The sequence below is a fragment of the Neisseria sp. HMSC078C12 genome, assembly GCF_001838065.1.
In the GTDB taxonomy this organism is placed as follows: Bacteria; Pseudomonadota; Gammaproteobacteria; order Burkholderiales; family Neisseriaceae; genus Neisseria.
In genome coordinates, this window is sequence record NZ_KV835611.1 from 1 (window position 1) to 115,343 (window position 115,343).

At 48.1% G+C, this 115,343-nt stretch carries 101 protein-coding genes, 3 tRNA genes, 1 other RNA gene and 2 pseudogenes (1 of these 107 running past the window's edge); 59 read left to right on the forward strand and 48 right to left on the reverse strand.

Features of this window, described 5'->3' with window-relative positions; translation table 11 throughout:
- Positions 1-266: calcium-binding protein (locus HMPREF2596_RS06730; protein ID WP_283140410.1), on the forward strand; the 266-nt coding region annotated here is incomplete at its 5' end.
- Between the two features lie 218 nt (positions 267-484).
- A pseudogene (locus HMPREF2596_RS06735) lies at positions 485-1,392 on the forward strand (IS5 family transposase); the annotation flags it as partial.
- A 244-nt stretch (positions 1,393-1,636) separates the two neighbouring features.
- Here the strand turns inward: HMPREF2596_RS06735 and HMPREF2596_RS06740 are convergent.
- A complete protein-coding gene (locus HMPREF2596_RS06740) occupies positions 1,637-1,954 on the reverse strand; it encodes a T6SS immunity protein Tli4 family protein (protein ID WP_210401068.1) in 318 nt (105 codons plus the stop codon).
- Between the two features lie 892 nt (positions 1,955-2,846).
- Complete coding sequence (locus HMPREF2596_RS06745; RefSeq protein ID WP_070850438.1) at positions 2,847-3,626, reverse strand: SDR family NAD(P)-dependent oxidoreductase; 780 nt, start codon at positions 3,624-3,626, stop codon at positions 2,847-2,849.
- 85 nt (positions 3,627-3,711) lie between these two features.
- Between HMPREF2596_RS06745 and HMPREF2596_RS06750 the strand changes: the two genes are divergently transcribed.
- Positions 3,712-4,584 carry an AraC family transcriptional regulator gene (locus HMPREF2596_RS06750; RefSeq protein ID WP_070850440.1) on the forward strand — a complete coding sequence of 291 codons (873 nt, stop codon included), beginning with the start codon at positions 3,712-3,714 and terminating at the stop codon, positions 4,582-4,584.
- Positions 4,585-4,689: 105 nt separating this feature from the next.
- Here the strand turns inward: HMPREF2596_RS06750 and HMPREF2596_RS06755 are convergent, their stop codons facing one another.
- Entirely contained in the window at positions 4,690-5,598 is a 909-nt protein-coding gene (locus HMPREF2596_RS06755) for a LysR family transcriptional regulator (protein WP_083325002.1), read from the reverse strand.
- 145 nt (positions 5,599-5,743) lie between these two features.
- Here HMPREF2596_RS06755 and HMPREF2596_RS06760 point away from each other — a divergent pair, with 145 nt between their 5' ends.
- From HMPREF2596_RS06760 to HMPREF2596_RS06775, 5 genes are read left to right on the forward strand one after another with little or no spacing between them, the layout of a single operon-like run.
- Positions 5,744-6,301 carry an NAD(P)H-dependent oxidoreductase gene (locus tag HMPREF2596_RS06760; RefSeq protein ID WP_070850442.1) on the forward strand — a complete coding sequence of 186 codons (558 nt, stop codon included), beginning with the start codon at positions 5,744-5,746 and terminating at the stop codon, positions 6,299-6,301.
- A gap of 36 nt (positions 6,302-6,337) precedes the next feature.
- Positions 6,338-6,631: a YciI family protein gene (locus HMPREF2596_RS06765; RefSeq protein WP_070850444.1), complete on the forward strand. Its 294-nt coding sequence runs from the start codon at positions 6,338-6,340 to the stop codon at positions 6,629-6,631.
- 9 nt (positions 6,632-6,640) lie between these two features.
- Positions 6,641-7,069 (forward strand): antibiotic biosynthesis monooxygenase family protein, encoded by a 429-nt coding sequence (locus tag HMPREF2596_RS11475; protein WP_210401069.1) that lies wholly within the window; start codon positions 6,641-6,643, stop codon positions 7,067-7,069.
- 24 nt (positions 7,070-7,093) lie between these two features.
- Complete coding sequence (locus HMPREF2596_RS11480; protein ID WP_210401070.1) at positions 7,094-7,339, forward strand: putative quinol monooxygenase; 246 nt, start codon at positions 7,094-7,096, stop codon at positions 7,337-7,339.
- Positions 7,340-7,353: 14 nt separating this feature from the next.
- Complete coding sequence (locus tag HMPREF2596_RS06775) at positions 7,354-8,091, forward strand: SDR family oxidoreductase (RefSeq protein WP_283140411.1); 738 nt, start codon at positions 7,354-7,356, stop codon at positions 8,089-8,091.
- A gap of 62 nt (positions 8,092-8,153) precedes the next feature.
- Here HMPREF2596_RS06775 and HMPREF2596_RS06780 read toward each other — a convergent pair whose 3' ends face one another.
- Positions 8,154-8,732: an NAD(P)H-dependent oxidoreductase gene (locus tag HMPREF2596_RS06780; protein WP_070850449.1), complete on the reverse strand. Its 579-nt coding sequence runs from the start codon at positions 8,730-8,732 to the stop codon at positions 8,154-8,156.
- Between the two features lie 383 nt (positions 8,733-9,115).
- Positions 9,116-9,697: a molybdenum cofactor guanylyltransferase MobA gene (gene mobA, locus HMPREF2596_RS06785; protein ID WP_036490834.1), complete on the reverse strand. Its 582-nt coding sequence runs from the start codon at positions 9,695-9,697 to the stop codon at positions 9,116-9,118.
- A 260-nt stretch (positions 9,698-9,957) separates the two neighbouring features.
- Between mobA and HMPREF2596_RS06790 the strand changes: the two genes are divergently transcribed.
- The 3 genes from HMPREF2596_RS06790 (at position 9,958) to trmB (ending at position 13,231) form a co-directional block, all read left to right on the forward strand.
- Positions 9,958-11,718: a histidine kinase gene (locus tag HMPREF2596_RS06790; RefSeq protein WP_070850451.1), complete on the forward strand. Its 1,761-nt coding sequence runs from the start codon at positions 9,958-9,960 to the stop codon at positions 11,716-11,718.
- On the forward strand, positions 11,715-12,371 hold the full coding sequence (locus HMPREF2596_RS06795) for a response regulator (protein WP_003746785.1): 657 nt from the start codon (positions 11,715-11,717) through the stop codon (positions 12,369-12,371). Before HMPREF2596_RS06790 ends, HMPREF2596_RS06795 begins: the two co-directional genes overlap by 4 nt.
- Positions 12,372-12,514: 143 nt before the next feature.
- Positions 12,515-13,231, forward strand: a complete 717-nt coding sequence (gene trmB / locus HMPREF2596_RS06800; RefSeq protein ID WP_070850453.1) for a tRNA (guanosine(46)-N7)-methyltransferase TrmB — start codon at positions 12,515-12,517, stop codon at positions 13,229-13,231.
- Between the two features lie 59 nt (positions 13,232-13,290).
- Here the strand turns inward: trmB and ilvA are convergent, their stop codons facing one another.
- Complete coding sequence (gene ilvA / locus HMPREF2596_RS06805) at positions 13,291-14,814, reverse strand: threonine ammonia-lyase, biosynthetic (protein ID WP_070850455.1); 1,524 nt, start codon at positions 14,812-14,814, stop codon at positions 13,291-13,293.
- Between the two features lie 203 nt (positions 14,815-15,017).
- Here ilvA and HMPREF2596_RS06810 point away from each other — a divergent pair, with 203 nt between their 5' ends.
- Positions 15,018-16,235, forward strand: a complete 1,218-nt coding sequence (locus HMPREF2596_RS06810) for a D-alanyl-D-alanine carboxypeptidase family protein (protein WP_070850457.1) — start codon at positions 15,018-15,020, stop codon at positions 16,233-16,235.
- 105 nt (positions 16,236-16,340) lie between these two features.
- On the opposite strand, the gene HMPREF2596_RS06815 is transcribed toward HMPREF2596_RS06810, so the two are convergent.
- Together HMPREF2596_RS06815 and HMPREF2596_RS06820 are read right to left on the reverse strand one after the other, a co-directional pair.
- Positions 16,341-18,776 carry a calcium-binding protein gene (locus HMPREF2596_RS06815; protein WP_070850459.1) on the reverse strand — a complete coding sequence of 812 codons (2,436 nt, stop codon included), beginning with the start codon at positions 18,774-18,776 and terminating at the stop codon, positions 16,341-16,343.
- Positions 18,777-18,959: 183 nt separating this feature from the next.
- Positions 18,960-20,588 (reverse strand): ABC-F family ATPase, encoded by a 1,629-nt coding sequence (locus tag HMPREF2596_RS06820; RefSeq protein ID WP_070850461.1) that lies wholly within the window; start codon positions 20,586-20,588, stop codon positions 18,960-18,962.
- Between the two features lie 186 nt (positions 20,589-20,774).
- On the opposite strand from HMPREF2596_RS06820, the gene HMPREF2596_RS06825 reads away from it, so the two are divergent.
- The 5 genes from HMPREF2596_RS06825 to HMPREF2596_RS06845 all read left to right on the forward strand — a co-directional run bounded on the left by HMPREF2596_RS06825 (position 20,775) and on the right by HMPREF2596_RS06845 (position 24,444).
- A complete protein-coding gene (locus HMPREF2596_RS06825) occupies positions 20,775-20,969 on the forward strand; it encodes a hypothetical protein (protein ID WP_070850708.1) in 195 nt (64 codons plus the stop codon).
- A 13-nt stretch (positions 20,970-20,982) separates the two neighbouring features.
- On the forward strand, positions 20,983-21,432 hold the full coding sequence (locus HMPREF2596_RS06830) for a DUF4124 domain-containing protein (protein WP_070850463.1): 450 nt from the start codon (positions 20,983-20,985) through the stop codon (positions 21,430-21,432).
- Positions 21,433-21,592: 160 nt separating this feature from the next.
- Complete coding sequence (gene cysT, locus HMPREF2596_RS06835) at positions 21,593-22,429, forward strand: sulfate ABC transporter permease subunit CysT (protein ID WP_070850465.1); 837 nt, start codon at positions 21,593-21,595, stop codon at positions 22,427-22,429.
- 84 nt (positions 22,430-22,513) lie between these two features.
- Complete coding sequence (gene cysW, locus HMPREF2596_RS06840; RefSeq protein WP_070850467.1) at positions 22,514-23,374, forward strand: sulfate ABC transporter permease subunit CysW; 861 nt, start codon at positions 22,514-22,516, stop codon at positions 23,372-23,374.
- A complete protein-coding gene (locus HMPREF2596_RS06845) occupies positions 23,371-24,444 on the forward strand; it encodes a sulfate/molybdate ABC transporter ATP-binding protein (protein WP_070850468.1) in 1,074 nt (357 codons plus the stop codon). Before cysW ends, HMPREF2596_RS06845 begins: the two co-directional genes overlap by 4 nt.
- A 54-nt stretch (positions 24,445-24,498) precedes the next feature.
- On the opposite strand, the gene ung is transcribed toward HMPREF2596_RS06845, so the two are convergent.
- A complete protein-coding gene (ung, locus tag HMPREF2596_RS06850) occupies positions 24,499-25,158 on the reverse strand; it encodes a uracil-DNA glycosylase (protein WP_070850470.1) in 660 nt (219 codons plus the stop codon).
- A 192-nt stretch (positions 25,159-25,350) separates the two neighbouring features.
- On the opposite strand from ung, the gene HMPREF2596_RS06855 reads away from it, so the two are divergent.
- From HMPREF2596_RS06855 to HMPREF2596_RS06870, 4 genes are all read left to right on the forward strand, one after another.
- Complete coding sequence (locus tag HMPREF2596_RS06855) at positions 25,351-26,613, forward strand: multifunctional CCA addition/repair protein (RefSeq protein WP_070850472.1); 1,263 nt, start codon at positions 25,351-25,353, stop codon at positions 26,611-26,613.
- Entirely contained in the window at positions 26,613-27,251 is a 639-nt protein-coding gene (locus HMPREF2596_RS06860; RefSeq protein ID WP_070850474.1) for a hypothetical protein, read from the forward strand. The genes HMPREF2596_RS06855 and HMPREF2596_RS06860 overlap by 1 nt, the downstream gene beginning before the upstream one ends.
- Before the next feature lie 62 nt (positions 27,252-27,313).
- Positions 27,314-27,625, forward strand: coding sequence for a hypothetical protein (locus HMPREF2596_RS06865; RefSeq protein ID WP_036490806.1), 312 nt, complete (start codon positions 27,314-27,316; stop codon positions 27,623-27,625).
- Between the two features lie 167 nt (positions 27,626-27,792).
- The gene (locus tag HMPREF2596_RS06870; RefSeq protein ID WP_070850476.1) at positions 27,793-29,010 is read left to right on the forward strand and encodes a uracil-xanthine permease family protein; all 1,218 of its coding nucleotides are present in this window, start codon (positions 27,793-27,795) and stop codon (positions 29,008-29,010) included.
- A gap of 120 nt (positions 29,011-29,130) precedes the next feature.
- Here the strand turns inward: HMPREF2596_RS06870 and ffs are convergent.
- Positions 29,131-29,227, reverse strand: an RNA gene (gene ffs / locus HMPREF2596_RS06875) — signal recognition particle sRNA small type.
- Between the two features lie 260 nt (positions 29,228-29,487).
- On the opposite strand from ffs, the gene HMPREF2596_RS06880 reads away from it, so the two are divergent.
- Positions 29,488-33,321 (forward strand): DUF3683 domain-containing protein, encoded by a 3,834-nt coding sequence (locus tag HMPREF2596_RS06880; RefSeq protein WP_070850478.1) that lies wholly within the window; start codon positions 29,488-29,490, stop codon positions 33,319-33,321.
- 169 nt (positions 33,322-33,490) lie between these two features.
- Here the strand turns inward: HMPREF2596_RS06880 and HMPREF2596_RS06885 are convergent, their stop codons facing one another.
- Genes HMPREF2596_RS06885 through HMPREF2596_RS06895 form a run of 3 tightly spaced genes read right to left on the reverse strand, consistent with a single transcriptional unit; the run spans position 33,491 to position 36,419 of the window.
- A complete protein-coding gene (locus HMPREF2596_RS06885) occupies positions 33,491-34,945 on the reverse strand; it encodes a LutB/LldF family L-lactate oxidation iron-sulfur protein (protein ID WP_070850480.1) in 1,455 nt (484 codons plus the stop codon).
- Positions 34,942-35,643: a LutC/YkgG family protein gene (locus HMPREF2596_RS06890; protein ID WP_049323226.1), complete on the reverse strand. Its 702-nt coding sequence runs from the start codon at positions 35,641-35,643 to the stop codon at positions 34,942-34,944. Before HMPREF2596_RS06890 ends, HMPREF2596_RS06885 begins: the two co-directional genes overlap by 4 nt.
- A complete protein-coding gene (locus tag HMPREF2596_RS06895; protein ID WP_049336155.1) occupies positions 35,640-36,419 on the reverse strand; it encodes a (Fe-S)-binding protein in 780 nt (259 codons plus the stop codon). Before HMPREF2596_RS06895 ends, HMPREF2596_RS06890 begins: the two co-directional genes overlap by 4 nt.
- A gap of 665 nt (positions 36,420-37,084) precedes the next feature.
- Between HMPREF2596_RS06895 and HMPREF2596_RS06900 the strand changes: the two genes are divergently transcribed.
- The 10 genes from HMPREF2596_RS06900 to clpP all read left to right on the forward strand — a co-directional run bounded on the left by HMPREF2596_RS06900 (position 37,085) and on the right by clpP (position 49,381).
- On the forward strand, positions 37,085-38,995 hold the full coding sequence (locus tag HMPREF2596_RS06900; protein WP_070850482.1) for an alpha-amylase family protein: 1,911 nt from the start codon (positions 37,085-37,087) through the stop codon (positions 38,993-38,995).
- A 155-nt stretch (positions 38,996-39,150) separates the two neighbouring features.
- On the forward strand, positions 39,151-39,975 hold the full coding sequence (locus HMPREF2596_RS06905) for an amino acid ABC transporter substrate-binding protein (RefSeq protein ID WP_070850484.1): 825 nt from the start codon (positions 39,151-39,153) through the stop codon (positions 39,973-39,975).
- Positions 39,965-40,681, forward strand: coding sequence for an amino acid ABC transporter permease (locus HMPREF2596_RS06910; RefSeq protein ID WP_083325003.1), 717 nt, complete (start codon positions 39,965-39,967; stop codon positions 40,679-40,681). The genes HMPREF2596_RS06905 and HMPREF2596_RS06910 overlap by 11 nt, the downstream gene beginning before the upstream one ends.
- A gap of 9 nt (positions 40,682-40,690) precedes the next feature.
- Positions 40,691-41,452: an amino acid ABC transporter ATP-binding protein gene (locus tag HMPREF2596_RS06915; RefSeq protein WP_070850486.1), complete on the forward strand. Its 762-nt coding sequence runs from the start codon at positions 40,691-40,693 to the stop codon at positions 41,450-41,452.
- Between the two features lie 177 nt (positions 41,453-41,629).
- The gene (locus HMPREF2596_RS06920) at positions 41,630-43,549 is read left to right on the forward strand and encodes an ATP-binding cassette domain-containing protein (protein ID WP_070850488.1); all 1,920 of its coding nucleotides are present in this window, start codon (positions 41,630-41,632) and stop codon (positions 43,547-43,549) included.
- A 47-nt stretch (positions 43,550-43,596) separates the two neighbouring features.
- Positions 43,597-43,950: a nucleolar protein gene (locus tag HMPREF2596_RS06925; RefSeq protein WP_070850490.1), complete on the forward strand. Its 354-nt coding sequence runs from the start codon at positions 43,597-43,599 to the stop codon at positions 43,948-43,950.
- A gap of 36 nt (positions 43,951-43,986) precedes the next feature.
- A complete protein-coding gene (locus HMPREF2596_RS06930) occupies positions 43,987-44,538 on the forward strand; it encodes a hypothetical protein (RefSeq protein WP_070850491.1) in 552 nt (183 codons plus the stop codon).
- A 188-nt stretch (positions 44,539-44,726) separates the two neighbouring features.
- On the forward strand, positions 44,727-47,171 hold the full coding sequence (locus tag HMPREF2596_RS06935) for a DNA translocase FtsK (protein ID WP_070850493.1): 2,445 nt from the start codon (positions 44,727-44,729) through the stop codon (positions 47,169-47,171).
- A 188-nt stretch (positions 47,172-47,359) separates the two neighbouring features.
- Positions 47,360-48,670, forward strand: a complete 1,311-nt coding sequence (gene tig, locus HMPREF2596_RS06940; RefSeq protein ID WP_070837884.1) for a trigger factor — start codon at positions 47,360-47,362, stop codon at positions 48,668-48,670.
- 90 nt (positions 48,671-48,760) lie between these two features.
- Entirely contained in the window at positions 48,761-49,381 is a 621-nt protein-coding gene (gene clpP / locus HMPREF2596_RS06945; protein WP_049349799.1) for an ATP-dependent Clp endopeptidase proteolytic subunit ClpP, read from the forward strand.
- A gap of 62 nt (positions 49,382-49,443) precedes the next feature.
- On the opposite strand, the gene HMPREF2596_RS06950 is transcribed toward clpP, so the two are convergent.
- Both HMPREF2596_RS06950 and clpB read right to left on the reverse strand, forming a co-directional pair.
- Complete coding sequence (locus HMPREF2596_RS06950) at positions 49,444-51,432, reverse strand: site-specific recombinase (RefSeq protein WP_070850495.1); 1,989 nt, start codon at positions 51,430-51,432, stop codon at positions 49,444-49,446.
- A gap of 227 nt (positions 51,433-51,659) precedes the next feature.
- Positions 51,660-54,233, reverse strand: coding sequence for an ATP-dependent chaperone ClpB (gene clpB, locus HMPREF2596_RS06955; protein WP_049349802.1), 2,574 nt, complete (start codon positions 54,231-54,233; stop codon positions 51,660-51,662).
- A gap of 259 nt (positions 54,234-54,492) precedes the next feature.
- On the opposite strand from clpB, the gene trpS reads away from it, so the two are divergent.
- The 3 genes from trpS to tpx all read left to right on the forward strand — a co-directional run bounded on the left by trpS (position 54,493) and on the right by tpx (position 56,660).
- The gene (gene trpS, locus HMPREF2596_RS06960; protein WP_070850497.1) at positions 54,493-55,503 is read left to right on the forward strand and encodes a tryptophan--tRNA ligase; all 1,011 of its coding nucleotides are present in this window, start codon (positions 54,493-54,495) and stop codon (positions 55,501-55,503) included.
- Positions 55,504-55,582: 79 nt separating this feature from the next.
- Positions 55,583-56,122 (forward strand): hypothetical protein, encoded by a 540-nt coding sequence (locus HMPREF2596_RS06965; RefSeq protein ID WP_070850499.1) that lies wholly within the window; start codon positions 55,583-55,585, stop codon positions 56,120-56,122.
- 43 nt (positions 56,123-56,165) lie between these two features.
- On the forward strand, positions 56,166-56,660 hold the full coding sequence (tpx, locus tag HMPREF2596_RS06970) for a thiol peroxidase (protein WP_070850501.1): 495 nt from the start codon (positions 56,166-56,168) through the stop codon (positions 56,658-56,660).
- Between the two features lie 102 nt (positions 56,661-56,762).
- Here tpx and ftsH read toward each other — a convergent pair whose 3' ends face one another.
- On the reverse strand, positions 56,763-58,721 hold the full coding sequence (ftsH, locus tag HMPREF2596_RS06975; protein WP_070850503.1) for an ATP-dependent zinc metalloprotease FtsH: 1,959 nt from the start codon (positions 58,719-58,721) through the stop codon (positions 56,763-56,765).
- Positions 58,722-58,791: 70 nt separating this feature from the next.
- On the reverse strand, positions 58,792-59,412 hold the full coding sequence (rlmE, locus tag HMPREF2596_RS06980) for a 23S rRNA (uridine(2552)-2'-O)-methyltransferase RlmE (protein ID WP_049323206.1): 621 nt from the start codon (positions 59,410-59,412) through the stop codon (positions 58,792-58,794).
- Positions 59,413-59,524: 112 nt separating this feature from the next.
- Here rlmE and yhbY point away from each other — a divergent pair, with 112 nt between their 5' ends.
- From yhbY to mpl, 7 genes are all read left to right on the forward strand, one after another.
- The gene (gene yhbY / locus HMPREF2596_RS06985; protein WP_049323205.1) at positions 59,525-59,812 is read left to right on the forward strand and encodes a ribosome assembly RNA-binding protein YhbY; all 288 of its coding nucleotides are present in this window, start codon (positions 59,525-59,527) and stop codon (positions 59,810-59,812) included.
- Between the two features lie 219 nt (positions 59,813-60,031).
- A complete protein-coding gene (locus HMPREF2596_RS06990; protein WP_070850505.1) occupies positions 60,032-61,459 on the forward strand; it encodes a tetratricopeptide repeat protein in 1,428 nt (475 codons plus the stop codon).
- 621 nt (positions 61,460-62,080) lie between these two features.
- A complete protein-coding gene (gene aceE / locus HMPREF2596_RS06995) occupies positions 62,081-64,744 on the forward strand; it encodes a pyruvate dehydrogenase (acetyl-transferring), homodimeric type (RefSeq protein WP_070850507.1) in 2,664 nt (887 codons plus the stop codon).
- Between the two features lie 148 nt (positions 64,745-64,892).
- Positions 64,893-66,497 carry a dihydrolipoyllysine-residue acetyltransferase gene (aceF, locus tag HMPREF2596_RS07000; RefSeq protein ID WP_070850509.1) on the forward strand — a complete coding sequence of 535 codons (1,605 nt, stop codon included), beginning with the start codon at positions 64,893-64,895 and terminating at the stop codon, positions 66,495-66,497.
- Between the two features lie 77 nt (positions 66,498-66,574).
- Positions 66,575-68,359 (forward strand): dihydrolipoyl dehydrogenase, encoded by a 1,785-nt coding sequence (gene lpdA, locus HMPREF2596_RS07005; protein ID WP_003746873.1) that lies wholly within the window; start codon positions 66,575-66,577, stop codon positions 68,357-68,359.
- An 89-nt stretch (positions 68,360-68,448) separates the two neighbouring features.
- The gene (locus HMPREF2596_RS07010) at positions 68,449-68,787 is read left to right on the forward strand and encodes a P-II family nitrogen regulator (RefSeq protein ID WP_003746874.1); all 339 of its coding nucleotides are present in this window, start codon (positions 68,449-68,451) and stop codon (positions 68,785-68,787) included.
- A gap of 390 nt (positions 68,788-69,177) precedes the next feature.
- Positions 69,178-70,554, forward strand: coding sequence for a UDP-N-acetylmuramate:L-alanyl-gamma-D-glutamyl-meso-diaminopimelate ligase (mpl, locus tag HMPREF2596_RS07015; RefSeq protein ID WP_070850511.1), 1,377 nt, complete (start codon positions 69,178-69,180; stop codon positions 70,552-70,554).
- Between the two features lie 69 nt (positions 70,555-70,623).
- Here the strand turns inward: mpl and HMPREF2596_RS11055 are convergent, their stop codons facing one another.
- The 5 genes from HMPREF2596_RS11055 to lon all read right to left on the reverse strand — a co-directional run bounded on the left by HMPREF2596_RS11055 (position 70,624) and on the right by lon (position 76,180).
- Complete coding sequence (locus HMPREF2596_RS11055; protein WP_003683546.1) at positions 70,624-70,752, reverse strand: FeoB-associated Cys-rich membrane protein; 129 nt, start codon at positions 70,750-70,752, stop codon at positions 70,624-70,626.
- Complete coding sequence (locus HMPREF2596_RS07020) at positions 70,749-72,617, reverse strand: ferrous iron transporter B (RefSeq protein ID WP_049336637.1); 1,869 nt, start codon at positions 72,615-72,617, stop codon at positions 70,749-70,751. The genes HMPREF2596_RS11055 and HMPREF2596_RS07020 overlap by 4 nt, the downstream gene beginning before the upstream one ends.
- A 27-nt stretch (positions 72,618-72,644) precedes the next feature.
- The gene (locus HMPREF2596_RS07025) at positions 72,645-72,914 is read right to left on the reverse strand and encodes a FeoA family protein (protein ID WP_070850513.1); all 270 of its coding nucleotides are present in this window, start codon (positions 72,912-72,914) and stop codon (positions 72,645-72,647) included.
- 351 nt (positions 72,915-73,265) lie between these two features.
- Positions 73,266-73,535: an HU family DNA-binding protein gene (locus HMPREF2596_RS07030; protein WP_003683413.1), complete on the reverse strand. Its 270-nt coding sequence runs from the start codon at positions 73,533-73,535 to the stop codon at positions 73,266-73,268.
- A 185-nt stretch (positions 73,536-73,720) separates the two neighbouring features.
- On the reverse strand, positions 73,721-76,180 hold the full coding sequence (gene lon / locus HMPREF2596_RS07035; protein WP_070850515.1) for an endopeptidase La: 2,460 nt from the start codon (positions 76,178-76,180) through the stop codon (positions 73,721-73,723).
- Positions 76,181-76,393: 213 nt separating this feature from the next.
- Here lon and HMPREF2596_RS07040 point away from each other — a divergent pair, with 213 nt between their 5' ends.
- From HMPREF2596_RS07040 to lipA, 3 genes are all read left to right on the forward strand, one after another.
- Positions 76,394-76,669, forward strand: a complete 276-nt coding sequence (locus HMPREF2596_RS07040; protein ID WP_003746890.1) for an HP0495 family protein — start codon at positions 76,394-76,396, stop codon at positions 76,667-76,669.
- Entirely contained in the window at positions 76,669-77,271 is a 603-nt protein-coding gene (gene lipB / locus HMPREF2596_RS07045; RefSeq protein WP_070850518.1) for a lipoyl(octanoyl) transferase LipB, read from the forward strand. The genes HMPREF2596_RS07040 and lipB overlap by 1 nt, the downstream gene beginning before the upstream one ends.
- A 133-nt stretch (positions 77,272-77,404) precedes the next feature.
- Positions 77,405-78,388 (forward strand): lipoyl synthase, encoded by a 984-nt coding sequence (gene lipA / locus HMPREF2596_RS07050; RefSeq protein WP_049349829.1) that lies wholly within the window; start codon positions 77,405-77,407, stop codon positions 78,386-78,388.
- Between the two features lie 205 nt (positions 78,389-78,593).
- Here the strand turns inward: lipA and hemB are convergent, their stop codons facing one another.
- The 5 genes from hemB to HMPREF2596_RS07075 all read right to left on the reverse strand — a co-directional run bounded on the left by hemB (position 78,594) and on the right by HMPREF2596_RS07075 (position 82,507).
- A complete protein-coding gene (hemB, locus tag HMPREF2596_RS07055) occupies positions 78,594-79,595 on the reverse strand; it encodes a porphobilinogen synthase (RefSeq protein ID WP_070850520.1) in 1,002 nt (333 codons plus the stop codon).
- Positions 79,596-79,627: 32 nt separating this feature from the next.
- Positions 79,628-80,338, reverse strand: coding sequence for a DUF6973 domain-containing protein (locus tag HMPREF2596_RS07060; RefSeq protein WP_036491232.1), 711 nt, complete (start codon positions 80,336-80,338; stop codon positions 79,628-79,630).
- 159 nt (positions 80,339-80,497) lie between these two features.
- A complete protein-coding gene (locus HMPREF2596_RS07065; RefSeq protein ID WP_070850521.1) occupies positions 80,498-81,370 on the reverse strand; it encodes a DMT family transporter in 873 nt (290 codons plus the stop codon).
- Positions 81,371-81,373: 3 nt separating this feature from the next.
- Positions 81,374-82,006 (reverse strand): DnaJ domain-containing protein, encoded by a 633-nt coding sequence (locus tag HMPREF2596_RS07070; protein ID WP_070850522.1) that lies wholly within the window; start codon positions 82,004-82,006, stop codon positions 81,374-81,376.
- Positions 82,007-82,021: 15 nt separating this feature from the next.
- On the reverse strand, positions 82,022-82,507 hold the full coding sequence (locus HMPREF2596_RS07075; protein WP_049323178.1) for an aminoacyl-tRNA deacylase: 486 nt from the start codon (positions 82,505-82,507) through the stop codon (positions 82,022-82,024).
- 98 nt (positions 82,508-82,605) lie between these two features.
- Here HMPREF2596_RS07075 and HMPREF2596_RS07080 point away from each other — a divergent pair, with 98 nt between their 5' ends.
- Entirely contained in the window at positions 82,606-82,959 is a 354-nt protein-coding gene (locus tag HMPREF2596_RS07080) for a RidA family protein (protein WP_003683286.1), read from the forward strand.
- A gap of 128 nt (positions 82,960-83,087) precedes the next feature.
- Positions 83,088-84,047 (forward strand): tRNA 2-thiocytidine(32) synthetase TtcA, encoded by a 960-nt coding sequence (ttcA, locus tag HMPREF2596_RS07085; RefSeq protein WP_003746908.1) that lies wholly within the window; start codon positions 83,088-83,090, stop codon positions 84,045-84,047.
- A 91-nt stretch (positions 84,048-84,138) separates the two neighbouring features.
- On the opposite strand, the gene HMPREF2596_RS07090 is transcribed toward ttcA, so the two are convergent.
- On the reverse strand, positions 84,139-84,759 hold the full coding sequence (locus HMPREF2596_RS07090) for a TetR/AcrR family transcriptional regulator (protein WP_070850523.1): 621 nt from the start codon (positions 84,757-84,759) through the stop codon (positions 84,139-84,141).
- Positions 84,760-85,153: 394 nt separating this feature from the next.
- Between HMPREF2596_RS07090 and HMPREF2596_RS07095 the strand changes: the two are divergent.
- The 4 genes and pseudogenes from HMPREF2596_RS07095 (at position 85,154) to HMPREF2596_RS07110 (ending at position 89,661) form a co-directional block, all read left to right on the forward strand.
- Positions 85,154-87,199: pseudogene (locus HMPREF2596_RS07095) on the forward strand (TonB-dependent receptor).
- A 95-nt stretch (positions 87,200-87,294) separates the two neighbouring features.
- Positions 87,295-87,693: an extensin gene (locus HMPREF2596_RS07100; RefSeq protein ID WP_070850524.1), complete on the forward strand. Its 399-nt coding sequence runs from the start codon at positions 87,295-87,297 to the stop codon at positions 87,691-87,693.
- Between the two features lie 100 nt (positions 87,694-87,793).
- Complete coding sequence (locus tag HMPREF2596_RS07105; protein ID WP_070850525.1) at positions 87,794-89,029, forward strand: MFS transporter; 1,236 nt, start codon at positions 87,794-87,796, stop codon at positions 89,027-89,029.
- A gap of 143 nt (positions 89,030-89,172) precedes the next feature.
- Entirely contained in the window at positions 89,173-89,661 is a 489-nt protein-coding gene (locus HMPREF2596_RS07110) for a DUF456 domain-containing protein (RefSeq protein WP_049322764.1), read from the forward strand.
- 60 nt (positions 89,662-89,721) lie between these two features.
- On the opposite strand, the gene HMPREF2596_RS07115 is transcribed toward HMPREF2596_RS07110, so the two are convergent.
- The 6 genes from HMPREF2596_RS07115 to HMPREF2596_RS07140 all read right to left on the reverse strand — a co-directional run bounded on the left by HMPREF2596_RS07115 (position 89,722) and on the right by HMPREF2596_RS07140 (position 95,068).
- Positions 89,722-90,381, reverse strand: coding sequence for a YecA family protein (locus HMPREF2596_RS07115; RefSeq protein WP_049348483.1), 660 nt, complete (start codon positions 90,379-90,381; stop codon positions 89,722-89,724).
- 34 nt (positions 90,382-90,415) lie between these two features.
- Entirely contained in the window at positions 90,416-91,207 is a 792-nt protein-coding gene (locus HMPREF2596_RS07120; protein ID WP_070850710.1) for a TrmH family RNA methyltransferase, read from the reverse strand.
- A 117-nt stretch (positions 91,208-91,324) separates the two neighbouring features.
- Complete coding sequence (locus tag HMPREF2596_RS07125; RefSeq protein WP_070850526.1) at positions 91,325-91,873, reverse strand: sigma-E factor negative regulatory protein; 549 nt, start codon at positions 91,871-91,873, stop codon at positions 91,325-91,327.
- Positions 91,874-91,877: 4 nt separating this feature from the next.
- A complete protein-coding gene (gene rpoE, locus HMPREF2596_RS07130; RefSeq protein ID WP_004519728.1) occupies positions 91,878-92,477 on the reverse strand; it encodes an RNA polymerase sigma factor RpoE in 600 nt (199 codons plus the stop codon).
- Positions 92,478-92,691: 214 nt separating this feature from the next.
- Positions 92,692-94,020 carry a tRNA lysidine(34) synthetase TilS gene (gene tilS, locus HMPREF2596_RS07135; protein ID WP_070850528.1) on the reverse strand — a complete coding sequence of 443 codons (1,329 nt, stop codon included), beginning with the start codon at positions 94,018-94,020 and terminating at the stop codon, positions 92,692-92,694.
- Between the two features lie 88 nt (positions 94,021-94,108).
- On the reverse strand, positions 94,109-95,068 hold the full coding sequence (locus HMPREF2596_RS07140) for an acetyl-CoA carboxylase carboxyltransferase subunit alpha (RefSeq protein ID WP_049322761.1): 960 nt from the start codon (positions 95,066-95,068) through the stop codon (positions 94,109-94,111).
- Positions 95,069-95,271: 203 nt separating this feature from the next.
- Here HMPREF2596_RS07140 and HMPREF2596_RS07145 point away from each other — a divergent pair, with 203 nt between their 5' ends.
- Positions 95,272-95,673 carry an RNA-binding S4 domain-containing protein gene (locus tag HMPREF2596_RS07145; RefSeq protein WP_003679090.1) on the forward strand — a complete coding sequence of 134 codons (402 nt, stop codon included), beginning with the start codon at positions 95,272-95,274 and terminating at the stop codon, positions 95,671-95,673.
- Between the two features lie 96 nt (positions 95,674-95,769).
- Here HMPREF2596_RS07145 and HMPREF2596_RS07150 read toward each other — a convergent pair whose 3' ends face one another.
- From HMPREF2596_RS07150 to HMPREF2596_RS07165, 4 genes are all read right to left on the reverse strand, one after another.
- Entirely contained in the window at positions 95,770-96,969 is a 1,200-nt protein-coding gene (locus tag HMPREF2596_RS07150; RefSeq protein ID WP_070850530.1) for a hypothetical protein, read from the reverse strand.
- A 96-nt stretch (positions 96,970-97,065) separates the two neighbouring features.
- Complete coding sequence (recD, locus tag HMPREF2596_RS07155) at positions 97,066-98,829, reverse strand: exodeoxyribonuclease V subunit alpha (RefSeq protein WP_070850532.1); 1,764 nt, start codon at positions 98,827-98,829, stop codon at positions 97,066-97,068.
- Between the two features lie 131 nt (positions 98,830-98,960).
- Positions 98,961-99,644, reverse strand: coding sequence for a lipoprotein-releasing ABC transporter ATP-binding protein LolD (gene lolD, locus HMPREF2596_RS07160; RefSeq protein WP_003679081.1), 684 nt, complete (start codon positions 99,642-99,644; stop codon positions 98,961-98,963).
- On the reverse strand, positions 99,637-100,887 hold the full coding sequence (locus tag HMPREF2596_RS07165) for a lipoprotein-releasing ABC transporter permease subunit (protein WP_003746931.1): 1,251 nt from the start codon (positions 100,885-100,887) through the stop codon (positions 99,637-99,639). The genes lolD and HMPREF2596_RS07165 overlap by 8 nt, the downstream gene beginning before the upstream one ends.
- A gap of 214 nt (positions 100,888-101,101) precedes the next feature.
- Between HMPREF2596_RS07165 and HMPREF2596_RS07170 the strand changes: the two genes are divergently transcribed.
- Entirely contained in the window at positions 101,102-101,389 is a 288-nt protein-coding gene (locus HMPREF2596_RS07170) for a hypothetical protein (RefSeq protein ID WP_003683377.1), read from the forward strand.
- 62 nt (positions 101,390-101,451) lie between these two features.
- Here HMPREF2596_RS07170 and recR read toward each other — a convergent pair whose 3' ends face one another.
- The 4 genes from recR to rnr form a co-directional block, all read right to left on the reverse strand.
- Positions 101,452-102,057 (reverse strand): recombination mediator RecR, encoded by a 606-nt coding sequence (recR, locus tag HMPREF2596_RS07175; protein WP_070850534.1) that lies wholly within the window; start codon positions 102,055-102,057, stop codon positions 101,452-101,454.
- Positions 102,058-102,139: 82 nt separating this feature from the next.
- Positions 102,140-103,993, reverse strand: coding sequence for a SurA N-terminal domain-containing protein (locus tag HMPREF2596_RS07180; protein ID WP_070850536.1), 1,854 nt, complete (start codon positions 103,991-103,993; stop codon positions 102,140-102,142).
- A gap of 145 nt (positions 103,994-104,138) precedes the next feature.
- A complete protein-coding gene (locus tag HMPREF2596_RS07185) occupies positions 104,139-104,486 on the reverse strand; it encodes an arsenate reductase (protein WP_070850538.1) in 348 nt (115 codons plus the stop codon).
- Between the two features lie 81 nt (positions 104,487-104,567).
- Complete coding sequence (gene rnr, locus HMPREF2596_RS07190; protein ID WP_114139672.1) at positions 104,568-107,048, reverse strand: ribonuclease R; 2,481 nt, start codon at positions 107,046-107,048, stop codon at positions 104,568-104,570.
- A gap of 94 nt (positions 107,049-107,142) precedes the next feature.
- Here rnr and HMPREF2596_RS07195 point away from each other — a divergent pair.
- The 3 genes from HMPREF2596_RS07195 to HMPREF2596_RS07205 all read left to right on the forward strand — a co-directional run bounded on the left by HMPREF2596_RS07195 (position 107,143) and on the right by HMPREF2596_RS07205 (position 107,507).
- Positions 107,143-107,229, forward strand: a tRNA-Leu gene (locus HMPREF2596_RS07195).
- A gap of 38 nt (positions 107,230-107,267) precedes the next feature.
- Positions 107,268-107,354 (forward strand) — tRNA-Leu (locus HMPREF2596_RS07200).
- Positions 107,355-107,416: 62 nt separating this feature from the next.
- Positions 107,417-107,507, forward strand: a tRNA-Ser gene (locus tag HMPREF2596_RS07205).
- Between the two features lie 249 nt (positions 107,508-107,756).
- On the opposite strand, the gene HMPREF2596_RS07210 is transcribed toward HMPREF2596_RS07205, so the two are convergent.
- From HMPREF2596_RS07210 to dnaQ, 5 genes are all read right to left on the reverse strand, one after another.
- The gene (locus HMPREF2596_RS07210) at positions 107,757-108,500 is read right to left on the reverse strand and encodes a thermonuclease family protein (RefSeq protein WP_070850542.1); all 744 of its coding nucleotides are present in this window, start codon (positions 108,498-108,500) and stop codon (positions 107,757-107,759) included.
- A gap of 73 nt (positions 108,501-108,573) precedes the next feature.
- The gene (gene rpiA, locus HMPREF2596_RS07215; RefSeq protein ID WP_070837795.1) at positions 108,574-109,245 is read right to left on the reverse strand and encodes a ribose-5-phosphate isomerase RpiA; all 672 of its coding nucleotides are present in this window, start codon (positions 109,243-109,245) and stop codon (positions 108,574-108,576) included.
- A gap of 43 nt (positions 109,246-109,288) precedes the next feature.
- Positions 109,289-109,768: a 2-C-methyl-D-erythritol 2,4-cyclodiphosphate synthase gene (ispF, locus tag HMPREF2596_RS07220; RefSeq protein ID WP_070850544.1), complete on the reverse strand. Its 480-nt coding sequence runs from the start codon at positions 109,766-109,768 to the stop codon at positions 109,289-109,291.
- A 31-nt stretch (positions 109,769-109,799) separates the two neighbouring features.
- Positions 109,800-110,486, reverse strand: coding sequence for a 2-C-methyl-D-erythritol 4-phosphate cytidylyltransferase (gene ispD / locus HMPREF2596_RS07225; protein WP_070850545.1), 687 nt, complete (start codon positions 110,484-110,486; stop codon positions 109,800-109,802).
- Positions 110,483-111,220, reverse strand: coding sequence for a DNA polymerase III subunit epsilon (gene dnaQ / locus HMPREF2596_RS07230; protein ID WP_070850547.1), 738 nt, complete (start codon positions 111,218-111,220; stop codon positions 110,483-110,485). The genes ispD and dnaQ overlap by 4 nt, the downstream gene beginning before the upstream one ends.
- A 341-nt stretch (positions 111,221-111,561) precedes the next feature.
- Between dnaQ and HMPREF2596_RS07235 the strand changes: the two genes are divergently transcribed.
- From HMPREF2596_RS07235 to HMPREF2596_RS07245, 3 genes are all read left to right on the forward strand, one after another.
- Positions 111,562-112,038 (forward strand): NGO0322 family iron-responsive protein, encoded by a 477-nt coding sequence (locus HMPREF2596_RS07235; protein ID WP_070850550.1) that lies wholly within the window; start codon positions 111,562-111,564, stop codon positions 112,036-112,038.
- Positions 112,039-112,180: 142 nt separating this feature from the next.
- Positions 112,181-112,864: a 16S rRNA pseudouridine(516) synthase gene (locus HMPREF2596_RS07240; RefSeq protein WP_070850552.1), complete on the forward strand. Its 684-nt coding sequence runs from the start codon at positions 112,181-112,183 to the stop codon at positions 112,862-112,864.
- Positions 112,865-113,529: 665 nt separating this feature from the next.
- On the forward strand, positions 113,530-114,894 hold the full coding sequence (locus HMPREF2596_RS07245; protein WP_036490675.1) for a sodium-dependent transporter: 1,365 nt from the start codon (positions 113,530-113,532) through the stop codon (positions 114,892-114,894).
- Between the two features lie 59 nt (positions 114,895-114,953).
- On the opposite strand, the gene dld is transcribed toward HMPREF2596_RS07245, so the two are convergent.
- A protein-coding gene (gene dld, locus HMPREF2596_RS07250) for a D-lactate dehydrogenase (RefSeq protein WP_070837773.1) crosses the window boundary here: on the reverse strand, positions 114,954-115,343 show its final stretch. 1,302 nt of this gene lie beyond the right edge of the window; 390 of the gene's 1,692 nt are visible here — the last part of the coding sequence; the start codon falls outside the window, past its right edge; it ends in the stop codon at positions 114,954-114,956.

Below are 115,343 nucleotides of genomic sequence, written 5' to 3' on the forward strand. Positions count from 1 at the left end.
ATGTCTTCGAAAAAGGTCATGGTAAGGATGTGGTTTCCGATTACGGCAGCCTGTTGGAACATACTGATACGTTGTTGTTTGAGAATGCAGTATTCTCGGATGCGGTATTCAGCCGTTTGGGTAATGATTTGGTCGTCAAAGCTTATGGCGGAGATGATCAGGTCAGTCTCCAGAACTATTTCAGCAGTAAGAATTATCAGTATGCTCAGTTTACATTTGCTGATAAGACGGTTTCTGCGGAAGAAGCTGTTAATGGTATCCTGTAATCTGTGTTGATGATGAAAGGTCGTCTGAAAACCTTGGAAACAGGGTTTCAGACGACCTTTATTATTTTTTAGGCTTATTTTAGATATTTCGATTACTTTTTAATGAGTGATTATCAAGTTAATCCACTATACATAAATTCTTTTTCGTTCAGGTTGAGACCTTTGCAAAATTCCCCAAAATCCCCTAAATTCCCACCAAGACATTTAGGGGATTTTCCATGACCACCTTCTTCCGGCAAACCGCACAAGCCATGATTGCCAAACACATCGACCGCTTCCCATTATTGAAGTTGGATCAAGTGATTGATTGGCAGCCGATCGAACAATACCTGAATCGTCAAAGAACCCGCTACCTTAGAGACCATCGCGGCCGTCCCGCCTATCCCCTGTTGTCCATGTTCAAAGCCGTCCTGCTCGGCCAATGGCACAGCCTCTCCGATCCCGAACTCGAACACAGCCTCATCACCCGCATCGACTTCAACCTGTTTTGCCGTTTTGACGAACTGAGCATCCCCGATTACAGCACCTTATGCCGCTACCGCAACTGGCTGGCGCAAGACAACACCCTGTCCGAATTGCTGGAACTGATCAACCGCCAACTAACCGAAAAAGGCCTAAAAGTAGAGAAAGCATCCGCCGCCGTCGTTGACGCCACCATTATTCAGATCGCCGGCAGCAAACAGCGCCAGGCCATAGAAGTCGATGACGAAGGACAAGTCAGCGGCAAACCACACCGAGTAAAGACAGCGATGCCCGTTGGATAAAGAAAAACGGCCTCTACAAACTCGGTTACAAACAACATACCCGTACCGATGCGGAAGGCTATATCGAGAAACTGCACATTACCCCCGCCAATGCCCATGAGTGCAACCACCTGTCGCCTTTGCTGGAAGGCATTGCCGAAGGTACGACCGTCTATGCCGACAAAGGCTATGACAGTAAGGAAAACCGGCAACATCTGGAAGAACATCAGTTGCAGGAGGGTATTATGCGCAAAGCCCACCGTAATCGTCTGCTGACGGAAGCGCAAACCAAACGCAACCGATATTTGTCGAAGACCCGTTATGTGGTCGAACAAAGCTTTGGTACGCTGCACCGCAAATTCCGCTATGCGCGGGCAGCCTATGTTTGGATTTTAGCTGTTGGAAGAAAAGGAATTTTGCAAAGGTCTCAGCCTGTTATTGTAAAGACAATGTTTCTAGATACACATCGGCCAACAAGAGCGACATCCTGTTAATACTATTGCTATAGCACCATATAATAAGCCAACCTTAAATATATTTTTTCTACGATATTTATGGTTCATTTTTGTCTCTTTCTTAAGCTTTAAAGCTAATAAATTTGGTAAGTTTCTATTCATTAAAATCTGATCAAATTCGTTTTTTCAATGTCGGCAATATTGCATCCCAAGCCGTTAAAGCCTCCTGTTCGCTTAATGGGGAACCGGCTGCATTATTTTGATTTGTACCGAAAGCCATCTTAAATCTAACGCTACCATCATCTTTTTCCCAAATAAATAGATACCGCCTTCCTTGCAACTTAACAAGTTTCTCACTGTCGGCCATGCCGTTGATGTTTCGGTTTCCCTGGCGAATCGTGTTATATTTTGCCCATGACATTAGCCTACCTATCACACTAGCATGATTGAAAAGGTCTCGTTTCAATAAAGGCTTGTCATCTTCCTCCAATCTCCCCCTGTCGTTAGCTCGGCATAAATGTCTTTATAGTCTTTGATTTTGATTCCGTTTCTGCCAAAAAACGGCTCAGATCCGTTATCGGCAATAAATCCATCTGTCAGGCAGACACCCTGTTGTTGCGGAATGTCGCCCTCACTTTTTTCTTAGATATTTAAATTGTTTACATTTTTAATGATACAGCCAGTATATCTACCTTTATAAGTTGATAATAATTACAGAATATACAATGCAACCAGGCAATAAGGTATGCGGAAATAAAAAGGTCCAACGAATATACTTCACTTTTAACAGATAAAATAGTTGTATAAGCAATCCAATAAATCATGACAATTGGTTTGATATGATATCTGTGATAATGCTGCTGGTAAAGGGGGAAGGATTGACGGGAAGAAGGCCGTCTAAGAGGTTGAATTTGGGCAATTCAAAATCTTTGTCCGTCCTATTCCAGCCTGCTATCAGTGATAGAGTGACAGTCTGTGAGTTGAAGGTACTTGGTATCGTACTAAGGCTCCCTGCTCTCTACCCTATTCCACTAACCAATAATTAAGTGGTAGAGTTATAGCAAGATTAAACTGCCAAATTTCTTTTAAAACCTATTGATTTTATACTAAAAATTGGAGTACTATACGAAATCTTTTAAGATTAACTACTAGTTAACAAACAGGAATAAACAACGGCGATTGTTAGGTATAGAGAAAAACTACATAATTTATATTATGTTAAATTCATAATAGTGATATTTAATCCTAACTTGCAACTCTAATTTGTATTTTTTAATTTTTTATTTCTAGTCTCTACCAAAGAATATATTTGCTGCTTTCTTATAATTCAAAAAAGCCGTTTGAACTTCATCCTTCAAACGGCTTTTAATCTATACGTTAGACTATTTTCGCTTTTCCATTGCCATGCGCGACATTTTCAATACGGTTTTGCGCGGCAGAAACGGTATTACCCAATCTGACGCAAATTTCAATTTGGCTTCGTTAAATGCAACCAACTTGCCGCGTTGCATAGCCTGATAGCCGTATTCAGCAACGGATTGGGCAGATTTGGCGTTTTTCCACGCATCAACATCCTGTAAATCGCCTGCCTGCACAAATCCTGTAGCAACAGCTCCTGGGCAAAGCACGGTTACGGTGATGCCGAACTCGCGCACTTCCTCGGCAATAGCTTGGCTGAATGACGTTACATAGGCTTTGCTAGCGTAATACACTGCTTGTAAAGGACCGGGTAGAAACGATGCAGTAGAAGATACGTTGAGAATTTTTCCCGAGCGGCGTTCTATCATGCCTTGAAGATAGAGATGGGTCAGCTCCGTCAGGCTGGTGATATTAAGCTGAATCATCTGCATGTCTTTTGTCAAATCACGTTCAAAAAAGCATCCATGACCGCCAATGCCTGCGTTGTTTATCAAAATATCAACTGTAATGCCCAAACGTTCGGTTTCGGCAAAAATTTCCGTTCCGGCATTCGGCTGCGCCAAGTCCTTCGCAATGACGGCGACTTTAACACCGTATTGATTATGTAATTCATCTGCCAAGGCGTTTAATTTGTCTGCACTTCGCGCCACCAACACCAAATCATCGCCTTGTTTAGCGTGGATTTTTGCCAATTCTAAACCAATACCGTTTGATGCGCCTGTAATCAATGCTGTTTGAGCCATGTTTCTTTTCCTGTTGTGTTAAAAATCAATGGAAGGTATTATCCGGTAAAATAAACTGAATAAAAAGGCAATAACGGGCATATTTATGGCAAAAATCGGAAATTATGTTGAAATTACACAAATCATTCGGACAGAGTTGGAAATTTGTCTATTCAGTGAATTTTGGCAAAGCCAGCATCCTGATGACGAACAAGCGCGCACCCAGTTAGGCAGCCAACACCGCTTTGACCAATATATTTGGCTATGGGTAACCGAGGGCGAATGTCGGCATCTTTTGGATTTTGAACGGATAGTGCAAAAGACAGGAGAATGGCTGCTGATACGTCCCAATCAGGTACACCATTTTTTATCTATGCAGGGCTGGGATGGCTGGGGATTGTCCTTTCCTGGCGAACTTCTGCCCGCTCATCTGACCCAAGAATGGCAAAACCTTCCCTATCGCCAAGTGGTCGATGCATCACACGCAGAATTGCTGCTGCCTGCCTTGACCCAACTCAAACGTTGCCGCTATGCCGACTGGCAAAACATCAATGCCCAATCCTTGATTCAAGCTCAATTACAGGCTTTTCTCACGCTGTTGATTACGCTCTACGCGCAAAACATGCAGCCTGAAGATAAACAAAACCTGCGTTGGCAACAATTCAACCGATTGTTGGAACAGCATTTTTCTACGCAACACCAAGTCAGTTTTTATGCAGTTCAACTGGCGTGCAGCGAAAAAACACTGGGGACGCTCTGTCTTGCACAAAGCGGACTGTCTGCCAAAACCGTCATCTCTGACCGCCTGCTGTTGGAAGCCAAACGTTTGTTGATTCATACTCCGCAATCCGTCAAACAAATCGCCTTGCAACTGGGTTTTGAAGAAGCAACACACTTCAATAAATTTTTTAAGAAACAACAACACATCACACCAAAAGTATTTCGGGAAAACTATTTGGCAACCTATGGTACAACTTAAATGAAAATTTGATAAAAAAGGCCGTCTTAAATGATCGTTTCAGACGGCCTTTTTTATGACAAAGAGCGGTCAAATTTCAAAGCATTTTTAATTTGCCCGCCTGTTTTATCTAAACTCAGCGGTTTTCTCCAACAAAAACTCAATCACCGCCTGCACTTTTTTCGCTCGTTGGCTATGTTGCAAATAATAAAGATAAATCGGTGGATATTGTCGCCAATGTTTTTGCAGCACGGGGATGAAATCTGCTTGGTCTGGTTGTTGTTGCATATTATGGGTAAAAATTCTACCTATTCCCAAACCTTGGCGGGTGGCATCTAGTAACACTTCCGGATCGTTACAAAACAACGGCGTATCCATTTCTATGGCGATATCTTGACCATTTTGTGTGATAACCATAGGCTCGATTTTGTTGGATGAGATAAAACGATAGCCAATAAGTTTATGAGCTGACAAATCTCTAGGCGTTTGGGGTATGCCATGTTGTTTTGCATAGCTTTGGCTGATGTACAAGCCTTCTTTCACTTCATTTAACAACTTACGGGCAACCATCCCTTCATCCAATTGATTGCCAAAGCGAATACCCAAATCGATGCCATCCTCAATCAGGTGCGAAAGTCCATCATTAAGTGAAATTTCCAATTGAATTTGTGGATAGCGTTGATGAAATTCTCTCAAATGTGGTCGCAATAGTAATTGATACATCACTCGCGCCATGGTAATCCGCACGGTGCCGCTCACTTGCTCACCAAAATTCTGCACTTCTTCAAATGCTTGGTGCAACGTTGCCATAGCTTGCTCGGTACGCTCCAGTAGCTGCCTACCTGCATCTGTCAATTGAATATTACGCGTTGTGCGGTGGAACAGCGGCACACCGATTTTCTGTTCCAGCAGTTTCAAAGACTGGCTCGCCGAAGGCACCGCAATTTCCAATTTGCGTGCTGCCGCTGAAATACTGCCTTCTTGGGCGATGGTTTGGAAAACGTTAAGCTGTCCGTAGAATGAATTATCAATCATTAGATTTTACCTAAAAGTCATTTAGAGATTATGCGTCTAATCATAACAATTATTCTGCGTATAATACACCCCATCAGCAAGCGGTAAGGTTTCTTACCAATTTTACAAAACCGTTATTCCATTATTTATAAAGAGGTAAAACAACATGAAAAACGTATTAATTGTTTCAGGTCATCCGGAGTTGGACACATCTATTGCCAACCAAACGATTTTGAGCGAAGTGGCACAAGCTTTGCCTGAAGCTGAAATCCGCCGTTTGGATACGCTGTATCCCAATTATCAATTTGATATCGAAGCAGAACAATCTGCAATTTTAAAAGCCGATGTGATTGTGTTCCAATTTCCATTTTCTTGGTATTCCGTGCCAGGCTTGATGAAATTGTGGATTGATAAAGTATTCGTTCACGGTTTTGCGCACGGCTCGACTGCAAAAATCGGCGGTAAAAAATTGATTATTTCATTCACGACTGGCGCACCGGAAGCAGTGTATAAAAAAGACGGTTTCTTCAAACACACCGTTGAAGATTATCTGCCGCAGTTTGAAACCTTTGCGACTTTATGTGGTTTAGATTATCAAACGCCTATTTACACTTGTGGCATCAGTTATGTCGGTCGTGATGAAGCCGCGATCAAAGCCCAACAGGAACAAGCCCGTGAACATGCAGCGCGTTTAATTGCTCAAATTAAAGCCATTGCAGCCTAATTGTTAACCCTTTTAATTTATTCTCAAGGAGAAATTATGTACATCATCGACATTACTGTAAACGAAGACATTACCCCCGAACAACATGAGGAACTATTTCCAAAACATGCCGCATGGTTTGCCAAATACCATCAAGCCGGTAATTTTCTGATTATTGGTCCATTTACTGAACGTGAACGTGCCGGTGTGATTATCGCGCAAACGCAAGATCGCGCTGAGTTAGAAAATATTTTGGCGGAAGACTCGTACAATCCAAACTTGGCGACTTATGTGATTAGTGAATTTACACCGAAAATGGTGGCTACAAATATTGAGCAATTCAAAGCCTAAGCGAAAAAGATGAAAAAATTAACCGCACTTTTAGGAGTTATCATGGCATTAAACACACAAGCTGCCCCCTTGATGAATTTGTTTGAATTGGGTGTAGCTGAAGGCAAAACGGTGAAATACGACCAAGTTGTCAAACACAATATCAGCACTTCTATTGCGAATGAAAAAGGGACTCTGGCGATGTATTCCGTGAAACTACAAGCCAATCCAGAAATAGCCTATATGCTGGAAATCTATGCCGATAATGCAGCGTATCAAATCCACCGTGATTCATCGCAATATCAGGCGTTTGCCAAAGTATCCCCCGAGATTTTGACTGACCACAAGAAACGTACGGCATTGGTACCACAATTTTTAGGTGATAGAAAGATAAAACAGACTGCGACAACACAGACCCGTTTGGTGAATGTGACCGTCAAGCCAGAACACAACATTTAATTCAGCAAGATTATTCAAGCAGAAATGGCACAATCACTAAAAGTGGAAGATGGCGTATTGGCAATGTATGCCGCGACTAAACAGGATTCACCAAATGATTGGATCTTTTTTGAAATTTATGCTGATGAAGCCGCCTATCAGGCTCATCGCGAAACCCCACATTTTAAAGACTATTTGAAACAAACCGACAAGATGATTGCCGATAAACATTACACCGCTATTCAGACGGCCTATTTAGGCAATCAAGGTCAATTACACTTTATCCGTTAATTAAGGAGGATATTATGCAAAACATAGAAAACAAAGTTGTCATCATCACTGGCGCATCTAGCGGACTGGGTGCTGAAACCGCTCGCCATTTGGTACAAGCTGGGGCAAAAGTCATCTTGGGGGCGCGCCGTCTAGATCGTTTGCATTCCCTTGCCGATGAGTTAAGCATTTCCCACGATCATTGTGTACAAATGGATGTCACCAAATTAGACGAGGTGCAAACCTTGGCGCAGCGAGCATTAGATCTATACGGGCGTATTGATGTATTGCTCAACAACGCCGGCGTCATGCCACTTTCCTTGTTGGAAGAATTGAAAGTGGATGAATGGAATCAAATGATCGATATCAATATCAAGGGCGTCTTACATGGCATTGCAGCTGTTTTACCGACCATGAAAACACAAAAGAGTGGTCAGATCATCAATGTTTCTTCCGTAGCCGGACACGTTTGGGGTCCATTATGTGCTGTTTATTCTGCGACCAAAACTGCGGTACGCGCCATTTCTGAAAGCCTGCGCAAGGAAGTTAAACCTTACAATTTGCGCACTACTATTCTCTGTCCGGGTGCAGTTGAAAGCGAATTAAAACATGGTAGCAGCTCTGAAATGGCTAGTGGCGCAATGGAAAACTTCTATGCTCACAATGAGATTCCTGCATCTAGCTTTGCCCGAACAGTCCTGTTCGCAATCAGTCAACCTGAAGAAGTGGACATAAATGAAATCATCTTCCGCCCTACTCGCCAGGAAGTTTGATAACTGTTTAAAATAAAAAAAGGTGAGCTAAAATGCTCACCTTCTAAACTCATATTGTGTAATTATCCGAATACTTTTTCCAAGTGTGCTTGGTAGTCTGCTAAGTATTGTTCTACTTGTGGATTCTTGATCACATCGTTACATAAGAATGTCGGCAGACGGGTCAAGCCGATGAACTCGTTGAGTTTGTGGAAGTGCATATACAACGTATCTACGCCTTTTCCTTCGAAGAAGTCGCCTTCGCGGGTAAACGCTTCAATCGGCGCATTCCAAGTAAGTGAAAGCATGTGTTTTTTGCCTTGTAACAAACCGCCTGTGCCGTAGCCTTCGGTTGGATTGACACGATGACGACCATCACTTTGATAGAGCTTGCCGTGTCCAGTGGTGAATACTTCGTCTATGTATTTTTTCACTGTCCAAGGTTCGTGCATCCACCAGCCCGGCATCTGCCAAATCACGGCATCCATCCATAAGAATTTTTCGATTTCTGCTTCAACATCATAGCCGGCATCAATCACGGTTTCTTTTACATTGTGTCCAAGTGCGGTCAAAACTTCTTTCGCTTTTTTGTGAAGCGTATGATTCAACTTGCCATGCGAATGTCCGAAATCTTTACCGCCGTCTAATAATAAAATATTCATTTCACTCTCCTAAACCAGGCAATTCTAACAAAAGGAGGCTGCTATTATGCCGTTTTAGCCTTTATTTTGAAAGTATGGCCGTCTGAACATCTTAAGCCATGCAACGTAAAATCAGAATATCCCGTGAATTTTTTCGGTCAACTGTTTTACGAGGGTTTGTTCGTAGATAATTTGGACTTAGGCAGACTAAATGACCTAAAAGAAACAGCCAATAGGGAAAAGCTAAAATTTATTGCAACGAGAAACGTATCATTCTTCTGAATACACAGATTGAATAATTTATAAGGGAACTGATTACAAGATAGTTATTACCTATTAAAAGATTTTTAAGCATCATCAAATGGCGTATTCCTATCTAAACATTAGTCCCCTTACCTACCCAACTACAAAGGCTGAGCCAAATCGTTTTCCGTGTTGTAGCTGATAAAATCCTGCTCATGAGGGAAAGGAACGACCCGTGCGCGTTGCTGCTGCAACCAGCCGCGTATGCTGCGCATTCCTGAATAAAGGTATGGCACGGTACTTTGTAGGATTTGCGGACGGATAAACATCACGCTGTAATGCGGTCTGGACGGTGTTTCAACGTAAAATGCATTGCACAACGGCGTGCGTTTGGCGATGGTCTCAAACTGGGAAACCAAGTTTTCAGGCAGGCGGGGCATATCGCAGGAGACGATAAGCAGCCAGTCTGCAGTAGCAATTTGCAAATCGTTGGCGGCGGTACACAAGGCGGCCAAAGGGCCGTAATGTTGCCATTGGCGCGCATCGGAGAAAACGTGTGCGCTGCGTTGGGCGTAGGATTCGAGATTGCGGTTGGCACTGATGGCGATATGGCTGACTTGCGGGCGGATTTTTTCGATAACGTGGTCTATCAAGGCCTTGTTGTGCCACTGCACCAACCCTTTATCGACACCTCCCATCCGGCTTCCCTGCCCGCCGGCCAATATCAGTGCAAAAATTTTCATTTTGGTAGTCCTTTGCAAAGCAGAGTGTGTACGTGTTATTCGAGATGTTGTATTTATGGAATAAGTTTTTAAGGCTTCAGGCCGTCTGAAACCTGGTTTTGTGATTTAATTCACTTAAGATGAATTTTATCATAACATGATTTTACATTAAACCCCTGTTTTTTCTTATCATAACCATACAATTATTTTAGACAGGTTGTTTATAGGCCAAAAGAATGATATTTTTATAAGATTATCGGATTAGTCTTCCTGCGTGCTTTATGCGTTTATTCTCCGGATCTTCAGACGGCCTGAGTCTGTCCTCGCGTTTAAAACTGCTGACTGTGTTATGGGTCGGCTCGGCTTTTTTATCGATTGCCTTTACCCTGTTGCTTTCTTGGCGTTTGGAAAGCGCGGCCAAAACGATTGAAGATGCGGGCAGCTTGAAAATGCAGGTGTATCGTTTGGCTTATATGGCAAGCGTTCGTACACCCAATGCACAAATTGACAACCAAATCAAAGAATTTGAACGTACGCTGGCCAATGTAACGCAAAGCGATGCCATTCATCCGCTGATTCCGTCACAAATGCCGCTGGCTTACGATTTGATCCAATCGATGCTGTTAATTGATTGGGAATCCAACATCAAGCCTTCTTTGCAACATTACGAGCGGCCGACCCAAATCGGCTTGTACCGTTTTGCCGGCAATATCGAGCTGTTTTTACAGGCGATGGAAAACGCCAACGAGCAAAATACTTTGTGGCTGCGCCGTTTTCAAATGGCGATGATGCTGATGATTTTAGTGGCTGCCGGCTTGATGATTGTTTGGCATTATTCGTGGATTATCCGGCCGCTGGAAAAATTGCGCGACGGGGTGGAAACCATCAGCGAAGGCCGTTTCGGGGTTCAAATCGATACAGACCAAATTCGTGAATTCTCCCAAGTCAGCAAGGGCTTCAACCAAATGAGCCGCCGTCTAAAAACGCTTTATACGGATTTGGAAGGACAGGTTGCCCAACAAACCCAAGACTTGGCGCGGCAAAACCGTGATTTGACCCTGCTCTACCAGACTACGCGCAACCTGCACCAAACCTTTACGCCGCAACAGGCCGCAGAAGAATTCTTGGCTCAGATTCTGCCGGCGTTTTCCGCTTTGGGTGGTACGGTATATCTTTCCGATGAAGAACGCAAACGCTCTGACTTGGCGGCAAGTGTCGGTAAAACCGAAGAGGGAAATCGTGTAGAATTCCCAATCGTTTACCAAGACGAACAGCTCGGCGTATTGGCCCTGTATTTTTCAGACGGCCATATGCCTAATGAACAAGATGAAAAATTGTTGCAGACTTTAAGCGGACAGCTGGGGATTTCCATCGCCAACAACCGCATGGAACAAGAACGCCGCCTGCTTGCCGTCTTGCAGGAACGCAACTTGATTGCGCAAGGTTTGCATGACAGCATTGCACAAGCCCTGACCTTTTTGAATTTGCAGGTGCAAATGCTGGAAAGCGCGTTTGCTTCAAACCAACGAGAGCAGGCTGAAGAAAACATCAGCTTCATTAAAGACGGCGTGCAGGAATGCTATGAAGACGTCCGCGAGCTGCTGATGAATTTCCGCACCAAAATCAGTAATAAAGATTTTCCTGAAGCGGTAGAATCGCTGCTGGCGCGTTTTGAACGGCAAACCGGTATCCCGGTTGATTTAAAATGGCAGGACGATGGACAGGCATTGAATTATGATGAACACTTGCAAATCATCTTCATCTTGCAGGAAAGCCTGTCCAACATCCGGAAACACGCGCGTGCGCAGCATGTCAGCGTCGAAATTGCCAACCACGGCGATTTTGTCATGAAGATTCAGGACGACGGCGCAGGCTTTAATCAAGAACACTTATCAAACCGGCCTTCAGGCGAACATGTCGGCTTGGGCATTATGCAGGAACGTGCCCAACGGATTAACGCACAATTGGCCATTACATCGCAGATTGGGCAAGGTACGGCAGTGATGCTGACTTTGCCGCAACAAATGAGAACAGCATCATGACGATTAAAATTACCCTTATTGACGACCACACCCTATTTCGCAGCGGCATCAAAGCCCTGCTCTCCCGCCAGCCTGATTTTGAAGTCGTCGGCGAAGCTTCAGACGGCCTGGCCGGCGTAAAAATGGTCGAACAGCTCAAGCCTGATGTAGTTTTGCTGGACTTGGATATGCCGGTTATGAACGGACGCGAAGCACTGGCTCAAATTCTGAGCATCAATCCGCAGCTGACCGTCATCATGCTGACTGTTTCCGAAGACAGCGACGACTTGACCGAATGTATGCGTATGGGTGCAAAAGGCTTTTTGCTGAAAAACATCAACGCCGACTTCCTCTTGGAAAGCATCCGCAAGGCCGTTGACGGAGACAATGTATTCTCCCCTGAAATGACCAGCCGCTTGGTGCAATCGCTGATTTCCCCTTCTCCTTCCCGCTCCGACCACCTGCTGGCGCAGCTGACCCCGCGCGAAATGGAAATCTTGGGCTACCTTGCCGCCGGACACAGCAATAAAATCATTGCCCGCCATTTAAACTTGGCTGAGTCTACCGTCAAAGTGCATGTGCAGAACCTGTTGCGCAAGCTGAATCTAAGCAGCCGCGTTCAAGCTGCGGTTTATGCGGTGCAACACAAAGTACCGCAACCGGAATTGTCTTAAAAAGGCCGTCTGAAACCTGAAACCTTATTGTTGAAAGGTTTCAGATAAAGCGTTTATTCGCTATAATCACGCTGATTTATACGCAGGGTTGTCTGATTTTTCAGATGGCCTTTTTATTTGATTTCTCACTGATTTAAAACAATATGTCTGAAAACATTCCAGAAAATACGCCCGAAAATACCGTTCCTGAAGAACACAAACGCAGCATCCGCAGTTTCGTTTTGCGCCAAGGCCATATGACCGCGGCCCAACAGCGCGCCATCGATACGATGTGGCCGCAATTCGGTGTGGACTTCCAAGAAGCCCCTTTAGATTTGAACCGCACTTTTGGACGGGGCAACCCTAAAGTTTTGGAAATCGGTTTCGGTATGGGCGTCGCAACGGTGGAAATCGCCAAACGTCTACCCGATACCGACTTTTTAGCGATTGATGTTCACGGCCCGGGCGTCGGCAATATCTTGAAGCTGATTGAGGAAGAACACATTTCCAATATCCGCGTGATGCGTCATGATGCGGTAGAAGTGGTGGAAAAAATGCTGGAAGACGATTCTTTAGACGGCATCCATATTTTCTTCCCCGACCCTTGGCACAAAAAACGCCACAACAAACGCCGCTTGGTGCAAGTGCCGTTTGTTGAAAAGCTGCTGCCCAAACTCAAAAGCGGCGGCTATGTCCACATGGCGACCGATTGGGAAGAATACGCCGTGCAAATGCTGGAAGTTTTGAGCAGTTTCGACTCTTTGCAAAACACGGCTGCCGATTACGCCCCTACGCCTGATTATCGTCCTGAAACCAAGTTTGAAGCCCGAGGCAAGCGATTGGGTCATGGCGTTTGGGACTTAGTGTTCCGCAAAAAATAATCCAAAACTTAAAACACAAGGCCGTCTGAAAAGTTTCAGACGGCCTTTTATCTTACTGATTAAGCCAGGAAAAGTTTATAGGCCGGATTGTCGGTTTCCTCTTTATAGACATAACCCAAGCTATCCAAGAAGTCGGCAAAAGCCTCATTGTCGCTTTCCGGCACATCGATACCGACCAAAATACGGCCATAGTCTGCACCATGGTTGCGGTAATGGAACAAAGTAATATTCCACTCGGCACGCATATGGTTCAAGAAACGGGACAACGCACCCGGGCGCTCAGGAAATTCAAAGCTGACCAAACGTTCGTTGGCTACTTTTTCCGTACGGCCGCCGACCATGTAACGGATATGGATTTTGGCGATTTCGTCATTGGTCAAATCGACATTGGGCAGGCCTGCTTCAGTTAGTTGTGCGCTGATGACGGCCAAGTCTTGCGCACCGGCAGTTTGCAAGCCGACAAAAATATGCGCATTTTTATCGCTGCCGTAGCGATAGTTGAACTCAGTAATGTTCCGGCTTCCCAACAAATTGATAAACTTCAGGAAGCTGCCCTTTTCTTCGGGAATGGTAACGGCGAAAATGCCTTCGTTGCCCTCGCCCAGCTCACTGCGCTCCGAAACGTGGCGTAAGCGGTGGAAGTTCATATTGGCGCCGCTGGTGACGGCAACCAGGTTTTGACCTTGGATATTGTTTTTCGCAACGTAAGCCTTCAGGCCGGCAAGTGCCAATGCGCCCGCAGGCTCGGTAATGCTGCGCGTATCGTCAAAAATATCTTTAATCGCGCCGCACAACATATCCGTATTGACCGTAATAATCTCGTCCAGCAGCTCTTTACACAGGCGGAAGGTTTCATTACCGACAACCTTGACCGCCGTGCCGTCTGAAAACAGGCCGACATCTTTCAAATGTACGATTTCCCCTGCTTCTACCGATTGCTTCATACAGCAAGAATCATCGGTTTGCACGCCAATCACTTTAATCTCAGGGCAAACCTGTTTGATAAATGCCGCTACGCCTGCTGCCAAACCGCCGCCGCCAATCGGAACAAAAATCGCATTGATATTGCGGTGTTGGCGGAGGATTTCCATGCCGATGGTTCCCTGACCGGCAATCACATCCGGATCATCAAAAGGCGCAATATAAGTCAGCTTTTCCTTTTCAGCCAACTCCATCGCATAATCATAGGCATCATTGTAAGACACGCCTTTCAATACCACTTCGCCGCCACGGCTCTTGACCGCGTCAATTTTGATTTTGGGCGTTGTTTCCGGCATCACGATGACGGCGCGGCAACCCAAATATTGCGCCGACAAAGCCACACCCTGCGCATGGTTGCCCGCGCTGGCAGCAATCACGCCGCAATCCAAGGCTTCTTTCGGCAGCTTCGCCATTTTGTTGTACGCACCACGGATTTTGAACGAAAACACCGGCTGCAAATCTTCGCGCTTGAGCAAAACCTGATTGTTCAGACGGCTTGACAGACTGCGCGCCAAGTCCAAAGGCGTTTCTATGGCTACATCATAAACGGAAGCAGTCAAAATACGGGTCAGATAATCGGAAAGAGGAAGAGGATGGTTCATGGTATTCAGTGTTCGAAAATAAATTGTCATTCGGCCGAATCGGCCTGAGGAAAAAGTTAAAACCATACCCCTGAGGCCGTCTGAAGGCAAGAAAAATCTTAGCAAAGCCTGAATGAAACGGTATAATGTCCGCTTACTATCTATTTAGTATGCCAAACTGTTTACTCAATAACAGTATCCACCCATATTCAAATCTACAAACAATGATGAAAAAAACGCTACTTAGCTTAATTTTTGCTGCCCTCCTGAATACCTACGCCCTTGCCGCCAACCCGGTTGCCTCCGCACCTGCCGTACAAGGAGAGACACAGCCGCAGCCATTGTTGCACAGCATCAACAGTCCGACAACGCCGCCGGAAATCGCGGCGACTGCCTACATCGTTACCGACCTGCACAGCAAGCAAACCTTGGCATCCAACAATGCCGACGCGCCTATCGAACCTGCCGCGTTGACACAAATGATGACCGCCTACCTTGCCTTTAAAGCATTAGAAAACGGTACACTTGAAGCAAGCCAAATGCTGACCGTTTCCAATGCCGCATGGAAAGTCGAAGGTTCGCGTATGTTCCTCGACCCAAAAGTGCCTGTCAGCGTCAGCTCCTTAATTAAGGGGACAACCATCCAATCGGCCAACGATGCCGCCATCACCCTTGCAGAAGCCATCGGCAACGGCTCCATCGATGAATTTGTCAAACAAATGAATGAAGAAGCCAAACGCTTGGGCATGAAGCACACCCACTTCAACAACCCGACCGGCATTTCTTCTAACGGCCATGTTTCAACCGTTGGCGACTTGGCCATTTTGGCAGCCGCACTGATCAACGACTATCCAAAATACTATCCTTTGTTTGCAAACAAATCTTTCAAATACAATAATATCGAGCAGCCCAACCGAAACCTTCTGCTCTATCGCGACAGCAGTATCGACGGTTTGAAAACCGGCTATAGCGAAGGCGCAGGCTACCATCTCGCCGCTTCCAGCAAACGCAATAACCGCCGTATTGTTTCCATCCTTGCTGGTGCCGAATCTACCGAAGCGCGCGCCAGTGAAAGCAGCAAACTGCTCAACTGGGCGTTGCAGGCATTTGATACGCCCAAACTTTATAACGGCGGAGAAGTAATTTCCCAAGTCAAAGTTTACAAAGGCAGCACCAAAGCCGTAGACATCGGTTTCTTGGACGATGTTTACATTACCATCCCCCACGATACCGGCAAAAACGTCAAACCAATCTTAGAAACACTTCAGCCCGTCCTCGCCCCAATTGAAAAAGGCCAAGTATTGGGCAAACTGAAAGTCATGAAAGACGGCAAAGTCATTGCCGAAAAAGACGTCGTCGCGCTAAACGGTGTGGAAGAAGGCAGCTGGCTGCGCCGTATGTGGGACGCGATTGTGTTGTGGTTTAAAGGTTTATTCAGTTAATTCTCTTCTAAACAATCAACCATAACAAGATAAGTAACAAAAAGGCCGTCTGAAATCTGTTTTCCAGTTTTCAGACGGCCTTTATTTAGCCTAAAAAACAGCTAATTAAATGATTCCAGCGTTGGCGGCAGATGCTGCATCATCGTGAACATCAGCCGTATTGACAGACGAGTAGCTCATGCGCTCAGTGTGCGTATTGACGGCTGACAAATGACTGATATTGCCGTTGCCTGACAATCTACCCATCAACTCTTGCAGGCTCAATGTACCTTCATCGAAACGGAAGGTATCAATCACAGCATCAGTTTTACCGGAAACGAATTGGTCATTGATGGTTATGCTGTCTCCTTCTGATCCCTTGATGGTAATTTTCCAATCAGTATTGCCTCGAACATCGGTGGCAACATCAATGTGCAGGTCATTAACAGAGATATTTTGGCCGAATTGCAACGCATTATGTCCGCCCACATTATCGACAATCGTATCCTTACCTTCTCCCAGGCTGAAAACATAAGTATCGGCACCCTTGCCACCTACCAAGTAATCGGTTCCTTGTCCGCCGAATAAAACATCGTCGCCATCACCGCCATTCAAACGGTCATCGCCACTTTCTCCCCATAAGGTATCGTTGCCATTACCTCCATGTACAGAATCATTACCCATACCGCCATTAAGACGATCGTCTCCATCATAGCCGAAAATGACATCATCGCCTGAGTCACCGTTAATCGTATCATTACCCAAACCGCCTCTGATCCGGTCATTGCCATCGCCGCCACTGACAAGAGCATGGCTGCTGTCCGTAATGGTTATGATGTTATCCTCCCCTAAATGAAGCGAGGCTTGGGTAAGACTGTGATCATCTACTTCCGCTACATTTTTTGCAGAATTATTTTCTGCTACCGAAAGGCTATGATTATTTTCGATGGTTAATGTAGTCTCGTTTGCAGGCTCCGGAATATTGCCTTCTTTAGGATTACGGGTTTTGGTAATCTCTTGGTCGGAAAGATTATTCACAATAGTATTATTTTCAATTTTGATATTTTTGAGTTCTCCCAAAATATCTTTTTTGGGAGTAGCATAATCCCTGCCTTCTTCCAAATCGATAGAACCTTTAACACGACCATATGTATCTGCATTAGTCCCGTTGCTTACCAGTAAATTATCGTGAACGGAAATACCTGTATCATTGAAATCAAAATTATGGCTTTTTTTGAATACAGTGTTTAAGCGTACGCCGCCCCAATTGGTATTATCTTTGATAAGGTTATTGGCTACTTCATGACCTTTGCCGCCAAAGATACCAATACCGGCCGCACGCCAGCCTAATTCAACGGTATTATTCAAAAAGCGGTTATTTTCAGCAACATGGGCATTAGTATTTTCATGAATGCTCGACCATGTTGCTAAGCCATCATCACCATTGCCACGGATATTGGAATTGATAACGGTGGAATTGCTGGTCCCTTGGGCAAAGTTAACGCCATCTGCCAAGTTATTGCGAATAGTAGCATTAGAAATAGTCAAACCATCAGTGTAGTGCATATCAGATGCTGGGGCATAATCACCAATCCAGGCACCTACTTCAAAATGTTCAATTTTGATATCGTGAATCGATGAACCGTTACCCAAAGTACCGGAAATACCTTTATAGTTCGCGCCTTCGTTATAGCGAGAAGTTAAATCCGAATCCATGGAAACATTTCCAAAATCAATTTTGTTGGTGCCGTGTTCAAACACGATACCACCGCCACCTATTTTAGTACTGGTAAAATGCAATTTAGTGTGCCATTGGCCTGCTCCGCTAATTTTTACACCTTCAGGCGCGTAAATGTGCAGTTGTTCACTAAAATCAAATTGACCTTCAGGAATGTAAACAGATTTTTTAGATGCTTTGGCAGATTCAATTGCAGCCATGAATGCTTGGTAATCATCCGAGCCATCATTGGCGACTGCGCCAAAATCAGTAATGCTGACACTGTTTTCAGGCTGTTTAATAGCATCCGGTGCCTTTTCCAAATCAACCAAGTCAATGCCTACGGGCGTGCTGTCGATATTAGTGATGGTAACCTTATCCCCTACCTTGATATTGGCCTCTTTAAATAATTGGCTGACTTCGTCAAATTGGAAGCGGGCAAGCCTATCTGCCGCAGGCGTATCATGAACTTTAATATCGCCATCCGGATGATATTTGTAATTATCCAAATATTGCCAGTTAGATTTGGAAGACAAATCCAAAGTACCGATCACTGTATTATTGACTTTGACTTCTACTTTACCACTTTCACCGTCAGGAACGGTATAACGGATGGCTACAGCATTGGCATCTGCTTGTGCAATAAATGACACAGATGCATTAGTTGGCAAATCAACATATGCCTGACCACTTGCTTCACGGGCAGTTGCGTGCTCTGCCTCTGAAGAAGGGGCATTTTTAACAACACCGTTTTTCAGTTCACCTTGTTCTGCCTCATAAGTCGTATAGCCAAGTTTGGCACCATATTGAGAGGCATCGGGTACTGCTTTTTTAATGTTTACCATTTAATATATTCCTTCAAAAATGTCGTAATATTGAGTTATTCTTTTGAAAAAAGCTTTTATTAGTCATAATTTTGGCATAAAAGTTCAATATGATATTGTTTAATTTTGAAAAGAAAATGCCGTCTGAAAATATAGAAATTTTCAGACGGCATCCCAATGCCTTATTAGATTGTGGGTAAAGATTTAAGCCAAACCTTTTTTCTCCAGATAGCTTTCGTAATCGCCCAAGTAGTGTTCATATCCGCCTTTGCCATCCAATTCAATGATTTGGGTAGCCAGCGAAGATACAAACTGACGGTCGTGCGATACGAAAATCAGCGTGCCGTTGTATTTTTCCAGCGCCATGTTCAAGGATTCGATGCTTTCCATGTCCATGTGGTTGGTCGGTTCGTCCATGACCAAGACATTGGGTTTCAACAGCAACAGTTTACCGTAAAGCATACGGCCTTTTTCACCGCCGGAGAGAACCTTCACTTTTTTCACGACATCGTTGCTGCCGAAGAGCAAGCGGCCCAAAGTGCCGCGGATGACTTGTTCGTCATCACCTTCCTGGCCCCATTGACGCATCCATTCAGTCAAATCCATATCAACGTCGAAGTCGTTTTCATGGTCTTGCGGATAGTAGCCAACACTGGCTTTTTCCGCCCATTTAATGGTGCCTTCGTCCGGCAACAGGCCGTCTGAATATTCGGTGTTGTACGCGCCGGCCAAAAGTTTCAGCAGGGTAGATTTACCTGCGCCATTCGGGCCGATAATGGCGAGGCGCTGGCCGGCTTCGAGGATGAAGTTCAGGTTTTTAAACAACTGGGTTTCAAAACGTTTGGCCAGTTTTTCAACTTCCACAGCCTGACGGTGCAACTTGGCTTTTTCATCGGCTTCAAAACGGATATACGGGTTTTGACGGGTAGAAGGTTTGACTTCGACCATTTCCGATTTGATTTTGTCTGCTTGTTTCAGACGGCTGGTTGCCTGACGGGCTTTGGATTTGTTCGCAGAGAAGCGGGCGACAAACTCTTGCAGCTCTTGCAGTTTCTCTTTGGCTTTGGCGTTGTCTTTCAGGGCGCGCTCACGCGATTGGGCGGAAGCGAGCATATAGTCGTCGTAGTTGCCCGGATAGATGGTGATGGTGTTGTAGTCCAAATCCGCCATGTGGGTGCAGACTTCGTTCAAGAAGTGACGGTCGTGCGAGATGATAATCATGGTGGAGTCGTATTGGTTCAACACGCCTTCCAACCAACGGATGGTATTAATATCCAAGTTGTTGGTCGGTTCGTCCAAAAGTAATACATCTGGTTTGGAGAACAGGGCTTGCGCCAGCAATACGCGCAGTTTGAAGCCCGGAGCGACTTCCGCCATGGTCGCATTGTGCAAATCTTCGGAAATACCCACGCCGCTCAACAATTCGGCAGCGCGCGCTTCTGCGGTGTAGCCGTCGTATTCGGCGAACTTGGCTTCCAGTTCGGCGGCTTTCATGTAGTCGTCTTCGGTAGCTTCAGGATTGGCGTAAATCGCATCGCGCTCGGTCATCGCCGCCCACATTTCCGTATGACCCATCATCACCACGTCCAGCACGCGCATGTCTTCGTAGGCAAACTGGTCTTGGCGCAATTTACCCAAACGCACGCCGTTTTCAATCGCTACTTCGCCGGCAGTCTGTTCCAAATCGCCGCCGAGGATTTTCATGAAGGTGGATTTACCTGAGCCGTTGGCGCCGATCAAGCCGTAACGGTTGCCTTCGCCGAATTTGACGGATACGTTTTCAAACAGCGGCTTTGCGCCGAACTGCATGGTGATGCCGTTGGTAGAAATCATTATTCGTAAAACCTTTATAAATAGAATGTTATAATCGGACGCGATTGTAGCATATTTTTGCAAAGACCTCAGAATTGAGGTCATGGCCAATATGCCCAATACCCGATGCAAGATGAAAACAGGCAACGCTTCACGCAAAAATGCGTTGTAGGCAGCCTTTCAGGCCGTCTGAAACGGAAAAACGATATGGAAACGCACAAAATCTATTACGCCGCGATTATTTTGGTATGCGCCGCTTCCATGCTGCTCAGCCCGTTTTTCTATATCCGCCGCACGCGCTCGGGCGCCGAATTGCGGCGCGCACCCAGACAGTGGAAACCCATACTCTTCGCCAACATCATTATGATTGCGGCTTTGTTTGTTTGGTGGAAATGGTTTTAAGGAAAAATAAAAAATGAACAAAATTTGGTTCAGCACATTACTGCTCGCTTTGACAACTGCGGTTTCCGCCGCGCCTATTTTTGAATGTACCGATTCTGCCGGCCGCAAAGTCTATACCCAAGCCGGCGGCAAAAACTGTAAAGCCAGCAATATCGGCAAACCGTCCGTATATACTTCTGCGCCTGTTTCAACACCGGCAACACCGATTTCCCCAAGTAAAACCGAGCAATCGGAAGAAGCTGCCGCCCCGGTCAATCCGGCTGACGTCGGCGCAGCCAAGCGTGCTTTGGATACCGCCAAGAAAAATTTGGAAGAAGGCAAAAAAGTGCGTTATGGCAATGAACGCAACTATGCCCGTTATCTCGAACGGATCAAGGGTTTGGAAAAAGCCGTCCGCTCGGCTCAAGAAAACTATGACGCGGCGCAACGCCAGCCCGCACCTCAAGATCCTGTTGCCTATTGATCCTTACCACACCAGCAAGGCCGTCTGAAATATGATGTTCAGACGGCCTTTTCACCTTTTCAATATAACAAAATCGTCTTTATACCAAACAAAGCATTCTTTCCAGTTTTCAGACGGCCTTGTTAAAGTAAGCGTGTATTAAATTCTGACGGTTGCCATTATGTTGTTACTCAAAACGCCTTCTGTATTGCCGGGTTTCAAGCTCAGCCTGGGTTTGACGGTTTTATGCCTGTCGCTTTTGGTGGTTTTGCCGTTTGCGATGATGGCGGCCAAAGCAGCGGAAATCGGCTGGGGCGGATTTTGGAACACGATTACCGAACCCAATGTCTTGGCGGCCGTCTGGCTGAGTTTGCGGATGTCGTTTTATGCGATGTTGACCAATATCGTGTTCGGCACGTTGGTCGCCTGGGTATTGGTGCGCTATGAATTTCCGGGCAAAGGGTTGGTAAACGCTTTGGTCGATTTGCCGTTTGCGCTGCCGACGGCGGTAACAGGCATTGCGTTGGCAACCCTGTATGCGCCCAATGGCTGGATAGGCCGTTTTTTCGAACCTTGGGGTATCAAAATCGCCTTTACGCCCGTCGGCATTTGGATTGCGCTGATTGTCGTCAGCCTGCCCTTTATCGTCCGCGCCGTGCAGCCGGTATTGGAAGAATTATCGGGCGAGTATGAAGAAGCGGCGGCGACTTTAGGCGCAAGCCGTTGGACTACGTTCCGCCGCGTCCTTTTGCCTGAAATCACACCGGCCCTGTTGACCGGTGCAGGCATGATGTTTGCCCGCTCTACCGGCGAATACGGCTCGGTCATCTTTATCGCGGGCAATATTCCGATGGTGTCTGAAATCCTGCCCTTGATTATTACCGGCAAGCTGGAGCAATACGATGCTCAGGGCGCGTCTGCCGTTGCTCTGTTTATGCTGATGATTTCGTTTGTCATCCTGCTGATTTTAAACATTATGCAATGGACTTTAAGCCGCCGCGCCGGAGCAAGGGTTTAACAAACAACAGGCCGTCTGAAACATTAAGCAAACATTTTTCAGACGGCCCAAACGGATACAAGAATAAATCGAGACTACCCTACCATGAAAACCCATTCCACCAATCCAAATTTGAGCGAACCGCGTTGGCTGCGCGTATTGCTGACCGCTACCGCCTTGGGCTTTCTGCTGCTGATGCTGGTCGTGCCTTTGGTTGCCGTATTCTATGAAGCCTTAAAAGGCGGTTGGGATTTATACCTGCAATCTCTGACCGATCCCGAAGCATGGTCTGCCATCAAATTAACGCTGATTACCGCGCTGATTGTCGTTCCCGTCAATACCGTATTGGGCGTGGCGATGGCGTGGCTGCTGACCCGTTTTGATTTTCGCGGCAAGCAGTTGCTGACCACCCTGCTCGATTTGCCGTTTTCCGTATCGCCCGTGGTAGCTGGTTTGATGTTCGTCTTATTGTTCGGTGCGCACACTGCATTGGGCGGCTGGCTCGAAGCACAAGGCATACAGATTATCTTCGCCATCCCCGGCATTATTTTGGCGACGCTGTTCGTTACCTTCCCCTTTGTCGCGCGCGAAATCATTCCGTTAATGCAGGCGCAGGGTGACAGCGAAGAACAAGCAGCACTGATTCTCGGCGCAAGCGGCTGGCAGATGTTTTGGCGCGTTACCCTGCCCAACATCAAATGGGCGCTGCTCTACGGCATCATTCTTACCAACGCCCGCGCGATGGGCGAATTCGGCGCGGTCAGCGTGGTATCGGGGCACATCCGCGGCGAAACCAACACCATCCCGCTTTTGGTCGAAATCTTCTACAACGAATACAACTTCACCGGCGCATTCGCCCTCTCCGGCGTATTGGCACTTTTAGCCTTGGCCACCTTGCTGGTGCAAAACATCATTACCAAATTACAAGATAAAAAACTCGCCGCCGCCGAAAGGAACGCAGCATGAGCATCACCATTCAAAACTTAAACAAACACTTCGGCAGTTTCCACGCGCTGAAAAACATCAACCTCAACGTCCCCACCGGCAAACTCGTTTCCCTGCTCGGCCCATCTGGCTGCGGCAAAACCACGCTTCTGCGCATCATCGCCGGACTGGAAAACGCCGACGGCGGCCAAATTCTCTTTGACGGCCAAGACGTAACCGCCAAACACGTCCGCGAGCGCAAAGTCGGTTTCGTGTTCCAACACTACGCCCTCTTCCGCCACATGAACGTGTTTGACAACGTTGCTTTCGGTTTGACTGTATTGCCCAAGTCCGAACGTCCGTCCAAAGAACAAATCCGCGCCAAAGTCGAAGAATTGCTGAAACTCGTGCAGCTCTCCCACCTCGCCAAATCCTATCCGCACCAGCTCTCCGGCGGCCAACGCCAACGCATCGCCCTTGCCCGTGCCCTCGCCGTCGAACCGAAACTCCTGCTTTTGGACGAACCCTTCGGTGCGTTGGATGCCAAAGTACGCAAAGAATTGCGTACCTGGCTGCGCGACATCCATCACAACTTGGGCGTAACCAGCATTCTGGTGACGCACGACCAAGAAGAAGCCCTTGAAGTTTCCGACGAAATCGTCGTTATGAACCACGGCAAAATCGAGCAAACCGGCAGCGCCGAAGCCATTTACCGCAAACCCGAAAACGCCTTTGTTACCGAGTTCCTCGGCGAAACCGACGCATTTGAAGGACGCATCGAAAAAGGCATCTGGCACTACAACGGCTTCGCGTGGAAATTGGACGCACAATACAAATGGCAGGAACAAACCGCCATCGGCTACATCCGACCACACGAATGGCAACTTGCCGCCGAAAACGAAACCCCGATGATTCGTGCCAAAATCGAAAAAATCCACGCCGTCGGCGCATTGACGCATATTCTGGTAAAACACGACAAACAAGACGTACATATCACGTTGGCTGGCAGCGATGCCGCGCGTTACCAAATCACCGAAGGCAAAGAATTGAGGCTGATTCCGAAACAGGTTTATGTCTTTTCTCAAAACGAGCTGATTGAATATTCGATTTGAGACTAAAGCATAAGGCCGTCTGAAAATCTGCTTTCAGACGGCCTTTCATCTTATTTAAACCTGCCAATCAATCGGCTCTAAATCATGCGCCTGCAAATAAGCGTTTGCCTGCGAAAAATGTTTGCAGCCGAAAAAGCCGCGATAGGCCGATAAAGGCGAAGGGTGCGGCGCGGTCAGTACCAAATGGCGGTTGCGGTCGATAAACGCACCTTTCTTCTGCGCATGGCTGCCCCACAGCATAAAGACTAAATGCTCGCGTTCCTTATCCAATTGTCGGATGACTTCATCGGTAAACGCCTCCCAGCCAAAAGTCGCATGAGAATGCGCCACACCGGCACGGACAGTCAACACCGTGTTCAATAGCAACACGCCCTGTTCCGCCCAATGCTGCAAATAGCCGTGTTGCGGAATCTGAAAGCCCTCAATATCCGTCGCCAACTCTTTATAAATATTGACCAACGACGGCGGCACCGCAATTTCAGGCTGGACGGAAAATGCCAAACCATGCGCCTGACCCGCACCGTGATACGGGTCTTGCCCCAAAATCACTACTTTTACATTTCCGAATTCAGTCGTCCGAAAGGCATTGAATACATCGCGCTCAGGCGGATAAACGGTTATCCCCGCCTGCCTTTCGTGGCGAACCTTCTCCAAAATCTTTTGAAAATACGCCTTTTCTTTTTCCGCACCAATCGCCTCGTGCCAAGTTTGCATTATTTGTCGCTCCGTTTTTGAATGGGCTTATTATAAAGGATATGCTGCATAACGATATGGTTTGTTGCCGCCACCGGACTGAAGATTATCGACAGCAACAAGCCTAAAGCGTCATAATAGCATTATGAATCAGGCCGTCTGAAAACCTGATACGGCTTTTCAGACGGCCTTTTTATATCGTTCGATTTTTATATGAATACACAAACTATCAAAACCTATCTTGTCGGCGGCGCCGTCCGCGATCATCTTTTAGGCCTGCCCGTCAAAGACCGCGATTGGGTAGTCGTCGGTGCAGATGCGCAAACCATGTTGGCTCAGGGTTATCAGCCAGTTGGCAAGGATTTCCCTGTCTTTCTCCATCCGGACAGCCACGAAGAATACGCCCTCGCCCGTACCGAACGCAAAACCGCCAAAGGCTATGTCGGATTCAGTTTTCATGCCGATAAAGACGTTACGCTGGAACAAGACCTGATGCGCCGCGACCTGACCATCAATGCCATGGCTCAGGATTCAGACGGCACGATCATCGATCCCTTTGGCGGACAACAAGACTTAGCGGACGGCATCCTGCGCCACGTTTCGCCCGCCTTTGCCGAAGATCCCGTGCGGATTTTGCGTATCGCCCGTTTTGCCGCGCGTTATGGGTTTCAAATTGCCGATGAAACCATGTTGCTGATGCGACAAATGGTAGAAAACGGCGAAGCGGATGCCTTGGTTGCCGAACGCGTCTGGCAGGAATTGGCCAAAGGCTTGATGGAGAAAAATCCGCGCAAAATGATTGAAGTTTTACGCGAATGCGGCGCACTCAAAGTCTTGCTGCCCGAGCTTGACTCCCTTTTCGGCGTACCGCAACGCGCCGACTATCATCCCGAAATCGACAGCGGTATCCATACGCTGATGGTTGTACAACGGGCCGCCGAAATGAATCTGTCCCTTGCCGAACGCTATGCCGCCCTATTGCACGACTTGGGCAAGGCAAAAACACCGGCCGATATCCTGCCGAAACACTACGAACACGACATCAACGGCGTCGAACCCGTCCGCGAAGTCAATCAACGCCTGCGCGCGCCCAAACACTGCGCCGAGCTTGCCGAACTCGTCTGCCGCTGGCACATCATGTTCCACCAAGTCGGGCAGTTCAAAAGCAAAACCATTTTGAAGGTTTTGAAAAAAACCGACGCATTCCGCCGCCCCGAACGTTTTCAGACGGCCTTAAACGTCTGCGTGGCCGACAAACAAGGCCGTCTGAACCTTGAAGACACCCCCTATCCGCAACGCGAACACTGGCTGGCTTTACTTGAGGCCGCCAACCAAGTAGATGCAGGCAAAATCGCCACCGAGTGCCGAGCGCAAGGAAAAGCGCACCTTATCGCCGAAGAAATCGACCGAGCACGTTTGGCGCAAATTACACCGCTGCAAAAAGCGTATCAGGCAGACAAGTTAGGAGGCTATTGATGACATCTTCTCGTTATAAAATCAATCACACTCCCGAGGGCATTACTGTTTCTGCTCGTGTTGTACATGACTCGCAGGAAATTGGTTCTACTGCGGTATTTCTTATATTTTCCTTTGCGCTTACATGCATCGCGCCGTTTTACCTTGAAGAGCATTATTTCACTAATTTAGAAGCTATTCTCATCCCTTTACTTTTTACTTTCTACTTAGTGGGTTCGCTTGTTTACTGCCTTCTTTGGCAACTTTTCGGACCTGAAAACATCAAGATCCGTAACCATACTCTGTCTCATGGTTATACCTTATTCTCCATTGGGCGTTGGCGTAGTTTTCCGTTGTCAGAAATCTCCGAATGGCATTCTTGTGACCATATTCCCAAAGCTCCTGTTGCACAAGGAAGGAAACAGAGGTTGCCAAATGAAAACCTCTACCAAAATGGTATGAAACGAAAAATTCACAATGTCCCCAATATTTTACGTATCCAAAAATGTGGGCAAGGCGCATGGGCTTTCGACTATCAGGGAAAAACCATACGTATCGGCAATTTTTTTGATAGTCGCGATTTTCAGACAGTCAATATTGAATTGAACAGATTTATCCCCACATCCGCCAAAGCCCGTCAACTTAAAGACGCCCTTTGAAACAGCCACCACAATATCCGCTATAATCCGCATCTTGACCATCTTATTTCAACAATAAAATCATGACCATCCAGACCGATTTACTTCACGAAAAAATCAGCAATGAAGATTATCAACGCCTCATTGTCAAACACAGCGAATCTTTCAGCGACGGCGAAATCCGCCTATTGAATGAGATTTTGGAAAAATTTGAATTTGATGTCGTACAGGAGCAGGCATTGGCGCAAGCGGTGATGCAGCAGGTGCGCTTTGACCCCAACGCCTACCATATCGACAGCGACGATGAAGACACAACCGGCATCTGTCCGCACTGCATCAATCCGCCCATGCCGCCCCTGCGCGATTATCTGGTTTGGCGAGAAACACGCGGCTAAAAATTTTCCTAATCGATTTTGATAAGTTACTAACCATTCGCTATCGAATAAGGCCGTCTGAACAGGTGTCATCGTTACATTTGTTCAGACGGCCTTTTGTAAATAAATGTTCACAATTAGGATAAATCAGTATAATCTGCGCCGTTTGAATTTTCTTCGGAGCTTTTATGAATCAGCTTAAAACGGCGGTAGCCGGTGCGCAGATTTTGTTTGTCGCATTCGGTGCCATGGTGCTTGTGCCGCTTCTGACGGGACTGAACCCGGCTTTGGCATTATTGGGCGCAGGCTTGGGCACGTTGTTGTTCCAATTGGTTACCAAACGTAAAGTGCCGATTTTCCTCGGCTCTTCTTTTGCCTTTATTGCACCGATTATCTACTCCATCGGCGAATGGGGCCTGCCTTCTACCATGTTCGGCCTGTTTGCAGCCGGCTTCATGTACTTTGTTTTTGCCGCATTGATCAGATGGCGCGGTCTGGATGCGGTACACAAACTGTTGCCACCCGTGGTTATCGGCCCGGTGATTATGGTAATCGGCTTGTCCGTGGCCGCCGCAGCCAGCAGCATGGCCATGGGTCAATCAGGCGGCAAGCAGGTCATCGACTATATCGATTCGCTGATCCTGTCCGGCTTTACCTTTGCGGTAACCGTCATCGTTTCTGTCTTCGGCAGCAAAATGATGAAGCTGATTCCGATTCTGATCGGCGTGGCTTCCGGCTATGTGTTGGCTTTAATCATGGGCTTGGTCGACACCGGCACCATCATCAACGCTCCTTGGTTTGCCGTCCCTCATTTTGAAACGCCTCAAGTCAACTGGCAGGCTGCCTTGTTTATGTTGCCCGTTGCCATCGCCCCGGCCATCGAACACATCGGCGGCATTATGGCCATCGGTAATGTAACCGGCAAAAACTACACTAAAGACCCGGGCTTGGACAAAACCCTCGCCGGCGACGGCTTGGGCGTCTGCGTGGCCGGTTTGATCGGCGGCCCTCCTGTGACCACTTACGGCGAAGTAACCGGCGCGGTGATGATTACTAAAAACAGCAACCCCGTCATCATGACCTGGGCGGCAATTTTTGCGATTTGTATGGCGTTTTTCGGTAAGTTCAACGCGTTTTTGGCTTCGATTCCTATGCCGGTTATGGGCGGTATTATGTTGCTGCTGTTCGGTACTATCGCTTCTTTGGGCATCAAAACATTGATTGATGCGAAAGTCGATTTGATGCAGCCGAAAAACCTGGTTATCGTCAGCTCCGTATTGACGACCGGTATCGGCGGTATGATTATCAAAGTAGGTACTTTGAGCTTCGCCGGTGTAGGTTTGTGCGCCGTATTGGCCATTATCCTGAACTGTGTTTTGCCCAATACAAAATCAGAAGAAGCATAAATAGTTTGCTCATAAACTCAAAGGCCGTCTGAAAATGAGATTTCAGACGGCCTTTTGATCATTACGCTTTATACAATGAAAAATGCCGGAGAATCAATCATCTCCGGCATTTTTGAATAAGGTGGCGAGCCGAACCCCCGGCACTGGCTCATCAGAGTGGGCTGCTGGCTTCCGCCCCTGACCCGGTGTTCCGAATTCCCATGCGGGGAGACCCGCCATAGAAGAAACGCATTATAGCGGTTTTACAGAAAAACTCAAGCGATAAAATCTGTCAGGCCGTCTGAAAACCATCTACATGACAAGATTGTAAACAAAATTACCTAGTTGAAAATCATTCGCATTGAAATGTTTATCGTCTTTTACATTGAAAAATATCGAAAATTACACTACATTAACACATCACGCCATTAAGAAGAAATCGTATTTTTCAGACGGCCTTTAATATAAAAACATTATACCTATCAACGGAACTCAACCATGACCACGACTACCGCCCCGCAGCGTATTCGGGAAATTCCCTACAACTATACTTCCTACACCGACCGCGAAATCGTCATCCGCCTGTTGGGCGATGAGGCGTGGCAGATTCTGCAGGACTTGCGCGGACAGCGCAGGACGGGGCGTTCGGCGCGGATGTTGTTTGAAGTGTTGGGCGATATTTGGGTGGTCGTGCGCAATCCGTATCTGGTTGATGATTTGCTGGAACACCCGAAACGTCGCGCCGCACTGGTACGGGAAATGCGCCACCGGTTGAACGAAATCCGCAAACGCCGCGACGACAATCCGCAAGTCGATGTATTGGTTGCGGCGGCGGAAAAGGCAGTCGAGCGTTTTGACGGCAGCTTTGACGAAACGCGCCAAAAACGGCGGCAGATTTTGGAACGTTTAAGCAAAATCACCAAGCCGCACAATATTATGTTTGACGGGCTGGCTCGGGTAACGCACGTTACCGATGCGACCGACTGGCGCGTCGAATATCCGTTTGTCGTCGTCAATCCCGACACGGAGGCGGAAGTCGCGCCTTTGGTGCGCGCCTTAATCGAGCTGGATTTGGTCATTATCCCGCGCGGCGGCGGCACGGGTTATACCGGCGGTGCCGTGCCTTTGGATGCCATGAGCGCGGTCATCAATACGGAAAAGCTGGACAAACATCGCGGCGTCGAATTTGTCGAACTGGCGGGCTTGGACGGAAAGCATCCGATTATCCATTGCGGCGCGGGCGTGGTAACGCGGCGGGTAGAAGAAACCGCGCATCAGGCGGGTTTGGTGTTCGCCGTCGATCCGACTTCTGCCGACGCGTCCTGCGTGGGCGGCAATGTGGCGATGAACGCGGGCGGCAAAAAAGCCGTGCTGTGGGGTACTGCCTTGGACAACCTCGCCTACTGGAACATGGTCAACCCGCAGGGCGAATGGCTACGCATCGAGCGCGTGCGCCACAATTTCGGCAAAATTCACGATGAAGAAACCGCCGTGTTCGACGTTCACACGCTGGATTCAGACGGCCTCAATGTCGTTAAAACCGAACGCTTGGAAATTCCCGGCCACAAATTCCGCAAAGTCGGTTTGGGCAAAGACGTTACCGACAAATTCTTGAGCGGCCTGCCCGGCGTGCAAAAAGAAGGCACGGACGGCATCATTACCAGCGTTGCCTTCGTGTTGCACAAAATGCCGAAATACACGCGCACCGTGTGTATGGAGTTTTTCGGCACAGTCGCCACCGCCACGCCTTCTATCGTCGAAATCCGAGATTTCCTGCTCGCCCACGACAGCGTTCAGCTGGCGGGTTTGGAGCATTTGGACTGGCGTTATGTCCGCGCCGTCGGCTACGCCACCAAAGCGGCAGGTAAAGGGCGACCGAAAATGGTCTTGCTGGCGGACGTGGTTTCAGACGACGAAGCTGCCGTGCAGGCAGCTGCCGAACACATCTGCGAACTTGCCCGCGCCCGCGACGGCGAAGGCTTTATCGCCGTATCGCCCGAAGCGCGCAAAACCTTCTGGCTCGACCGCAGCCGCACCGCCGCCATCGCCAAACACACCAACGCCTTTAAAATCAACGAAGACGTGGTGATTCCTCTGGAGCGGCTGGGCGAGTATTCGGACGGTATCGAACGCATCAACATCGAGCTTTCCATTCAAAACAAACTCAAACTCTGTGCTGAATTAGAGCAATATCTGTCAGGCAAACTCCCCATCGACAAAATGGGCACGGACCTGCCGACCGCCGAACTTTTAGGTGAACGCGGCAAACACGCCCTTGCCCACGTTTCCGCCGTCAAAGAGCGTTGGGACTGGTTGCTTGCCCATCTCGATACGCCGCTTGCCGACTACAAAGCCCGCTACGGCGCAGCCGTCCATGCCGCGTCCGAAGCAAAAGACGACGAGAGCTGTTTCACCGCATTCCGCGACTTCCGCCTGCGCGTGTCCGTCAAAGAAGACGTAATGAAACCGCTCGCCGAAATCTTCAGCGGCAAAACCGACACCAAAATCATCGAAGGCTTGGGTAAAATCCACGCCAAAACCGTGCGCGGCAGAGTCTTCGTCGCCCTGCACATGCACGCCGGCGACGGCAACGTCCACACCAACATCCCAGTCAATTCAGACGACGCCCAAATGCTTCAGACCGCCTACCGTTCGGTCGAGCGCATCATGAAACTCGCCCGCTCGCTCGGCGGCGTGATTTCCGGCGAACACGGCATCGGCATCACCAAGCTCGAATTTCTGACCGATGAAGACTTGCAGCCGTTTTGGAACTACAAAAACCAAGTCGATCCCAAACACACCTTCAACCGCCACAAACTGATGAAAGGCTCAGACTTACGCAACGCCTACACGCCGTCGTTCGAGCTTTTGGGTGCAGAATCGCTGATTATGGAAAAATCAGATCTCGGCACCATCGCCGATTCCATCAAAGACTGCCTGCGCTGCGGCAAATGCAAACCCGTCTGCTCCACCCACGTTCCGCGCGCCAACCTGTTGTACAGCCCGCGCAACAAAATCCTTGGCGTGGGGCTCTTGACCGAAGCCTTCTTATACGAAGAGCAAACCCGCCGCGGCGTTTCCATCAAACACTTCGAAGAACTCATGGACATCGGCGACCACTGTACCGTGTGCCACCGCTGCGTCAAACCCTGCCCCGTCAACATCGACTTCGGCGACGTAACCGTAGCCATCCGCAACTACCTTGCCGATTCCGGCCACAAACGCTTTGCACCCGCTGCATCGATGGGTATGGCGTTTTTGAACGCCACCGGCCCTAAAACCATCAAAGCCCTGCGCGCCGCCATGATACAGACCGGCTTCCCTGCGCAGAACTTCGCCTACAAAATCGGCAAACTTCTTCCAATCGGCACCAAAAAGCAAAAAGCCGAACCTAAAGCCACGGTCGGCACCGCCCCGGTCAAAGAACAAATCATCCACTTCATCAACCGTCCTTTGCCCAAAAGCGTGCCCGCCAAAACACCGCGCTCCATGCTCGGCATCGAAGACGACAAAAGCATCCCCATCATACGCAATCCCGCCGCGCCTGAAGATGCCGAAGCCGTGTTCTACTTCCCCGGCTGCGGTTCCGAACGCCTGTTCAGCCAAATCGGACTCGCCGTCCAAGCCATGCTCTGGCACGTCGGCGTACAAACCGTCCTGCCGCCCGGCTATATGTGTTGCGGCTATCCGCAAGACGCAGGCGGCAACAAAGCTAAAGCTGAAGAAATGAGCACCAACAACCGCGTCGCCTTCCACCGCATGGCAAACACCCTCAACTACCTCGACATCAAAACAGTCGTCGTCAGTTGCGGCACCTGCTACGACCAGCTCGAAAAATACCGCTTCGAAGAAATCTTCCCCGGTTGCCGCATCATCGACATCCACGAATACCTGCTCGAAAAAGGCGTGCAACTGAACGGCGTGAAAGGCCAGCAATACCTCTACCACGACCCCTGCCACACACCCATCAAAACTATGAACGCCACCCAAATGGCAAGCAGCCTCATGGGGCAGAAAGTCGTCTTAAGCGACCGCTGCTGCGGCGAATCCGGCATGTTCGCCGTCAAACGCCCCGACATCGCCACCCAAGTCAAATTCCGCAAACAGGAAGAAATCGAGAAAAACCTCAAAGAGCTGCCGCAAGGCGAACCCGTCAAAATGCTCACCACCTGCCCCGCCTGCCTGCAAGGCCTAAGCCGCTACGCCGACGACAACGACATGCCCGCCGACTACATCGTCATCGAAATGGCGAAACATATTCTCGGCGAAAACTGGCTGGACGAGTTCGTAAAAAAAACCAACAACGGCGGCGTAGAAAAAGTGTTGCTTTAAACTTTGTGCTGCAATAAAGGCCGTCTGAAATTCATTTTCAGACGGCCTCTTATTTAATAGAAATAAAAATAAGATAATACAATCAATTACTATCAGTCATTCAACACCAGCACTATTCAATAAAAAATAAAACCTGAGGCTTTTATCCCCCAGGTTTTATTTTCAAGCCTTATGCTTTTTCTTGCTGACGTTTTCTTTCTGCCATCATCTCATGCAATGTTTGCTTGGCAGGTTTCATCGGAACATGGTTATTGGTCCAGCTTAACTGCTTGCTTGGCGTCAATGCACGGAATTTGGTAGCCGCCCAACCGAATGCTCGATAAGCCTTACTGCCGCTAAAAATGCCGTTAAACGTACGCCACGCCATTTGCTCGCCGAAGGTATGCGATGCGCCTTGACCACGGATAGGATGAGGAACGGTTTCTGTTGGCGAACGTTGTGCTTCAACGCGCAGACGTTGCATTTGTTCGGTAATCGGAATGCGTACCGGGCAAACTTCGACACAGGCGCCGCACATGGTACATGCAGTCGGCAGATCGCGTGTCGCATCCAAGCCCAACAAATGCGGAGAGATAATCTCGCCAATCGGACCGGGATAGGTTGTGCCATATGCCGCGCCACCGATACGGGTATAAACCGGACAGTGGTTCATGCATGCACCGCAGCGGATACATTGCAAGGTACGGCGCATTTGATCTTCTGCATACGCTTGGCTACGGCCGTTGTCGAGCAGAACCAAGTGCATTTCCTGCGGACCGTCCAGTTCTTCGCTACGGCGTGGGCCGGTAATCATATTGAAATAAGTGGTAATGTTCTGACCGATGGCGGAGCGCGGAAGCAGACTGTACAAAGGCGGAACATCCGACAGCTTCGCAACCACTTTTTCAATACCGGTAATGGCGATGTGCACAGGCGGCACAGTGGTACTCAAGCGGCCGTTACCTTCGTTTTCAACCAGACACAAAGTGCCTGTTTCTGCAACGGCAAAGTTCACACCACTCAAACCGACATCAGCAGTGCTGTAAATATCACGCAAGGCTTTACGCGCAAATCCGGTCAGTTGGTCCACGTCGTCAGTTAACGGCGTACCGAGGTTTTGATGGAAAAGCTCGCTCACCTGCTCTTTGGTCTTGTGAATGGCAGGCATCACGATATGGGTTGGCTTCTCGCCGGCCATTTGAACGATAAACTCGCCCAAGTCGCTCTCAACCGCTTTGATGCCCCGGTCTTGCAGATAATGGTTCAGCTCGATTTCTTCGCTGACCATAGATTTGCCTTTTACCATCAGCTTACCGTTTTTATCGGTAATGATGTTGTGAATGATTTGGCAGGCTTTGGCCGGTGTTTCCGCCCAGTGGACTTTAACGCCCAACTTGGTCAGGTTTGCTTCTAATTGTTCCAATAATGCAGGCAATTTGGACAAAGAACGCTGACGGACGTGTTCACATAAATCCCGCAGGCTTTGCAGCTCTTCTTCATCTGTCAAAACAGCTTTGCGCTTGGTCATCAGCATATCCATCGCCGTACGCAAGCTTTTACGCAGAGGCTTGTCTTGCAAAGAAATCGCGGCGTTTTGCTTGAACGTTTCCGGCTTCATATGGAATTTAATGGTTTGGGAACTCATGCTTTTTCCTCCAAATCGGCAGGGGAAATATGATCAGGCAGAACGGCCAAAACCACCAAATCACGCGGGCCGTGTGCACCATAGGCCAAAGTCAATTGGATATCGGCAGTCTTAGACGGGCCGGAAATCAAAATAACGTTGGTAGGCATACCTTTTTCTACCAGTTTTTCGCCTTCAACAGCATTATGGAATTCGTTGTACATTTTGCTGGTGTCAAACAGGCAGAAATGCACAGGCGGTACCAAACTCAAACTACGCGGCTCCAAAGGACTGGACTCCAGCATAATCGTGCCAGTACGGGCAATACCGCATTTAGAGCCACTAAATCCGGCCTCAATATCGGCAAAAAATTCGTTTTTCCAGTCGTCGATTTTTCGCTCAAAACCGCGCGGTTCGATATCGGTATCGGCCAAAGCTGCACGAGCCAGCTGGCCGTGTTCTGTTTCCAATGGCAGCAGAATGTTTTTCAAACCTTTGCCTTCGGCTGCTTGGCGAAATACTTGCGGCCAATTGGTTTTGGTAACCCAATAGATTTCTGTTTTGACGGCACGCATGGCAGCCGCCCAATGTTTCAAGCGTTCAACATCGTTAGCCCAAGAAACACCCATTTCACGGTAATAATCGAAAACCGGCGGCTCTTCCATTGGTAAGGCATCGGCTTTTTTCAATTTCGCCAAAATATTTTCGCGCGCGCTCATGCTTTACCTCCGGTACGCTCCAACAGGAAGGATGCAATGTGTTTCGGACGTGGCATATTCGGTTCGTCTTTGGCAATTTTGCCACCGATATTCATCATGCAGCCGCAGTCCGCGCTAATGATTTCGGTCGCGCCGGTTTCTTTCAGTGCGGCAACTTTGTCGGTTACCATTGCGCCGGAAATATCGGCTTGTTTGACAGAGAATGTACCGCCAAAACCGCAGCACTCGCTTTCATGATCGTGAACGATACGCTCGACATTTTCCATGCCGTCAATCAGCTGCCAGCCTGACAAATGAACATTCATCTCGCGACGCGCCGCGCAAGAAGTATGAACGGCCACCTTAACCGGCTCGCCTTTATCTTCAGGTTTGTAACCGATGGCCAGTAGGAAGTGGGTAAATTCAATGATACGGTTGGCGCAATCAATGGCTTTTTGCTCGTACTCGGTACCTTTGAACAAAGTCGGCCAGTGGTGTTTCATCATACCGCCGCAAGAACCGGACGGTACGACAATCGGCCAATTTTCCGGGAATAAATCCAATTGGGCTTTGGCCACATCAAAAGCTTCTTTCGGATGGCCGGACGAATAGGCAGGTTGGCCGCAGCAGCTTTGCTCCATTGGATAGTGGACGCGGATGCCTTGTTGCTCGATTAAGGTGATGGCATCCATACCCGCTTCCGGCATAAAGATATCGAGAACGCAAGTACCGAAGAAATAAACATCAGTTGGCTTGCTGTCGTATACAGTGATTTGTGGTGGTTTGATTGCGCTCATTTTTTTAGAACGGGACAACCCGTTTTCTTGTGTAAAAATTAAGATGGGTACTTTAAGTAATTGCTTGTAACGGGTCAAGTCTAATTTTAAAAAATAATATTAAACAAGCATGACAAATCAGACAAACACCTTTCCCTTATTAACTTGATAATCTACATAATAACCACTATCAAATAAGATAGATCATGGATTCATTCAATAATAAACAAGTATTTTTTTGAGTTTCTTCTTTGCAATAAGATACTCTGCCAACCATACAATCTTGATTTACATCAGAAGTCATGAAAATAATCGATATTTCCCAAATTTCGAGAAGACAGATGACCCTCTATGCCGTGCTTATGTTTCAGACGGCCATATGAGAACAAAGGATATCTAAGGCAATAAAAATAAAAGTTTTTCTTAAAAGTTCAGGCCGTCTGAAACATGACTGCGGCTAAAGGCCATATTCTTTTTATTCAACCTTACTTTCAATCAAAATCAAACACTTGAAAATCCTACTCAATAGCCTTGAAAACCCTAGGCACACTCAAACACTTCCAGTATCATTGAGGCAGTTTCTTGACGCAAAATTACAGTCTTGGCCGCCCACAATCGGCATGGATTTGCAAAAGAAGTGAAACCAAGCTTCAAAACAATTTCACCTTAACTTCGGAGTAGGCATTATGTTGACCCAGACTCAACAGGTTGATTTGACCTTGCATCACCTTAAAGAACGCACCCTATCGATATACACTCCCGAACAGCGTGCAAGCATCGAGGCATCTGAAGACTGGAAACAGTTTGACAGACGGCTTGAAGAACACTTTCCAAAACTGATGCACGAGCTGGACAACGTTTACAACAACAACGAAGCCGTCCTCCCCATGCTGGAGCAACTGATTGCCCAAGCATGGCAAAGTTATTCCCAACGCAACGCATCTTTAAAAGATATTGATATCGCGCTCGAAAACGATCCTGACTGGATTTTATCCAACAAACAGGTCGGCGGCGTGTGCTACGTCGATTTATTTGCAGGCAATCTGCAAGGCTTGAAAGCCAAAATTCCTTATTTCCAAGAATTGGGCCTGACCTATCTGCACCTGATGCCCCTGTTTAAATGTCCTGAAGGCAAAAGCGATGGCGGCTATGCAGTCAGCAGCTACCGCGATGTCAATCCGGCTTTGGGTACGATAGACGACTTGCGCGATGTCATTGCCGCTTTGCACGAAGCAGGCATTTCCGCCGTTGTCGATTTCATCTTCAACCACACTTCCAACGAACACGAATGGGCAAAACGCTGCGCCGCCGGCGATCCGCTCTACGACAATTTCTACTACATTTTCCCTGACCGTTGGATGCCCGACCAATACGACCGCACCCTGCGCGAAATCTTCCCCGACCAACACCCGGGCGGCTTCTCACAACTGGAAGACGGACGCTGGGTATGGACAACGTTCAATTCCTTCCAATGGGACTTGAATTACAGCAACCCATGGGTATTCCGCGCCATGGCAGGCGAAATGATGTTCCTTGCCAACTTGGGCGTTGATATTCTGCGCATGGATGCCGTTGCCTTTATTTGGAAACAAATGGGCACAAGCTGCGAAAACCTGCCTCAGGCACACGCCCTGATTCGTGCGTTTAACTCCGTCATGCGTATTGCCGCCCCGGCCGTGTTCTTCAAATCCGAAGCCATCGTCCACCCCGACCAAGTTGTCCAATACATCAGCCAAGACGAATGCCAAATCGGCTACAACCCATTGCAAATGGCATTGTTATGGAACACGCTTGCCACGCGCGAAGTCAACCTGCTCCATCAGGCACTGACCTACCGCCACAACCTGCCCGACCACACTGCATGGGTCAACTACGTCCGCAGCCATGACGACATCGGCTGGACCTTTGCGGATGAGGACGCATGGCAGTTCGGCATCCACGGCTACGACCACCGACAATTCCTCAACCGCTTCTTCGTCAACCATTTTGACGGCAGCTTCGCGCGCGGTGTACCGTTCCAATACAACCCCAACACTGGCGACTGCCGTGTCAGCGGTACAGCCGCAGCATTGGTTGGTTTGGCTCAAAATGACCCGTATGCCGTTGACCGCATCAAACTTTTGTACAGCATCGCTCTGAGTACCGGCGGTCTGCCGCTGATTTACTTGGGTGACGAAGTGGGTACGCTCAACGATGACGACTGGTCGCAAGACAGCAATAAGAGCGACGACAGCCGCTGGGCACACCGTCCTCGTTATAATGAAGAGTTGTACAACCAACGCCATGACAGCTCGACCACTGCCGGTCAAATCTTCCAAGGTTTGCGCCATATGATTGCCATTCGCCAAAGCAATCCGCGCTTTGACGGCGGCAAGTTGGTTACCTTCAATACCAACAACAAACACATCATCGGCTATATGCGCAACAACGCACTATTGGCATTCGGCAACTTCAGCGAACATCCGCAAACCATCAGTGCGCATACGCTGCAAGCCATGCCGTTTAAAGCACACGATTTGATCAGCGGTCAAACCGTTTCCCTGAATCAGGATTTGGTACTGCAACCCTATCAAGTCATGTGGCTTGAAATTGCATAAGCCGAAATTTTGATACACCACTCAAGGCCGTCTGAACAAATCAGCGTTCAGACGGCCTTTTAAGAAACTAAGATGTATTTTGTATTTTGGGCAGTTTCGCTTAGAATGCATGCTTTAATACCAGATGACACACTAAAAATCAGGAGTAAAAATCCATGTTGAAAAAATTCGTACTTGGCACCATCGCTGCAGTAGTTTTGGCTGCTTGCGGCGGCGAAAGCAGCAACTCAGCTTCTTCTGCACCGGCCCAATCCGGCGCGGCCTCCGGCTCACTGATTGAGCGTATCAACAACAAAGGTACCATCACTGTCGGCACAGAGGGCACTTACGCACCCTTCACCTACCATGATAAAGACGGCAAATTGACCGGCTACGATGTCGAAGTTACCCGCGCCGTTGCCGACAAATTGGGCGTAAAAGTCGAATTTAAAGAAACACAATGGGACTCCATGATGGCAGGTTTGAAAGCCGGCCGTTTCGACGTGGTTGCCAACCAAGTCGGCCTAACCAGCCCTGAACGTCAAGCAACTTTTGACAAATCCGAGCCTTACAGCTGGAGCGGTGCTGTATTGGTTGCACGCAAAGACAGCAACATCAAATCCATCGACGACATCAAAGGCGTGAAAACCGCACAATCCCTGACCAGCAACTATGGCGAAAAAGCCAAAGCGGCAGGAGCTGAACTTGTACCGGTAGACGGCTTGGCGCAATCCCTGACCTTGATTGAACAAAAACGTGCCGATGCAACTCTGAACGACGAATTGGCGGTATTGGACTACCTGAAGAAAAATCCGAATGCCGGCGTGAAAATCGTTTGGTCTGCACCGGCTAACGAAAAAGTCGGCTCCGGCTTGATTGTCAATAAAGGCAACGATGAAGCATTGGCTAAATTCAGCACAGCCATGAACGAACTGAAAGCCGACGGCACGCTGAAAAAACTGGGCGAACAATTCTTCGGAAAAGACATCAGTGTTAAATAATTTCCTTGCCTCTCTGCCGTTTATGACGGAAACACGCGCTGATATGCTCATCAGCGCGTTTTGGCCCATGGTCAAAGCCGGCTTCGCAGTATCTTTGCCTTTGGCGATCGCTTCTTTCGTTATCGGCATGATTATTGCCGTAGCAGTTGCTTTGGTGCGGATCATGCCCTCCGGTGGTGTTTTCCAAAAATGCTTGCTGAAGCTGGTAGAATTTTATATTTCCGTCATTCGCGGTACGCCGCTTTTGGTGCAGTTGGTCATCGTATTCTATGGTTTGCCTTCCGTCGGCATCTATATCGATCCGATTCCTGCCGCCATCATCGGCTTTTCGCTCAATGTCGGCGCATACGCTTCCGAAACCATACGCGCGGCAATCTTGTCCGTACCTAAAGGCCAATGGGAAGCCGGTTTCTCCATCGGTATGACCTATATGCAGACGTTCCGCCGCATTATCGCGCCACAGGCATTCCGCGTTGCCGTACCGCCTTTGAGCAACGAGTTTATCGGCTTGTTCAAAAATACCTCGCTTGCCGCCGTAGTAACGGTAACCGAGCTTTTCCGTGTTGCCCAAGAGACAGCAAACCGTACTTATGACTTTTTGCCCGTTTATATCGAAGCCGCATTGGTTTATTGGTGCTTCTGCAAAGTGCTGTTTATGATTCAGGCGCGCTTGGAAAAACGCTTTGACCGCTATGTCGCCAAATAAGGAGTTGTCATGATTAAAATCCGCAATATCCATAAAACCTTTGGCGAAAATACCATTTTGCGCGGCATCGATTTGGATGTCGGCAAAGGACAAGTGGTTGTTATCCTAGGCCCGTCCGGCTCGGGCAAAACCACGTTTTTACGCTGTTTAAACGCTTTGGAAATGCCTGAACAAGGTCAGATCGAGTTTGACAACGCACAGCCGTTAAGCATCGATTTTTCCAAAAAACCAAGCAAACACGATATTTTGGCACTGCGCCGCAAGTCCGGCATGGTGTTCCAACAATACAACCTCTTTCCGCACAAAACTGCGTTGGAAAACGTCATGGAAGGGCCGGTTGCCGTACAAGGCAAGCCTGTCGCCCAAGCGCGTGAAGAGGCTGTCAAATTGCTTGAAAAAGTCGGTTTGGGCGACAAGATCGACCTCTACCCCTACCAGCTTTCCGGCGGTCAACAGCAGCGCGTCGGTATTGCCCGAGCATTGGCGATTCAGCCTGAACTGATGCTGTTTGACGAACCGACTTCCGCGCTTGACCCCGAATTGGTGCAAGATGTTTTGGATACCATGAAGGAGTTGGCACAAGAAGGCTGGACCATGGTTGTCGTTACTCATGAAATCAAGTTTGCCTTAGAAGTGGCAACCACCGTCGTCGTGATGGATGGCGGCGTTATTGTCGAGCAAGGCAGCCCGCAAGATTTGTTTAATCATCCCAAACATGAGCGGACACAAAAATTCCTGCGCCAGATCCGTGCGGACAATGCCGACCTTTAAAATTAATTGAAACGACAGACAATTTGAAAGCATTTCCGACTGTCATTTCATAAAGGCCGTCTGAATAAGTGAAATAGAAATCGCTGATTTCGTTTTCATACTTGTTCAGACGGCCTTTTATATGTCTTTTCAGGTAAAATAACGCCTTTCGTTTTACTTATCTCCTTACCCGCCATCATGATAGAAATCAAAAAACTCACCCTGCAACGCGGTTTGAAAGTCCTACTCGAGAAAGCCGATGCCGTAATCAACCCCGGCCAACGCGTTGGTTTAATCGGTAAAAACGGTACGGGAAAATCCAGCCTGTTTGCGCTGATAAAAGGTGAAATCACTCAAGATGGCGGCGAAATCCTGATTCCCAAAACATGGCGTCTAGCTTCCGTCTCTCAAGAAACGCCTGATTTAGATATTTCCGCTTTAGACTACGTTTTGCAAGGCGATGCCGAATTGCAGGCTTTTCAGACGGCCCTAGCACAAGCAGAAGCGCAAAACGACGGCATGAAGCAAGCCGAACATCATGCCAAATTGGAAGAAATCGATGCCTATACCGCTCCGGCACGCGCGGCGAAATTGTTGAGCGGCTTGGGTTTTGCACAAGAAGAACATATCCGCCCCGTCAAATCCTTCTCTGGCGGCTGGCGTATGCGTCTCAACCTTGCCCAAGCACTGATTTGCCGTGCCGATTTGCTGCTTTTGGACGAACCGACCAACCACTTGGATTTAGAAACCGTACTGTGGCTGGAAAACCATCTCGCCTCCCTGCCCTGTACGCAAATCATCATTTCCCATGACCGCGACTTCTTAAATGCCACCACCACGCACACCATCGAACTGTCACAACAAAAACTGACCCAATACGGCGGCAATTACGATTTCTATCAAGCGGAACGCGCCCAACGTCTGGCGCAACAACAAGCCGCCTACGTCAAACAGCAGGCGCAAATCAAACATCTGCAATCCTTTATCGACCGTTTCAAAGCCAAAGCCACAAAGGCCGTACAAGCCCAAAGCCGCATGAAGGCATTAGCCAAACTCGAGCGCATCGCCCCTGCGCATTTGGATAGCGAGTTTTCCTTTGAGTTTGCCAATCCGACTCATCTGCCCAATCCATTACTGAAACTCGACCATGCTGACTTGGGCTATGGCGACAAAACCGTTTTGCACGATATCACCTTGTCTCTGGAAAGCGGCGCACGTTACGGCCTGCTGGGTGTTAACGGCAGCGGCAAATCCACATTTATCAAAGTATTGGCAGGAAAAATCGATTTACTTTCCGGCAGCATCGTCCGCTCTGAAAAACTCAATATCGGCTATTTTGCCCAACACCAACTGGATACCTTACGTGCAGACCAAAGTCCGGTTTGGCATATCCAACAGCTTTCGCCCGAAGTCCGTGAACAGGAAATCCGCAACTTTTTAGGCGGTTTCAACTTTATTGGCGATATGGCGGTTCAAAAGACCGAGCCCTTTTCCGGCGGCGAAAAAGCGCGGCTTGCCCTTGCCATGATTATCTGGCAAAAGCCTAATCTGCTGCTGCTTGACGAGCCGACCAACCATTTGGACTTGGATATGCGCCACGCCCTGACACTTGCCCTGCAAAGTTTCCAAGGCGCATTGATTGTCGTATCGCACGACCGCAGCCTGCTTGAAGCGACTACCGACAGCTTCCTATTGATTGACAAAGGCCGTCTGAACAACTTCGACGGCGATTTGAACGACTACCGTCAATGGCGGTTGGCACAAGAAAACGCCGCAACAGCCCCCGCTGCATCTGCACAAAGCCAAAGCCGCAAGGACACCAAGCGTATCGAGGCACAAATCCGTCAGGAAAAAGCCAAACGCAGTAAACCGATTCAGCAGAAAATCGACAAAGCCGAAAAAGAAATCGCGCGTTTGACTGATATTCAGACGGCCTGTGAAGCATTTTTGGCACAAGAATCTGCTTATTCAGAAGAAAATAAACCCAAATTGCAAGAGACACTCGCACAATTAACAGAAACTAAAGTAAAATTAACGCAACTGGAAGAAAACTGGCTGCAATGGCAAGAAGAGCTTGAGCAAATCCAAGTTGATGTCGAAGCCGAGTTTTCCCAATAAAAATAGAGCCATCAGGCCGTCTGAAATAAAACACAATACGGAAAAACATGACTTCAATTATCAAACAAGCCGGATACTTCCTCGTATCCTCTTTCGTCTTGGGCATTTCTCTTCACGCAACCGCCGCAGTTTATTCCTGCGGCAACGGCAGCTATACCTCCGAGCCCAACTCCTCTTGCGCACATGCCCAATTGCCTAAAATCAGCGGCCATCAAGGCAGCGGTTATCATCTCAACATCCGCAGCCTCAATGCCTCTGATGAACGCGTCAATGCAAAACCCAAGAAAAAGAAGCGCACGGAAAAATCGGATAAACAAGAGAAAAAAGCCGACAAACCGAGCAAAAACAAAAACAGTGCAAAAGCCAAAAAACAGCAGCCCATGCCGTCTGAACAAGAATAAAATGCTCAACTGCAACGCATCAGCCCTACCTGAATCATGAAAAAATATCTGCTTACCCTATCCCTGCTGCCGCTTGCTGTTTTCAACAGCCAAGCCTATGCCGCAAAAATCTACACTTGTGAAATCAACGGCTCGATTGTCTATACCTCACGTCCAAGCGGCAACTGCCAAGCCGTCAACGATTTGCCGATTGTCGGCAAATACAGCAGCAGCCGATACGATGCCCCGGTCAGCGATGCGCCTACACTCAACGCGCCGACATCACAAACGGCTCCGGCAAAAAGCAAAAATACGGCGGCAAAATCCAACCATAAAGCAACGCCTAAACCTGCCCCTGTCCGCACCGCTTCTGAAGCGGCTCCTCCTCCGGTTCCCAAATCCTCCGGTGTCAACAGCCGCCGCTCTATTTTGGAAACTGAGTTATCCAATGAACGCGCGGCTTTGGCCGATGCCAAAAAGCAACTGAGCCAAGCGCGGACAGCCAAAGGCGGCAGCGTCAATCAACAGGCCATCAGTACGCTGCAAGGTGCGGTTTTGGATAGGGAGAAAAACATTCAAGCCCTCCAGCGCGAACTGGGCAGAATGTAAGTTCAAATCAATCAAAACATCAGGCCGTCTGAACAGGTGGAAACGAAATCCAAAATTTTCGTCACGCCATACAGACGGCCTGAATCCCATAATGATTACGCCCGTTTCAATTTCTCGTGTCTGGTAAATACGGTATAATTTGCCCTTTACGCACATTACCTCCGGTCTTTTCAGACGGCCTTTATCTCATGACTGCAAAATCTTCTAAAACCCAAACAAAAAAACGTGCTTCCACCAAACCGGCTACCAAACCGACCACACGCAAATCCGCCAAAACACAAACTCAAGCCGACAATAAAGTCTCCCAACGCCTGAAAGCCGCCAAAGAGCTGCAAAAAAACGAAGAAAAAAAAGCGCGCCCCGAACATGTCGTCAACTTGATTAATGATGCCTTATGGCTGTTTGGTTTGGTTATCACCATTTATCTGGCCATTTCCCTGGCCAGTTTCAGCATGGACGACCCTGCATGGTCGCGCAGCGTTCCCAAAAGCCATGATGTTGCCAACCTCGGCGGACTTTTTGGTTCCTATCTTTCCGATGTCGGGTATTATTTGTTCGGCCTGTCATTTTGGTGGTGGATCGTCGCCTCTTGCGTTTTCCTCTACAAAAACTTCCGCCCCATGAAAAAGCAGGAAAACCATAAGCCCTACAATCACGGCGTAGCCGCTTTGGCATTGTTCCTCCTGCTGGTGTGCAGCCCGATTATCGAGCACTTCCTGTTTGACAACGCATTGAGCGAATCCCTTCCCGTCGGTGCCGGCGGCTTGGTCGGCTTATTGGCCGGCTCAGGCTTGGCTTGGCTGCTGGGCAAATCAGGCAGCCTGTTGATTATGCTGGTGATGTTGCTGTTGTCCATTTCCCTGCTGGCTCAGGTGTCATGGTTGGAAGTCATGGCCAAATCCGGCAGCCATGTGGGCGGCCTGTTTGGCAGCTTGATGAAAAAATTGTCTCAATTCAAAAATAAAAAAGAAGACGTCAGCGCCGAAGCTTTGGAAACCCAAAATACGCGCCGCATGGTTAAAGAAGCCAAAACCATTACCGCTACTCCGGTTGCTCCGTTGGCCGGCAGCAGCAGCAACCGTAAAACCGTTGCCGTGTCCGTTGCACCGCCTCCTAAAATCCAAACTTCCCTGTTTGACGATACCGAACCTAAAAACAACGGCGAATACCACAAACCCAATATGAACCTGTTGCGTATGCCGTCTGAAGAACCGGTTGCCGTCAATCCGGATGAATTGCAACAGACTGCAGAATTGATTGAAACCAAACTGGCTGAATTCGGCATCGGCGTACAGGTTGTTTCCGCCACTTCCGGCCCCGTGATTACCCGTTACGAAATCGAACCGGCACAAGGTGTCAAAGGCAGCCAAATTGTCGCCCTGTCCAAAGATTTGGCACGCTCGATGTCCCTGCAAGCGGTACGCATTGTTGAGACCATTGCCGGTAAAAACACTATGGGGATTGAATTGCCCAATGAGAAACGCCAAGACGTCATGTTGAGCGAAATCCTCTCTTCGCCCGTGTTTACCGATGCCAAGTCCAAACTGACCGTTGCCTTGGGTAAAGATATTGCAGGTACGCCCGTTGTCGGCGACTTGGCAAAAATGCCGCATCTTTTGGTCGCAGGCATGACCGGATCGGGTAAATCTGTCGGCGTGAACGGCATGATTATGTCCATGCTCTTCAAAGCCACGCCCGACGAAGTCCGCTTCATTATGATTGACCCGAAAATGTTGGAATTGAGCATTTATGACGGCATTCCGCACCTGCTCTGCCCGGTTGTAACCGATATGCGCGAGGCAGGACAAGCGTTAAACTGGTGCGTTGCCGAAATGGAAAAACGCTATCGCCTGCTCTCACACGCCGGCGTGCGCAATCTGGACGGCTTCAACCAAAAAGTCGAACAAGCCAAAGCGGCAGGCAAGCCATTACTCAATCCGTTCAGCCTGAATCCCGATGATCCCGAGCCTCTGGAAAAACTGCCGTTGATTGTGGTCGTCATCGACGAGTTGGCAGACTTGATGATGACCGAACGCAAATCCGTCGAGCAGCAAATCGCACGCCTTGCCCAAAAAGCGCGTGCGGCAGGCATTCACATGATTGTCGCCACCCAACGTCCGAGTGTCGATGTGGTTACCGGTTTGATTAAAGCCAACATCCCGACACGCATGGCCTTTACCGTACAAAGCAAAATCGACAGCCGCACCATTCTTGACCAAATGGGTGCGGACGAATTGCTCAAATACGGCGACTCATTATTCCTGCAACCTGGCAGCGCAGAACCGACACGCCTGCAAGGTGCGTTTGTTTCCGATGATGAAGTGCATCAAGTCGTCAATTTCATCAAAGAACAAGCGCCGACCAATTATGTGGAAGGCTTGCTCAGCGGTGAAGCGGCCATCGAAACCACCAATATTGTCAATCCGAACGCCAACAGTGATGAACTGTTTGATCAAGCAGTTGCCTTCGTATTGGAAAGCCGGAAGACTTCCATCTCATCCCTGCAACGCCAATTGCGCATCGGCTACAACCGTGCCGCCAATTTAATAGATGCGCTTGAAAATGCCGGCGTGCTTTCTCCGGCAGATATCAACGGCAGCCGACGGATTCTGGCGCAAAAAGACCAGCTTTAAAAAACAATGTCAAAGCAAAAAGGCCGTCTGAAAAGAATTTCCCACTTTTCAGACGGCCTTTTTATGTTATTCGTGAAACATTGTGTTATACTAAGCAGCTAAATTTTGACCTTATGCATATTCCCGAAATCCTTCGGGGGATTAAGCAGAAGGATAACCGTTTAACACAACAAATTTAAGGGCTTACGATGAGCGTAACTGTTGAAACTTTAGAAAATCTGGAACGCAAAGTAGTATTGTCTCTGCCTTGGTCCAAAATCAACGCAGAAACTGAGAAAAAACTGAAACAAACCCAACGCCGTGCAAAAATTGACGGCTTCCGTCCGGGTAAAGCACCGTTCAAAATGATTGCCCAAATGTACGGCGCAAGCGCACAAAACGACGTTATCAACGAATTGGTACAACGCGAATTCTACGATGTTGCCGTTGCTCAAGAATTGAAAGTTGCCGGTTACCCACGCTTTGAAGCCGTTGAAGAACAAGACGATCAAGAGTCTTTCAAAGTTGCCGCTATTTTTGAAGTCTTCCCCGAAGTAACCATCGGCGACCTGTCTGCCCAAGAAGTAGAAAAAGTAACTGCAACCGTTGGCGATGCCGAAGTTGACCAAACCGTAGAAATCCTGCGTAAACAACGCACCCGTTTCAACCATGTTGACCGCGAAGCCCAAAACGGCGACCGCGTCATCATCGACTTCGAAGGCAAAATCGACGGCGAACCTTTCGCCGGCGGCGCGTCTAAAAACTACGCTTTCGTATTGGGCGCAGGCCAAATGCTGCCTGAATTCGAAGCCGGTGTTGTCGGCATGAAAGCCGGTGAAAGCAAAGACGTCACCGTAAACTTCCCTGAAGACTACCACGGTAAAGATGTTGCCGGTAAATCTGCCGTATTCACCATCACTCTGAACAACGTTTCTGAAGCTACTTTGCCTGAAGTTAACGCTGACTTTGCTAAAGCTCTGGGCATTGAAGACGGCGACGTTGCCAAAATGCGTGAAGAAGTGAAGAAAAATGTCGGCCGCGAAGTTGAACGCCGTATTGGTGAACAAACCAAAGAATCTGTCATGAACGCCCTGCTCAAAGCGACTGACTTGCAAGTTCCTGTTGCTTTGGTCAACGAAGAAGCGGCCCGCCTGGCAAACGAAATGAAACAAAACTTCGTTAACCAAGGTATGGCTGACGCTGCCAACTTGGATCTGCCTTTGGATATGTTCAAAGAACAAGCAGAACGCCGCGTTGCTTTGGGTCTGATTTTGGCTAAATTGGTTGAAGAAAACAAACTTGAGCCAACTGAAGACCAAATCAAAGCCGTTGTTGCCAACTTCGCTGAAAGCTACGAAGATCCTCAAGAAGTTATCGACTGGTACTACGCAGAGCCTTCCCGCCTGCAAGGCCCGACTTCTTTGGCAGTAGAAAGCAACGTTGTTGATTTCGTTCTGAGCAAAGCTAAAGTAACCGAAAAAGCGCTGTCTTTTGACGAAGTAATGGGCGCACAAGCTTAATTGCTCTAAGGCCGTCTGAAACAGACAATCAAAAGCACCGAAGCGCTTTAAATGGCTTTGGTGCTTTTCCATCATTAACAGGAGACAAAAATGTCCTTCGATTTCAATAACTACCTTGTCCCTACCGTTATCGAACAAAGCGGTCGCGGCGAGCGCGCATTCGACATCTACTCACGCCTTTTGAAAGAGCGCATCGTTTTCTTGGTCGGCCCGGTAACAGACGAATCTGCCAATCTGGTTGTCGCGCAACTGCTGTTTTTGGAAAGCGAAAACCCTGATAAAGATATCTTCTTCTATATCAACTCTCCGGGTGGTTCGGTTACTGCCGGTATGTCGATTTACGACACCATGAACTTCATCAAGCCTCATGTTTCTACCTTATGCTTGGGCCAAGCGGCAAGCATGGGCGCATTCCTGTTGTCCGCAGGCGAAAAAGGCAAACGCTTTGCCCTGCCAAACAGCCGCATCATGATTCACCAACCGCTCATCAGCGGCGGCTTGGCCGGTCAGGCTTCCGATATTGAAATTCATGCTAAAGAGTTGCTGAAAATCAAAGAAAAACTGAACCGCTTGCTTGCCAAACATTGTGATCGCGATTTGGCCGATTTGGAACGCGATACCGACCGCGACAACTATATGTCTGCCGATGAAGCCAAAGAATACGGTTTGATTGACCAAGTTTTGGAAAACCGCGAATCTCTGCAAGCCTAATCTTTATCGGTTTAAATCAAAGGCCGTCTGAACGTATATATTCAGACGGCCTTTTTTCAATCCTACTTCGTATTGTCTTTATTATTCATTTGAACCGGATACAGTAAAATTAAAGGGTTGGCTTTTACTTGGTTCCAAAAGCTTTTCAGCAGATTGCGTATACTGCCCAAACGCGTACCGCGGGAACGGAGCGCAACAGCCAAAGCCAAAGAAAAGCTGACCACTAAATTTACCATACCGATTGCCAATACGCTTGCCAAGCCGAGTATAAACGTGAATACATCTGCATGGCCGCTGATCGCGGCATAACCCAAGTTTGCCGAAGAAAACGCCACATGTCGAATATCCAGCGGCAAGCCGAAAAGATGGCCAAAATAGCCTGTCATGCCTAAAAGCATACCGAAAATAAAATTACCCATAAGCGAACCATAATGCTTATGAATATAAGCAGCCAACCGACGGCGCGGCTCCGGAGGCATGATTTTTCGTAAAAACGGATTAAACGGCAAGCGCTGACGCAGGTTCAGATAATCGGAACGGTTGTCAAAAAAGCCGGCAATAATACCCGAACAAAACAACCATACGCCGGCAATAGCGGCATACCATAAGGTCGGCTGGGTAAAAATCTCAATGGATTTGAACTGATAGGCCGTAACTGCCTCATTCAGCAAGGGCTGACCATGCGTATGGGCATAGCCAAAAGCAATCCCTGCCGCCAACAATACCGCAATCGATACATTGCCAAACACGGCGACACTTTGCGAACGGCACACGTCAATCAGCAGTTTAGCCAATTTATTGTCCACCGCTTTGCTGCCTTCATTCGAGTCCACCTGTTCGGCAAAGCTCGCTGCCGTCATGGCAGGCTGCTTGGTTGCAACAGTGCAATGCAGCATATGAATCAGCATAAAGCCCAAACCATAATTGAGCCCGGCCAAGAATGCAGTAGTAAATTCGCCGAACCCCAAAGACGCAATATGGATTTTATTCAATGCCATCAAAGCAATAATTACGCCGCCGCCTGCTGCGGAATAAAACATTTTGAAATATTCGCTACGGTTGCGCGTAATGTAATGCTCGCCATGATGACTTTTGTTTTCCGTAATACTGCGTGCCAGCATTCGGATACTGCTTTTACGCAAGTGGCTGGTGCTGTATTGCTCCACCGCCGCATAAATCATCGCATTCATCAGATTGACGGTTAAGCGGGTGCGGCTGCCGGTTTCAATTTGAATATTGGTCAACAGTTTCAGACGGTCTATGGTTTGTTGCAGGCGTTCGAGCAAGTGGGCAACTTTTACTGACGAACCAGACCCTGCTCCCGTACCGCGACGGCGCAAATAGTCAATTTGCTTTTCACACTGGTCAAACATAACCTCCAAGTGCGCCGTATCATAAGTTTCTTCACTATGGCGATAATGTTCCACCATCTTCGCAACTTCGCGCTGTAAAGCGACAAATGCAGAATCCGCTTCCAACAAACGGGGGGCAATCCGTATTAAATCCGGCTCAATCGCTTCGGAAGCAATCCAGATAGACAACATTTCTACCGCACGCAAACGTGCATCTGTCAATTGTCGGCTGGCCGTCTGGAGCAAAGCGGGATCCGCCTTAGCCAACAACAATTCATACATGCCCAGCCATTGTCGTAAACTCAGTGTTTGCAACCATTTATCATCGTTTTCAGAATGAAAAAGATATAAAAATACTTCGCGCAAGTTAGAAAAATCTTTATAAGACGGGCTGAACCGCTCATAAATCCGTATGCCCATTTCCCGGGTAAAACTATGGCGCGAGAAAATACCCAGCTTAATCAGCGCAGGATAAATATGAACTTTAGACAGCCAAGTATAAAAGCGCAGGCTGAATTGACGACATAAAGCATCGTCTTGTTTTAACGTAGATAAAATCAAATCAAAACGTTCGGAAGCCTTCTTTTTGCCTCCTCGGCGCAAAAATTTGATTAAGGCATTGAGGATAAGAACAAAGTCGGTATCGTTTAAGCGTTCCGACAAAATAATGTGAAGATTTTGATTAGTCAGTTTTTGCATTGTAGTATTATTACATTAAATTAGGTATTTAGCAAGAACCTTGGTAAACAAGTCGGATTATAGCGCATTCTTTATCAAACTAAGGCATAAGATTTTGATCAATTTCCCTAAAATTCAAAGGATAATCAAATTACATAATAATTATATAATATGAATCAATAATCAAGAAAGGCCGTCTGAATTCTTTCAGACGGCCTGTTACAACAAAATACTACATTAATTTAATCCTATGCAAACAAGAGTTTGCCACCCTCTTCTTTAACATGGATTGTGCTATCGGGCGCATATTTGCCTTCAAGCAAGGCTTTTGCCAGCGGGTTTTCGATTTCCGACTGGATGGCGCGTTTGAGCGGACGGGCACCATACACAGGGTCGAAACCGGCTTTGGCAATCAGATCCAAGGCAGCATCATCGACTTTCAGATGCAGATGTTGCGCTTCCAAACGTTTTTCCAAACCTTTAAGCTGGATTTTCGCAATGCTGCGGATATTGGCCTGATCCAAACCGTGGAACACGACGACTTCGTCAATACGGTTGATCATTTCAGGACGGAAATGTTCTTTCACATCCTCCATCACAACTTCTTTTACTGCTTCGTAGTCTTGAGTACCCATTTGTTGGATATGTTGGCTACCGATATTGGAAGTCATGACGATAACAGTATTTTTAAAGTCCACAGTTCGGCCTTGTCCATCGGTCAAACGGCCGTCATCCAAAACTTGCAGCAAGATATTGAACACGTCTGGATGGGCTTTTTCCACTTCGTCCAAAAGAATTACGCTGTATGGTTTGCGGCGGACTTGTTCGGTCAGGTAACCGCCTTCTTCGTAGCCGACATAGCCCGGAGGCGCGCCGATTAAGCGGGCAACAGCATGTTTTTCCATGTATTCGGACATGTCGATACGGATGAGGTGGTCTTCGCTGTCGAACAGGAAGCCTGCCAAGGCTTTGCACAACTCGGTTTTACCCACGCCGGTCGGGCCTAAGAACAGGAAGCTGCCGTAAGGTTTGTTCGGATCGGCAAGACCGGAGCGGCTGCGGCGGATGGCGTCGGACACGGCGCGCACGGCTTCGTCTTGGCCGACCACACGGCGGTGCAATACTTCTTCCATTTTCAGCAGCTTGTCGCGTTCGCCTTCCATCATTTTGGACACAGGGATACCGGTCATGCGCGATACGATTTCGGCTACTTCGTCCGCGCCAACTTCGGTGCGGAAGAGTTTGTTTTGTTTTTTGCCCTCAGGATTGCTTTCTGCTGCTTGCAATTGCGCACCCAATTTAGGCAACTCGCCGTATTCGAGTTCGGACGCGCGGGCAAAATCGCCTTGACGTTTGGCCTGTTCGATTTTGACTTTGATGTCGTCCATCTGTTTCTTAATGTCGGCGGTGCTGGAAGACGCGGCTTTTTCGGCTTTCCAGATTTCGTCCAAATCGGCGTATTCTTTTTGCAGACCGTCGATTTCTTCGTCTATCAACTCCAAACGTTTTTTGCTGGCCTCGTCGCTTTCTTTGGCAACGTGCATTTTTTCCATTTTGAGCTGGATGATGCGGCGGTCAAGTTTATCCATCTGCTCGGGTTTGCTGTCCAGCTCCATTTTGATGCGGCTGGCGGCTTCGTCAATCAAATCAATCGCCTTGTCAGGCAGGAAGCGGTCGGTAATGTAACGGTCGCTCAACTCCGCTGCGGCAACGATGGCAGGGTCGGTGATGTCGATGCCGTGGTGGATTTCATAACGCTCTTGCAAACCGCGCAAAATAGCGATGGTATCTTCCACACTTGGCTCACCAACCAATACTTTTTGGAAGCGGCGTTCGAGTGCTGCGTCTTTTTCGATGTATTGGCGGTATTCGTCCAAGGTGGTCGCGCCGATGCAGTGCAGTTCGCCGCGCGCCAAAGCCGGTTTCAGCATATTACCCGCATCCATCGCTCCGTCGGTTTTACCCGCGCCGACCAAAGTATGGATTTCGTCGATGAAAATCAGGGTGTTGCCGTCGTCTTTCGCCAAATCATTCAACACGCCTTTCAAGCGTTCTTCAAATTCGCCGCGGTATTTCGCACCGGCAATCAATGCCGCCAAATCCAAAACCAGCAGGCGTTTGTTGCGCAGGGATTCGGGCACTTCGCCGTTAACAATACGTTGCGCCAAGCCTTCAACAATAGCGGTTTTACCCACACCAGGCTCACCAATCAGCACAGGGTTGTTTTTGGTGCGGCGTTGCAGCACTTGAATCGCACGGCGGATTTCATCATCACGGCCGATAACAGGGTCGAGCTTACCGTCACGGGCGCGTTGAGTCAGGTCGAGTGTGTATTTTTTCAAAGCATCGCGTTGGTCTTCAGCATTGGCATCGTTCACGTTTTGTCCTCCTCGTACCGCATCGATTGCGGCATTTATGTTTTGTTCGGTTGCACCGGCATCTTTCAAAATTTTGCCGGTAGCGTCATTCTGCTGCACCAAAGCCAACAGGAAAAGTTCGCTGGCGATATAGGCATCGCCACGTTTGGTCGCAGCCTTGTCCATCAGGTTTAATACAGCTTGCAATTCGCGGCTGGGCATAATATCGCCACCCTGGCCGGATACTTTCGGCAGGCTGTTTAAATGCTGCTGCAAACGCTGTTTGACTTGAGGCACATTCACGCCCGCATGGGCCAGTAACGCAGCAGCTCCGCTGTTTTGATCATCAAGCAATGCTTTTAAGATAAAGCCGGCCTCGAGATAGCTGCTGTCCGCAGCCAAAGCCAGGCTTTGACCTTCTTGCAGAGCTTGCTGAAATTTAGCAGTCAATTTATCAAATCTCATTTTACGTTCCTCTACAAATATATTTCCGTTGAATCCTATATAAGCGCAAATGTGGATAACTCAAGAGTTATTTTTTCATTAAATAGTAAATTTAATTTATGTTATTGTTTTATATTGATTTATTTTTATGATTTTATGTGTATAACTTTTCTTTTCCAGTTGTCCCATACGTAAAAGGCCGTCTGAAAAATCAAGAAGAATCAGGTATAATCGGCAACATATTAATTTTCAGACGGCCTTTGCGCCGAAGGATACTTTCATGAGCAAAAAACGAGTTTTAACAGGCGTTACCACAACAGGCATTCCTCACTTGGGCAACTACGTCGGCGCCATCCGCCCGGCTATCCGTGCTGCGCAGGATGCCAATACCGAATCATTCCTCTTTTTGGCCGACTATCACGGCATCATTAAATGTCATGAGCCGGAAATGATTCATCAATCTACTCAAGCTGTTGCCGCCACATGGCTCGCCTGCGGACTCAATCCGGAACAGACCACTTTCTACCGTCAAAGCGATATTCCTGAAGTAATGGAATTGAACTGGATTCTGACCTGTATTACTGCAAAGGGTCTGATGAACCGCGCACACGCTTACAAAGCCGCAGTACAGGCAAATACCGAAAACGATCAGGAAGATCCGGATCATGGCGTGGAAATGGGCCTATACAGCTACCCTATCCTCATGACTGCCGACATCCTTATGTTCAATGCCCATGAAGTACCTGTCGGTCGCGACCAAATCCAACACGTCGAAATGGCGCGCGATATTGCCGGACGCTTCAATCATCGCTTCCAAGAGCTCTTTACCCTGCCCGAAGTAAAAATCGATGAAAATGTCGAACTTTTGGTCGGCCTGGACGGACGTAAAATGTCCAAATCCTACGGCAATACCATTCCGCTTTGGGAAAACGACAAGAAAACCCAAAAATCGGTCAACAAGATCATCACCAACATGAAAGAGCCCGGCGAACCGAAACAGCCTGATGAAAGTCCTCTGTTTGAAATCTACAAAGCCTTCTCTACGCCGTCTGAAACTGCCGAGTTCACACAAATGCTGGCCAAAGGCCTTGCTTGGGGCGAAGCCAAGAAACTCTTGGGCACAAAAATCAATGCCGAACTCGCAGAACCGCGCGAGCGTTACAATGAGTTGACAGCCAAACCCTCTCAAATTGAAGATATTTTGCAGGCCGGCGCACAAAAAGCGCGTAAAGAAGCACGCGAATTGTTGGATAAAGTCCGCGATGCAGTAGGTATTCGTCCGTTGAAATAATAGCAAGGCCGTCTGAAAATTTCAGACGGCCATCATCTCGCTATTTTTTAAAATATCACTATTTTTCAGGGTTTCTCATATGAAAAAAACCTTCCCTCTTATCCTACTTAGCCTTTTATTGGCCGCCTGCGGCGGCAAGTCTGAAGATACTGCCGCCAATGATGCTGCTTCAGGCAAAGCGCCTAAACCTACCTTCAAAGTCAAATACATCGATGAACAAGCCATATCCGGTTTGGATTTGGGTACAGCTCAAGAAGGCGAAACTAAAGAAGGTAAAAAACAACGCACCTATCCGATTAACGGCATAGAGGGCGGCGTTATCAATCTGATTGGCAAGCACCCTAACGACTTAGAAGTCATCAACGGCCAATGCATGGAAAAAAATGAAAAAGGCGTTTCAGCCGGCTGGTCAACCAACGGCGTCTGCCACACTGCCTTTGCAAAAATGGTGGACAATATTGCCCAAGACGGCGGCAAACTGACCGACTATCTGATTTCACACGCTGCTTTACAGCCTTATACCGAAGGCAAAAGCGGTTATGCCGCCGTCCAAAACGGCCGCTATATTTTAGAAATTGACAGCGAAGGCATGTTCTATTTCCGTCGCCGTCATTACTAAAATCCTGCCCATCCTATTTTACCCCTGATATAAGGACTGAATCATGGCTCAAGTTACTTTCCAAGGCTCTCCTATTTCTACAAACGGCAATTTGCCCGCTATCGGCCAAGTTACACCTGATTTCACATTGGTAGCAGCAGACCTATCTGAGAAATCATTGGCTGACTTTGCAGGCAAACGCAAAGTGCTGAATATTTTCCCTAGCATTGACACCGGCGTATGTGCCCAGTCCGTCCGCACTTTCAACAAACGTGCCTCGTCTTTGGACAATACCGTCGTCTTGTGCATTTCTGCCGATTTACCGTTTGCACAAGCCCGCTTCTGCGGTGCAGAAGGTTTGGAAAACGTAGTGACACTTTCTACATTCCGCAGCAGCTTTTCTAACGATTACGGTGTTACACTGACAGGAAGCCCATTACGCGGCCTGACTGCCCGCGCAGTGGTGGTTTTGAACGAGCAAAACCAAGTTCTCCACGCTGAGCTGGTTTCTGAAATTGCGAATGAACCTGACTACGAAGCTGCTTTAGCTGTTTTGTAATTAACCAAATAAAATCAGGCCGTCTAAAATTTTTCAGACAGCCTTTAACTTATCCTGAAATAAAAACGGTAGCTTAAAAGCTACCGTTTTCTGTTTCAGACCTTATACAGATTTATCTGTTTTGTCTGCTTCTACTGACTCAGTCTGAACCTCATTTTGCTCAACAGGTTTGGCAGCTTCAGCAACAGGCGCTTCAGGCTCTTCTACTTTGTCATCACGGACATTGTGGCTGTAATCTTTAGGCGGGCTAGGCTGTTTACCGGCCATAATTTCCAAAACTTGGTCTCGATCGATGGTTTCCCAATCCATCAGCGCTTTGCACATGGTTTCCATCTTATCGCGATTTTCATCCAAGATTTTGTAAGCCACTTGGTATTGCTCATCCAAAATACGGCGGATTTCCGCATCGATATCTTGTTGGGTTTTCTCGGAAATATTTTGAGAACGGGTTACACTGCGACCCAAGAACACTTCACCTTCATTCTCAGCATAAACCATCACCCCCATTTTGTCGCTCATACCATAACGCGTTACCATCTCGCGTGCCATTTGAGTTGCACGCTCAAAGTCATTAGAGGCACCGGTAGAGATACGGCCGACAAAAATATCTTCAGCAATACGGCCACCGAACAAGATTGAGATCTGGCTCAACATTTGGTCTTTGTACATACTGATGCGGTCACGCTCAGGCAGCTGCCAAGTCAAACCTAAGGCACGGCCGCGCGGCATAATGGTTACCTTGTGAACCGGATCGGTAAACGGCAGGCTTTCCGCTACGATTGCATGGCCTGCCTCATGATAGGCTGTCGCACGTTTTTCATCTTCATGCATCACCATGCTACGGCGTTCAGGACCCATATAGATTTTGTCTTTCGCATCTTCAAAGTCGCTTTGATCGACTTTAACTTTATTGCGACGACCGGCAAACAAAGCAGCTTCATTGACCAAGTTTGCCAAATCCGCACCTGAAAAACCAGGTGTACCACGAGCCAAAGAAGTCAAATCTACAGATGCATCCAAAGGCACTTTTTTAGCGTGAACTTTCAAGATTTGCTCACGGCCACGAATATCAGGCAACGGAACAACGACTTGACGGTCAAAACGGCCCGGACGCTGCAACGCAGGGTCAAGTACATCAGGACGGTTGGTTGCTGCAATCACAATAACGGTTTGATTACTTTCAAAACCATCCATTTCAACCAACAATTGGTTCAATGTTTGCTCACGCTCATCATTGCCACCGCCCAAACCGGCACCGCGCTGACGGCCGACCGCATCAATTTCATCGATAAAGATGATACATGGTGCGTTTTTCTTGGCCTGCTCGAACATATCGCGGACACGGCTCGCACCGACACCGACAAACATTTCTACGAAGTCAGAACCTGAAATACTGAAGAATGGCACACCTGCCTCACCGGCAATCGCTTTGGCCAGCAATGTTTTACCCGTACCGGGGCTGCCTGCCAACAAAATACCACGCGGCACACGACCGCCTAAGCTTTGATAACGATTGGGGGCTTTTAAATAATCTACGATTTCTTGTACTTCTTCTTTTGCCTCATCACAACCGGCAACATCGGCAAAAGTCACTTTATTGGAATCTTTATCCAACAAACGCGCACGGCTTTTACCAAAAGAGAAGGCACCGCCTTTACCGCCACCGCCACTTTGCATGCGCATGAAGTAGAACCATGCACCAATCAACAACAAAACAGGCAGCAGGCTGTAAAACAGACTGGCCAACATGCTTGGTTTTTCTTCCGGAGTTACTTTGACGCGTACTTTGTTGTCCAACAGTGTTTTAACTAAGTTGTCATCCAAAGGCGCATTGGTATAGAAGGCAGTTTTATCGGTGCGCTCACCTTTAATCAGATAGCCGCTGAAAACAGATCCTTCAATATTGACATTGGATACTTCGCCACTATTAACTTGCTGAATAAATTGAGAATATTCGATTTGCTGTTTATCTTCCTGCTTATCGCTGAGCGCATTGAATGCTGCTAAAAGCATAGCACCACCCACTACCCAGACTAATATGTTTTTAATGGTATTCCCCACTGAACAGGCTCCATGGTTACAAAATAAATAAAATCAAGGGAAAGAATTTTAAAGCACCCACCCTACATTGTCAGCGTTTATTTTTGCCTAATAGGTAAATCTCACTGGAACGATTGCGGGAAGCATCCGGCTTTCGAGTTTGCACACTGGCAAAAATTTCGCGCATTGCCGCCGTATATTCCTGATAGCCCGCGCCTTGAAACACCTTCACCAAAAAACTGCCTCCGGGTTTCAAATGCTGCGAGGCAAAATCCAAAGCCAGTTCACACAGGTAAAAACTGCGTGCCTGGTCTGTTACAGCATTGCCTGACATATTGGGTGCCATATCACAGATTACAAGGTCTAACGGGCGATTATCCAATAAGGCTTCAAACTGCTCCAAAACAGCATCTTCCCTAAAGTCTCCCTGAATAAACGACACACCATCAATCGCATCCATCGGTAAAATATCCAAAGCAAACACCGCCCCTGTTTTACCGACCAGCTTGGCTGCCACCTGCGACCAACTACCCGGCGCACTACCCAAATCCGCCAAGACCGTACCCGGCTTGATCAATTTATCTTTCTGATTGATTTCTAATAATTTATAAGCCGCTCGGGCACGATATCCATCCTTTTGTGCCATATGGACATAATGATCGTTGACATGCTCATGCAGCCATGCTTTTGAAGATTTTGAGCGTACAGCCATCTTGGTTTGAAATGCTTAAGTTAAAAACCAGTATTGTACGTTATTTCCCCCGTAAATGTTCTAAATCGCGTACAATATAGCCATTATTCTTTTTAATTGGATACTTATCAAAATGAGCGACAACAAACTAAGCACCAAAGAAATTTTGGCCTTGAAAGCCCAAGCACACCACCTCCATCCCGTTGTTATGGTTGGCCAACAAGGTTTGACTGACTCTGTCATTAAAGAAACCGACGCCGCATTGACAGCACACGAATTGATTAAAGTCCGCGTTTTTGGCGATGACCGTGCAGAACGTATTGAAATTTGCAATGCCCTGTGTGAGACACTGGGTGCCCAACTGGTTCAACACATTGGTAAATTACTTGTTTTATGGCGTAAAAAACCGGACGAAGAGTAATTCGAACTGAACAAACAGCAGAAGTATTTTCTCAACCCACTTTATTCCATCTTCTGTTGTATTTATGCAGCATAAAACAATTTATTCCATCATTCTAAGTATAAAAATACAAATACGGTTGCCTGTTTTTGTAAATAACCCCAAAATTACAAAATCATAACGGCCGCACCCTGTCGGCCGATTATTTTATCCTTGAATCCTTCATAAATATAAAAAACGATGAATGCTCAACAATATGAAGAATCTTTTCTTCTGGCAAAAAAATTAATTACTCAAGACCCGCCTGACTTTGCGCAAGCTATTCCATTGCTCTGCGAGGCAGCAGAGGCAGGACATATCGAGGCTGCATTTCAGCTGGCAGGATGCCTGTTCGAAAACCACGAAAACGAACAAGATTTGGCAATTGCAGTTGAATATTTAAAACAAGCGGCAAGAGCCGGTCATCCCTATGCCCGCTACAATCTTCTCCAATTACAAGAAAATAACGGTGCAGAAGTAGAAACGCTTATTTCAGCCTATCAAGAACTTGCCGAAGAAGACTTGGTCCCGGCCCAGCTACGCCTGATGCGTTTATATGCGGATAGTGGCAATGAACAGCAAGCAGTCAAATGGGCATTGAAAGCTGCCGAGCAACAAAACCCTCAGGCGCAATATTTCTTAGCCCAACACTACCAATACTCAAGCACCCCCGATTTAGAATATTCCCATAAACTCTACCAGCAATCTGCCGCACAGGGGTTTATTGCTGCACACTGGCAACTTGGTCTTCAATATAAATTGGGGCAAGGTGTCGCACAAAATCCTGAAAAAGCAATCGAACATTTACGCATTGCCGCCAATTACGATATTGTTCCGGCTCAAACTTCTCTTGCAGAACTCTTATCGGCCTCAAACCCTGCCGAGGCATTAGAATGGTTTGAAAAAGCGGCAGGACAAGGAGACAACAATGCGCATGTAGCGCTTGCCGAAATCTATCTTTTGGGAAAAAACACCGAACGAGACCCTCAAAAGGCCTATCAACATGCTAAGTCTGCCGCAGATCAAAATGATCCGGAAGGCTTGCGCCTTTTGGGAGATATCCATCGCTACGGATTGGGACGAGCAGTTGATGCAGACACCGCCCGTCAGTATTATCAACGCGCAGCCGACTTAGGCAATCTTGTCGCTTACCAAAAACTTCTATCTGACAGCGCGTTGAATAACCAGCAAAACTACGAGCTGACCAAAGAAATCGCCCTCCAACGCCAAGAGGCCGAGCGCCTATACAAATTAGCATTCGCGGCCCACTATGGTTTAAAACGCCAACAAAATTATGCTGAAGCACTGGAGCTATACCTTCAGTCTGCAGAACGAGGACACAGCAAATCACAAACCAATCTTGGCATGATGTATTACAGCGGACAAGGCGTACCTGTCGATTATGCCCAAGCGGCGAAATGGTTTGAAGCGGCAGCCAAACAAAGGGATACAATGGCTCAATATAATCTTGCCTGCCTGTATTACCACGGCCTGGGTGTAGAGAAAGACATCAATAACGCATGCTTTTGGCTGCAAGAAGCCATCCAACATGGACATGAGCAGCAAGATGTTCTCAAAGAGCTTTTAGCTCAATGGAAGCAATTTGCTCAAAAATCCTCTGCAGTTTAAAGGCCGTCTGAAATTCTCAGACTACTAATAAATGACATGCCCAGCTATTCAACCAGCCTGTGCATGTCATTTTTTTTTAATTTTCCCTTCCTCAATCATCGTCCTCTTAGAATTTCACTCTTTCTTAACCTCTTCCAAAATCTTCAGACAGCCCATTCGCTTGTAAAAAATAACACGGTCTAATTTTCTTTTCCAAACTCAAAGTTTAAATTTAATTTTCGATTTTAGACAAATTTTGAAAATTAATTTTCGTATTCGAATTTATTCATCAAAACAACAGAGATTTTTTACCGTGTCTGTTTAATATTTCAATTTAAAAATCATCATAAGGGCACTCTCAAAAAATCATCAATTCAACCTCTACCCTCCTATTAATATCAACAGCGCGATTTGCCAGTTTGCCCAATTACTGATAGCATTTGCAGGTTAGCCAGTTTGCAAAAAATTTTAATTTTTCAGAATTTTCATTGCTTAATATAACGTATTGAAAATATTTAAATAATTAAAATTTTTTCGAATTTGACTCTTGGAATTTTCGTTTATAAGCCGTATTTGTTCACAAACGAAAATATCGGGGTACTACTCCGTCATTGAAAAACACTCAACACAAGGATAGATATTATGTCCACCCAATTACACGATGTTGACCCAATTGAAACCAAAGAATGGTTAGACGCGTTAAGCTCTGTTTTAGAATATGAAGGCAGCGAACGCGCCCAATACCTGCTGGAAAGTTTGGTCAAATACAGCCGTGACAAAGGCATCCGCATGCCTCACGGCACCACTACTCCATATTTGAATACTGTTTCCGTTGAAAACGAAAAAGGCATTCCTGGTGACCAAAACATCGAGCACCGCATTCGTGCTTTCGTACGTTGGAATGCCGCGGCCATCGTATTGCGCGCAGGTAAAAAAGATTTGGAATTGGGTGGACACATTGCATCTTTCCAATCTGCTGCGACCATGTACGAGGTCGGCTTTAACCACTTCTGGAAAGCCAAAGGCGAAGGCGAAGAAGGCGACTTGGTATTCTTCCAAGGTCATGCTGCTCCTGGCATTTATGCACGTGCTTTCGTTGAAGGCCGTCTAACTGAAGACCAATTGAACAACTTCCGTCAAGAAGTTGACGGTAAAGGTCTGCCTTCTTACCCTCACCCTCACCTGTTGCCTGACTTCTGGCAATTCCCAACCGTATCTATGGGTCTTGGCCCATTGATGGCGATTTACCAAGCACGTTTCCTGAAATACTTGGAATCTCGCGGCCTGGCTAAAACCAAAGGCCGTAAAGTATGGGTATTCTGTGGCGATGGCGAGATGGACGAACCTGAAAGCCAAGGTGCGATTGCTCTGGCTTCACGCGAAGGCTTGGACAACCTGGTATTCGTCATCAACTGTAACCTGCAACGTTTGGACGGCCCAGTACGCGGTAACGGCAAAATCATTCAAGAGCTGGAAGGCAACTTTGCCGGTGCCGGCTGGAATGTTGTGAAAGTCATCTGGGGTCGTCGTTGGGACCGCCTCTTGGCAAAAGATAAAGATGGCATCCTGCGCAAACGTATGGAAGAATGCTTGGACGGTGACTACCAAACTTACAAATCCAAAGACGGCGCATACGTCCGTGAACACTTCTTCAATACCCCTGAACTGAAAGCATTGGTTGCCGATATGACCGATGATGAAATTTGGGCATTGAACCGCGGCGGCCACGACCCTCAAAAAGTGTACAACGCTTACGACCGCGCAGTGAACCACGCTGACGGCAAACCTACTGTCATTTTGGCTAAAACCATTAAAGGTTACGGCATGGGCGCATCCGGCGAAGGCCAAAACGTTGCCCACCAAGCCAAAAAAATGGACAAAGCTTCTCTGAAACAATTCCGTGACCGCTTTGACATTCCTGTTACCGACGAGCAAATCGACAGCGGCGACCTGCCTTACCTGACTTTTGCTCCCGACAGCGAAGAATACAAATACCTGCATGCACGCCGTGAAGCTTTGGGTGGCTACCTGCCTCAACGCAAACCTACCCAAGAAGTTCTGGAAGTGCCTGAACTGTCAGCATTTGAGACTCAACTGAAATCCAGCGGTGACCGTGAATTCTCAACCACTATGGCTTTCGTCCGCATCCTGTCTACTTTGCTGAAAGACAAAAAAATCGGCAAACGCGTGGTGCCTATCGTTCCTGATGAAAGCCGTACGTTCGGTATGGAAGGTATGTTCCGCCAATACGGTATTTGGAACCCTAAAGGCCAACAATACACTCCTCAAGATAAAGACCAACTGATGTTCTATAAAGAATCTGTTGACGGTCAAATCTTGCAAGAAGGTATTAACGAACCAGGTGCCATGGCTGACTGGATTGCTGCTGCGACCAGCTACGCAAACAACGACTTTGCCATGATTCCTTTCTACATCTACTACTCTATGTTCGGTTTCCAACGCGTTGGCGACTTGGCATGGGCAGCAGGCGATATGCATGCACGCGGTTTCCTGTTGGGTGGTACTGCCGGCCGTACAACACTGAATGGCGAAGGTTTGCAACACGAAGACGGCCACAGCCACATTCAAGCAGACTTGATTCCAAACTGTGTAACTTACGATCCGACATTCCAATATGAAGTAGCCGTTATCGTACACGATGGCTTGCGCCGCATGTATGTTAACCACGAAGACGTGTTCTACTACATCACCCTGATGAATGAAAACTACACCCATCCGGACATGCCTGAAGGCGTAGAACAAGACATCCTGAAAGGTATGTACTTGCTGAAAGCCGGCGGCAAAGGCGACAAAAAAGTCCAATTGATGGGTTCCGGTACCATCCTGCAAGAAGTGATTGCCGGTGCCGAATTGCTTAAAGCTGACTTCGGCGTAGAAGCAGACATCTGGTCTTGCCCATCATTCAACCAGCTGCACCGCGATGCCATCGAAGTGGAACGCTTCAATCGTCTGAACCCATTGGAAACTGCAAAAGTACCGTTTGTTACTTCTCAACTGCAAGGTCATGACGGTCCGGTTATTGCCGCTACCGACTACATCCGCAGCTATGCTGACCGTATCCGCGCCTACATCCCTAACGACTACCATGTCTTGGGTACCGATGGCTTCGGTCGCTCCGACAGCCGTGCCAACCTGCGCAGCTTCTTCGAAGTTGACCGCTACAACGTTGCCGTTGCTGCATTGAGCGCTCTGGCCGAACAAGGCAAAGTCAGCAAAGAAACCGTTCAACAAGCCATTGAAAAATATGGCATCAAAGCCGATGCGGCTCCTAGCTGGAAACGCTAATTGATGTTTCAGACGGCCTGTTTGCTTCATGCCAACATTAGGCCGTCTGAAAACTAAATGCTTGAATGGTTTGAACAGACAAACTGTACCGATGCCGTGTGAAACAGTTTTCAGACGGCATCAAACTGAAAATATTAAAGGAACTCAAATGAGTATCGTAGAAATCAAAGTCCCTGATATCGGCGGTCATGAAAACGTCGACATCATCGCTGTAGAAGTTAAAGCAGGCGACACTATTGCCGTTGACGACACCCTGATTACTTTAGAAACCGACAAAGCCACTATGGACGTACCTGCCGATACGGCCGGTGTCGTGAAAGAAGTTAAAGTTAAAGTCGGTGATAAAATTTCCGAAGGCGGCGTTATTCTGACCGTTGAAACCGATGCCGCCGTTGCCGATGCAGCTCCGGCTCCTGCAGCTGAAGCTCCTGCAGCTCCTGCCGTAGCCCCTGCAGGCGGTGCAACTGTAAAAGTCGTTGTACCGGATATTGGCGGTCATACAGATGTAGACATTATTGCCGTTGAAATTAAAGTTGGCGACACTGTTGCCGTTGACGACACTCTGATTACTCTGGAAACCGACAAAGCCACTATGGACGTACCATGTACAGAAGCCGGTGTGGTTAAAGCCGTATTTGTAAAAGTTGGCGACAAAGTATCTGAAGGTTCTGCCATTATCGAAGTAGAAACTGCCGGTTCTGCCGCAGCTGCTCCTGCTCCTGCCGCTCAAGCTGCCGCACCTGCACCAGCCGCTGCTCCGGCTCCTGCTGCCGCTCCAGCACCAGCCGCTGCACCTGCTCCGACTGCACCTGCAGCTGCCAAAATTGACGAAGCTGCATTTGCCAAAGCACATGCCGGTCCTTCCGCACGCAAACTGGCACGCGAATTGGGCGTAGATCTGGGTCAAGTCAAAGGTACCGGTCTGAAAGGCCGTATCATGGGCGAAGACGTTAAAGCCTTCGTTAAATCCGTTATGCAAAGCGGTGCTGGCAAACCTGCCGCTGCCTCTTTGGGCGGCGGTCTGGATTTGTTGCCATGGCCTAAAGTCGACTTCTCTAAATTCGGCAGCGTCGAAGTTAAAGAGTTGTCTCGCATTAAGAAAATTTCCGGTCAAAACCTGTCCCGCAACTGGGTTGTGATTCCTCACGTTACCGTGCACGAAGAAGCGGACATGACCGAATTGGAAGAATTCCGCAAACAGCTGAACAAAGAATGGGAACGCGAAGGCGTGAAACTGTCTCCGTTGGCGTTCATCATCAAAGCCTCTGTTTCTGCGCTGAAAGCCTTCCCTGAATTCAACGCCTCTCTGGATGGCGACAACCTGGTGCTAAAAAACTACTTCAACATCGGTTTCGCAGCCGACACGCCAAACGGCTTGGTTGTTCCAGTGATCAAAGATGTGGATCAAAAAGGCTTGAAACAAATCAGCCAAGAACTGACCGAATTGTCTAAAAAAGCCCGCGAAGGCAAGCTCAAACCGCAAGAAATGCAAGGCGCATGCTTTACCATTTCCAGCTTGGGCGGTATCGGCGGCACAGGCTTCACGCCGATCGTGAATGCTCCTGAAGTTGCCATCTTGGGCGTGTGCAAATCCCAAATCAAACCGGTTTGGAACGGTAAAGAATTCGCTCCTCGCCTGATGTGCCCATTGAGCCTGTCCTTCGACCACCGCGTCATCGACGGTGCCGCCGGTATGCGCTTTACCGTATTCCTGGCTAACCTGTTGAAAGACTTCCGCCGTATTACCCTGTAATCCGAGCATTTTCAGACGGCCTTTTTACTCAGGCCGTCTGAAAAAAGAAGTCCGAACATCATTCAGAAAGATTAGACATGAGCTTAGTTGAATTAAAAGTGCCCGACATTGGCGGTCACGAAAATGTAGATATTATTGCGGTTGAAGTAAATGTAGGCGACACCATTGCCGTGGACGATACCCTGATTACTTTGGAAACCGATAAAGCGACTATGGACGTACCTGCCGAAGTTGCGGGCGTGGTCAAAGAAGTTAAGGTTAAAGTCGGCGATAAAATCTCCGAAGGCGGCTTGATTGCAGTCGTTGAAGCCGAAGGTGCGGCTGCCGCTCCTAAAGCTGAAGCACCAGCTGCTCCTGCACAAGAAGCCCCTAAAGCTGCTGCTCCGGCTCCTCAAGCTGCACAATTTGGCGGTTCTGCCGATGCCGAGTACGATGTGGTCGTATTGGGTGGCGGCCCCGGCGGTTATTCCGCTGCATTTGCCGCAGCCGATGAAGGCTTGAAAGTTGCCATCGTCGAGCGTTACAAAACTTTGGGCGGCGTTTGCTTGAACGTCGGCTGTATCCCTTCCAAAGCCTTGTTGCACAACGCTGCCGTAATCGATGAAGTACGTCACTTGGCTGCCAACGGTATCAAATACCCAGAGCCTGAACTCGACATCGACATGCTTCGCGCTTACAAAGACGGCGTGGTTTCCCGCCTGACTACCGGCTTGGCCGGTATGGCCAAAGGCCGTAAAGTAGACGTTATCCAAGGCGATGGTCAATTCTTGGATCCTCACCACTTGGAAGTATCGCTGACCACCGGCGATGTGTACGAGCAAGCGACTCCTACAGGCGAGAAAAAAATCGTTGCCTTTAAAAACTGTATCATTGCAGCAGGTAGCCGCGTAACCAAACTGCCTTTCATTCCTGAAGATCCACGCATCATCGATTCCAGCGGTGCACTGGCTCTGAAAGAAGTACCGGGCAAACTGCTGATCATCGGCGGTGGTATCATCGGCCTCGAAATGGGTACAGTTTACAGTACGCTGGGTTCACGCCTTGACGTCGTTGAAATGATGGACGGCCTGATGCAAGGTGCAGACCGCGATTTGGTGAAAGTATGGCAAAAACAAAACGAATACCGTTTTGACAACATCATGATCAACACCAAAACCGTTGCTGTCGAGCCTAAAGAAGACGGCGTTTACGTTACTTTTGAAGGCGCAAATGCGCCTAAAGAGCCACAACGTTACGATGCCGTACTGGTGGCTGCCGGTCGTGCACCTAACGGCAAACTCATCAGCGCCGAAAAAGCAGGTGTTGCCGTAACTGACCGCGGCTTCATCGAAGTCGACAAACAAATGCGCACCAACGTGCCGCACATCTACGCTATCGGCGACATCGTCGGTCAACCAATGTTGGCGCACAAGGCCGTTCACGAAGGCCACGTTGCCGCTGAAAACTGTGCCGGCCACAAAGCCTACTTCGACGCGCGTGTTATTCCGGGTGTAGCCTACACTTCTCCTGAAGTGGCATGGGTGGGCGAAACCGAGTTGTCTGCCAAAGCTTCCGGCCGCAAAATCACTAAAGCCAACTTCCCATGGGCTGCTTCCGGTCGTGCGATTGCCAACGGTTGCGACAATGGTTTCACTAAGCTGATTTTTGATGCTGAAACCGGCCGCATCATCGGCGGCGGTATCGTTGGCCCTAACGGCGGCGATATGATCGGCGAAGTCTGCTTGGCCATCGAAATGGGCTGCGATGCAACCGACATCGGCAAAACCATCCACCCACACCCAACCTTGGGCGAATCCATCGGTATGGCTGCGGAAGTGGCATTGGGTGTATGTACCGACCTGCCGGCTCAGAAAAAGAAATAAGTTCACTCAAATAAAGTTTGAACGAACTTAATGGAACAAAGGCCGTCTGAATGTTTCAGACGGCCTTTTCTTAAATAAGGAGATTTAATATGAAAAAAATCGAAGCCATTATCAAACCTTTCAAACTCGACGATGTGCGCGAAGTCTTGACCGAAATCGGCATTACCGGCATGACCGTCAGCGAAGTCAAAGGCTTCGGCCGCCAAAAAGGCCATACGGAAATTTATCGCGGCGCAGAATACGCGGTTGATTTCCTGCCCAAAGTAAAAATCGAATTGGTATTGGCTGACGACAAAGTCGATCAGGCTGTTGATGCCATTTTGGAAACCGCACATTCCGGCAAAATCGGTGACGGTAAAATCTTCATTTATCCGGTTGAAGAAGCCATCCGTATCCGTACCGGCGAACGTTCGGATGCAGCGCTTTAATAGAAATCACAAGATACAGAATACAAATGCCGTCTGAAAAAAGTCATGACTTGTTTTAATCAGGGCTTATTTTTCAGACGGCATTATTGAATACCCTCCCATTTTCTAAAATCTATCCAAGTAAACCTATTACCAAAAACCTCACGCTATCAAGCATGGATGAATTCAAGGCAATGCTTCCCTTGACCTTCATGAACGACTTTACCGTATTAAATAACTCTTTTCAAAGTAATACTTACCCAATCAAAACCTCAACGCCCTCCTTTTAAAATCAAATCCCTCGTATTTTTTTCCTATTCTTATTGTTGTCTAACTTTTCAGACGACCCCTTTATCCAAACTCCGTTATAATGACGGCTTTACAATTAATTTATCCAAAGACAGTCTTATCATGAAACACATCCACATTATCGGTATCGGCGGCACATTTATGGGCGGCGTAGCAGCTATTGCCAAAGAAGCAGGTTTTAAAGTCAGCGGTTGCGACGCAAAGATGTATCCGCCGATGAGCACCCAGCTTGAAGCCTTGGGCATAGACGTACACGAAGGCTTTGATGCCGCTCAATTGGACAAATTTAAAGCCGATATTTATGTTATTGGTAATGTTGCCAAACGCGGCATGGATGTGATTGAATCCATTTTGAACAAAGGCCTGCCTTATACTTCCGGTCCGCAATGGCTGGCTGAAAACGTATTGCACCGGCACTGGGTGCTCGGCGTAGCCGGAACACACGGCAAAACGACCACAGCCTCCATGCTCGCATGGGTCTTGGAATATGCCGGACTCGCGCCGGGCTTCCTCATCGGCGGCGTACCGGAAAACTTCAGCGTTTCCGCCCGTCTGCCGCAAACGCCGCGCCAAGATCCGAACAGCAAATCTCCGTTTTTCGTTATCGAAGCCGACGAATACGATACCGCCTTTTTTGATAAACGCTCCAAATTCGTACACTACCGTCCGCGTACCGCCATTTTGAACAATCTGGAATTCGACCACGCTGACATTTTTGCCGATTTGGGCGCCATTCAAACCCAATTTCATCATTTGGTACGCACCGTGCCATCTGAAGGCCTCATCGTCTGCAACGGACAACAACAAAGCCTGCAAGACACTTTGGACAAAGGCTGCTGGACGCCGGTGGAAAAATTTGGTACGGAACAAGGCTGGCAAGTTGGCACTGTTCATGCCGACGGCTCGTTTGACGTATGCCATCACGGCGAGACGGTCGGACACGTCGCTTGGGAACTGATGGGCGAACACAACCGCATGAACGCGCTCGCCGTTATCTCTGCCGCGCGTCATGCCGGAGTCGATATTCAGACGGCCTGCGAAGCCTTGAGTGCATTTAAAAACGTCAAACGCCGCATGGAAATTAAAGGTACGGTAAACGGCATCACTGTTTACGACGACTTTGCCCACCACCCGACCGCCATCGAAACCACTATCGAAGGTCTGCGCCAGCGCGTTGGTAATGCCCGCATTCTCGCCGTCCTCGAGCCGCGTTCCAATACCATGAAACTTGGCACCATGAAAGCCGCCCTGCCCGCAAGCCTCAAAGGTGCCGACCAAGTGTTCTGCTACGCCGGAGGCGTGGACTGGAACGTCGCCGAAGCCCTCGCGCCTTTGGGCGGCAAGCTACACGTCGGCAAGGACTTCGATGCCTTCGTTGCCGAAATCGTGAAAAATGCCGAGGCAGGCGACCATATTTTAGTCATGAGCAACGGCGGTTTCGGCGGAATACACGGAAAGCTGTTAGAAGCATTGAAATAAGCCTTCTCCAATAACCAAGGCCGTCTGAAACAGTTTCAGACGGCCTTTTACTTATCTAACCCTCTTTATTTAACCGCAACCGCCACATTTTCCGCAGCCGCTACTGCAGTCGCGTTTTTTCGGTTTGAATACGAATTTTCGCAAGAGGAAGAATACGCAGGCGAGCATAATCAAGCCGACGATAATATATTGAGTCATGATGATAGTATCCTTGAAGAAATTTGGTAAACCACGAATGCGGCAAAATAAGCCATCAGGAACAAATAGCCTGTAATCATAAGCATATTTTTCGTGGATTTGGTTTCGCGTCTAATCACGGTCAAAGTCGCGGCACACATCGGAGCATACACATACCAAGCCAAGAAGGCAAAGGCGGTCGGCAAGCCCCAGTTGTTGTGTATGATGGGAATTAATGCGTTTTGTACGGCATCTTCAGACGACGCGCTGACGGCATAAACGGTACCCAATGCGGCAACGACCACTTCGCGCGCGGCAATACCCGGAATCATGGCGATACACATTTCCCAAGTAAAACCCAAAGGTGCAAAAAACGGCTGAATAGCATGACCAAGCGTACCTGCCAAGCTGTAATCGATGGCGGCACCGGTTGCGCCTTCAGGCGGTTGCGGCCAGCTTACCAAGCCCCACAAGACCACGGCCAACGCAAAAATGATGGTACCCGCGCGTTTCAGGAAGGCTTTTACCCTATCCCACAAGCTGGTCATGATGTGTTTGAAGTTAGGCGTACGGAAAGTCGGCAATTCCATCAAAAGTGGGAATTGTTGCACATTGCCTTTCATCCGCGCCAAGCGTTTCATGATATACGCTGCCAATGCAGCCGACAGAATGCCTACGATATAAAGAATAAACAATGTCAGGCCTTGCAGGTTGAAAATCCCACCCACTGTACGGTCAGGAATAACAGCGGCGATAATCAGCGCATACACTGGCAAACGTGCGGAACAAGTCAGCAACGGCGCAACCGCGATGGTAACAAGGCGTTCGCGCGGGTCGTTAATGGTACGCGCCGACATCACGGCAGGAACGGCACAGGCAAAGCTGGACAAAAGGGGAATAAACGAACGGCCGGACAAACCGCTTTTTGCCATGATGTTATCCAGCAGGAAGGCTGCACGCGGCAGATAGCCTGAGTCTTCCAATAGCAGGATAAAGGCAAACAAAATCGTAATCTGCGGCAGGAACACCAACACGCTGCCCAAACCGGCAATGACGCCGTTGACGAGCAAGTCGCTGAGGATGCCCGGCTCCATGTTGGCGCCTATCCATTCGCCCAGCGCGGTAAAGCCACCTTCGATGGCGTCCATAATCGGCGCCGCCCATGTGTAAACCGCTTGGAACACCATAAACAGGATGACCAGCAGCATAATCATGCCCCAGACGGGGTGCAGCACGATGTCGTCGAGTTTTTTGTGCCATGCGGGCAGCGTCATCTGGGTGCGTACCACTTGTGCCAAAATCGATTCGACTTCTTGATAAAGTTTGTCGCTATCCAGCGCATCGAGCGTGCGTTCGGCAGAGGCGGGGTTTGCGGGGAAAGAGCGTTTGCGCGGCAGCTTCGCCACGGCTTCGCGTACAGCCTGTACACCCGACGCGCTCACTGCAACTGTTTCCAAAACAGGTGCATCCAACAACTCGCTCAGTTTGGCCGCGTCGATATTCAAGCCCCTTTTGCGGGCCACGTCGCTCAAATTCAGCGACACCACCATAGGCAGTCCCAGCGTTTTCAGTTCCAAAATCATGCGCAGGGTCATACGCAGGTTGGTCGCGTCGGCAACGGCAATAATGGCATCGGGCGGAATGCCCATCTTGCCTACCATTACATCTTTCGCCACCGCTTCGTCGGGGCTGGTCGTGCGTAGGCTGTATGTGCCCGGCAGGTCGATAATGCGGACGGCCTCGTCGTCGAGGAAGGCGCCCTCGCGCTTATCGACAGTTACGCCCGGATAATTGGCAACCTTGGCATGTGAGCCGGTCAAACCGTTGAACAAAACGGTTTTGCCGCAGTTTGGCGCGCCAATCAAGGCAAAATAGCTTAGTTCCATCATTTTTCCTTATTCTTTCAGACGGCCTTAAACGGCCTCAACGATACGACACATAATCTTCCCGGCCTCTTCCGAACGCAGGGAAAATTGAGATTGGTTACCCAAACGTACCGCAAACGGGCCTCTCCCAAAACCACCCACTGCAATCACTTGCAACGGCATTCCGCTGGAAAAACCCAAATCCGCAAGACGACGGGTTACCAAGGTATCCAAATCACCAAAAACAGGATTGGGAGCAATGGAATCAATATGTACGACTGCGCCTTTTTTCAGACGCGACAAAGGAATGGCAGACATAAGCCTCTCTTTTCATTTGTTTTAAAAAATCAGATTATTAGAAATGTGAGAAGTGCTGACGAATGTGTGGCACATTTGAAAGGTTGGTTATGAGTGGCTATTCGCTACTTCTTTCAATAAGTGCGGTTTGTTTTAAGTATTGTTATTTTCTTTGCTAATGATAAATCTTATTAATGTAAAAATCAAATGTAACAAGATAAACTAAAAAGGCTGAAATCCTTTTATCATTAGGATTTCAGCCTTTTTATACACTCAATAAACTAAAGGCCGTCTGAAAACTTTCAGACGGCCTTCAAAATAAAAAACCGAATCAAATCGGTTTTTTATTCCCATTCAGGGAAAGGCTCTAAATTACAGAGCGTCTTTCAATGCTTTACCGGCACGGAATTTAGGAGTTTTAGCAGCAGCAATAGTCAGAGGCTCGCCAGTTTTAGGGTTGCGGCCTTGACGTTCGGCACGTTCGCCGACGTAGAAAGTACCGAAACCGACCAGAGTAACAGTGTCGCCGTTTTTCAACGCGTTGGTTACGGCATTAGTAGTAGCATCCAAAGCTTTTTGCGCAGCAGATTTGGAAATGCCGGCTTCTTGAGCAATTGCTTCGATCAATTCAGACTTGTTCACAATTAGTCCCTTCCTATCGTAAAAAATGATGAAATGCCCGAATACTCGGGGCTTAAGCACTTTTAAAGCACATACGCACTTTATAGCAATTCTGAAATTATCATGTCAAGTAAAAGATGTGGAATTGCCCTATTTTTGTGGCATTCAGGGCAAAACCACATTTTTTGCAACATCAGACGGCCAACTTAATGCTTGGTTGCTTTTGTTCTTGACTTTGTCTTAGGAGTTTGCACGGTCTCGGCAACTGCCAATTCGGCAACCCATTGCTCAGGCTGAGTTTCCAGACCCAAAGCCAACACTTCATCAATCCATTTGACCGGATGGATGGTCAGACCGGTTTTGACATTTTCAGGGATTTCTTCCAAATCTTTGACGTTGTCTTTCGGAATCAATACATGCTTGATGCCACCGCGCAAAGCAGCCAGCAGTTTTTCTTTCAAACCGCCGATCGGCAACACTTCGCCACGCAAAGTGATTTCGCCGGTCATCGCCACATCAGCACGCACCGGAATTTTGGTAAAGGCAGAAACCATCGCCAAAGTCATGGCAATACCTGCGCTCGGACCGTCTTTCGGCGTCGCACCTTCAGGCACATGGACGTGAATGTCTTTCTTCTCGTAAAAATCAGGAGCCAGACCCACTGATTCGGCACGGGAACGGACAACCGACCATGCGGCCGATACCGATTCTTTCATCACATCGCCCAGTTGGCCGGTACATTGAATTGTACCCTTGCCCGGCAAGGCAACCGCCTCTACGGTCAACAACTCGCCACCGACTTCAGTCCAAGCCAGACCGGTTACCTGACCGATACGGTTTTCGCTTTCGGCCACGCCATAGTCGAAACGGCGCACGCCTAGATAGTCATGCAGATTTTTCTCAGTAACTTTAATTGCCTTAGGCTTGGCCTTGCTTGCTGTTTTGAATTTGGACGCTTTTTTCTTGTCCTCATTCAAGGTAACCTGCATTACTACTTTGCGGCAGATTTTGGCAATTTCGCGATCCAACGAGCGAACACCTGCCTCGCGGGTGTAGTAACGGATAATATCGCGCACCGCACTTTCATCAACCACCAACTCACCCTCTTTCACACCATTGCGCTTCATTTGTTTCGGCACAAGGTATTGCATGGCAATATTGATTTTTTCATCTTCCGTATAACCGGACAGACGGATAATTTCCATACGGTCAAGCAGCGGTGTCGGGATATTCAAGCTGTTTGAAGTGGCAATAAACATCACATCGCTCAAATCGTAATCGACTTCGGCATAATGGTCGGCGAACTTGTTGTTTTGCTCAGGATCCAGCACCTCAAGCAATGCACTGGCCGGATCGCCGCGGAAATCGCTGCCCATCTTGTCGATTTCATCAAGCAGGAACAATGGGTTTTTCACCCCTGCTTTTGCCATGTTTTGCAGGATTTTGCCCGGCATAGAGCCGATATAGGTACGGCGGTGGCCGCGGATTTCGCTTTCATCACGCACGCCGCCTAATGCCATACGTACATATTGACGGCCTGTAGCTTTGGCAATCGATTCGCCCAAGGAAGTTTTACCCACTCCCGGAGGGCCGACCAAACACAAAATCGGGCCTTTGAGCTTGTCCATACGTTTTTGAACGGCCAAATATTCCAAAATACGTTCTTTGACTTTTTCCAAACCATAGTGGTCGGCATTCAAAATCAAATCAGCTTTGGCAATATCTTTGCTGACACGGGATTTTTTCTTCCACGGCAACTCAAGCAAAGTATCGATGTAGTTGCGCACGACGGTAGATTCCGCAGACATCGGCGGCATCATTTTCAGTTTTTTCAATTCAGACAGACATTTTTCTTCAGCCTCTTTGCTCATGCCTGCTTCTTTGATTTTTGCTTCCAACGCGTCCAGCTCGCCGCGCTCGTCTTCTTCGCCCAATTCTTTCTGAATCGCTTTCACTTGCTCATTCAAGTAATACTCGCGTTGGGATTTTTCCATTTGACGTTTTACACGGCCACGGATGCGTTTCTCAACCTGCATGATGTCGAGTTCGGCTTCCAACTGAGCCAGCAGAAATTCCAAACGTTCGACAATGCCGGCGGTCTCCAGCACATATTGACGCTGCTCCAATTTCAGCTGCAAATGCGCGGCAATCGTATCGGCAAGACGGCTGTTGTCATCGATACTGCTGATGGTACTGATGACTTCGGCAGGGATTTTTTTGTTCAATTTCGCATATTGCTCAAATTGAGTCAGCAAGGTACGGCGCAAGGCCTCAATTTCGGGATTGTCCTTGTCGCTGTTTTCATCAATCGCCTCAACATGGGACAAAAACAATCCGCCTGTTTCGTCAACCGTCAACGCGCGCGCACGACGGATACCTTCTACCAACACTTTAACGGTACCATCAGGCAGCTTCAAAACCTGCAAAACTTGGGCAACCGTACCGGTTTGGTGCAAATCTTCAGCTTTAGGGTCTTCTGTATTAGGGTCAAGCTGGGCCAACAGGAAAACCGGATCATCATTAGCCATTGCCGCCTCAAGGGCTGCAATCGATTTAGGACGACCGACGAACAGCGGCAATACCATATGCGGATACACCACGACATCGCGTAAAGGCAAAGTAGCCAGCGCACTGTATTCCTCGAAATATTTGTCTTTTGTCGGCATAGTTAATAATCTCAATCATTGTTAAATCAGAATGTAGCTCAAAATTGGGCTGAAGCGCTCCATTTCAAGACTTGAAAACAGCTTATCCGCACCTATTTTCGAAAACATCATTTTTAATAGCCCGATATGGACGTTTACGATAAAATATATCGGATTTTGGGCCGTCTGAAAACTTTTCAGACGGCCCTGACAAACCAAACAAGGTAGTAAACCATGACAGACTCAACTGAAAAAAAATCATTAATTGAATTCCCTTGCACCTTTCCTGTAAAAGTCATGGGCGCGGTTCATCCGGAATTTGAATCCGCCATCTTGGAAACCGTGCGCAAACATGCTCCCGATACCGAGCCGCACCACATCACTACGCGCCCAAGCAGCAAAGGCAACTATACCGGCGCGACTGTCCATGTAAATGTTGAAAATCAAGAGCAGTTGGACAATATCTACCGCGACCTGACTTCCCATGAATTGGTTAAAGTGGTGTTGTAATGAAAATCGTGCACAAAGGCTTGGTCGATTACCTGCCGACTTTCGAAGCCATGAAGGCATTCAATGCCTCGCGTGACGAAAATACCGAAGACGAATTATGGGTGGTCGAACATCCACCCGTATTTACCCAAGGCTTGGCCGGCAAACCCGAACACCTCCTCATCCGCGACGATATACCCGTTGTCCAAATTGACAGAGGCGGTCAAATTACTTATCACGGTCCCGGCCAATTAGTCGTCTATACGATGATCAATTTTAAACGCCGTAAGACCAGCGTCCGCCATATCGTTTCCGCACTTGAAAACAGCATTATCGCCACTTTGGCAGAATACGGCATTGAAGCAGCCGCCGATCCCAAACGTCCCGGCGTTTATGTCGGCGAGCGTAAAATCGCTTCCCTGGGCCTGCGTATCAAAGACGGCTCCGTTTACCACGGTTTAGCGCTCAACGTGAACATGAATTTAAGTCCGTTTACCCACATCAACCCCTGCGGTTATGCCGGTATGGAAATGACCCAAATTGCCGACTATGTCTCTCCGGCACCCAGTTTGGCAGAAGTTGCAGACAAGCTGACCAAGCATTTACAAAAAAAGCTGGCATAAGGCCGTCTGAAAAAATCCAGTCACACTGCCATCTTTTAACCGCCCTCTGAACTTTTACCCATAAACTTTTAGGTACAAATCCTCCTATAAGCTTTTCAGACGGCCTTTATAACGACAGAAAGAACACATCACCATGAGTGAAGAAGTAAAAAACGACCCCAAACGCGGCATCAAACTGAAAGGTGCAGACAAAACTGCACGCATTCCGATTAAAGTGGTTCCATTGGAACAAAAATTGAAAAAGCCCGAATGGATCCGCGCCAAATTGCCAGGAAAAAAATTCTTTGAAATCAAAAACATTCTTCGCGAACAAAAAATGCATACCGTGTGCGAAGAAGCATCTTGTCCCAATATCAGCGAATGCTTTACCAAGGGTACGGCCACATTCATGATTATGGGCGATATTTGTACCCGCCGCTGCCCGTTCTGCGACGTTGGCCACGGCCGCCCGAATATGCTGGATCCTGATGAGCCTAAACATTTGGCCGAATCCGTCAAAGCCATGAACCTGCGCTATGTCGTCATTACATCTGTCGACCGCGACGATTTGCGCGATGGCGGCGCACAACACTTCGCTGACTGCATCAAAGCCATCCGCGAAACCAGCCCGAATACCAAAATCGAAATCCTCGTTCCCGACTTCCGCGGCCGTTTAGATATTGCATTGAAAATCTTGGCAGAAACACCGCCTGACGTGATGAACCACAACTTGGAAACCCATCCGCGCCTGTATAAAAAGGCCCGTCCGGGTGCCAACTACCAGCACTCCCTCGACCTTCTGCGCCGCTACAAAGAAATGATGCCGCATATCCCGACCAAATCCGGCATCATGGTCGGCTTGGGCGAAACAGACGAGGACGTGCGCGAAATCATGCGCGATATGCGTGCCAACAATATCGAAATGATTACCATCGGCCAATATCTGCAACCTTCAGACGGCCACCTGCCCGTCCTACGCTATGTAACGCCGGACCAATTCAAAGTTTTTGAAAAAGAAGCATACGAATTGGGCTTTACCAATGCCGCCATCGGCGCAATGGTTCGCTCCAGCTACCACGCAGACGAACAAGCAGCCGAAGCTTTGCGTGAAACCCACGGCGGTTGCAGCCATCACTAAAGTTTAAATCATATAAGGCCGTCTGAAAAATAAGAAAACTGTTTTTTCAGACGGCCTTTATTTGGTCATAACTTACTATACAAAATTTTTTAGATTTTCAAAGTATAAACCTTAGTTGGGCTCTATTGAGCCAATCTTAAGTAATACAAAAAAGCGGCTAAACAGGATAAACACTGTTTGCCGCTTTTTAATTTATTTCTTTATTTTACTTCTTTAACAATTTTGCCGCTTCAATCGCATAGTAAGTCAAAATACCATCAGCGCCGGCACGTTTGAATGCCAATAGGCTTTCCAAAATGGTTTTCTCACCATCCAACCAGCCATTTTGAATGGCAGCCTGAAGCATGGCATATTCACCGGAAACTTGGTAAGCATAAGTCGGTACGCCAAACTCGTCTTTAACTCGGCGGACGACATCCAGATACGGCAGACCCGGTTTTACCATGACCATATCTGCACCCTCTTGAATATCCAATGCGACTTCGTGCAAAGCTTCATTAGTGTTTGCAGGGTCCATTTGGTAGGTTTTCTTGTCTGCCTTACCCAAATTGCCGGAGCTGCCGACGGCATCGCGGAACGGGCCGTAGAATGCTGAAGCATATTTTGCCGAATACGCCATAATGCGTGTATGGATATGTCCGACATCTTCTAAGGCTTCGCGGATGGCAAGAATACGTCCGTCCATCATGTCTGACGGGGCGACGACTTGTGCGCCTGCATCGGCATGACACAAAGCCTGTTTTACCAAAACTTCAATGGTTTCATCGTTGAGGACATAGCCATTTTCATCGGTTAAACCGTCTTGGCCGTGTATGGTATAGGGATCCAGGGCAACGTCGGTCATGATACCCAGCTCTGGGAATTTCTCGCGCAGGGTTCGCACTACTGTCGGTACCAAGCCTTCCGGGTTGTAAGCCTCCTCCGCAAACTCGGTTTTGTTTTGCGTTACCACGGGAAACAAAGCCAGCATAGGAATACCGAGATTCAGTGCTTCTTCAGCGGTAAACAACAATTTATCCAAACTTTGGCGTTTGACACCGGGCATAGACGGCACTGCCTCTTCCTGATTCTGACCTTCCAATACAAAAACCGGATAGATTAAATCATCTGCCGTCAAAGTATGCTCGCGCATCAGACGGCGTGAAAAATCGTCTTTACGCATACGGCGCATACGGGTGTTTGAGACATAACGCGGAGGGAAATTCATAACAATTGCCTTTCAATAATGAAGTCTTAAAATCAGTCTTCGACTTGACGTATGGCTTTGACCGAACGTTTGATTTCGCTGAGCGTACCGGTTTTATAACTATTACGTTCCTGCTCGGTCATACCGTTTTGATCCAATTTGGCGATATTTTTCAATGCTTCGGCATATTGGCCGTCTGAAAGTTTTTCCTGTTTGATGTGCCAACGGTTTTTCACTTCGGAAGCCGTCCACAAGCCTACTTTGTTGTAGTAGAACAAAATGCTTGCCGCCAGCGTCTTCATATCGCTGTCGGGTTTGGCACTGCCGATACTGCGGCCGATACGGTTGTTACGTTGATCGACCGCCTGGTCGGCAAGGTAACGGCTGAAGTAGTCGTCTTTACCTTCTCGCAACTCCATATCCGTCAGGCGCGCATTACCTGCTTTTTCGGCAATAATGCTGTCGAATTTAGAAGCAATCGCCGCCTGCCATAATGCTTGACGTACGGCATTGACCTGTGTTCCCCTGCTGTCGCCGTTTGCTTTGTCATCCAAACCTGTACGCTCGGCAAAGCGTGTGGCATTACTGGTCATATTGATTAAGCCTTCGTCTTCCATCCCGATGACTTGGGCGGCCACGGGATGGTTAAGCGCAAATTGTGCCATTTTACTGCGGCGGCTTTGATCTTCCTGATACGATTGGCAACCGGACAATACCAGCATGCCGAGGACGGCGCATTGAATGTGTTTTTTAATATGTTTCATGATGTAACTATCGATATTATTGTGTGAGTTCAACTGATTGTTTAACATAGAAACGCCCGTAAGCGCAAAATAATTCCCATACGGCCAAATCGGCGCATGAATGGCTATTTTATAATAAAAATAAGGCCGTCTGAAAATTTTCAGACGGCATAAGTATTTTTAACCTACCAAGCTGCGAATCTGCGGCCAGTAAAACAGGCAGGCTATCGAGCAAATAGCAATACTGATACCGGCTGCATTAATGCTGCTGATTTTTTCTTTAAATATTGCCGCACCAATCAGCGTACCCAAAACAATCACACCGATGTTCATACCGGCAAACACCAAGGTCGGATTATCCTTCATGATTTGGTGTGCCGAGATGTAGGTAACAATATTCAAAAAGTTCAGGCAGCCTAAAATCATACCGCCCAAGATGCCTTCTTTAGTCCACTTGCTCCCTTTGGCAAACAGGTAGCCAAACATCAAGATACCGGCCAAACAAAATGCCACAAGCAAATTACCGGCAAACGCGGTACCGCTCTTTGCCACTTGTTTGAACAAAATATCAATGACGCCATAGCCGCACCAAACGCCCAAAAGCAGCATCACTTGCGTGCTGAGACCGCCGGATTTCTTACCGCCATCGCTTTTCCAAAGCAAGAAAAACAATGCTGTAAATGCCAATATCAAACCGATCAGACGGCCTTCAGTCAGTTGTTCATGAAAAAGCGTGAATGAAGCGATAATAGGCAAAAACAGCGATAAGCGCTGTGCCGCGTCCGATTTGACGATACCTGCCGCATCGACGGATTTGCCCATAATGACAAACACGCTTGGCAACAAGATACCCAAAGCCGCAAAGAGCCACCAAGTCGGTAAAAATACCTGCGGATTACTCAAATCGGGCTTTAACACCAGCATGGTCAAAGTAACGGCAACGATATAGTTCACCGCCACCGCCTGCTCAATATTGATTTTTTGCTTGCGCGCCACTTTCAGCAATACGGAAACCAACACGCTGCAAACGATACTTGCCAATAAATATGCCATGCTTTAAAACCATCCTTGAGTAGGAACAGGCTTATCTTCATTCAGTTTGATCAGTCCAACGACTACGCGATAAATGAGCCAAATACCGGTTGCCACCAAAATCAGCCAACCGATTAAGATAAGTATGGTCAACATCCCGAAAAGCATACCCACCAACGACACCCAAAATGTCTTGGTCAGATAGTCAATATGGCTGGCATAAATACTGCCTTGCGCCTCATCGCGTTTGACATATGCCAAAATCACACCGACAACGGGTGCAAACCAGATAAACAAGCCCAAGGCATATGTCACATAGGCAATAAAAACATAGTTTTTCACTTCGGAGTTGGGCGTATTGACCACATTGGCTCCCGTATTATTGTTCCCTGTATTATAGTTTGCCGTATGATTGGCCGCCGTATCATTGAAGCTATTGTCTTTGACTTCCTGACGTTCATACTGCATCGCCGCATCATAAGCCAGACGTTTTTCCGGATGGGACAATACTTCAAACGCCTGTCCGATGGCTTTAAACCGCTCCGCATCTTTCTGAATATCCGGATTGGCCACCAATTTGCCGTAAGCCTCGCGGATAACGTTAATATCCGCATCCTGAGACACACCCAAGATTTCGTATAAATTCACTTGTTCCATCTGTATTCCCCTCCTTTACGCGTCCACTGCAACATGAACATCTTGCGGATTAAGCGTCCGCAGGTTTTCAGGCTTCATGCCTACGATAAACCCACGTTTGCCGCCATTGATAAAAATCTCGTCCAAAGCCCAAATGCTTTCTTCCACATAAACCGGCAACGCGGTTTTCATACCGAATGGCGACGTACCGCCGACCAAATAGCCTGTCCATTTCGCCGCCTGATCCGCCGTTGCCGGCTCGATGTGTTTCAAGCCCAGTTCGCGCGCCAGATTGCGGGTGGAAATATGTTTGTCGCCGTGCATTAACACAACCAAGCCTTTTTTGTGTTCATCCTGCAGGACGATTGTTTTGATGACTTGATGCTCAGGCTTGCCCGCGCACTCGGCAAAACGCGCCGTACCGCCATGTTCTTCATACGCATAAACATAAGGGACAAAATCAATTTTCTTACTGCGTAAAAAGCGCACTGCCTGCGTAACCGGATATTCTGCTTTACTCATGGTTGTTTTCCGCCACCCTTTTCAGACGGCCCCTCTTAAATGTGGAACGTAAACAACTGCAATGTTACCATACCTTCTTTTTGAAATCAGGAGACAACATGGACATCCGCTATCTTGGTGCCAGCAAACGCTATTCGGAAGCCGTCGTAGCCAACGGCTTGGTTTTCCTCTCCGGCATGGTTCCCGAAAATCCTGAAGCCGATGCCAAAGCACAAACTGAAAATGTTTTGGCACAAATCGATTCATGGCTCGCCCAATGCCAATCTGACAAAGCCCACATTTTAGAAGCCACCATTTATCTGCCCGATATGAACGACTACGCCGCCATGAACGAAGCCTGGGACGCATGGACAGCTCCCGAGCGCGCTCCGGCCCGCGCCTGCGTGGAAGCAAAACTAGCCTCACCCGACTGGAAGGTTGAAATCAAAATTACCGCCCTTCAAATCAAATAAAGCGCAAATATCAGGCCGTCTGAAAACGCCGCATTGATCAAGCAAGCGCAGTTTTTCAGACGGCCTTTATTCTTTTGCGGTACAATACCGCCCTTAAATTTTTCTATTATTTCAAAGCATAAACAGCCATGTCCAAAAAAACCAAGCAAGAATTAGAAAACAACAAACTCAGCAAACGCCTGCGCCATGCCGTCGGCGATGCCATTAACGATTTCAACATGATTGAGCCGGGCGACAAAATCATGGTCTGCCTCTCCGGCGGCAAAGACAGCTACGCCCTATTAGACATTCTGCGCCAGCTTCAAGCCAGCGCGCCGATTGATTTCGAACTGGTCGCCGTCAATCTTGACCAAAAGCAGCCGGGTTTCCCCGAAGAAGTATTACCGACCTATCTCGAAAGCATCGGCGTTCCCTACAAAATCGTTGAAGAAGACACCTACTCCACCGTCAAACGCGTGTTGGACGAAGGCAAAACGACTTGTTCGCTGTGCAGCCGCCTGCGCCGCGGCATCCTCTACCGCACCGCAAAAGAATTGGGCTGCACCAAAATCGCCTTGGGACACCACCGCGACGACATCCTTGCCACCATGTTCTTGAATATGTTTTACGGCGGCAAACTCAAAGCCATGCCGCCCAAACTGGTCAGCGACAACGGCGAACACATCGTCATCCGTCCTCTCGCATATGTCAAAGAGAAGGACTTGATCAAATATGCCGAGCTGAAACAATTCCCAATCATCCCGTGTAACCTCTGCGGTTCGCAGCCTAACCTGCAACGCCAAGTCATCGGCGATATGCTGCGCGATTGGGACAAACGCTTCCCCGGCCGTATCGAGTCCATGTTCTCCGCCCTGCAAAACGTCGTTCCATCGCATTTGGCCGATACCGAACTCTTCGACTTTGTCGGCTTGGAACGCGGTCAAAACCTGAAACATGGTGGCGACTTGGCGTTTGACAGCGAAAAAATGCCGGAACGTTTCTCCGACGGCAGCGAAGAAGACGAAAGCGAAATCAAAATCGAGCCGCAAAAAGCCGAACGCAAAGTCATCAATATTCTGGCAAACAAACCTAAAACCTGCGGTTTATAATTCCATTTAATATTCAGACGGCCTTTCGGTAGCTATTTACCGAAAGGCCGTCTGAATATTCAAATTTGAAATTTTTTCTATTCTTTTTTATCTATTCTTTCCCTGACAAACCGTGCAGCAGCAATCCCAATACGTCTTGCGGCAGCTTTTGCGGCGCGGCAGCATAAAGCGCGGCCAGTTGCGGATGGCGCATCAATATATCCGCCTGACGGATGAATAGGTCAATGAGTTCCACCGGCAAATCGGGCTGAATCAGGTGGCGTTGTTGCAGGGTGTGGAAGAATCCGCGCATAAAGGCGTATTTTTCTTCGTTCAATTCGTGGAAAAACCGTTCCAGTTCCAAATCCGTGTTTTCTTCAATGTTGCGCAGGAAAGCGGCGGAATAAAGTTCTTCAAACGATTGTTTTTGCAGGGCAAACACAGCCTCGGCAGCTTCGCGCAGGCTGCATTGCCGTGCGAGCAGCGCCTCAAATTCGGCACGGACGCGGTTTTTCTGCTCGGTAACAATTTCCTGCAAGAGCGCGTTTTTACCGCTGTAATATTTGTAGAAAGTGACGCGGCTGACGGCGGCCTCGGTGCAGATGCTGCCTACGGATACGGCGGAAAAGCCATGTTCGCGGAACAGGCGGCGGGCGGTATCGGCGATGGTTTGTTGTTTGCTGGCGGTCATGACGGTAGGAAGGTTTTGATTTTGTTCATAAAGGAGATTCATTAAAGTTATCCGCAAGTCGGATACTTATCATATTTCCCCACGGCTGCAATGGCAATATGGCGGCGTTTCAGACGGCCTCTTTCCTTGTCCCTCGCTCCGTCCTACGGATGAGGACTGTCGGATGCTTAGCAGGCCAAATTCATGAAGATTACAGAATTTCCCTCCTCCAACCTTCTCCCCCAAATAGGAGAGGGATTTTTTTGGACGATTCACAAGATAAGAGGGGAAGTAAAGTGAATGATAAACACTTGCATTCCTGTTTCTTATTTCTTATACTTTACATTAATAGTTTGTTTTATGTAAATATGTAAACACAAATATTTGCATACTGACGGAGAAATTGATTGCCTGATGTTCAATCCGCCCCGACGTATGCCGTCTGAAAGGATAAGAAATGCAGAAACACACCCTCCGCCGCCTGCCTCTATTGATTGCCGCCGCCTTTGCCTCCGAATGGATTTATGCCGCCGATGCGGCGCAAGATGCGGAACAAGTGTAGTTGGAAGAAGTCGTCGTCACCGGCGAACGTGCCAACCGCAGCGGCTTTGAAACCACCACGTCCAACCGCGTTTTCACTACGCCGAACATTGACCGCAGCGGCCACAACCTTTCCGCAACCGACCTGCTCAAACAGACCGTGAACACAGTGGACTTAGGCAGCGGCAACGATTTGCCGACCGTGCGCGGCGTTGACGGCTCAGGCCCCGCCGTCGGCGCGGTGGCGTTTTTCGCAGGCACTCGGCCGCGCCTGAACCTGTCCATAGACGGCCGCTCTGCCACTTACAACGAATACGCCTTCGGCACGCAGTCGCTGTGGGACATGCAGCAGGTGGAAGTCTTGCGCGGGCCGCAGAGCCATGTACGCGGGCAGAACGCGGTGGCGGGCGCGGTGGTGATGCGTTCCAAAGACCCGACCGACGAATGGGAAGGCGCGCTGCGCTTGGGTTTGGGCAACCAGAAAACGCGTAATGTCGCCGGCGTAGTGTCCGGCCCGATTGTGAAAAACAACCTTGCCTTCCGCCTGAGCGCGGAGCGGCAGCAACGTGAAAGTTACGAGCCGTTCGTGTCCTACGAGCCGACCGGCAACCCGCGCCGCGTGGAAAACACCAATGTGCGCTTCAAACTCCTGCTCACGCCCGAAAACCATCCCGATTTTTACAGCCGCCTGACGCTGAACCACATCCGTTCGCGCGCGCCGCAAAACGAAATCATGGGCAACACCGCCAGCCGCCGTTTTTTAAAAGAAAAGCCCGTGTTCATAACCGGATCGACATCAGGCATCTGGGACGTATCGTGGCAGCTTAACGACTATCTGAAACTGGAAAACAAACTGGTTTACGGCCGCTACCACAACGAGCGGCTGCACCTGCCGATGACCGTCAGCCCGCAAGGCGTGCCCGCCGAACTCAAAGGCCGCGAACTGCAATGGGAGCCGGTATTGCATTTTTCCAACAAAGGCCGTCTGAAAGGCCTTGCCGGACTGCACTACTTCCGCAGCAAACAAGACGAATGGGTAGATATCCGCAACGTCGGCGGCCGCAACACCTTTAACGACCGCAACAGCGTGCGCGCCCTGTTTTCCGAAACCACATACAGCCCCAGCGAAAAATGGGACATCACAGCCGCCGCCCGCATTGAAAAAGAAACGCACAAACGAAGCGGCGGCAGCGGCGCGCTGCACCTTGATTTAGACAAAGGCCAGACCGTCTTCCTGCCCAAAATCGACATCGCCTTCAAACCCACCGACCAATGGGTCAGCGGCATCAAAGCCGCGCGCGGCTACAACCCCGGCGGCGCGGGCATCACCTTCGGCCGCCCCGTCGTAACCTACACTTATGAACCCGAATATGTGAACAACTACGAGTGGTACACCCGCTGGCGCAGCGCCGACCGCCGCCTGCAACTCTCCGGCAACCTGTTCCTGAACCACTACCGCGACATGCAGCTCCCCTTCTATCTCGGTACAAACTCCGTCGTCATCCGCAACGCCAAAAAAGTCCACACCTACGGCGCGGAACTCGCCGCCGACTGGCAGGCGACCGACAGCCTGAAACTCACCACCGGACTGGGGCTGCTCAACACCAAAATCAAAAGCTATCCCGACAGCGGCATCGAAGGCAACAAACTCGGCCGCGCGCCCAAATACACCGCCAACATCGGCGTGAAATACCTGAACGACAAAGGCTGGGAAGCCGGCGGCGACGTGCGCTTCTACGGCGGCTACTACTCCGCCGCCGACAATGCCGAATCAGGCAAAATCGGCGCATACAACCAAGTCAACCTCTACACCGCCTACAACTTCAAACAAGGCCGCATCTCGCTCTATGCCGACAACGTGTTCAACCGCCGCCGCACCATATTCATTTCCAGCGCCGACCGTCAAGACGCACTCTACCAACGCCCCAGAAGCGTAGGCGTTAGCGCGGAATGGAAATTTTAGGCGAAGCTGAAATGATAAAGACCGTCTGAAAAAACATAGGTCGGACATTTATGCCCGACCTACCGTTTATTCCCCAAAACACCCAAAGGAACCCCATGCACTACTTCACCCCCGCCAAAACCCTGCCCAAAGGCACCATCTACCTGACCGACCTGACCCACGTTGCCGACTTCGCCGACTGGCTGGCCGAATTCGAAACCCTGTTAAACCAAAACCGCCGCTTCGCCACCGTCTGCACCCCCATGCGGCGGCAGGTAAGCGACGAACAGCGCATTGCCGACCGCAAAACCTACATCGAATGGATAAAGGCACACCGGCCGCAACTGTCCGAACGCTGCGCCGCCATGCTCCTCATCGAACCCGACGCGGCGCAACTGGCGTTCTTCCGCGAACAATCGTCCAAACTCGCCCCCGCGCTGGGCGTGAACTACATCGTCGAAGCAGATGAAACAACCGCCCTGCTTCGCGCAGAAGAAGCGTTGAAGGCCGTCTGAAAAGATACTAAACCTATTTAAATACAAATCAAGTATTGCCACCCAATATGTTCAGACGGCCTTGTCCCTTTATTTGCCTCATCTTCAAAAGAATCATGTGATGTCCGACAATCAGACTTCTCCAAACTCACGCGACTGGCTGCTGCTTATCGGCGGCAGCACTTACAAATTCACGCTAACCGGTTTTTATCTGGTCGCGCTGGTGGCCATTTTGAAAAACCACGGTTACAGCCTGAACCAACTAAGCTGGATTCATTTAATCGGCAGTATCGAAGCGGCGAAGGTGTTGTTTGCCGCGCTGATGGAGCGGCGGCCGGCGGGGCGGTTCGGGCGGTTTCGCGGCTGGCTGCTGGCGGCGACGCTGGGGCTTTCGGCGGTGTTCGGGTTGATGGCCTGTACCGACATCACGCAGAACTTCCCGCTACTTCTGGCCTGCTGCGTTTTACTCTCGGCCATGTCGGCAGTGTACGGCTGCGCAATGTTGGGCTTGTCATGCATCGTCCTGCCGCACCGCGAACGCGGTTTCGGCGGCGTGATTCAGACGATGGCGGCGCGCGGCGGCAAGATGATCGGCGGTGCGCTGGTGTTGTGGCTGTATCAGGAATACGGACAGACGGCGGCGGCCGGCTTTATACTGGCGTTCAGCCTGCTGATGTTGCTGCAACTCTTGTACTACCGCGAGCCGGAAAGCCCGACGGCGCAAGGCAGTTGGACGGCGTTGGCGACGCGGCTGGTTTCTTTTGGGCAACAACCTGAAACGGGCTGGCGGTGGCTGGTTTTGCTGTTTGCCGTTGCCGCACCATATGCGTTTATGGCGGCAACTTTTGTACCCAAGCTGGCGGATTTGGGCTTCACTCCGAAACAGACGGGAGGAATTTTGGCGGTAGGTATTCCTGTTGCCTGCCTGATTGTGACGCCGCTGTCGGGCTGGTTTTCGCGCAATTATCCGCGCCGCAGACTCGTGTTCCTGCTCTACGCGCTGCAACTGCCGTTTTTAGCGTCCATGACTGCCATCGATACGCTCGCCCGCGTCCACCATTGGCTGCCGCCAGCTCAAATCATCGCCCTGAGCCTGAGCTACACGCTGCTGCTGCCGGTGATACTGGCGTTGGTGATGGACAAATCAGACCGCGCCACCGCCGCACTCGACAGCAGCCTGCAATTTTCCGTGGTTCTGCTCGGCAGTTACGCAGCCGGTTTCGCCGCCCTGCGGCTGGCAAAGGCTATTGGTTATACAGATGCGTATTGGGTTGCAGTGTACTTGGCCGTATTGGTAGGCCTGCTTTTATATTTGAATAGAAATTTATTCAATCATTCAGAGTGTGACTCACAATAATTTGCTCAGATATTTATCCATCGATTTTAATTGAGCGCGTCTCCGGATAATTTTTCATTTTATTGCACAATCTCTCATGAAAATATAACAAAACGTGTCCATAATACTGCCGTTATTACACTCTTACATTCAAAAGGAACCTCATGACTGCTGTTCTCATCGTTCTCGGCTTGATTGCCATTGTCGTCGGCATCTTAGGCACTATTTATCCCGCCCTGCCCGGATTGGGTTTGATGTTTGGTGGCGCATGGTTGTTGGGTTATGCCGGCGATTATCAAGTGTTTGGCTCGGGTACGCTGACCTTTTTGGCCATCGTTGCCGTATTCGGTACTGCGATGGACTATGTGGCGGGCGCATTAGGTGCAAAATATACCGGCGCAAGTAAAACTGCGGTTTGGGGCGCGTTTATCGGCGGCATCGTCGGTGCATTCTTCTCTATTCCCGGCCTGTTGCTCGGCCCGTTGGCAGGCGCAGCCATCGGTGAATTTATCGCACGCAAAGACACATGGCAGGCTGGCAAAGTCGGTATCGGTACGTTTATCGGCTTCATCATCGGCACCGTGGCCAAAATCGGCTGCGCCTTGACCATTGCAATGACCATCCTGTTTGTTTGGTTGGCCTCGTTGTTCTAAGACAAAACATTAAAGGCCGTCTGAATTTCAAGCATTCAGACGGCCTTTTCATTTCATTGTTTATTTGCCGCAGCAGGCTTTGTATTTTTTACCGCTACCACACGGACAAGGATCGTTGCGACCCACTTTTTCGCCTTCGCGGCGGACGGTTTGCGGTTTATTGATGATGGCCTGCCAATACCAGTAAATATCCAGCAGGACATGCGGCAAATCAGATTCCAGCTGGGTCAGCTCTTTTTCATTTAGATGCAAGATGACTTCGCCGTTTTCCTCATCGTCATAAATACCGCCCAAAGCCATAATCGGGTAGAACAAATCTTCAAACTCTTCCTGATCGACTGCCTCAAACCAATCGGTAGGCACAATATCCAGTGCGTAAAGATAGGCGTTACACCATGTGTAGAAATCCGGATTGCCGGCTTCGTCTTCATAAAACCACAAATCCGGCAGGATTTTCTCATTGAGCTTCATGCGCATATCAGCGGCCATCGCCATGACCAAACGCTCGATTTCGGTACGCTCTTTGGCATCAAACAAAGATTCTTCACCCAAAATCTCAGGCAGCCAGTTGGTCGGATTCAAAGCATCCGGACCACTTAATAAAGCCATCATAAAACCTTGAACTTCATCACAACGCATGGTGTTGTGGGCTTCGGATTTGGCATCCAGCAATTCCATCAATCGGCTACGTGCCGCTTCATCAAAAGTCAGTATTTGCATTTTTGTTCCTTAAAATAAAATCGTATTATTGTTTTCAGACGGCCTGAGCATGGATACGCTGCCGCATTTGTTCAAACAGACAAACCGTTGCCGCCATCGCGACATTCAAGGATTCGGTTTGTCCCAACATGGGAATTTTGACACAGGCATCGGCCTTCTCTTTTATTCGTTCACTCACGCCGCTGCCTTCATTGCCAAATACCCAAGCGCAGGGTTGACTGAGGTTCATTTCATACAACCCGATATTGCGGCCACCCAAGGCGGTTGCCCAAATTGGATGCTGATACTTTTCCATCCAAGCGGATAATTCCACCCGGCTGAAAATAGATAGCAAAAAATGCGCGCCCATTCCCGCCCGCAACACTTTGGGCGACCAAATATCTACGGAATCATTGCTGCACACGATTTGCTTGACTCCGGCCGCCGCCGCGCTGCGCAAAATCGTCCCTGCATTACCGGGGTCTTGTACCCGCTCCAATACCACGCAATCGCCGTCTGAAGGCAAGCCTGCCTGTTTCGGAATATCAATCCAAGTCATCACATCATCGGCATCGGTCAAACTGGTGATTTTAGACAGAGCTTCGTTACCGACCCAAGTAATTAATCCCTCGTCCAACTGCGCCGTAATTTCTTGAATTTCAGGATATTGCTGTTTCTTTTCAGGCAGGTAAACCTGTTTGGGCGTACCGCCGCTTTGCAAATAAGTTTGCAGCAGATGTACGCCTTCCAATACGGTTTCACCGCTTTCGCGCCTTGCTTTGGCCTGTGTCAGCAGACGGAATAAATGTTTGAGCTGTTCGTTTTGAGCAGAGGTAATCAGTTTCATGGAGCGCATTATAACTGTTTTGACTTCTTTGAAGCTATGCTTTCAGACGGCCTGACGGTTTTACTGCAAAAATAAAAACCCTTGCCATAAAGCAAGGGTTTTGCATGATTTCATTTTTTACTGCACAACAGTCTGCTGCTCATTTTTTTGATCAGTACGGACAGTCGGACGGTTTTCAATCTTGCCATCTTGCGCCGCATTCGGCACAACGGTTTCACCTGGTTCGGAAGCCGCTTTATCAATAGGCGTACCGCTTACTGGAATGATATCTTGTGCAGGCTGAACATTAGACTTCTCGGCAACCGGCATAGCGTCACGAGAAGTTTGCGGCGTAAACTGCCATGCCGTCACAGCAATGGCACACACGCTGGCAGCGGCTGCAAAGAATTTAAAGAAGCCGTTATTGGCCGCTTCGCGATGAGTATATTTTTTCTGCTTGCCGGCAATCTCAGCTTGAGGCACTGTAAATGCTTTGCTTTGCATGGTTTCATCAGCCACCTTCGCAGCCGCACCCTGACGGATACAGTCGCCGATAATGTGGTACTCATGCCAAGCGCGCAATGCTTCCTCGTCTGCCAATACGGCATCCAGCATCTCATCAGTCAATGCTTCACCGTCCATCAATGCGGACACATACTCCAATGCTTTATTTGTTTTGTCATTCATTCTATTACCACCTTTGATCTTCAGAAGTATCCAACAGCGGCCGCAAATCTTTTGCAATCAGTTCACGCGCTCTGAAAATACGCGAACGTACTGTACCTATCGGACAATCCACTACCCGAGCTATTTCTTCGTAAGACAAGCCGTCCATTTCCCTAAGCGTAATGGCTTGACGCATATCGTCTGGCAGTTGCGCAATGCTTGCTTCGACGGTCTGCAAGATTTCCCGATTCATCATCTCAGCTTCCGGCGTATGGTAATCCGCAATCTGATCGGTTAAATCAAGAACATCTCCTTCCTCATTGGCTGCTTCCGAACTGACAAAAAACTGACGACCCGAAGTGGTCAGGAAATTCTTTGCCGTATTGATGCCGATACGGTACAGCCATGTATAAAATGCACTCTCACCTCGAAAATTAACCAGCGCACGATAAGCCCTAATCATTGCCTCTTGGGTTACATCGTGCACTTCATGCTCATCCTGAATAAAACGGGAAATCAGTCTGTTTAGCCGACGCTGATATTTGGACATCAGCATCTCGAATGCCTTATGGTCACCTTTCTGCGCGCGCTCCACCAAAACTTGATCTATTTGGCGATCGTTCATACCCACCCTTTAATCGTTTTACTGCTTTAAACCAAAAAATAGTAAAGCGTGCTGTGCACAATAAAGACAACACTGCTTTGAAATAGTTCCATAAGATTACATTTAATGGCAAAAGTTTATTCGTGTAGGTACTCTAATATAAGCTGTATTGCTTAATATACCTACACTTAGCACAAGTAGTTAAATTACTGACACTTACCAAATTTAGAGTTATTTACTTTACTTTTGCCATATATTCGACCAACTTTCTATGAACTGGCAGATAGCCTTGCTCTATCTGAACATCGCTTCCAACCCTAAGGTTAGCAACAGCAAGGCACTTGTTGCCCAGACTTATGATAATCGGCCAATATTTACGCACGAGTGGCATGATATGACACTCTTGCAATAGTTTTTCGACTGATTTTTCCCTCTGCCCGGACTGAATCACGTCGCCCTCGGATACAGTTCTAAGCACTGCCTGCTTCTCCAACTCCTCTTCCGGCAAACCGCCTTTAAAAGGTAATAAAACAAAACCGTTTTCCAGCAAAATATCTTTCAGACGGCCTCGAACTTCCCCACCATTACACCAAGGCAACTGTTGAAATTCACTTTCTTGCCAAATAAACAACTGATCCCGATAGGCAACCAATTCGCCGTTTGGAAAACTCAACTGCGCCTGTTCTGCGGTTTCCAATACTCGGGCAAAATCGGCAATGCTGTGATAAGAAGGCAATGATTCCGTTTGCTTTCGCAAAAAATACCAAAGCAACCGACGGCGCAAAAGCGGCGTACATTGCCGCCACAGACTGATATTGAATATTCCGTCCGGACTGATGCGCTGATATTCAGACTCAATCAATTCATCTAAAAGCTGCAAATCTTCCTGCAATAATCGGATATTGGCACAAATTTGCCGCTCAAAATTCGGAATACGCTGCTGCCATTGCGGCAAGGCCTGATTTCTCATCCAATTGCGTAAATAGACAGGATCCTCGTTACTTTCGTCTTCGACAAAAGGCAGTCCCCATTGTTGCGCATACTCTGCCAATTCCTGACGGGAAAATACCAAAAGCGGCCGCCAGATTTGGATCTCTTCATTTAAATCACGCCACACCGGCATGGCCGCCATACCGCGCAATCCGCCGCCGCGTACGGCCGACAGCATAAATGTTTCAATTTGATCATTGCGATGGTGTGCCAAAACAATAATTTTCTTCAGGCCGTCTGAAAATGCCTGATATCGTGCAGTCCTAGCCGCCGCCTCCAAACCTTTTCCTTGTTTTTCCACATTGACACGGCACACCCGCAAGGCAACATTCAAACGCTGACAATAATCCTGACAAAATTTTGCCCAACTGTCGGCATTGGTGCTTAAACCATGATGAACATGGACGGCACGCAAATCAAAACGGCGAAATTCACGCATCCGGTGCAAAAGATGCAACAGGACAACGGAATCCAATCCGCCGCTCAAACCGACTTCAAAAACAGTATGGTTCGGCAAATCAGGAAAAGCTGCTTGAAAACTTTTGAATAAGGAATCAGGGGATAGTTGCGACATTTCAGACGGCCTGAAATTATGAATGACTCAAAAATAGAATACAAAAAAAGCAAGCAGCGGCATCTGCTTGCTTTTTCAGCAGTCAAACTTATTTATCGGTAAATTTACCGTAAGCCATGATGCGGTCGAAACGGCGGGAAAGCAAATCAGGCATGGTCATGCTTTGCGCTTCGCTTAATTGCTGTTCCAAAACGGTTTTAACGTTTTTCATCGTGGTTTCGTAATCACGGTGTGCACCGCCCAACGGCTCGTCAATGACTTTATCGATGAGATCCAATTCTTGCAGGCGTTTGGCGGTAATGCCCAATGCTTGTGCGGCGTCTGCTGCTTTTTCGGCAGTTTTCCAAAGAATAGAGGCGCAACCTTCGGGAGAAATTACCGAATAGGTCGAGTATTGCAGCATATTGATGTAGTCACCGACAGCCACTGCCAACGCGCCACCCGAACCGCCTTCGCCGATGATGGTACACAATACCGGTACATGCAGGCGGGTCAGTTCGTACAAATTACGGCCGATGGCTTCGGACTGGCCGCGCTCTTCCGCGCCAATGCCCGGATACGCACCCGGAGTATCGACAAAAGTCATGACCGGAATATTGAATTTCTCGGCAGTCTGCATCAAGCGCAGCGCTTTACGGTAACCTTCGGGACGCGGCATACCGAAATTGCGGCGGATTTTTTCTTTGGTATCGCGGCCTTTCTGATGGCCAATGACCATCACGCTTTGACCGTTGAAACGTGCCAAACCGCCGATAATAGCATGATCGTCAGAATAATGGCGGTCGCCGTGCAACTCTTCAAAATCGGTAAAAATACCGTTGATGTAGTCCAAAGTATAAGGACGCTGCGGATGGCGGGACACTTGTGAAATTTGAGCCGGAGTCAGCTTGCTGAAAATTGACTTGGTCAACTCGTTGCTTTTCTTTTGCAGTCTGGCAATCTCGTCGGAAATATCGACGGCAGATTCGTCTTGCACGAATCGCAACTCGTCGATTTTATTGGTTAGTTCGGCGATGGGTTGTTCAAAGTCCAAAAAAACGGGTTTCATAAAACGAAGCTCTCGGTAATGGTTGCTGACATGATACGCTAATCAGACGTATTTGACAGCATTTCTCAAAGGGAAACTGCCATCTTTTGCAATAAAAAACTTTCAGACGGCCTTTAACAAAGAAATAGTATATCTGCACTAAATGTATGGCGTGCCGTATCTTATGATAAACTTCAATTCAGTTCAATCATTTCAAACAGGCTATGAAAAACGATCATGACAATTCGTCCATGCGCTTGGACAAATGGCTGTGGGCCGCGCGCTTTTTCAAGACCCGCGCGTTGGCACAAAAACATATTGAGCTGGGCAGGGTTTTGGTAAACGGCTCGAAAGTGAAAAACAGCAAAAATATTTCCGCCGGCGACACCATCGACATGACTTTGAACTCCCTACCCTACAAATTCAAAGTCGCCGCGCTCAATCATCAACGCCGCCCGGCACCGGAAGCGCGTTTACTTTACGAAGAAGACATGAAAACGGCTGCCGAACGCGAAGCTCAAAAACAGCTCGACCAAGCCAGCCGCATCAGTGCCGCTTATCCGGACGGACGCCCGACCAAACGCGACCGCCGCCAGCTTGACCGCATGAAGCGCGATAGCTGGTAAAGCGTTTCATCCATTGTTTCAGACAGCGCCCTATATTCATGCCGTCTGAAAACCAAAAACAGGCAGGACATCCTGCCTGTTTTTTATTTGTGATGATTAAAATTTATATTCTAACTGACCACGAATAACGTTCACGTCCTGCTTATCCGTACCAACGGTAGGCGTAACCTGTTTGCCGGCCAAATAGAAGCCTTTGAGTTTCCAGTTTTTCCAAGGAATATAGGTCGCACCGATTTGCACGCCTTGGACGTTTTTGCTGTAATCCTCAACAGAAGAGACACCGGACAACGAGCCGACGCGGCGGTAGTTCAAGAATACATCGTAAGAATTACGGACGTTCCAATCGGCCGATTTATAGCGCACTTCAGTGAACACGCCGTCATTTTTGATTTTTTGTCCGGCATCATTATAAGCTTTGATATTGGACTTGCTGACCGCAGCCATCCAACGCCAATCGTCATTAAATTTAATGTCCGTACCAATTTCCCCGAAGACCGCATTTTTCTTCGCACCGCGTACATCGATGTCTTTCATATAGCTAACGGTTGCGCCGACGTTGATATTCTCATTCACAGGCAACACGCTTTGAACCGCGGCAAAATGTCTGCGGCGGCCGCCGATGCCCCATGCGTTGTCGTTCAGATTGCCTGTACGGCGGCCCGCATAGATTTTGGTCGGCAGGGTTTTATTGTCAAAGAAAATTTCGCCACCGGTAACTTCGGTATCCCATACGCGGCCGTATGAAGAGAACGCGCCAAATTTACCGACACGCGCTTTGATGTTGTTGTACACAGTCCCTTCGGCATACAGTTTATTGACCGGCACATCATGATCGCCGTTGAATTTACCGGTTTCCAAATCGATATTCGGCTCGATTTGCGCTACCAATTTCCAATCTTTGTACAGTTTTGCGCGTAACCAAAACTCCGCGTTGAAGTTGGCATTGGTGTCTTCAGGCGTCGGATTAACGCTACTGTTGTTGGCATTGATGTCTTTGGTATCCGCACGTACGCGCAAACCGCCGTTCACAGTCAACAAATCATTGAAAATGCTGATTTTATCGTCATCTTTGCGAATGATGCTGCCGGAATTGACATAATCATTGGTGGTGGCCAAAGCCGCCGCATCACGCCAGCCATCAGCATTCTCTGCCAATGAATAAGATGATGAAGCCAATAAAATACAGGTTGCAATCAGTTTGGTTTGAAATTTCATGCCGACTCTCCAAAAGAAGGTATTGAAAGTGAAGTATTCGATAAAGCGTACAAAATCGTGGATTTTGTAAAAATTATTCATTTTGTTTACTAATTATTTTTATCGTATGTAAATTAGTGTAATCAGTCAAGCAGATTTAAACGCTTTCTCCGCTTTCAGACGGCCTCTTGATTCAGGTCAAACAGAAGCCTGCATATCAGGTTGTTCAAACTGCCGTTCCAAGGCATCGGCCAATGCCGTCCTGCGTTTTTGGTGGCATCCCACAGCCTGACACAATTCCTCTGCATTTCCCCAAAACACAAAACGTTCACGCGCGCGGGTAATGGCTGTGTAAAGCAAAGCCTTATCCAATCCTCGGGTTTCCTCCTCGCCCTCCGTCGTTGCGGGCACTGACGGCGGCAACAGCCATACTTCCCGATATTCCGAACCTTGGCTCTTGTGCACCGTCATGGCAAAAGCCGATTCAAAATCGGGCAAACGGCTGATGGCAATTTTTTTAAATCCATCTTTCTCAGGAAAATAGGCAGACAAACCATTCAACGATTCTTCATCTTTCATAATCAGCCCGATGTCGCCGTTAAACACTTCCAGCATGTAATCATTGTGGGTAATCATGATGATTTGTCCGGCAAACCAAGGCGTTTCGCCCGAAACCTTGCCCTGCCATTGCAAGTATTCTTGATAAGCCTGATTCAAATCATCCGCATCCTGCCGCCAAGCCGCCAATACCACCACATCGGCTGCATGACCGTAGGCGAGTGCAACATTATTCTCTGCCACGGCCTGCCAATAATCCTGTTGCTTTTGATACAGCAAGGCGACCTGCTCTTTCAGACGGCCTGATTTCATTTCCAACTCTTTGGGAAACTTGTCAAACTGTTCGACCGCGGTTTGCTTTTCCCCGGACACCACCGCCCTTGCCAAACAGCCGATACCGCTGTCTGCACCAAAACGGTGGCTGAACGTCAATTTGGCATTGTTTTGCGATAAAGCCTGAGGCCGCTCTTTAATCTCAAAGCCATGATTGGGCAGGTACACTTCCAGCTTTTCAGCAGTTTCTTTATCCAAAGCCGTCGGACGCGACAACGCCGCCAATACGGCACCCAAGCCAACCGACGGCAACTGGTTTTCATCGCCCAGCAACACCAGACGGCAACCGGTCGGCACGGCGCGCAATAAATCCAACACCAGCGGCAAATCCAACATCGAAGCCTCATCCACCACCAAAACATCCAAAGCAAGCGGATGTTCATGATTGAACGCAGGGCGCATTTGCGACGGCCGCAATTTCAACAATCGATGGACAGTCTGTCCTTCCAAGTTTTCCAAATGCGCTTTAATGTTCGGAGACAAATCAAAGCCATCCAAAGCACGCTGCAAAGCCCGTGCCATATGTGCAGCCGCTTTACCCGTCGGCGCGGCCAACGCAATACGGGGCAGCTTCGTACTGTTATTGCAAATCAGGCCCAAAAGCTTTGCGACGGTCGTCGTCTTACCCGTACCCGGCCCGCCGGTAATCAGCATAAAGTTTTGCAGCAAGGCCAAAGCCGCAGCATCCCTCTGCTCTTTACTGTCTTTAGGATCAAACCAGTCGCTCAGGCTTTTTGAAGCCGCCATGAAATTCACTTCTTCCGCCTCGGCACTGGCCAGCCGTTTGATTTCGACAGCCAAATCATGCTCCAACTGCCACATCCGCCCTAAAAACAATTTCCTGCCTTGCAGGATAAGCGGTTTATCCGCATTGCCGACTAAATTCGGCAAGTTGCTTAAGGCATCGACATCCGCTTTATCCAAGTAAATAAACGAATGCCCGTTTTGCAAGGCTGCAAACAGTCGAACCACATAAGGCTCAATAACGGATGCGCCCTGTACTTCGTGGCGGCGGAAAAACGCTATGGCCGCATCTGCGGCAGAGGAAAGGATAAAGTCGGTCGGGTTCATGGCTCAGGATTGATGGATACGGAAAAAGAAAGGCCGTCTGAAAAACAGTGTTTCCATAAATGAAAACCTATTTTTCAGACGGCCTCTATTATACCGTTCAAAGCATAAAATATTTGCCTGAAATAATAACCTTATTGCAGCACTTGCAGGCTGCCGTCTTTCATGGTCATTACCCGGTCGAAACGTTCAGCCAGCTCGTCATCATGGGTCACCACAATCAGGCTGGTGTTCAATTCGCGTTTCAAATCCAGCATCATGTCCAGCACATTTTGCGCATTTTTACGGTCAAGGTTACCCGTCGGCTCATCTGCCAACAGGCATTTCGGCTCATTAACCAAAGCACGGGCAATCGCCGCACGCTGACGCTCGCCGCCGGAAAGTTCGCTTGGACGGTGCAGCATACGCTTGTCCAAGCCGACCTTCTTCAGCATCTTGACAGCCTTCTCCTCAGCCATAGCCTTGGGCATTTTGCCGATTAAAAGCGGCATCATGACATTTTCCAACGCAGAAAACTCAGGCAATAGATGGTGGAACTGATACACAAAGCCCAAATAACGGTTGCGCAATTCGCCCAACTGTTTTTGGCTCAAACCGCCCAAATCCTGATCCATCAGTATTACCTTACCTTCAGACGGCATATCCAAACCACCAAGAAGGTGCAGCAACGTAGATTTACCGCTGCCTGATGAACCAATAATACTCACGCTTTCCGCTTCGGCAACTTCAAAATCCAAATGATTCAACACTTGTACATTCAATGCGCCGTCATTATAGCTTTTGCCAACGCCGATACATTTCAAAATTGTCTTACTCATAACGCAAAGCCTCCGCAGGTTGGGTTTTCGCAGCACGCCAGCTCGGATACAGTGTGGCGATAAATGCCAAGCCAAGCGAAATGCAGGCAATAACGGCGACGTCCTTCAAGTTCACATCACTAGGCAGGTAATCGATGAAATAAACTTGAGAGTTAATCAAATGAACGCCAAACAGGTCTTCAAAAAACGCGACAATCTTGCCGACATTCCAACCCAGCAATACACCGCATACCACGCCCACAAGCGTACCGAAGAACCCCGCAAAAGCACCCTGCACCAAGAAAATCTTCATGACACCACCCGGAGACAAACCCAAAGTACGCAAAATCGCAATATCGGCTTGTTTTTCCGTTACCGCCATTACCAAAGACGAGACAAGGTTAAACGCAGCAACCGCGATAATCAGCGTCAAAATGATGAACATCATGCGTTTTTCCAACTCAACGGCTTCAAAATAGCTGCGGTTGTTAAACGTCCAGTCGCGCACCCATACTTCATCTTTTTTAGCATCAGGAATCAACTTGGCAATGAAAGACGGCGCATTCTGCGGATCAGCCAATCGTAAACGCAGCCCACCGACATTTTCACCCAGTCGATACAAGACTTGCGCATCCTTGATATGCGTCATGGCCAATGTGTTATCGACTTCATAAACACCGGTTTTTACCACACCGACCACATTAAACTGCTTCAAGCGCGGCACCACGCCTGCAGGAGTAACATTACCCTCCGGCGTAATCACAGTAACTTTACCGCCAAGCTCCGTACCCAATGCCTCAGCCAGCCCTTGACCTAAAATAATATCAAATTCGCCCGGCTTCAAATCGTCAAAACTGCCGGCCGGCATATCCTTGCCGTAATCAACGACATTTTTTTCTTCAGACGGCAAGATACCGCGTATCTGTACACCGCGCACTTCTCCTGCATTGGCAAGCAAAGCTTGATCGGAAACATAAGGCGCGCTGGCCAATACTTCCTTTTTGCCTTTTACAAATTCGCGCAAATTCTGCCAACCCGGCGCACTGCCGACATCGTAATAGCCGATTTCCGCATGAGGTGCGACGTTCAACAATTGACCGCGTATCTCTTTCTGAAATCCGTTCATTACCGATAACACCACAATCAGCGCCGTTACGCCCAAGGCGATACCGGCGATTGAAATCATGGTAATAAATGACATAAAGCCGTTGCGTTTTTTCGCACGCAAATAGCGCAGGCCTATCCAAGTTTCTAAAGAAGCCATTCAAAAATGCCTCATTCGTTTGTCAAAAAAGGCTTATTGTACCGTAAAACCGACAGGTCGTCCGATTGCCCGACTGATGTGGCATTCAGGGATATAGTGTATGTAAAACCATGTATCTTCCAGTAAATTCCGCCGAAAAACTTGCACAATCGCCCAATCGCCCTTATTCTGAAGCTGTGACTCGTTTTGTCACCATCAAAAAGGAAATACACTAATGAACAGCAAAAAATTCTTGGCCCTCGTATCCGTAGCTGTAGGTTTGTCATTCAGCTTCAATGCATATGCCGCCAAAGAAATCAAAATCAGTTCAAACAATACCGCTTACTCCGACGCCGATGTTCAAAAACTGGCAGCCACTGCTGTCGGCATGGGCGTAAAAGAACCTGTCAGCCTCAACAGCGGAAACGGTGTTGTTACCGTATCCGGTAGCAGCGCAACCAAATGCGCATTTAAAGTCGGCAACGGCGATACGCCTCAAATTCAAGGCGTGAGCTGCAAATAATCTGATTTCATCAATGAAAAGGCCGTCTGAAAGACTTTCAGACAGCCTTTTTATATTGACATTTAAGATTGGATGTTTCGTCTATCGTAAACAGCCTGAGCCAAAGTACCGGCATCCACATATTCCATCTCGCCGCCCAAAGGGATTCCTCTTGCCAACCGGCTGACTTTATAAGGAAGATTTTTAAACAATTCCGCCAACACATACGCTGTCGCGTCGCCTTCGGCTGTGAAGTTGGTTGCAATGATAATTTCCTCAATATCACTCGCCTGCAGACGGGCCACCAGCTTATCTAATGCGACTGCCGAAATATCCATGCCCTGCGCCGGACTGACTTGCCCCATCAAAACAAAATACAGGCCATCATGGCAATTGGCCGCCTCCATGCTGGAGACATCCGCCGGCATATGCACAATCATCAAACGACTTTTATCGCGTTTTTCGTCTGCGCAAATTTCACACAAATCGCCTTCGCAAAATGTGTTGCACATCCGACAATGCTGCACCTGCCTCAAAGCAAACTGCAAAGCGTCCACCAATTCTTGCGCTTCTTCGCGTTTGTACTGCAAAAGCTGGTAAGCCATACGTTGTGCAGATTTCGGTCCGACATTGGGCAATATTTTTAATGCATTAATCAAGCGGACAAAGGCATCAGGATTTTTATTCATGATTTCAGACGGCCTTTAAAAAGATGGCTAAAAATAAGAAAACAGCCGGAATTCATCCGGCTGCCCTACTCTAATATTCTGCTTATTCGGCAGCATTATTAACTTGTTGTGCACCTTGCGTACGATCGATTTTCTTATCCAAATACTGGAGCAAGGCATCGAAAACATTGGCAGAAAGCTGCTGAACCAAAGCCTGTTTGGCAGCCGGAATCTGTGAATCGGCATTTTCAGGAGCGGAAACACTCTGAACTTCCATAATCACCGGCGCAGGCATACCTTCCAACAATGTATACGCAGGTTTGCCGCCGACAGGACGAGCTTTCAGCAAAGCCGCATAAGCCTCCGGAGACATGGTTTTACGTGCATCTTGCGCGCTCAACTGAGAAACAGGCGACCATTGAACATCGGCAGTTTTACCGGCTTTCAATGCGGCCAAAGTTTCTTGGGCTTTTTTCTCTGCCAGTTTAGCGGCTTCAGAGCGCTGATATGCTGCACGGACAGTGTCTTTGACTTCCGCAAATGGTGCGATTTTCTCTTCGCGCACTTCTTTCGCACGAATGACCCAAACGGTATCGTTGTTGATGGCGATCACTTCAGAATTGTGTTTTTTCTTCAGTACATCATCACTAAACGCGGCATTAATCAACGCTTCAGGCAAGCCGGCTTCCTTCGCGCCCGCTTTGGTCACCCATTCATCCAGGCTTTCTACTTTCAAACCTGAATTGGCGGCTGCTTTTGCCAGAGAAGACGGATCATTGAAGGTATCTTCACCCAGTTTTTCTTTAGCGGCATTAAAGGCAGAAGCTGCTTTTTTCAGTTTCAAGGCTGCTTCGATACGCGCTTTGGCTTGTTCCAAAGTCGGCTCAGCTTCGACATTCAAAACTTTAATGACGTGATAACCCAAAGACGATTTAACGGTATCGCTGACTTCGCCTTTGCCCAATGCAAATGCCGCTTTATCAAATTCCGGCCCGAAGCCGCTGCCGCCGCTTTTGCTCAGATAACCCAAGTTGCCGCCTTTATTGCTGCTGGACAAGTCTTTGGAATACTTGGCCGCCAGTTCGGCAAACGAATCCGGATGTGCTTTAAGCTCCGCAGCCATTTTGTCCACTTCGGCTTTAATTTCCGCATTGCTTGCTTCATCTCCGTTAGGCATAACCGGAATGAAAATATGCGCAATTTCGGCTCTTGGCGACAAATCTACGCTTTTGCTGTCGTAAGCTTTTTGTACTTCTTCCGCACTGACGGTTTGTTTGTCAGCCAAATCTTTGATGTTCAAAGCCACATATTCCAGCTTAACAGCTTGAGGAATCAAGTAATCTTTTTTATGCGCTTCATAATACTTTTGCAAAGCCGTATCATCTACTTTTACTTGTGCCACAAATGCTTCAGGGCTGAAAGTAAATGAACGGATGGTACGCGTAGCTTGAGTCAGGTTAATCAATTGACGCGCTTGCGCATCGCTGACCAAAGCGCCGTTTTGCACCAAATTCAACAGATTTTGCAATTGGAACTGTTCACGGATATCTTCAACGAACTGATCCTCGGTCATCCTGCGTTGATCCAAATATTTCTTGAGCAAATCCTGGCTGAATTTACCGGAAGCATCATGGAAATTCGGATCATCCACAATGACTTGCTTGATTTGTTCCTGAGACACAGCGATGCCCATCAGCTTGGCACCCTGCTTCAGATAAGCACGTTGCAATAACGATTGGAATACCGCATCACGCGAAGGCGCATTATTGCCGGCAGCCTGCTCGTTTTGTATCGCAATCTGTAAAGCGTGTTCGCTGACTTTCTCATCCCCGACTTTGACAATGTAATCAGAACCCGGCGAAGACAAATTATTGGCACCGAATCCAATAAAGGTCAGACCGATGATACCTAAAACAATCTGGGCGGGTGTTTTATATTTTTCAACAATATGGAACATATTTATCCAAAAGAAAAGTTTGGCGCGGTAGCTACAAAATGCTGCCGCAAAAATCTTAAAATCCTGAAAACAGGCTCAAAGCGCGTATTGTAACGTATTTTTTCAAGGCTTGCTTTTTCAGACGGCCTAAAAACCTAAAAATGCCTTATCCGAAAATTTCCTGATACGCTTCTACTGAAAATCCGACATGAACCTGCCCTTCTTTGACCAACACAGGCCGCTTGATGATGCTGGGATTCTCCACCATCAAAGCAATCGCACCTTCTTTTGTGACGGCAGATTCCTGCGCATCTTTATCCAGCTTGCGCCAAGTCGTACCTCTTTTATTGAGCAAAATCTCCAAATCCGCCTGCTCCAGCCAGCCATCAATCAATTCGGCAGTTGGGGCGTTTTTCTTAAAATCTATAAACTCAAACTCAATGCCGTTTTCAGTCAACCAGTTACGCACTTTTTTAACCGTATCGCAATTGGGAATACCGTATAGTTTTATCATCTTATTTATCCTTGTTTTCATTCATGAAATCACAAATTCAGGCCGTCTGAAACCTTTCAGACGGCCTGATTTAAATACCGCTTATTTCTTAGCAGCTTTCTTCACTTTAATCTTCACGCTTTTGCCTTGGGCGTTATTTTTACGCCCGGCCTTAACAGAGGCTGTTTTCGCCTGCGCTTTTTTCTTACCTGCGGCTTTAGGTTTACTTGGTTTAGTAGGCTTGGAAGCAGGTTTGCTTTTTACCTTACCCTTCTTTGCCTTCGCGGGAACAGCCAACGCTTCATCAATTTCTTTAGCTGAAAGTTTACGCTTACGTTTTTCGACAGGTTTGTCAGCAGCTATCGGCTTACTCACAGGTTTTGTTTTTCTACCGCCGCGTTTCTTACCGACTGAACCGCCGCTGATTAAGGTCAAATCAATCTTGCTGGTATCCAAATCGGCACGCGCGACTTTTACAGTAACCGTATCGCCCATATTGAAACGGACACCGCTGCGTTCGCCCTCAATCGCCATAATTTCAGGACGGAAGTTGAAATAATCCTCTCCCAAATCGCTGATGTGAACCAAGCCGTCGATATGAATATCGTCCAAGGTTACAAAAATACCGAAGCTGGTCATGCCCGAAATCTTGCCGCTGAAGACTTCGCCGACTTTGTCGCGCATATAATAAGTTTTCAGCCAGTTTTCCACATCGCGGCTGGCATCGTCGGCTCGGCGCTCGCAGAAAGAGGTATGTACGCCCAAAGCCTGCCAGGTTTTATTGGGTTGATAAGTTTGTCCGTTCAATACAGCTTTGATGGCACGATGCACCGTCAAATCCGGATAACGGCGGATAGGCGAAGTAAAGTGTGCATATGCACCATAAGCCAAACCAAAGTGACCGTCGCAATGCGGCTCATAAACCGCCTGTTGCATAGAACGCAACATCATCACTTGCAACAGCTCCGCATCCGGACGGTTTTTAAATTGTTCGGCAAGCGCAGCATAGTCTTTCGGTGTCGGGTTGTCTCCGCCGCCCAAACTCAGACCCAGCAAACCAAGCTGCTCGCGTAAAGTGGCCAGTTTTTCGGGAGTCGGGCCCAAGTGATTGCGGAACAAAGCCGTATGTTTGTTTTTCAGCAAGAACTCTGCCGCGCAAACATTCGCCGCCAACATACATTCTTCAATCAGCTTGTGCGCATCGTTGCGGACAACGGGAACAATCTTGTCGATTTTACCGTTGTCGTCAAAAATCATCTGGGTTTCAATGCTCTCAAATTCAACCGCGCCACGCTCGAAACGTTTTTTCTGCAAGATTTTAAATAATTTATACAGAGTATCGATTTGCGGTTTAAACGGATGATCCCGGCCGTCTGAAATCCAATCCCAAACTTGATTATAAGTCAGTCGCGCATGCGAACGCATTACTGCCGGATAGAAACGGTATTCCTTGATATTGCCGGCATAAGTAATCACCATATCGCACACCATACACAGGCGTTCAACATCAGGATTGAGCGAGCAGATGCCGTTGGACAAATTCTCCGGCAGCATCGGAATCACACGGCGCGGGAAATACACGCTGGTACTGCGTTCTTGAGCATCTACATCAATCGCGTCATCCGGGCGGACATAATGACTGACATCGGCTATCGCTACCACCAAACGGTAATTGCGGCCGATTTTTTCGGCAAAAACCGCATCGTCAAAGTCCCGCGCAGTTTCACCGTCAATGGTTACCAAAGGCAAATCGCGTAGGTCCACGCGTCCTTTCAAGTCGGTTTTACGCACATGATCGGGAATTTTCTTCGCGGCTTTGACACATGCTTCGCTGAATTGATGAGGCAAATGGTGCTTGCGCACGGCGATTTCGATTTCCATACCGCTGTCGGCATAATCGCCCAACACTTCAATGATTTTCGCTACGGCAGGACGGTTTTGCTCGGGGTAAGTCTCAATTTCACCGACAATGACTTGACCGGATTGCGGTTTAAAGTGCGCTACGCTTTCAGGTTCCAAAACAATGCTTTGATTCAAGCGTTTGTCTTCGGCCTCCAAAATCGCCACGCCGCGATCCATATAAAAACGGCCGACCACTTTAGACTGCGCACGCTCCACTACATCTAAAACCGTACCTTCGCGACGGCCTCTGCGGTCGATACCGGCAGGACGCACGGTAACAATATCCCCGTGCATCACGCCGCGCATCTGACGCTCATACAAAACGAAATCGCCCTCGCCTGTCGGCGTAAGCGGCACGGCAAAACCAAAACCGTCTTTATGCGCTTCGACACGGCATTTAACCAATGCCAATTTTTCTGCCGCACATACCGCGCCACGTCGATTAATCAATACCTGGCCATCGCGCGCCATCGCTTTCAGACGGCGCTCGAAGAATTCATATTCATCTTCTGCAATCGACAATTCATGCGCCAAAGCTTCGATTTTTGTCGGCACACCTTTTTGTTCCAATAATTCAATGACCCATTCACGGCTGGGCAACGGATGAGCGTAACGTTGTTTCTCCCGCTCTAAATACGGGTCTTTTTCTCGTAAATTTAAAGATTTAGTATTTTTGTTCATTTTGATGGTTGACATTCTTTTTTTAAAATATATAATAGCTGCTTCTTCGCAGTACAGGTAGTCAACTCTACCTGAAATTGAAGAATAAAGCAAAGCCCAGGTGGCGGAATTGGTAGACGCGCTAGCTTCAGGTGCTAGTGTCCTCGCGGGCGTGGAAGTTCGAGTCTTCTCCTGGGCACCAAATAATTTGGTGCTTCTTTGCTTAAGAAAATTTAAATTGCCCAGGTGGCGGAATTGGTAGACGCGCTAGCTTCAGGTGCTAGTATCCTCACGGGTGTGGAAGTTCGAGTCTTCTCCTGGGCACCACTGATAAATCAATCAGTCAAGTTTTTATATTATTCTGATAATAAGTCAGGATAATAGTCCACAGAGAGGTGGATGAGTGGTTTAAGTCGCACGCCTGGAAAGCGTGTATACGTGAATAGCGTATCGAGGGTTCGAATCCCTTCCTCTCTGCCAGATACTAAAGACACCAGTTAACGGTGTCTTTTTTCATATCTACTCTTTTTGAATATGGTTGATCCCGTCTATCTGAACATGACGTGATGTCTTATCAAGTATCTTACCCTAGCAACATTTTGATGAAAATTCGTGATTTATCCTAAAATCCCGATACCATTTTCCCCTGATATAAAATCTGCCCTATACGTTTATTTCATCATAATGAAAGGCCGTCTGAAACTGTTCAGACGGCCTCTTTCTTAAAACCTACCAAATCCCAAACCATTGTTTATCAGACTGCTTTTTATTACCGTTCTGCTGTTCGTGGTTTTGACGGCGAAATTGCCAAGGAGCTTGCGGATTGTCTTTTTTCCATAAGCCTTTACGTTTTTCCTTGGCTTGTTTTTGTGCGGCCGAATAGTCGGTGTAGGCGGTTTTACTTTGTTGTTTTTTAGCATAGCTTTCGTAATGCCATGCGGCGCCATCCCGTATCTGCATTAAATTCAAGTCAATCGTGCCGACTGATACTTGGGCAACTTCACGCTGATAGCGGTCACTTTCAAACACGCGTACTTTGGCTTTTTTATTCAATGCGGCATCAATCAGATTGTCTCGTGATTGTGTACCATAGGCCTGATTGATTTCCGGCGCATCGATATAGGCCATGCGGATTTTGTGTTTTCGGCCGTCGCTATCGATAATGTGTATGGTATCGCCATCATGGATTTTGATAATTTTTCCGTTGTATGTGTAAGTTTGTCGCGATGCCTTTTGTTTTTGTTTCTGTTCTTGCTTGGGCTCAGCTTCGGTTTTGGTGTCAGATGTGGCTTTGATGACATTTTCTCCCAGCCATTCATTGACCTTTTCCAAACCGATATTGTCGTTTTGTGCCAATGTTGCGGCAACGCTTACCCCGCTACGAATCAACTCGGTATCGCGTGAACTATAGCCCAGGGCGCCCAACACGGATAAAACAACGGGCAACCATTTTATAATTTTACTGATTTGCATATTTTGCCAAATTGAAGGCCGTCTGAAAGACCTGATGTACTTTCAGACGGCCTTTAAGGTTGATTAATCTTCATTAATCCTGACAAGGCAGGATGACTTTTGCGCCTTCTGCCGTACCCAAAACCAACACATCGGCGGCATCGCGGGCAAAAATACCGTTTTCAACTACGCCGGTGATTTTATTGATTTCGTCTTCCATTTTCAGGGCTTGATCGATATTGAGGCCGTGAACATCAACGATTTGGTTGCCATAGAAAGTAGTATAGCCGACACGCAACTCAGGCTGTCCGCCCATGGCAAGCAGTTTGCGCGACACCAGCGAACGGGCATTTTCAACCACTTCTACCGGCAATGGGAATTTGCCCAAACGGGAAACATATTTGCTTTCATCGGCGATACAGACAAATTTATCCGATGCACTGGCCACGATTTTTTCGTTCAAATGTGCACCACCGCCGCCTTTAATCATTTGCAGCGCGTGGTTGACTTCGTCTGCGCCGTCAACATAAACCGCCAAACCCATCACATCATTCAGTGAAACTTCTGGAATTTCGTATTTTGCCAAAAGCTCGCTGGATTTTTTGGAAGTAGATACGGCGCCCTTGATTTTCTTACCGCTTTTACCCAAAGCTTCGATAAAAAAGTTAATGGTAGAGCCGGTGCCAATACCGATGTATTCGTTTTCAGGAACAAATTCCACCGCTTTTTCGGCGGCAATGCGTTTAAGTTCGTCTTGAGTTGCCATGTTGTCAGTCTTTCGGTTTGAATGATGAAACGATTTTAAGCCCTTAGGCTTTAATCAGCAATACTGCCGCTTGTGCTTCAATGGCTTCTATACGCCCCAGATAGCCGAGTTTTTCGTTGGTTTTGCCTTTGATGTTGACGCAGTTCTCAGGCAAGCCTAAATCTACGGCAATTTTGGCGCGCATGGCCGGAATATGTGGCGCGAGTTTGGGTTTTTGCGCAATCACGGTCGTATCGACATTAACCACCTTCCAACCCAATGCCTGCACGCTTTGATAAGCCTCACGCAACAGCACACGGCTGTTTGCATCTTTGAACTCAGCGGCAGTATCAGGAAAATGGCTGCCGATATCGCCCAAACCGGCGGCGCCCAACAGAGCATCGATAATCGCATGCAAAAGTGCATCGGCATCGGAATGGCCCAGTAAGCCCTTTTCAAACGGAATGTTGACGCCGCCGAGTATCAAATCTCGCCCTTCAACCAACTGATGGACATCGTAGCCCTGTCCGACACGGATATTCATATTGTTTCCTTAAATAATGGGTTTTGATTGTTCAGACGGCCTTGAGCAACAATCTGACAATGTATTCGTCTTGCGGCAGCGTCAATTTTAAATTACGCGTATCGCCCTGCACCAAGCGCGGCCGGATACCCAGTTTTTCAACCGCTGACGCTTCATCCGTAATCTCACTTAAATCATCAACCGATAAGGCGCGATTTAATAAGGCCGTCTGAAAAAGCTGCGGCGTTTGCGCCTGCCATAATCCTGCGCGTGCAACGGTTTCATTAATATGGTGACTGCCGTCTGCCCGCTTGAGCGTATCAGCTACCGGTATGGCCAGAATGCCGCCTTCATCATTCTCGCCTGCCTCATCAAGCAAACGCGTTAACGCTTCGGCAGGCAGGCAACAGCGCGCGGCATCATGAACCAAAATATTGTCTTGCGCCTCGGCCAAACCTTGCTCCAATAAAACGGACACACCATTGCGTACCGTTTCGGCACGACTTGCACCGCCCACTCGGAAGACACGCACCTTCTCAGACAGGGCCGTCTGAAAAACCGAATCTTCCGGCGAAAGAATAACGGCAATTAAATCTATGCGTGAGTGTTGCTCAAAAATTTCTATGGTGTGTTGCAATACGGTTTTACCATTGATTTCAACATATTGTTTGGGTTTTCCCGCGCCAAATCGCGCCCCGACACCGGCAGCGGGAATCAAAGCGATATTGCGGCGCATCATGCTGACGCTCCGGCATCGGCCTCATCCGGTGTTTCAGCCTTGCGCCATACGCACGCTTCGCCCAAATCGTCCAAATATTTTTCATGCGCGGTCAGCTCTTCCGCATCGGCTTTGATGACTTTCAACTGCGACGTACGTTTGGTTTCGGCAATAATGGTTGGTTTGACTTCGCCCTCTTCTTCCACCTCGCCGCCCATCAGGTCGAACTGCTGACGCGTCATGGCAAGATAGACTTCACCCAAAAGCTCGCAGTCGATTAACGCGCCGTGCAAGACACGTTTGCTGCGGTCAACGGAAAAGCGGTTGCACAAGGCATCCAAGCTTGCCTTTTGCCCCGGAAACATTTCACGCGCCATGGCCAGCGTGTCGGTGACTTTACAACCCAGTTCTTCAATAGAAGGCAGCCCCATGCGGCGAAATTCCATATTCAGGAAGCCGACGTCAAACTTAGCGTTATGGATAATCAGCTCTGCGCCACGAATAAAGTCGGCAATCTGTTTACCCACTTGGGCAAACGGCGGCGCATTCTTCGCTTCCAATACTTCAATCGTCAAACCATGCACCTTCGCCGCTTCCTCCGGCATATCGCGTTCCGGGTGGACATATAAATGAAGGTTCGAGTCGGTCATTTGGCGGTTGATCATTTCCAAGCCGGCAAATTCGACCAGACGGTCGCCGTTTTCAGGATAAAGGCCCGTGGTTTCCGTATCGAGGATAATCTGACGTTGGCTCATGGTTGGTGGTTTCTGCAATTATCAAAACGTCCTGAATCATACTGAAGGCCGTCTGAAATGTATAGTCAGCAAAACTTTAGCTGCTTTTCAAATGCCCTTTTAACGCTGGATTTGTTCAGACGGCCTTTATTCTTTTTTCATCTATTGGCCGGCTATTACTCCAATTTTGAGTAGAAAATCCAATTTCTACAAAATTTTTTAAATTTAATTTCTTTAATAATGAATACCTTACTTATTATTTAAATAATAGGAACAATTATCATTTGCAAATTTAAAAAATCTCCGTATAATACAACCCATCGAAACAAAACAACCGCACAACAGAATGAAAGGAGAAGAAAATGCCCGAAAGTATTTTTAAGCAAGTCTCCCTTGACATTCTGAGACTGCACCAACAAGCCATCCGCTCTTTAATCGCCACCAAATATTGCGATGAGTGCGAAGTACACGACGCAGTATTCATTACTTTAGATGGCCGCTATTATGTTTGGCTTCCTTGCATGGGCAAATCGCCCCAATCAGAAACCGGCATCCTGCTGATTGAAGATGAAGACGGCAATACGCGCTTAAGCTGGGTGGCCGACACACGCGAAGTCAAGCAAAAAGACAGTCTGTACAACCGCGTTGTTTCCGCCCTGCAACGAAAAATGCAGCGCACGAAAAACAAGTTTATCCAGTCGGCAAACGCCCGATTGCTCGAACTCACGCCTCAGCAAGGCCGTCTGACGACAAACAGCAAAGATTTCTCGCTTTCACCACATGACCTGATGAAAGCACTTTATCCGGCAACACATCAAATAGGAGAATTTGCCCTGTAACAGTTTTTGGTAGTGGTTTGTGTTCCTTTTGCGCCCCTTAACATTTTAAAGGGGCGATTTTTTTGCCTCTGCTTTTCAGACGGCCTTAAAACCGGTTTTCCAGTACAATAAAGGCCGTCTGAACATTTCCTACTTTTCAACCATGCAACTGCTCAAATACATCCAATCGCAAGGTCTCGGCAGCCGCAAGCAATGCCAGTGGCTGATAGACAATGACTGTATCGCCATCAACGGCGAAATTCATAATCGTGCCAAAGACGATATCGACCCGTCTCAAGTGCATACCCTGTCTGTTGACGGCGAAGAGATTGCCGCCGTACCCATGCCCTATTTCTACATTTTGCTTCATAAGCCTGCGGATTACGAAACTTCGCACAAACCCCAGCAATATCCGAGCATCTTCAGCCTTTTTCCCGACCATATGCGCAATATCGATATGCAGGCAGTCGGCCGCTTGGATGCAGACACAACCGGCATTATTCTGATTACCAACGACGGGCAATTTAACCACCGCGTTACTTCGCCCAAACACAAAGTTCCGAAGCTCTACCGCGTTACCTTGAAGCATCCTGCCGATGATACCCTTTGCGCTACACTGAAAAACGGCGTCCTCCTACATGACGATAATGAAACCGTCGCTGCCGCCGGAGCAGTGTTGGCCGACCCAAACACATTGATGATGACCATTACCGAGGGCAAATACCATCAGGTCAAGCGCATGGTCGCAGCCGCAGGCAACCGTGTCGAGCAGCTCCACCGTGAACAATTCGGCGACTGGAATGTCGACGATTTGGCCGCCGGAGAATGGAAATTCATCCAAATCTAAAAAAATTCCAAATTTTTGAGATAATTTTTTAAACAAAATGGATTTTTAATTTATTTAAAATCAATCATCTAAACCTTATTATTTTTATTTAACAGAATTTAACACTAGAAGGACTGAACTATTGTATAATTCCCCTGTCTGAGTAACACTTGCTTCGAGAGAAGTGAGTAAGTGAGTAAGACGTTTTCCCCGTAATGTGTTTGGCCATCTATACTTTCCCCTTAGTATAGATGGTTTTTTTTATCTAAAATTCGGCAGGTCTGCAAATGTACTTTCAGACGGCCTCTCCTTATCAAAGTCCATCATTTCCAAACCGTGCAACCCTATTCATTGCTTGCCATTATTCCCACTTAGTTTCCGATTTCTTCTGCACCCATCCGAACCCGTTCAACTTCAAATGAATCGTTTCATAAAAAGAGCGCTGTCGGCTATCCAAACAGGTATAAACGTATGCCATTCAGACGGCCTCTACTGATACCGTTTATTCAATATTACCTTAGCCGAATTCTCTGTTTGCACGTTTCCATATCAAGTAGACTAGAAAAACTCACTAAAAATTCTTCATTAAATAGTTTTTTTACCTAACATTCTTTTCAGACTTTAGTCAAGATTCGTTAAATCTTTGCGGTAAAATGTTGTCTTTATTTTCATGTATCTGAGTTTTTATGTCTTCCAATCAACCCCGTCAAACTTGGTCCAACCGTTTGACTTATATCCTTACCGTTGCCGGCGCGACTGTCGGTTTCGGCGCAACGTGGCGTTTCCCGTATTTAGTCGGTGAAAACGGCGGCGGCGCATATGTGTTTTTGTTCTGTATCGCCATGTTGGTCATCGGTATTCCGATGATTTTGGTGGAAAACGTCATCGGCCGCCGTAAAGGCGTGAACGCGCTGGATGCATTCGGTGGCTCAATGAACGGCAAACCTGTTGCCAAAGTTTGGAAAGCGGTCGGTTGGATGGGCCTGCTCGGCGCATTCGGCATCATGGCTTATTACATGGTGCTCGGCGGCTGGGTCATCAGCTACATCGTCAACATCATCGGTGGCAATTTGGACATTTCCAGCCCTGTCAGCGGCGAAGTTACCAAAAGCTTCTTTACCGAACACATCGAAAACAGCCCTTGGGAAATTGCGTTCTACACTTTCTTATTTGTGGTCGTAAACCAATGGATTTTGGTCAAAGGCGTCATCGGCGGTATTGAAAAAGCGGCAAAATACCTGATGCCTTTGCTGTTTTTATTCCTGATTGCCATGGTCGTGCGCAACGTTACCCTGCCGGGCGCGATGGAAGGGATTACTTTCTATCTGAAGCCTGATTTCAGCAAAATTACCGCCGAACTTTTCGTCTTCGTTTTAGGTCAAGTATTCTTCGCCTTGAGCTTGGGTTTCGGCGTGATGATTACCTTGTCCAGCTATCTGGATAAAAACGAAAATCTGGTTCAAACCGCAGTCATTACCGCCATTACCAATACCATCATCGCCGTGTTGGCGGGCTTTATGATTTTCCCGTCGCTCTTCAGCTTCGGCGTCGCACCCAATTCCGGCCCGACTTTGGTATTCCAGAGCTTGCCGATTGTATTCTCGAATATGTGGGCAGGCCCTGTGTTCGCCGTGATTTTCTTCTCGCTGCTCCTGATTGCCGCGCTGACGACTTCGCTGACGATTTATGAAGTATTGATTACGACGATTCAGGAAAAAACCAAAATCCGCCGCACCGCTGCGATTACGATTGTCTTGGCTGCCATCTTCATCTTCGGCAACATTCCGTCTATTTTGAGCTATGGCCCGTGGAAAGACGTTTCCGTGTTCGGCAAAAATATTTTTGATGCTTTTGACTACATCAGCGGCAACATCTTGTTTATGCTGACCGCGCTCGGCTCCGCGCTGTTTGTCGGTTTCGTAATGAAGGACGAAGCAAAGGACGAATTGCTTTATAAAGGCAACCATACGACGGTCAATATCTGGTTTGCCTATGTGAAATATCTCGTGCCGTTGGTGATTTTGCTGATTTTTGTCAGCAACTTGTTCTGATAAACAGCATACAAAAAGGCCGTCTGAAATATTCAGACGGCCTTTATTTTAACTACGCTTTATTCTGCCCAGTTTTTCTTCTTACTGGTTTTACCGATACCGGGGTTGAAGCTGTTGGTCGGGTCGAGTTTTTTATAGAACTGTTTCAACTCTGGCTTGGCTTCATACAGATGACCGACATTATGCTCGGCAGGATATTGCGCACCGCGTTGGTCAAGCAGATGGAGCATTTCATGTTCCAAAGCCATGCAGTCGTTGCCTTTTTTAATGATGTAATCCTGATGGAACACATGGCACATAAAATGTCCGTAATACAATTTATGGATGATTTTATTGTCGATTTCGGGCGGCAGGGTTTCAAACCAATCACGATCATCACGGCGCAAGGCGATATCGAGTGCAACCAAATCCTCTACTTCATCATCATGTACAGAACGGTAACGGATCGC

Bases quoted from the DNA above. Each gene is read 5' to 3' on its own strand.
- HMPREF2596_RS06990 (WP_070850505.1), top strand. From the start codon at position 60,032: ATGAATGCTCAACAATATGAAGAATCTTTTCTTCTGGCAAAAAAATTA.
- HMPREF2596_RS07125 (WP_070850526.1), bottom strand. From the start codon at position 91,873: ATGAATGACAAAACAAATAAAGCATTGGAGTATGTGTCCGCATTGATG.
- HMPREF2596_RS06810 (WP_070850457.1), top strand. From the start codon at position 15,018: ATGATGAAAAAAACGCTACTTAGCTTAATTTTTGCTGCCCTCCTGAAT.
- recR (WP_070850534.1), bottom strand. From the start codon at position 102,057: ATGAATAAAAATCCTGATGCCTTTGTCCGCTTGATTAATGCATTAAAA.
- HMPREF2596_RS11475 (WP_210401069.1), top strand. From the start codon at position 6,641: ATGAAAAAATTAACCGCACTTTTAGGAGTTATCATGGCATTAAACACA.
- HMPREF2596_RS07140 (WP_049322761.1), bottom strand. From the start codon at position 95,068: ATGAAACCCGTTTTTTTGGACTTTGAACAACCCATCGCCGAACTAACC.
- HMPREF2596_RS07020 (WP_049336637.1), bottom strand. From the start codon at position 72,617: ATGGAACTAAGCTATTTTGCCTTGATTGGCGCGCCAAACTGCGGCAAA.
- HMPREF2596_RS07150 (WP_070850530.1), bottom strand. From the start codon at position 96,969: ATGAATAATTTTTACAAAATCCACGATTTTGTACGCTTTATCGAATAC.
- HMPREF2596_RS06750 (WP_070850440.1), top strand. From the start codon at position 3,712: ATGGCAAAAATCGGAAATTATGTTGAAATTACACAAATCATTCGGACA.
- HMPREF2596_RS07105 (WP_070850525.1), top strand. From the start codon at position 87,794: ATGTCCGACAATCAGACTTCTCCAAACTCACGCGACTGGCTGCTGCTT.
- HMPREF2596_RS07210 (WP_070850542.1), bottom strand. From the start codon at position 108,500: ATGCAAATCAGTAAAATTATAAAATGGTTGCCCGTTGTTTTATCCGTG.
- HMPREF2596_RS06890 (WP_049323226.1), bottom strand. From the start codon at position 35,643: ATGAGCGCGCGCGAAAATATTTTGGCGAAATTGAAAAAAGCCGATGCC.
- HMPREF2596_RS06830 (WP_070850463.1), top strand. From the start codon at position 20,983: ATGAACAAAATTTGGTTCAGCACATTACTGCTCGCTTTGACAACTGCG.
- tig (WP_070837884.1), top strand. From the start codon at position 47,360: ATGAGCGTAACTGTTGAAACTTTAGAAAATCTGGAACGCAAAGTAGTA.
- rlmE (WP_049323206.1), bottom strand. From the start codon at position 59,412: ATGGCTGTACGCTCAAAATCTTCAAAAGCATGGCTGCATGAGCATGTC.
- HMPREF2596_RS06865 (WP_036490806.1), top strand. From the start codon at position 27,314: ATGACCATCCAGACCGATTTACTTCACGAAAAAATCAGCAATGAAGAT.
- ung (WP_070850470.1), bottom strand. From the start codon at position 25,158: ATGCAAACTTGGCACGAGGCGATTGGTGCGGAAAAAGAAAAGGCGTAT.
- yhbY (WP_049323205.1), top strand. From the start codon at position 59,525: ATGAGCGACAACAAACTAAGCACCAAAGAAATTTTGGCCTTGAAAGCC.
- lipB (WP_070850518.1), top strand. From the start codon at position 76,669: ATGAAAATCGTGCACAAAGGCTTGGTCGATTACCTGCCGACTTTCGAA.
- HMPREF2596_RS06815 (WP_070850459.1), bottom strand. From the start codon at position 18,776: ATGGTAAACATTAAAAAAGCAGTACCCGATGCCTCTCAATATGGTGCC.
- HMPREF2596_RS06845 (WP_070850468.1), top strand. From the start codon at position 23,371: ATGAGCATCACCATTCAAAACTTAAACAAACACTTCGGCAGTTTCCAC.
- HMPREF2596_RS07115 (WP_049348483.1), bottom strand. From the start codon at position 90,381: ATGCAAATACTGACTTTTGATGAAGCGGCACGTAGCCGATTGATGGAA.
- ispD (WP_070850545.1), bottom strand. From the start codon at position 110,486: ATGATGCGCCGCAATATCGCTTTGATTCCCGCTGCCGGTGTCGGGGCG.
- HMPREF2596_RS06795 (WP_003746785.1), top strand. From the start codon at position 11,715: ATGACGATTAAAATTACCCTTATTGACGACCACACCCTATTTCGCAGC.
- HMPREF2596_RS07080 (WP_003683286.1), top strand. From the start codon at position 82,606: ATGGACATCCGCTATCTTGGTGCCAGCAAACGCTATTCGGAAGCCGTC.
- HMPREF2596_RS07165 (WP_003746931.1), bottom strand. From the start codon at position 100,887: ATGGCTTCTTTAGAAACTTGGATAGGCCTGCGCTATTTGCGTGCGAAA.
- HMPREF2596_RS06965 (WP_070850499.1), top strand. From the start codon at position 55,583: ATGAAAAAAACCTTCCCTCTTATCCTACTTAGCCTTTTATTGGCCGCC.
- clpP (WP_049349799.1), top strand. From the start codon at position 48,761: ATGTCCTTCGATTTCAATAACTACCTTGTCCCTACCGTTATCGAACAA.
- HMPREF2596_RS07090 (WP_070850523.1), bottom strand. From the start codon at position 84,759: ATGAATCTCCTTTATGAACAAAATCAAAACCTTCCTACCGTCATGACC.
- aceE (WP_070850507.1), top strand. From the start codon at position 62,081: ATGTCCACCCAATTACACGATGTTGACCCAATTGAAACCAAAGAATGG.
- HMPREF2596_RS07235 (WP_070850550.1), top strand. From the start codon at position 111,562: ATGCCCGAAAGTATTTTTAAGCAAGTCTCCCTTGACATTCTGAGACTG.
- clpB (WP_049349802.1), bottom strand. From the start codon at position 54,233: ATGAGATTTGATAAATTGACTGCTAAATTTCAGCAAGCTCTGCAAGAA.
- HMPREF2596_RS06870 (WP_070850476.1), top strand. From the start codon at position 27,793: ATGAATCAGCTTAAAACGGCGGTAGCCGGTGCGCAGATTTTGTTTGTC.
- tilS (WP_070850528.1), bottom strand. From the start codon at position 94,020: ATGTCGCAACTATCCCCTGATTCCTTATTCAAAAGTTTTCAAGCAGCT.
- HMPREF2596_RS06760 (WP_070850442.1), top strand. From the start codon at position 5,744: ATGAAAAACGTATTAATTGTTTCAGGTCATCCGGAGTTGGACACATCT.
- HMPREF2596_RS07185 (WP_070850538.1), bottom strand. From the start codon at position 104,486: ATGATAAAACTATACGGTATTCCCAATTGCGATACGGTTAAAAAAGTG.
- lipA (WP_049349829.1), top strand. From the start codon at position 77,405: ATGAGTGAAGAAGTAAAAAACGACCCCAAACGCGGCATCAAACTGAAA.
- HMPREF2596_RS11480 (WP_210401070.1), top strand. From the start codon at position 7,094: ATGGCACAATCACTAAAAGTGGAAGATGGCGTATTGGCAATGTATGCC.
- cysT (WP_070850465.1), top strand. From the start codon at position 21,593: ATGTTGTTACTCAAAACGCCTTCTGTATTGCCGGGTTTCAAGCTCAGC.
- HMPREF2596_RS06925 (WP_070850490.1), top strand. From the start codon at position 43,597: ATGACTTCAATTATCAAACAAGCCGGATACTTCCTCGTATCCTCTTTC.
- lpdA (WP_003746873.1), top strand. From the start codon at position 66,575: ATGAGCTTAGTTGAATTAAAAGTGCCCGACATTGGCGGTCACGAAAAT.
- ttcA (WP_003746908.1), top strand. From the start codon at position 83,088: ATGTCCAAAAAAACCAAGCAAGAATTAGAAAACAACAAACTCAGCAAA.
- HMPREF2596_RS06790 (WP_070850451.1), top strand. From the start codon at position 9,958: ATGCGTTTATTCTCCGGATCTTCAGACGGCCTGAGTCTGTCCTCGCGT.
- hemB (WP_070850520.1), bottom strand. From the start codon at position 79,595: ATGAATTTCCCTCCGCGTTATGTCTCAAACACCCGTATGCGCCGTATG.
- HMPREF2596_RS07070 (WP_070850522.1), bottom strand. From the start codon at position 82,006: ATGGAACAAGTGAATTTATACGAAATCTTGGGTGTGTCTCAGGATGCG.
- HMPREF2596_RS07180 (WP_070850536.1), bottom strand. From the start codon at position 103,993: ATGTTCCATATTGTTGAAAAATATAAAACACCCGCCCAGATTGTTTTA.
- recD (WP_070850532.1), bottom strand. From the start codon at position 98,829: ATGAACCCGACCGACTTTATCCTTTCCTCTGCCGCAGATGCGGCCATA.
- HMPREF2596_RS07060 (WP_036491232.1), bottom strand. From the start codon at position 80,338: ATGAAACATATTAAAAAACACATTCAATGCGCCGTCCTCGGCATGCTG.
- rpiA (WP_070837795.1), bottom strand. From the start codon at position 109,245: ATGGCAACTCAAGACGAACTTAAACGCATTGCCGCCGAAAAAGCGGTG.
- HMPREF2596_RS06860 (WP_070850474.1), top strand. From the start codon at position 26,613: ATGACATCTTCTCGTTATAAAATCAATCACACTCCCGAGGGCATTACT.
- trpS (WP_070850497.1), top strand. From the start codon at position 54,493: ATGAGCAAAAAACGAGTTTTAACAGGCGTTACCACAACAGGCATTCCT.
- aceF (WP_070850509.1), top strand. From the start codon at position 64,893: ATGAGTATCGTAGAAATCAAAGTCCCTGATATCGGCGGTCATGAAAAC.
- ispF (WP_070850544.1), bottom strand. From the start codon at position 109,768: ATGAATATCCGTGTCGGACAGGGCTACGATGTCCATCAGTTGGTTGAA.
- HMPREF2596_RS07240 (WP_070850552.1), top strand. From the start codon at position 112,181: ATGCAACTGCTCAAATACATCCAATCGCAAGGTCTCGGCAGCCGCAAG.
- tpx (WP_070850501.1), top strand. From the start codon at position 56,166: ATGGCTCAAGTTACTTTCCAAGGCTCTCCTATTTCTACAAACGGCAAT.
- trmB (WP_070850453.1), top strand. From the start codon at position 12,515: ATGTCTGAAAACATTCCAGAAAATACGCCCGAAAATACCGTTCCTGAA.
- HMPREF2596_RS06920 (WP_070850488.1), top strand. From the start codon at position 41,630: ATGATAGAAATCAAAAAACTCACCCTGCAACGCGGTTTGAAAGTCCTA.
- dnaQ (WP_070850547.1), bottom strand. From the start codon at position 111,220: ATGAGCCAACGTCAGATTATCCTCGATACGGAAACCACGGGCCTTTAT.
- HMPREF2596_RS06915 (WP_070850486.1), top strand. From the start codon at position 40,691: ATGATTAAAATCCGCAATATCCATAAAACCTTTGGCGAAAATACCATT.
- HMPREF2596_RS07100 (WP_070850524.1), top strand. From the start codon at position 87,295: ATGCACTACTTCACCCCCGCCAAAACCCTGCCCAAAGGCACCATCTAC.
- HMPREF2596_RS06930 (WP_070850491.1), top strand. From the start codon at position 43,987: ATGAAAAAATATCTGCTTACCCTATCCCTGCTGCCGCTTGCTGTTTTC.
- HMPREF2596_RS07010 (WP_003746874.1), top strand. From the start codon at position 68,449: ATGAAAAAAATCGAAGCCATTATCAAACCTTTCAAACTCGACGATGTG.
- HMPREF2596_RS07245 (WP_036490675.1), top strand. From the start codon at position 113,530: ATGTCTTCCAATCAACCCCGTCAAACTTGGTCCAACCGTTTGACTTAT.
- HMPREF2596_RS07120 (WP_070850710.1), bottom strand. From the start codon at position 91,207: ATGAAACTGATTACCTCTGCTCAAAACGAACAGCTCAAACATTTATTC.
- HMPREF2596_RS06775 (WP_283140411.1), top strand. From the start codon at position 7,354: ATGCAAAACATAGAAAACAAAGTTGTCATCATCACTGGCGCATCTAGC.
- HMPREF2596_RS06895 (WP_049336155.1), bottom strand. From the start codon at position 36,419: ATGAGCGCAATCAAACCACCACAAATCACTGTATACGACAGCAAGCCA.
- HMPREF2596_RS06825 (WP_070850708.1), top strand. From the start codon at position 20,775: ATGGAAACGCACAAAATCTATTACGCCGCGATTATTTTGGTATGCGCC.
- lolD (WP_003679081.1), bottom strand. From the start codon at position 99,644: ATGAGTAAGACAATTTTGAAATGTATCGGCGTTGGCAAAAGCTATAAT.
- HMPREF2596_RS06780 (WP_070850449.1), bottom strand. From the start codon at position 8,732: ATGAATATTTTATTATTAGACGGCGGTAAAGATTTCGGACATTCGCAT.
- HMPREF2596_RS07145 (WP_003679090.1), top strand. From the start codon at position 95,272: ATGAAAAACGATCATGACAATTCGTCCATGCGCTTGGACAAATGGCTG.
- HMPREF2596_RS07065 (WP_070850521.1), bottom strand. From the start codon at position 81,370: ATGGCATATTTATTGGCAAGTATCGTTTGCAGCGTGTTGGTTTCCGTA.
- HMPREF2596_RS06935 (WP_070850493.1), top strand. From the start codon at position 44,727: ATGACTGCAAAATCTTCTAAAACCCAAACAAAAAAACGTGCTTCCACC.
- HMPREF2596_RS06755 (WP_083325002.1), bottom strand. From the start codon at position 5,598: ATGATTGATAATTCATTCTACGGACAGCTTAACGTTTTCCAAACCATC.
- rnr (WP_114139672.1), bottom strand. From the start codon at position 107,048: ATGAACAAAAATACTAAATCTTTAAATTTACGAGAAAAAGACCCGTAT.
- HMPREF2596_RS07170 (WP_003683377.1), top strand. From the start codon at position 101,102: ATGAACAGCAAAAAATTCTTGGCCCTCGTATCCGTAGCTGTAGGTTTG.
- HMPREF2596_RS06950 (WP_070850495.1), bottom strand. From the start codon at position 51,432: ATGCAAAAACTGACTAATCAAAATCTTCACATTATTTTGTCGGAACGC.
- ilvA (WP_070850455.1), bottom strand. From the start codon at position 14,814: ATGAACCATCCTCTTCCTCTTTCCGATTATCTGACCCGTATTTTGACT.
- cysW (WP_070850467.1), top strand. From the start codon at position 22,514: ATGAAAACCCATTCCACCAATCCAAATTTGAGCGAACCGCGTTGGCTG.
- HMPREF2596_RS07040 (WP_003746890.1), top strand. From the start codon at position 76,394: ATGACAGACTCAACTGAAAAAAAATCATTAATTGAATTCCCTTGCACC.
- HMPREF2596_RS07110 (WP_049322764.1), top strand. From the start codon at position 89,173: ATGACTGCTGTTCTCATCGTTCTCGGCTTGATTGCCATTGTCGTCGGC.
- HMPREF2596_RS06905 (WP_070850484.1), top strand. From the start codon at position 39,151: ATGTTGAAAAAATTCGTACTTGGCACCATCGCTGCAGTAGTTTTGGCT.
- HMPREF2596_RS06765 (WP_070850444.1), top strand. From the start codon at position 6,338: ATGTACATCATCGACATTACTGTAAACGAAGACATTACCCCCGAACAA.
- HMPREF2596_RS06855 (WP_070850472.1), top strand. From the start codon at position 25,351: ATGAATACACAAACTATCAAAACCTATCTTGTCGGCGGCGCCGTCCGC.
- lon (WP_070850515.1), bottom strand. From the start codon at position 76,180: ATGCCGACAAAAGACAAATATTTCGAGGAATACAGTGCGCTGGCTACT.
- HMPREF2596_RS07075 (WP_049323178.1), bottom strand. From the start codon at position 82,507: ATGAGTAAAGCAGAATATCCGGTTACGCAGGCAGTGCGCTTTTTACGC.
- mpl (WP_070850511.1), top strand. From the start codon at position 69,178: ATGAAACACATCCACATTATCGGTATCGGCGGCACATTTATGGGCGGC.
- HMPREF2596_RS07025 (WP_070850513.1), bottom strand. From the start codon at position 72,914: ATGTCTGCCATTCCTTTGTCGCGTCTGAAAAAAGGCGCAGTCGTACAT.
- HMPREF2596_RS06900 (WP_070850482.1), top strand. From the start codon at position 37,085: ATGTTGACCCAGACTCAACAGGTTGATTTGACCTTGCATCACCTTAAA.
- HMPREF2596_RS06885 (WP_070850480.1), bottom strand. From the start codon at position 34,945: ATGAGTTCCCAAACCATTAAATTCCATATGAAGCCGGAAACGTTCAAG.
- rpoE (WP_004519728.1), bottom strand. From the start codon at position 92,477: ATGAACGATCGCCAAATAGATCAAGTTTTGGTGGAGCGCGCGCAGAAA.
- mobA (WP_036490834.1), bottom strand. From the start codon at position 9,697: ATGAAAATTTTTGCACTGATATTGGCCGGCGGGCAGGGAAGCCGGATG.
- HMPREF2596_RS06820 (WP_070850461.1), bottom strand. From the start codon at position 20,588: ATGATTTCTACCAACGGCATCACCATGCAGTTCGGCGCAAAGCCGCTG.
- HMPREF2596_RS11055 (WP_003683546.1), bottom strand. From the start codon at position 70,752: ATGACTCAATATATTATCGTCGGCTTGATTATGCTCGCCTGCGTATTC.
- HMPREF2596_RS06745 (WP_070850438.1), bottom strand. From the start codon at position 3,626: ATGGCTCAAACAGCATTGATTACAGGCGCATCAAACGGTATTGGTTTA.
- HMPREF2596_RS06880 (WP_070850478.1), top strand. From the start codon at position 29,488: ATGACCACGACTACCGCCCCGCAGCGTATTCGGGAAATTCCCTACAAC.